Genomic DNA, 114,736 nt, shown 5'->3' on the forward strand with positions numbered 1-114,736 from the left:
CGACGGGCCGCTGAACAACCACGCCGTCGGCAACCTGCTCATCGTGGCCCTGTGGGAGCTGCTGGGGGACGAGGTCACCGGGCTGGACTGGGTCGGCCGCCTGCTCGGCGTCCACGGCCGCGTGCTGCCCATGGCCGCCGTCCCGCTGGAGATCGAGGCCCGGGTGCGGGTGCGGGGCCGCAGCACCACCGTGCGCGGCCAGTCCAAGGTGGCCGTGAGCCCCGGCCCGGTGGAGCAGGTGCGCCTGGTCCCGCAGGACCCGCCGGCCTGCCCCGAGGCGGTGGCCGCGGTGCGCGCCGCCGACTGGATCGTGCTCGGGCCGGGATCCTGGTACACGTCGGTGATCCCGCACCTGATGGTCCCCGAGCTCGCGGACGCGGTCCAGTCCACCCCGGCCCGGCGGGCGCTCACCCTCAACCTCTCGCCCCAGGTGGGGGAGACCGACGGGATGACGGCGGCCGACCACGTGCGCAGCCTGCACGAGCACGCGCCCGGGCTGCGGCTGGACGTGGTCGTGGCCGACCCGGCCGCGGTGGAGGACCTCGACGACCTGACCGCCGCGGCGGCCGGGTGCGGCGCCAGCGTGCTGCTGCGCCAGGTGGGCATCGGCGACGGCTCCGCCCGGCACGACACGCTGCGGCTGGCGGCGGCCTACCGGGACGCCTTCGAGGGCGTGCTGGGGGACGTGGACGCAGGCGAGGAGGGAACCACCCGCCGATGAGTGCGAAGATGGCCGGCATGTCTTTGACCTCTGCCGTGAAGGATGAGCTCGCCCGCCTGCGGGTGGAGAAGGTCACCGCCCGCAAGGCGGAGGTGGCCGCGACGCTGCGGTTCGCCGGCGGCCTCCACATCATCTCCGGGCGCATCGTCGTCGAGGCAGAGCTCGACACCGGCATCGCCGCCCGGCGCCTGCGCCAGACGATGCAGGAGGTCTACGGCCACTCCAGCGACATCGTGGTGGTCTCCGGCGGCGGGCTGCGGCGCGGGAACCGGTACGTCGTCCGCGTGGTCAAGGACGGCGAGTCCCTGGCCCGGCAGACCGGGCTGCTGGACAACCGCGGCCGGCCGGTGCGCGGGCTGCCGCCCCAGGTGGTCTCAGCCGGCGTCGCCGAGGCGACCGCCGCCTGGCGCGGCGCGTTCCTCGCGCACGGCTCGCTCACCGAGCCGGGACGGTCCAGCTCGCTGGAGGTCACCTGCCCGGGCCCGGAGGCCGCGCTCGCCCTCGTCGGGGCCGCGCGGCGGATGAACATCGTCGCCAAGGCGCGGGAGGTGCGCGGCATCGACCGCGTCGTCATCCGCGACGGCGACGCGATCTCCGCGATGCTCACGCGCATGGGCGCCCACGACGCCGTGCTGGTGTGGGAGGAGCGGCGCATGCGCCGTGAGGTGCGCGGCACCGCCAACCGGCTGGCCAACTTCGACGACGCCAACCTGCGCCGCTCGGCCCGCGCGGCCGTCGCGGCGGGCGCCCGGGTGGAGCGCGCCTTCGAGATCCTCGGCGACGACGTCCCGGACCACCTGCTGCAGGCCGGGCGCCTGCGGCTGGAGCACAAGCAGGCCAGCCTCGAGGAGCTCGGGCAGCTGTCCACGCCGCCGCTGACGAAGGACGCCGTGGCCGGGCGGATCCGGCGCCTGCTCGCCATGGCGGACAAGCGCGCCCACGAGCAGGGCATCCCCGACACCGAGGCGATCCTGACCCCGGACATGCTCGACCTGTGAGCCCCGCCGGACCCGTTGTGAGGGGCCTCACAACGGCCCGGCGGACCATGGTCCCCGGGGTGGTTCGTCCGGACGATGGCTAGACTTCAAGGGCTGGCGACGACCCGGTCGGCAGGCACGTGAGCCCGCGGACCACCGGCGCCAGGAGCACCCTCGGGTGCTGACGGAATCCGGACAATGCGTGCGCCGAGCGGCGCACTCCAGGAGGACATAGTGACCATCCGCGTCGGCATCAACGGCTTCGGCCGCATCGGCCGCAACTTCACCCGCGCCGTGCTGGCCTCGGGCGCTGACATCGAGATCGTGGGCGTCAACGACCTGACCGACAACAAGACCCTGGCGCACCTGCTGAAGTACGACTCGATCCTCGGCCGCCTGGACCGGGAGGTCAGCTTCTCCGAGGACAGCATCACCGTCGGGGACATGACGTTCAAGGCCCTGGCCGAGAAGGACCCGGCCAACCTGCCCTGGGGCGAGCTGGGCGCCGACATCGTGATCGAGTCCACCGGCCGGTTCACCGACGCCACCAAGGCCAAGGCGCACATCGACGCCGGCGCCAAGAAGGTCATCATCTCCGCGCCCGGCTCGAACGAGGACGCCACGTTCGTGATCGGTGTGAACCACACCGACTACGACCCGGCGAACCACCACATCGTCTCGAACGCCTCCTGCACCACGAACTGCCTGGCCCCGCTGGCCAAGGTGCTGGACGACGAGTTCGGCATCGTCCGCGGCCTGATGACCACGGTCCACGCCTACACGGCCGACCAGAACCTGCAGGACGGCCCGCACAAGGACCTGCGTCGCGCCCGCGGCGCGACCCAGAGCATCATCCCGACGTCCACGGGCGCCGCCAAGGCCGTGTCCCTGGTCCTGCCCCAGCTCAAGGGCAAGCTCGACGGGTACGCCCTGCGCGTGCCGACGCCGACGGGCTCCGCCACCGACCTGACCTTCACCGCCGAGAAGCCGGTCACGGTCGAGGCGGTCAACTCCGCCCTGAAGAAGGCCTCGGAGCTCCCGGAGTGGGAGGGCATCCTCGCCTACACCGAGGACCCGATCGTCTCCGCCGACATCGTCACGGACCCGCACACGTCGATCTTCGACGCCGGGCTGACCAAGGTCATCGGGGACCAGGTGAAGGTCGTCTCCTGGTACGACAACGAGTGGGGCTACTCCAACAGCCTCGTCAAGCTCGCCACCTACATGGGTGAGCGCCTCTGAGCCTCGGCACAGCCAACGGACGTCCGCGTGCGCAGCATCCCGCTCGCGCACGCGGACGTCCGCGCGTCAGGGCCGGACGGCCCCGCGCCTACGACGACGTAAGGAGAGTTTGCGTGAAGACCATCGAGGACCTCGGCGACCTGCGCGGCAAGAGCGTGCTGGTCCGCTCCGACTTCAACGTCCCGCTCGACGGGGCCACTATCACCGACGACGGCCGCATCCGCGCCGCGCTGCCCACCATCCAGGCGCTGACCGGCGCGGGGGCGAAGGTCGTCCTGACCGCGCACCTCGGCCGCCCGAAGGGCGCCCCGGACCCCAGGTACTCCCTCGCGCCCGTGGCGGACCGCCTCGGCGAGCTCCTCGGCGCCGACGTCAGGCTCGCGAAGGACACGGTCGGCGAGGACGCCAGGGCCGTCGTCGAGGGCCTCGCCGACGGCGAGGTGGCGCTGCTGGAGAACATCCGCTTCGACGCCCGCGAGACCTCCAAGGACGACGCCGAGCGCGGGGCGCTGGCGGACGAGCTCGCGGCGCTGGCCGACGCGTACGTCTCCGACGGCTTCGGCGTGGTGCACCGCAAGCAGGCCTCGGTCTACGACGTGGCGCAGCGGCTCCCGCACGCCGCCGGCAAGCTGGTGTTCAAGGAGATCGACTCCCTCTCCCGGGCCACCGAGAACCCCGAGCGGCCCTATGTCGTCGTGCTCGGCGGGTCCAAGGTCTCCGACAAGCTGGGCGTCATCGCCAACCTGCTCGGCAAGGCCGACCGCCTCCTCATCGGCGGCGGCATGGTGTTCACCTTCCTGGCGGCCAAGGGCCACCAGGTGGGCACCTCCCTGCTCGAGGAGGACCAGGTCGAGACGGTCAGGGGCTACCTCAGCCAGGCCGAGGAGAAGGGCGTCGAGATCGTCCTGCCGACCGACATCGTGGTCGCGCCAGAGTTCAAGGCCGACGCCCCGGCCACCACGGTCGCGGCCGACGCCATCCCGGCCGACCAGATGGGCCTCGACATCGGCCCGGAGTCCGGAAAGCTGTTCGCCTCCAGGATCGCGGACGCGAGGACCGTCGTGTGGAACGGCCCCATGGGCGTCTTCGAGTTCGACGCCTTCGCGGCCGGCACCAAGGCCGTGGCGCAGGCGATGAGCGAGGCGTCCGGGTTCACCATCGTCGGCGGCGGCGACTCCGCCGCGGCCGTGCGCACCCTCGGCTTCGACGAGGGGACGTTCTCGCACATCTCCACCGGCGGCGGCGCGTCGCTGGAGTTCCTCGAGGGCAAGTCCCTCCCGGGCATCGCCGTTCTGGAGGACTGACATGGCCGCCACCCGCACCCCGCTCATGGCGGGCAACTGGAAGATGAACCTCGACCACCACGAGGCCATCGCGCTGGTGCAGAAGCTCGCCTGGACGCTCAAGGACGCCCGGCACGACTACGCAGGCGTCGAGGTCGTCGTCCTGCCGCCGTTCACGGACATCCGCTCCGTGCAGACGCTGGTGGACGGCGACAAGCTCGACATCCGCTACGGCGCGCAGGACGTCTCCGCGCACGAGTCGGGCGCCTACACGGGCGAGGTCTCGGCGGCGATGCTCGCCAGGCTCGGCACGAGCTACGTCGTCGTCGGGCACTCCGAGCGCCGGCAGTACCACGCCGAGGACGACGCCCTCGTGGGCGCCAAGACCAGGGCCGCGCTCGGCAGGGGCATCACCCCGATCGTCTGCGTCGGCGAGGGCCTCGACGTCCGGAAGGCGGGCGAGCACGTGGCGCACACGCTGGCCCAGGTGGAGGGCGCGTACGCGGGCATCGACGCGGAGCGGGCCGCGAGGACGGTCATCGCGTACGAGCCGGTGTGGGCCATCGGCACCGGCGAGGTCGCCACCCCGGAGGACGCGCAGGAGGTCTGCGGCGCGATCCGGGGCAAGCTCGCCGAGCTGTACTCCGACGACGTCGCCGGTGCGGTGCGCGTGCTCTACGGCGGCTCGGTGAAGTCCTCCAACGTCGCCTCGATCATGGCGAAGGACGACGTCGACGGCGCCCTGGTGGGCGGCGCGAGCCTCAAGGCCGAGGAGTTCGCCGCCATCGTGCGCTACCAGGACCACCAGGTCGGCGTCTGACCTACCCGCGGCGCGGCGGCCGGCCGCGCCGCGGGCCCCGCCCGTGAGACGTGGCGGCGTGAGACGTCACTTGCGGCGCGAGCGGTCAGCTGTGGCGTTGGTTGGTCTCGGGCCCTGGCGTCCGCCGCGTCGGCGCCGCATCCCGAGCGGCGGCTACCTAGCCTTACCCGACCAGGCGATCGCTTATCCTGGTCGCGGCGCCCGGTGCGCCGAAGCGACTGCAACGACGAACGAACGGACACGGCGCGTGGACGTACTGCGGATCATCCTCCAGGGGCTGCTGGTGCTCACCAGCATCTTCCTGATCCTGACCATCCTCATGCACAAGGGGAAGGGCGGCGGTGTGTCCGACATGTTCGGTGGCGGCTTCTCGAGCAGCGTCGGCTCGTCCGGGGTCGCCGAGCGCAACCTGAACCGGATCACCATCGCGATCTCGCTGATCTGGGTCACCTGCATCGTGCTCATCGGGCTGATCCAGAAGTTCGAGCTGTAGAGGAGACTGACGTGGCTGGTGGTAGCGCGATCCGTGGCTCCCGCGTCGGTGCGGGGCCCATGGGCGAGACCGAGCGGGGCGAGATCGCCCCGCGGGTGTGGGTGTCCTACTGGTGCGCGAACGGGCACGAGGTGCGACCGAGCTTCGCGAAGGAGCCGGACATCGTGATCCCCGAGACCTGGGACTGCCCGCGGTGCGGCTTCCCCGCCGGCCAGGACCGGGAGAACCCCCCGGTGCCGCCGAAGAACGAGCCTTACAAGACCCATCTCGCGTACGTGAAGGAGCGCCGGTCGGACGAGGACGGCGCCGCGCTCCTGGACGAGGCGCTGGCCGCGCTGCGCGAGCGCCGCGGGGGCTGAGACCGGCCGCAGAGCCGGCGCTCACGGGCGCGGCTGAGACAGGACGGACGAGGGGCCGGCTTCCTTGCGGAAGCCGGCCCCTCGGCGTCGTGCCGGTCAGACCAGCTCGAGGATGAGCAGGCCCTCGGTGAGGACCTCGCCGTAGACCTCGTCCGGGTCGAGGCGCCGGAGCTCCTCGATGAGGCTGTTCTGGAGGGAGCGCTGGGGCAGGTTGATCCGCTGGTCCACGCGCCCGGGGCGGGTGAGCGAGGCGACGGTGGAGCCCTGCGCGCGGGTCAGGCTGATCGGCCCGGAGGGGCGCTCCAGCACCACCCCGCTGATCGCGTCGTGCCCGTCCGCGACCATCGTGACGGGCACCTCCAGGCGCGCCGCCAGCCACCCGGCGAGCAGCGCGATGGACGGGTGCGACTCCGACCCGGAGACGGTCGCGGAGGTGATCGGCTCGAACGGCGGCTCGTCGAGGGTCGCGGCGAGCACGCTGCGCCAGATCGTCAGGCCCGCCCACGCCAGGTCGCTGTCGCCGGGGGCGTAGTTCGCGGACAGCTTCGCCAGCACGGCGCCGGGGTCGGCGCAGTGCATGGAGTTGGTGATCCGCCGCTGGGCCATGAGCCCGATCGGGTCCTGCGACGGCGCGGCCGGCGGGGAGTCCACCCACCACGCCACGATGGGCGCGTCGGGCAGCAGCAGCGGCATGACCAGCGTGTCGGGCCGGCCGCCGGCCCCGCCCCGCGGGCGCAGGACGACCACCTCGGAGGCGCCGGCGTCACCGCCGACGCGGATCTCGGCGTCGAGCCCGGCGGAGGCCGCCGGGTCCGCGGGCCCGTCGGGCAGCACCACGATCACGCGGGCGGGGTGCTCGTGGGAGGCGGCGTTGGAGACCCGGATGGCCTCCTCCGCCGCCTCCTCCGTGTCCGCGAGGATGACCAGCGTGAGCACGCGCCCCAGCGCCACCACGCCGCCCTCCTCCCGCAGGGAGACCATGCGGTTTCCGACGGCCGACGAGGTGGTGTCGTGCAGGGTGACGATCATCGTCGCTGGTCCTTCCAGGTGTGGTGCGCCGGGGCGGCGGCCGCCGCCCCGGGGTGCCGGGCCGTCACGGCCGGCGCCAGCTGCGCCCGTCGCGGGCGAGCATGGCGTGCGCCCCGGCGGGGCCCCAGGAGCCGGGGGCGTAGGGCTCGGGCTGGCCGAGCTCCTCCCAGGCGGCGATGATCGGGTCGAGGATCTGCCACGACAGCTCCACCTCGCGCTGCCGCGGGAAGAGCGGCGGCTCGCCGAGCAGCACGTCGAGGATGAGCCGCTCGTACGCCTCGGGCGAGTTCTCGGTGAACGCGTGGCCGTAGCCGAAGTCCATCGTGACGTCCCGGACCTCCATCGCGGTGCCCGGCACCTTCGAGCCGAACCTGATCGTCACGCCCTCGTCCGGCTGGACGCGGATGACCAGGGCGTTCTCGCCCAGCTCCTGCGTGGCCGTGGCGTCGAACGGCAGGTGCGGGGCCCGCTTGAAGACCACGGCGATCTCCGTGACGCGGCGGCCCAGCCGCTTGCCGGCGCGCAGGTAGAACGGCACGCCCGCCCAGCGGCGGGTGTCCACGTCCAGCCGCATCGCGGCGTAGGTCTCGGTGATCGAGTCCGCCGGGATGCCCTGCTCGTCCAGGTACCCCTTGACCTGGGCGCCGCCCTGCCACCCGGCGGCGTACTGGCCGCGCGCGGTGTGCGCGGCGAGGTCGGCGGGCAGCCTGACGGCGGAGAGGACCTTCTCCTTCTCGGTGCGCAGCGCCTCGGGGGAGAAGGACACCGGCTCCTCCATCGCGGTGAGCGCGAGGAGCTGCAGCAGGTGGTTCTGGATGACGTCGCGGGCCGCGCCGATGCCGTCGTAGTACCCGGCGCGGGTCCCGATGCCGATGTCCTCGGCCATGGTGATCTGCACGTGGTCGACGTAGTGGGCGTTCCACACCGGCTCGAACATCTGGTTCGCGAAGCGCAGCGCCAGGATGTTCTGCACCGTCTCCTTGCCCAGGTAGTGGTCGATGCGGAAGACCGAGTCCGGCGGGAAGACCTCCGAGACGACCTTGTCGAGCTCCTGGGCGGAGGTCAGGTCGTGGCCGAAGGGCTTCTCGATGACCACCCGGCGCCAGCCGTCGGCGTCCGGGCCGGACAGGCCCGAGCGGGCCAGCTGGCGCAGCACGACGGGGAAGGCGTCCGGGGGCACCGACAGGTAGAACGCGTGGTTGCCGCCGGTGCCGCGCTCGGCGTCCAGGGCGCCGACGGTGGCGGCGAGGCGGTCGAACGCCTCGTCGTCGCCGAACTCGCCCTGGACGAACCGGAAGCCGGAGGCGAGCTGCTGCCAGGTGCGCTCGTCGAACGGCGTGCGCGCGTGCTCGCGGACGGCGTCGTGCACGACCTGGGCGAAGTCCTCGGTGCTCCAGTGCCGCCGCCCGAAGCCGGTGAGGGCGAACGAGGGCGGCAGCAGGCCGCGGTTGGCGAGGTCGTAGATGGCCGGCATGAGCTTGCGCTTGGCGAGGTCGCCGGTGATCCCGAAGATCACCAGCCCGGCGGGGCCGGCGATGCGGGGGAGGCGGCGGTCGCGCGGGTCGCGCAGCGGGTTCCGGGTGCCCGCGACCGTGACGGGGGCGGTCATGAGGCCCGCACCGAGAGCACGCCCGCGAGCCACGCCAGGGCGTCCGGCGAGGTCACGTGAAGGCGCAGGACCGGCCGGCCGTGCTCGGCGAGCACGCCCGCGTCGCCGGCGGCCTGCGCGGAGACGAGGGTGGCGAAGTCGAAGTCCCGGCCCGGGATCTGGACTTGGTGCCTCGCGGCGCCGGTGATCTGCAGGAAGACCCCGACGGCGGGGCCGCCCTTGTGGTACTGGCCGGTGGAGTGCAGGAACCGCGGGCCCCACCCGAAGGTGACCGGCCGGCCGGTGCGCTCGGCCAGCGCCGCCCGGACGGGGGCGAGGGCGTCGGCGGCCCGGCCCTCGCGGTCCAGGTACGCCATGACGGCGAGGTAGCCGTCCTCGCCCAGGCGGCCGAGGAGGTTGGCCACGGCCTCGTCCACCGTGGTGGCGCCGGCGAGCAGGTCGGCGGGGCCGCGCACCTCCACGCCGGAGTCCTCGAACGCCGGCGGCTCCGGGGCGGGCGTGGCCTCGAGCAGCCCGCGGGCGGCGGCCTTCGCGGACTCGACGTTGGGCTGGTCGAAGGGGTTGATGCCCAGCAGCCGGCCGGCGACGGCGACCGCGGCCTCCCACAGCAGCATCGTGCCACCGAGGGTGCCGGCGACCGTGACCTCCGTGCGGGCGGCCGCCTCCTCGTCCGCGCCGGCGTCCTCGGTCTCGTCCGTCAGCGGGGTGAGCACCACGGGCAGCACGTCGGCCGCCGGGGCCGCGAGCTCGGGGGCGTGGGGCCCGGCGACGACGGGCAGCAGCCCGGTGCCGTCCTTGCCGGTGGACTCCGCGATGAGCTGCTCGGCCCAGTCCCCGAAGTGGAACAGGCCCGAGCCGGCGTCGCGGATGACGAGCTTGTCGCGCAGCGGGGACGTGCCGCCGATCGCGGCGCCCAGCACCAGGGCGGGGTTGGCGTCGGAGTCCTCGGCGAAGAACGGGGCGACGGCGGCGGCCTCGTCGAGCAGCTGCTCGACGTCCACGCCCGCCAGGGCCGCGGGCACGAGCCCGAACGCCGTCAGGGCGGAGAACCGCCCGCCGACGCTCGGGTCCGCCTCGAACACGGCGCGGTAGCCGGCCTCCTGGGCCGTCTTCTGCAGCGGCGAGCCGGGGTCGGTGACGACGACGATGTGCCGGGCGGGGTCCAGGCCCGCCGCGGTGAAGGCGGCCTCGAAGGTGCGGCGCTGGGAGTCCGTCTCGACGGTGCCGCCGGACTTGGACGACACGACGAGCACCGTGGCCCGCAGGTCCCCGTCCAGAGCGCGCTGGACCTGGTCGGGGAAGGTGGAGTCGAGCACCACGAGCTGGGCGCCGGCCGAGCCGGCGAGGACCTCGGGGGCCAGCGAGGAGCCGCCCATGCCGGCGAGGACCACCCGGTCGATGCCCTCGCCGGCCAGCTCGGCGCGCAGCGCCGCGAGCGGCCCGAGCAGCGCGCGGGACGTCTCGTGCAGCTGCGTCCAGCCGAGCCGGATGGACGCCTCGGCCTCGGCGGCCTCGCCCCACAGGGCGGCGTCCCTGGCGAACAAGCGGCTGGCCACCTTGTCCTGGACGAGCGCGGGCACGTGCTCGCGCACCGCGCGGGCGGCGTCGCCGGTGGCGGTCACCTCGATGAGCGCGCCCTCCTCCGGGCCCGCCCACGCGATGGTGGCGGCGGGGGCGCTCACTTGGCCACCGCCTGCTTGCCGCGCGCGAGCGCGGCGGCGACCGTCTCGACCAGCTCGGCCCAGCTCTGCTCGAACTTCACGACGCCCTCGTCCTCCAGCAGGTCGGTGACCTCGGCGTAGGAGACGCCGAGACGCTCGAGCTGGTCGAGCAGGGCGCGGGCGTCCGCGTAGGTGCCGTGCACGGTGTCGCCGCGCAGGTTGGCGTGGTCCGCGGCCGCCTCGAGGGTCTTCTCCGGCATCGTGTTGACGACGCCGTCGACGACGAGCTCGTCGACGTACATCGTGTCGGGGTACGCCGGGTCCTTCACGCCGGTGGAGGCCCACAGCGGGCGCTGGGGGTGGGCGCCGGCCTCGGCCAGCGCGGCCCAGCGCGGCGTGGAGAAGATCTCCTCGTAGGCCTCGAAGGCGAGCCGGGCGTTGGCGATGCCGGCCTTGCCCTTGAGGGCCTTCGCCTCGTCGGTGCCGACGGCGTCGAGGCGCTTGTCGATCTCGGAGTCCACGCGGGAGACGAAGAAGGAGGCGACGGAGCGGATGGTGCCCAGGTCGATGCCGGCGCGCTGGGCCAGCTCGAGCCCGTCGAGGTAGGCGTTGGCGACCGCGTGGTACCGGTCCAGGGAGAAGATCAGCGTGACGTTGACGCTGATGCCCTCGCTGATGGCCTTGGTGATCGCCGGCAGCCCCTCCTGGGTGGCGGGGATCTTCACCATCGCGTTGGGGCGGTCCACGGTGGACCACAGCAGGCGGGCCTGCTCGATGGTCCGGTCGGTGTCGCGGGCCAGGCGGGGGTCGACCTCGATGGACACGCGGCCGTCCTGGCCGCCGGTGGCGCGGTAGACGTCCGCGAACAGGTCCGCGGCGTCGCGCACGTCGTCGGTGGTGACGGTCAGCACGGCGTCGTCGACGCTGGTGCCCGCCTCCGCCAGGGTGGCCATCTGGGCGTCGTAGTCGCTGCCCTTGGCCAGCGCGCCGGCGAAGATGGTGGGGTTGGTGGTCACGCCCACCACGTGCCGGGTCCGCATCAGCTCGGCGAGGCCGCCGCCGGTCAGGCGCCCGCGCGAGAGGTCGTCCAGCCAGATGGAGACCCCGTTCGCGCTCAGCTCGGCCAGGCGGTCGGCGTTGGTGTTCTCACTCATTGCTACAGCTCCAGACATGTGGGGGTGTGGTGGGCGTGACCGGGGATCACTTGGGCAGGTCGCCGGTCCCGGCCTGCGTGGGGGCGGCCTGGCCGGCCGGGGCGGCGTCGCCGCGGGCGGCGGCGATGGACGCCCTCGCGGCCTCGACGACGGCGTCGGCGGTGATGCCGAACTTCTCGTAGATGACCTTGTAGTCGGCGGAGGCGCCGTAGTGCTCGAGAGAGACCGCGCGGCCGGCGTCACCGATGAGGTGGTGCCAGCTCATGGCCAGGCCGGCCTCGACGCTGACGCGGGCGCGCACCGCCGCGGGCAGGACCTGCTCGCGGTAGTCGGCGTCCTGCTCCGCGAACCACTCCTGGCTCGGGACGGACACGACGCGCGCGCCGACGCCCTCCGCCTCGAGCTGCTCGCGGGCGGCCAGGGCCAGCTGCACCTCCGAGCCGGTGGCCAGCAGGATGACCTCGGGGGTGCCGGACCTCGCCTCGGCGAGCACGTAGGCGCCGCGCAGGGTGCCCTCCGCGCTGGCGAGGGTGTCGCCGGCGGCCTCGCCGTCGCCGCGGGCGGGGTTGGGGACGTCCTGCCGCGTCAGCACGATGCCTGCCGGGCGGTCGGTGCGCTCGAGGATGCCGCGCCAGGCGTACGCCGTCTCCGCCGCGTCGGCGGGCCGGACCACGTCCAGGCCGGGGATGGCGCGCAGCGCGGTGAGGTGCTCGACCGGCTGGTGCGTGGGGCCGTCCTCGCCCAGGCCGATGGAGTCGTGCGTCCAGACGAACGTCGACGGCGCGCCCATGAGGGCCGCCAGGCGCACGGCGGGGCGCATGTAGTCGGAGAAGGTGAGGAACGTGCCGCCGTAGGGGCGGGTCAGGCCGTGCAGCGCGATGCCGTTGAGGATGGCGCCCATGCCGTGCTCGCGGATGCCGAAGTGCATCGTGCGGCCGTAGGGGTGGCCCGGGAACATCTTGGTCGAGCGCTCCTCGGGGAGGAACGACGGCTCGCCCTTCATGGTGGTGTTGTTCGAGCCGGCCAGGTCGGCGGAGCCGCCCCACAGCTCGGGCAGCGTGCCGGCCAGGGCGGAGAGCACCTCGCCGGAGGCCTTGCGGGTGGAGACGGCCTTGTCGGCGTCGAAGGCGGGCAGCGCCTCGGTCCAGCCCTGCGGCAGCTCGCGGCCGCGCAGGCGCTCGAGGAGCGCGGCGCGCTCCGGGTTGGCCTCGCGCCAGGCGGCGAACGCGCCGTCCCAGGCCTCGTGGGCGGCGGCCGCGCGGGCGGCGGCGTTCTCGCGGGTGTGGGCGATGACCTCGTCGGCGACGTCGAAGGACTTCTCCGGGTCGAAGCCGAGGACCTCCTTGACGGCGGCGACCTCGTCGGCGCCGAGCGCGGAGCCGTGGATGGCGCCGGTGTTCTGCTTGTTGGGGGCGGGCCAGCCGATGATGGTGCGCAGCGAGATGATCGAGGGGCGCGAGGTCTCGGCCTTGGCGGCCTGGACGGCGGCGTGGAGGGCGCTCAAGTCCTCCACGTAGTCGGTGCCGCCGTTGGTGAAGTCCACCCGCTGGGTGTGCCAGCCGTAGGCCTCGTAGCGGGCGAGGACGTCCTCGGTGAACGCGATGTTCGTGTCGTCCTCGATGGAGATGTGGTTGTCGTCGTAGATGACGACGAGGTTGCCCAGCTGCTGGGTGCCGGCGAGCGAGGAGGCCTCGGAGCTGACGCCCTCCTGCAGGTCGCCGTCGGAGGCGATGACGAAGATGTGGTGGTCGAACGGGCTGGTGCCCTCGGCGGCGTCGGGGTCGAGCAGGCCGCGCTCCTTGCGGGCGGCGAAGGCCATGCCGACGGCGGAGGCGATGCCCTGGCCCAGCGGGCCGGTGGTGATCTCCACGCCCTTGGTGTGGCGGTACTCGGGGTGGCCCGGGGTCTTCGAGCCCCAGGTGCGCAGCGCCTGCAGGTCCTCCAGCTCCAGGCCGATGCCGGCGAGGTAGAGCTGGACGTACTGGGTGAGGGAGCTGTGGCCCGCCGAGAGGACGAACCGGTCGCGGCCCAGCCACTGGTCGTCGGCCGGGTCCAGGCGCATGACCTTCTGGTAGAGCAGGTACGCGGCGGGCGCCAGGGACATCGCGGTCCCCGGGTGACCGTTACCGACCTTCTGCACGGCGTCGGCGGCGAGCACGCGGGCGGTGTCGACCGCGCGCTGGTCGAGCTCGGACCACTCCAGGTCCGCTGCCGTGCTGGTGGTGGCGGGCGTTGCGTTCACAGATCCTCTTTCCGTCCTGGGCGCGGCGCCCAGGTCTGCTCTGACGGGGTGCCCAGGAGCGGCGATCGGCCGCCCTCCGCACCCCAGGATTTCTCGCGTCGACCTTACCGGCGGGGCGTACCGGGTGGCTTGTCGGCACCGCATGCTGGCGCCCGCCGTATGGCGACCCCGACAGGCCGCTCTCCCGACCTGGGCCCGGTGTCCACGTACGATGGAAGCACCAGGGGCGGGCCGGTATTCCGGTCCTCGCCCACGTGTGACGCGCGCCGCATGCGCGTCCCGACCAGACGAGGAGCACCGGTCCGCGTGCGCAGAGCCCATCCCGCAGCCCCCCGGCCCGCCGGCGAGGCGCCCGGCGCCGCGGCGGCGGACAGCCGGGCCGACCGCGACGCCGGGCCCGCGGGCTCCGGGCACGACGCCGCCGCGGCCGCCGGCCCGCTTCACCCCACGGCCGCGGCCGCCGGCCCGCTCCACCCCGCGGCCCCGAAGGGGCGCGCGAAGCTCTGGGCGTACGTGGCCCTGACCAAGCCGCGGATCATCGAGCTGCTGCTCATCACCACGGTCCCGACGATGATCGTGGCGGCCGGCAGCTGGCCGGGGTGGGGGCTGACCGTGCTGACGCTGGTGGGCGGCTCCTTCGCGGCGGGCTCCGCGAACGCGTTCAACATGTACCTGGACCGCGACATCGACCGGCTGATGAACCGCACCAGGCAGCGGCCGCTCGTCACCGGCGAGCTCACGGACCGGCAGGCTGTGGTCTTCGCCACGGTGCTCGGCGTGGTCTCGGTGCTGTGGTTCGGCCTGCTCGTCAACTGGGTGTCCGCCGGCCTGACCCTCGCGGCGATCCTGCTCTACGTCGTCTTCTACACGATGATCCTCAAGCGGCGGACGTCGCAGAACATCGTGTGGGGCGGGGCGGCCGGCTGCATGCCGGTGCTCATCGGCTGGTCCGCCGTCACCGGCTCGCTGGACTGGGCGGCGCTGGTGCTGTTCCTCATCATCTTCTTCTGGACGCCGCCGCACTACTGGCCGCTGTCGATGAAGTTCAAGAAGGACTACGCCAAGGCCGGCGTGCCCATGCTGCCGGTCGTCTCCTCCGACGTCGTCGTGGCCCGCAACATCCTCGGCTACGCGGTCGCGATGATCGCCTGCACGCTGCTGCTGGTGCCGGTGGCCGGGATGGGCTGGGCCTACGCCGCGGCCGCCGTCGTCTCCGGGGCGTGGTTCCTGTACACGTGCGTGCGCCTGTACCGCCGCGCCCTGCACCCCGAGCGCGGCAAGCTCGCGGCGATGAAGGTCTTCCACGGCTCCATCACCTACCTCACGGTCGTGTTCGTCGCCGTGGCGGTCGACCCCCTCCTGCCGTACTGAGGTCACCGATGACGGCGGGCGTGGCATGACGGCACCGGGGCGTGCCTCCGGCCTGGACGCCCAGCTGCGTGACTACCTCGCGCACCTCGCCATCGAGCGCGGCATGAGCGAGCACACGGTGGCCGCGTACCGGCGGGACCTCGAGCGCTACAGCGCGTACCTGGCCGGCCGCGGGATCGCCTCGCTCGCGGACGTGCGCGAGGCCGACGTGACCGGGTACGTGGAGACCATCCGGTCGGGCTCGGACGGGCGCACGGCGCTGGCGCCGTCGTCGGCGGGCCGGGCCGTGACGGCGGTGCACGGCTGGCACCGCTTCGCCCTGGACGAGGGCACGACGGCGGACGACCCGTCTGCGGCGGTCCGCCCGCCGGCCGCCGGGAAGCGGCTGCCGAAGGCGATCAGCGTCGAGGAGGTCGAGCGGCTCCTGGAGGCGGCGTCGCTGGGGGAGGGGCCGCTGCCGCTGCGGGACCGGGCGCTGCTGGAGGTGCTCTACGGCACCGGGGCGCGCATCAGCGAGGCGGTGGGCCTGGCGGTGGACGACCTGGACCTCGACGGCGAGGTGGCCGCGATCCGCCTGTTCGGCAAGGGCCGCAAGGAGCGGGTGGTGCCGGTGGGCCGGTACGCCGTCGAGGCGCTGGAGGCCTACCTGGTGCGCGGCCGCCCCGCCCTGGCGCGGGCGGGCCGCGGCAACCCGGCGGTCTTCCTCAACACCCGCGGCAACCCGCTGAGCCGGCAGAGCGCCTGGGCGGTGCTCCAGCAGGCGGCCGGCCGCGCCGGCCTGGACCAGCGCATCTCCCCGCACACGCTGCGCCACTCCTTCGCGACCCACCTGCTCGCCGGCGGCGCCGACGTCCGCGTGGTCCAGGAGCTGCTCGGGCACGCGTCCGTGACGACCACGCAGATCTACACCCAGGTGACGGTCCAGACGATGCGCGAGGTCTACGCCGCCGCCCACCCCCGGGCCCTGGCCTAGCCGGTCGCGGGTTCATGTGCCGCGCAGGAGCTTGTTCTGGTCGGTCACCACGTACGGGAAGCCGTCCGCGTCGACGCTGACCCGCAGACCGCCGCCGGGCGCCGACGCCCAGCCCTCGCCGTTCCACGTCGCGACGGCGTAGCCGCCGCTCACCGCGTCGGTCCCGATGATCCACACGGTGCCGTTGGCGCCCACGCCGACGTCTCGCGCCGTGCCCGGCTGACGGCTCCACTCCGAGCCGGTCCACCGCGCGATGTACCCGTCCGCGTCGACGATCCACGGCTCCGGCTGCAGCCTGACGTCGGGATCACCCCGCGAGTACACGTCGAGCGCGACGGCGCCGCCCGGTGCCTCCTCCCACATCGCCTCGGTCCACCGGTAGATGTGGTAGCCCCCCGGCGCCGGCTCAGTGCCGACGATCCAGACCGACCCGTCGGCACCGATGCCGATGTCATGGGCGGTCCCCGGCCGCTCGATCCAGCCCGCCCCGTCCCACTCGAGGATGCGGTTCTCCGCGTCGACGACCCAGGGGTGCCCGGTCGGCGCCACGTCGATGGCGACGGCGCCTCCCTCCACGGTCTCCCAGTCCGTGCCGTTCCAGTAGCTGATCTCGTAGCCGCCGGGCACGGAGCCCCCGCCCACCGCCCACAGCGACTGGTCCTCGCCCACGCCGCCGATGCCGACGTCCACCGTCGAACCCGGCAGCTCGCTCCACGCGATGTCGATGGACTCGGGCGGCTCGGACAGGGCCTGGTCGGCGGCCGGGGATGGCCCCGGCGCGGTCGTCTCCGCCGTCGCCGGCTCCTCGCTCGCGGGCTGGGACCCGCCCTCCTCCGCGGTGCAGGCCGTGAGGACCGGCCCGGTCAGCAGCGCCGCGCACAGACCCGCGAGCCCGCGGGCGAGGGCCCTGCCCGCCGGCAGCACGGCCTGCTCCTCGTCCCGCCCGTGGGCGTGAGCGACAGCCGCGCGCCCCGGCACCCGCGCCTCCTCGCGCGCGCCCACGCTCAACACCCCGTGCCCACGACGGTGACGCCGTTGGACGTCAGGTCCAGCAGCGCAGAGGCGGTGTTGTTGGCCGTGTCCTTCTCCGCCAGCAGGCCCAGCGGGTCGGCGGTGGCAGCCACGCAGTACCGGCCCGGCAGCGCCAGCCCGGTCAGGTCGATCCACTGTCCCCACACGTCGAACGGATAGGGGTCGCTCCAGCCGACCGAGATGCCCTCCCTCGCCGACCGGCTGTCGGGCAGGCCCTCGGCGCAGCTGCGGTACTCGCCGGCGCCGTCGGGCGTCCCCTCAAGGGCCGTGCCGTCCACGAGGCAGAACCCCTCCTTGTGCGCCACCCGCGGCTCGTCCTCACCGGGCGCCTCGAGGGTGTACCGGGCGGCGTCCTGCACGTGCCAGTGGGCGTGCCCGTCGGCCGAGGCGTACCGCATCACGGCGTCGGTCGGGACGGACACGTAGCCCCCACCGGGCTGCTCGATGCGCTGGACCACGGCCATCTCCGGCGTCGAGGTGGAGGTCCTGGTCCCGACCACTTCGAGCGGGCCGTCGCCGCGGTTGCCGATGCTCGCCGAGAACCGAACGACGCGGCGGCCTTCGACGATCTGGACGCGGAAGTCGCTCAGGGGCTCCACCAGGAGGTCGGGCAGGAGGCCGTCGGGCGTCGCCACGCGTGACGACGCGGTGTCCGGTTGTGCCACGGAGGGCACAGCGACGCCGAGGAGCGTCGCGGAAGCGGTGACGAGGCAAGCAACAAGTCGACGCACAATCGGGACCTCCTTCTTCCGGAGCCCAGCGGGGCTGCTCATGCTTCCGGCCGCGTTCGGGCCGTGTCAACGGAGGCGGCCGGACCGCGGGGGCGACCGGGCACGCGCGCCCCGGGGACTTGGGGGGCGGGGGGACAAGGGGCGTGCGGCGCGCGGGGGCGCGGGGGACGAGGGGCGCGGCGCGCGGGCGGTGTTCGGGGGCGCGCGCGGGCGGGACCGGCCGGCGCGGCGGGTACGGCGTGAACGCGGGGTGCGAGGACCACGGTGCCCAGGGCCCGGGGCGTGGCGCGTGCTGCCCTGGCCGGAGGCGGGTGGCACGCCACCCGCCCCGCGGCGGCGTCGTCCTCCCGCCCGTCGACGACGCGCGCGGCCGAATGGCGCGGGCGCCCGTGGCCGGTCGACTACCGTGGCGGGGTGAGCATCGAGCAACCCGGACTGATCTCGAAGACAGCCGCACGCGCGGGCGCGAGCCCCGACGGCGCGGTAGAGGACTTCCCGGTCCCAGCCCCGCTCCACGCCCACGGACCGGCCCGCGTCATCGCCATGGCCAACCAGAAGGGCGGGGTCGGCAAGACCACGTCCACCATCAACCTCGCCGCCGCGCTCGCCGAGTACGGCCGGCGCGTGCTCATCGTCGACTTCGACCCGCAGGGCGCCGCCTCGGCGGGCCTGGGCATCAACGGGCACGAGCTCGACGAGACGATCTACAACCTGCTCATGTCCCCGCGCTCGGACGTGCGCGAGATCATCGAGCACACCATCGTCGAGGGCCTGGACCTCGTGCCGGCGAACATCGACCTCTCCGCCGCCGAGGTCCAGCTGGTCAACGAGGTCGCCCGCGAGCAGGCGCTCAACCGGGTGCTGCGCCCGGTGCTGGACGACTACGACGTCATCCTCATCGACTGCCAGCCCTCGCTCGGCCTGCTCACCGTCAACGCGCTGGCCGCCGCGCACGGCGTGATCATCCCGCTCGAGGCGGAGTTCTTCGCCCTGCGCGGCGTCGCCCTGCTCGTGGAGACGATCGAGAAGGTGCAGGACCGGATCAACCCGCGCCTGCGCATCGACGGGATCCTCGCCACCATGGTCGACCTGCGCACGCTGCACTCGCGCGAGGTGATCGAGCGGGTGCGGGAGGCCTTCGCCGAGAAGGTCTACACCACCATGATCTCCCGGACGGTGAAGTTCCCCGACGCCTCGGTCGCGACCGAGCCGATCACCACCTACGCGCCCACCCACCCCGGCGCGGAGGCCTACCGGCGCCTGGCGCGCGAGCTCATCGCCCGTGGCGACGCCGCCTGACCTGCCGGCGGCCACCACCTCGACGGCGACCGGCGGCGCCGCGGCGACCGCCCCGGAGAACCCCGCGCCGTCCGGCGCCCGCGCCTTCGAGCTGAACCTGGAGAACTTCTCCGGCCCCTTCGACCTGCTCCTGAGGCTCATCGCCAAGCACCGTCTGGACATCACCGAGGTGGCCCTGGCGCAGGTCACCGACGAGTTCATCGCCTACATCTCCGCGCAGAAGGACTGGGACCTGGGGCAGGCCAGCGAGTTCCTCGTCATCGCCGCCACGCTGCTCGACCTCAAGGCCGCCCGGCTGCTGCCGCGCGGCACCGTCGAGGACGAGGACGACCTCGAGCTGCTCGAGGCCCGCGACCTGCTCTTCGCCCGGCTGCTGCAGTACCGCGCCTTCAAGGAGGTCGCCGAGGACCTGGCGGAGCGCTGGGCCGTCCAGGGCAGGACCTACCCGCGCAGCGTCCCGCTGGAGCCCCACCTCGCGGCCCTGCTGCCCGAGCTGGTGATGCAGGTCGGGCCCGAGGAGCTCGCCCGCCTCGCCGCCGGCGCGTTCGCCCCCAAGCCCGGCGAGCCCCAGGTGGACATCGCCCACGTGCACGACCCGGTGGTGCCCGTGCGGGAGCAGGCCGCCCTGCTGGTCGAGCGGCTCCGCACGCTGCGCGCCGCCACCTTCCGGACGCTGACGGCGGACGCCGCGGCGACCGCGGTCGTCGTCGCCCGCTTCCTCGCCCTGCTGGAGCTCTTCCGCGAGCGGGCCGTCTCGTTCGAGCAGGTGGAGCCCCTCGGCGAGCTGACCATCCGGTGGTCGGGCACGGAGGAGGGCGAGGTGTCCGTGGGCGCGGAGTACGACGACGAGCCGGCGGCGCCGCCCGGGACGGCTGTGACCGGGGCCGCCCCGCGGCCCGGGCGGGAGGCGGGCGCCACCCGCCCGGAGGAGGAGACCGATGAGTGAGCCTCGGCAGAGAGCCGTGCCGGACGACGCCCCGCCCGCCGAGCACCTCGCCGCCCTGGAGTCGGTGCTCATGGTGGTCGACGAGCCGGTGCCGGCGACCCAGCTCGCCAGCGTCCTCGGCCTGCCCGCCGGGCGGGTCACCGAGCTGCTGGGGGAGCTCGCCGCGGAGTACCGCGGCGAGCGGGGCGGCCGCGCCCGGGGCTTCGAGCTGCGCGAGGTCGGCGGCGGCTGGCGCGTGTACTCCGCCCCGGCCCACGCCGACGTCGTCGGCCGGTTCGTCCTCGACGGGCAGACCGCGCGGCTGACGCAGGCCTCGCTGGAGACCCTCGCCGTGATCGCCTACCGCCAGCCGGTCTCCCGCGGCCGGATCGCCGCGATCCGCGGCGTGAACGTCGACGGCGTGGTGCGCACCCTCCTCGCCCGCGGCCTGGTGGAGGAGGCTGGCCGCGACGGCGAGGGCGGGGCCATGCTGTACCGGACCACCTCCTACTTCCTCGAGCGCATGGGCCTGGGCTCCCTGGAGGACCTGCCCGCCCTGGCGCCGTACCTGCCCGACATGGACTCGATCGACGATCTGGACGGAGAGCTGCGATGACCGACCCGCACGTGCCCGGTGGCGTGAGGCTGCAGAAGGTTCTCGCCGGCGCCGGCCTGGGCTCGCGGCGCGCCTGCGAGGAGATCATCGCCGCGGGCCGGGTGAGCGTCGACGGCCAGGTGGTGCGTGAGCTGGGCATGCGGGTGGACCCGGCGACCGCCGTCATCCACGTGGACGGCCTGCGCGTCCAGCTCGACGACTCGGTCGTCACCCTGGCGCTGAACAAGCCGGTGGGCGTCGTGTCCACCATGGACGACGACCGGGGCCGGCCCAGCCTGGCGCAGTACGTCGCGGACCGGCCCGAGCGGCTCTTCCACGTCGGCCGGCTCGACGCCGACACCTCCGGGCTGATCCTGCTCACCAACGACGGCGAGCTCGCCCACCGCCTGGCGCACCCCTCGTACGAGGTGCTCAAGACCTACCTCGCCACCGTCGAGGGCCGGGTGCCGCGCGGGCTGGGGGAGCTGCTGAAGAAGGGTGTCGAGCTCGAGGACGGCCCCGTGCAGGTGCACGCCTTCACCGTCAAGGAGACCACCGCGGACGCCTCGCTGGTGGAGGTGGTGCTGCACGAGGGCCGCAACCGCATCGTCCGGCGGCTGCTGGCCGAGGTCGGCCACCCCGTGACCGCCCTGGTGCGCACGCGCATCGGGCCGATCAGGCTGGGCAACCTGCGTCCCGGCAGCACGCGGGTGATCGCCGGCAAGGAGCTCGGCACGCTCATGCGGGAGGTCGGCCTCTAGAGCCGGCCGGCTCACGGGGCCCCGGCGCGGGCCGCTCGTCCCCCGGCCCCGGCCCGAGCGGCCGGGGTCACAGGACCGTATGCCGGGGCGGCCGGGGTCACACGCTCCCTTCCCGGGTGGCCGGGCGCGTGACGGTAGTCTGCCGGGGTGCCCGAGAACATGTCGCGCCCGGCCGTGGCCACCGCCGGCCCCGTGCGCGTCGTCGGCACCGGGCTGCTCGGCGCGAGCCTCGGCCTGGCGCTGAGCGGCGCCGGCGTCGACGTCCAGCTCGAGGACATCTCGCCCACCGCCGCCGCCCTGGCCCGTGACATCGGCGCCGGCCGGCTGGCCGGCGCGGACGGCGCGGCGCCCGCGCTCGTCGTCGTCGCCACCCCGCCCGACATCGCGGCCGAGAACGTGCTGGCCCAGCTGCGTGCGCACCCCGGCGCCGTCGTCACGGACGTCGCCTCCGTCAAGGCGCTCGTCGCCGAGGAGGTGGAGGCCCGCGCCGGCGCCGACGTCGCCCGCTACGTCGGCTCCCACCCCATGGCGGGCCGGGAGCGGTCCGGGGCGGCGGCCGCCGACGCCGACCTGTTCGTCGGCCGCCCGTGGGTCATCGTCCCCGGCCGGCGCTCCGCGCCCGAGGCGGTGCTGGCCGTCCGGTCGCTCGCCGTGGACGTCGGCGCCGCCCCGGTCACGCTCGGCGCGCAGGAGCACGACGACGCCGTCGCCCTCGTCTCCCACCTGCCGCAGGTGGCCGCGTCCCTGGTGGCGGCGCGGCTGCGCGAGGCGTCCGAGGCGGCGCTCGGTCTGGCCGGCCAGGGCCTGCGCGACGTCACCCGCATCGCCGCCTCGGACCCGCAGCTGTGGGCCGCGATCCTGGTCGGCAACGCCGGGCCGGTCGCGAAGGCCCTGCGGGCGCTGCGCGCCGACCTCGACGCCGCCGTCGAGGCGCTCGAGCGGGCGGCGGCGCGGGGCCCGCTGGCCGAGGGCACCACGGGGCCGCTCGCCCGGGTGGTCGCCGCCGGCAACGCCGGCGTGGGCCGCATCCCGGGCAAGCACGGGGGAGCGCCGCGCCGCTACGCCGAGGTCACCGTGCTGGTCCCCGACGAGCCGGGCGAGCTCGGCCGGCTCTTCGGCGAGGTCGGCGAGGCCGGCGTGAACATCGAGGACCTCAAGCTCGAGCACTCGGCCGGCCAGCCGGTCGGCCTGGCGATCCTGTCGGTGCTGCCCGCCGCGGCCACCCGCCTGGAGGCGGAGCTGGACCGGCGCGGGTGGCGCGTGGTCGCGGGGTGAGCGCCGCCGCGCGCGCGGACGTCCTCGCGGCGGTCGCGCCGGGACATGACGTCGGACACGATCAGGAGGACACGGTGGAGCAGGCAAGCAGCGGGCGCGGGCTCGTGGTGGCGATCGACGGGCCGTCGGGCTCGGGGAAGTCCACCGTCTCCAGGCGCGTGGCCGCCGAGCTGGGCCTGGCCTACCTCGACACCGGGGCCATGTACCGCGCGGCCACGTGGTGGTGCCAGCACGAGGGCATCGAGCTGACGGACGCCGCCCGGGTGGCCGAGGCCGTGCGCGCCATGCCGCTGGAGATGGGCACCGACCCCGCCGCGCCCCGCGTGGTGTGCGCGGGCGTGGACATCACCGACGCCATCCGCACCTCGGCGCTGTCCGCCGTCGTGTCCCAGGTGGCCACCAACCTCGAGGTGCGTGCGGAGCTGTGCCGCCTGCAGCGGGCCGCCATCGAGGCCGAGGCGACCGGCGCCGCGGGCAGCCGCTCCGGCGGCCGGGGCATCGTCGCCGAGGGCCGGGACATCACCACGGTGGTGGCCCCGGACGCCGACGTGCGCATCCTGCTCATCGCCGACGAGGAGGCGCGCCTGGCCCGCCGCGCCCTGGAGCTGCACGGGACCGCGGACGCCTCGACCATGGCGGCCACCCGGGACGAGGTGGTGCGCCGCGACGCCGACGACTCCACCGTCTCCACCTTCATGACCGCCGCCGACGGCGTCACCACCGTGGACACCTCGGGCCTCACCCTCGAGGACTCCTTCCGGGCGGTGCTCGGCATCGTCCAGGGCGCCGGGGAGCGGCGCTGATGGCGGCGTCCCGCGGCGGCGTCACCCGCGGGCAGCGGGTGCGGCCCGAGGACATCTACCGCTGGGGGCCGGTCTGGTCCCGGCGCGTGGGCTGGGTGCTCGACCACGTCTGGTGGAACACCGAGGTGCACGGCGCGGAGAACGTCCCCGCGAGCGGGCCGGTCATCATCGCCTCCAACCACACCGGCATCGTCGACGGCCCGGTGCTGCACGGCGCCCTGCCGCGCGGCTCGCACATCCTCGTCAAGCAGGAGTTCTTCGACTCCAGGATCGGGTTCCTGATGACGTGGGCCGGGCAGATCCCGGTCGACCGCGCGTCGGGCCGGGCGGCGCTCGCCACCGGCAAGGCGCTGCTGGACGAGGGCCGCGTCGTCGGCATCTTCCCCGAGGGCACCCGCGGCCGCGGCGACGTCAGCGAGGTGCGCGCCGGCGTCGCGTGGCTCGCCGTGAACACCGGCGCCCCGATCGTGCCCGCCGCCTGCCTGGGCACCCGCCGCTCCGGGGACCGGCACGGGTACGTGCCGCCGCCCCGCTCGAAGCTCCACGTGGTGCTGGGCGAGCCCATCACCATCGCCCCGCCCGCGGGCGCCAGCCGCCGCGAGCGGATGAACCACGCGATCGAGGCGATCGGTGCCGGGCTGGCGGCGCACGTCGCACGGGCCGTCGCGATCACCGGGCTGGCGCTGCCGACCGGTGACGCCGAGACCCGACCCGGGCCCACCGGGCCGCTCGCCGCGCCGAGCCCCGGCGATGCGGGTTCCGCCGGGAGCCCCGCCGATGCTGGACCGGGCCGCACAGGCCCCCCGGTCGGCCCCGGCCCCGCCGACAAGGAAGAATGAGCCCCATGAGCACCGACCACCCCCGCGAGGGCACGATCCAGGGCGACGACGTCGCCGTCGACGAGCGCACCGCGGAGCAGATCGCCGAGGACGAGGCCGAGGAGGAGCGCCGCGCCGAGGCCCTGCGGGCCGGGCTCGCCGACTACGTCCTGGAGCAGGAGGACCTCGCCGTCCTCGAGGGGGCCCAGGCCGGGGCCGAGGAGCAGGCGCACGCCGGGCTGCCGGTCCTCGCCGTCGTCGGCCGGCCGAACGTGGGCAAGTCGACCCTGGTCAACCGCATCCTGGGCCGCCGCGAGGCCGTCGTGCAGGACACCCCCGGCGTGACCCGGGACCGGGTCAGCTACCCCGCCGAGTGGGCCGGGCGCCGCTTCACCCTGGTGGACACCGGCGGCTGGGAGGTCGACGTCGCCGGGATCGACGCGCGCGTGGCGGAGCAGGCCGAGGCCGCGATCGAGCTGGCCGACGCCGTCATGTTCGTCGTCGACGCCACCGTCGGCCCCACCGACACCGACGAGCGGGTGGTGCGGCTGCTGCGCCGCTCGGGCAAGCCGGTCGTGCTGGTGGCCAACAAGGTCGACTCCCCGATGCAGGAGGCCGACGCCGCCACGCTGTGGTCCCTGGGGCTGGGGGAGCCGTACCCCGTCTCCGCGGTCCACGGCCGGGGCTCGGGCGACGTGCTCGACGCCGCCATGAAGGTGCTGCCGGAGGTCTCCGCGGTCGCCGGGCGCCTGCCGGAGGGCGGCCCGCGCCGGGTGGCGCTGGTCGGCCGGCCGAACGTCGGCAAGTCCTCCCTGCTCAACACCCTCGCCGGGTCCGAGCGTGTCGTCGTCCACGAGACCGCCGGCACCACCCGGGACCCGGTCGACGAGCTGATCGAGCTCGGCGGCAAGCCGTGGTGGTTCGTGGACACCGCCGGCATCCGCCGCCGCGTGCACCAGACGTCGGGCGCGGACTTCTACGCGTCGCTGCGCACCCAGGCGGCGCTGGAGAAGGCCGAGGTCGGCGTCGTCCTCATCGACGCGTCGGTGCCCATGACGGAGCAGGACACGCGCGTGATCCAGCAGGTCATCGACGCCGGGCGGGCGCTGGTCATCGCCTACAACAAGTGGGACCTCATGGACGAGGACCGCCGCCCGTTCCTCGAGCGGGAGATCGAGCTGGACCTCGTGCAGATCCGGTGGGCGCCGCGGGTCAACGTCTCGGCGAAGACCGGATGGCACACCAACCGCCTGGTCCGTGCGCTGGAGACGTCGCTGGCGTCGTGGGACATGCGCATCCCCACCGGCAGGCTCAACGCCTTCGTGGGCGAGCTGACCGCCGCCCACCCGCACCCGGTGCGCGGCGGTAAGCAGCCCCGGATCCTGTTCGCGACCCAGGCGTCGAACCGGCCGCCGCGGTTCGTCATCTTCGCGACCGGGTTCATCGAGGCCGGCTACCGCCGGTTCATCGAGAACCGGCTGCGGGAGACCTTCGGCTTCGAGGGCACGCCGATCGAGATCAGCGTGCGGGTGCGGGAGAAGCGCCGCCGCTGATGGGCGCGCCCGGGCCCCGGCAGGTGCGCGGGGCCGCTCGGCAGGCCGGTGCGGCGCCCGAGCGGCCCAGCCGGCTGCTGCGCTGGGGCCTGCCGCGGGACCCCCACGCCGTCGAGCACATCACCGGCTTGGTGATCACCACGGTGCTGACCATCGTCGTGACCCGCGGCTACCTGCAGCTGGCCGGCTTCCCGCAGATCGGCGGGGGAGGGCTGCACGTCGCGCACGTGCTGTGGGGCGGGCTGCTGCTCGCGGTGGCCGTGGTGCTGACGCTGTCCTTCGCCGGGCCGGTGGTGCGGCCGGCCGCGGCGTTCCTCGGCGGCATCGGGTTCGGGCTGTTCATCGACGAGGTCGGGAAGTTCCTCACACAGGACAACGACTACTTCTACGCGCCGGCGCCGATGATCATGTACGTCACGCTGGTGCTGCTGATGATTCTCGCCGACGTCATGCACGGCCGGCGTGCGCACCACCCCACCGAGTACCTCGCCGCCGCGGCCGACCACGCCGTCTCCGGGCTCGCGGGCGGGCTGAGCGACCGGCGCCGCGCCGTCGCCGAGGAGCTCCTCGCCAAGGGCCGCGGCGCCCGCGGGGCCGCGGAGACCGAGGCGCTCCTGGCCGCGATCCCCGCCGACGACGCCGAGGCGCCGGACCCCATCGACCTCGTCCGGCGCAAGGTGCGCGGCGGACTGGGCGCCGTCGTGACCCGGCGGTGGGCGACGCGGACGACGACGGCCCTGCTGCTGGTCCTGCTCGCCGCCGCCCCCGCCACACTCGCGCTGCACCGGGCCCAGGGGCAGGTGCCGCCCGGCTGGGCCGGCGTCGGCGCGCTGGCGGCGACGGCGCTCACCCTGGCGGTGGCAGCGCGCGGGTGGCTGCTCCTGCGGACCGACCGGTACCGCGCCTTCCGGTGGCTGCGCGGGGCAGTGCTGGTCAACCTCCTGCTCACGCAGGTCGCCCTGTACCGGGTGGAGCCGTGGGCGGCCAGCGCGGGGCTGCTCGTGGCCCTGGTCGCGCTCGGCGTCGTCGCCGCGGAGCAGCACCGGCTCGAGCGGCTGGGGGCCGGCCGGGCGTAGCGCCGGGGAAGACGACGACGGGGGCCCGGGTCCCCGGCGCGCACCGGGGACCCGCGCCCACCGTTTCAGTCGGTCGGTTCCTGACCGGTGGCGATGGTCTCCTCGCCCTCGAAGGTGTCGCCCTTGCCGGCGCCGAGCCCGGCGCCGGACTCCTTGTTGGGCACGTCGCCCTCGGCCGCGGACTCCTGGGTGTCGCGGCCGTCCTGGGGGATCATGCCGCCAAGAGGTTCCTTGTCCTGCTCGCTCATGGTGAGCCTCCTTCGGTCGGTGGTGGCACCTGAGTGTGTGGCAGGTGGTGCTGACCGGCAACCGCCGGCCGAGGCACCGGCGACTGGCGTGGGGACCGGGGCCTGGGCGGGGATGTGAGGCGACGCTCACACCTGGGGATTCGGTCCAGCAGGTGCCCCTGAGGTAACCTCTACGAGGTCCGCACAACGGGCGGACGGGCTGTGGCGCAGTTTGGTAGCGCACTTGACTGGGGGTCAAGGGGTCGTGGGTTCAAATCCCGCCAGCCCGACGTATGTGATGTCGCAAGACATCCCGGACAGCCCGGACCCACGTTTGTGGGTCCGGGCTTTTCCGTTATCGGGGTTGGTAGTCGCGTGTGGGGTCGAGGGTGAGCTCGCGCAGGATCTCGCCGGTGGTGGCGTCGGCGATGGTGATGTGCAGGTCTTGGATGACCATGACGACCGGGGTGCGGGCGTGGGCTCGGCCGACGCCGATGTGGTGCAGTCGGCCGTTGTAGCGCAGCGTGACTTTGCCCTGGCGGCAACGTCGCTCGCGCAGACCTGACCCCACCGAGTCCCTGCCAGCATTCCTCCCCGCTCCCGCCGCCGCCCTCGGACTTGCTTGAGCCGGATGCTCTGAAAGGGGCACGTCCGGTTCTGAGGGGGCCCCGACCCGGCAACGGGTCGGGGCTACCCGACAGACCGACCAACCGCCGGGCGCGCGTGAGGGCCGTCTCGTCCAGGCTGCGCCCGTCGCCAGTGCTCTTGACGAACCGCGGGGTGCGGGCGGCCTTCTCTCCGGCGATGACCGCGCGGGCCCGATTCTCCTGCGCGGTGAGCGTCTTGTTGTCCCGGGCCGCGCGCTTGGCGGAGTAGGCCCATACCGCCCGCCACGAGCCCGGGTGCCGCTGGGAGTCCCAGACCGGTTCGGGACGCAGGGCCGTGTCGTTCTCGCTGCGCTGGCCGGTCCTGGGGGTGATGGTGTCGATGACCTGCCCGTCGGCGAACGCGTCCCCGTGCCAACGGAAGTGCGAGGCCAGGTCGTTCGGGGCCTTGGTCACCCGTGAGCCGACGATGAACCGCAGGTTCGCCTCGTCCAGCTCGCGCAGGTTCGCCGCCGAGAGCATGCCCGCGTCGGCGACCACGACCATGTTCTCGATGTCGTGGCGAGCCTGGAACTGCTTGATGACCGGGATGATCGTGGCGGTCTCTGCCTTGTTGCCCTCGTAGCAACCGATCTCGAGGGGGAACCCGCGCCGGTCGACCAGCAGGCCCACCACGATTTGGGGATCGACCCGGCGTTCCTTGGAGTAGCCGACCTTGCGCAGGTCGTCCTCCTTCTCGGCCTCGAAGTACAACGTCGTGACGTCGTAGAGCACGAGGGAGACGTCACCGCTGGTGACCGAGTGTTCGAAGCACAACGTGGCGACCTGGTCGCGGTACTTGCCCGCCGCGGCCCGGGCCAAGGTGCGCTTCATCGTCGCGTAGCTGGCCGGGACCCGACCGAGGTCGGTCAGGACCCGCCCGGAATCCAGCAGCGAGGTCGGCTCCACGATCCGGGCGATGACCAGGTCCCGGAACACTTCATCGCCGACCGCGTCGAACCCCAGTGTGGTGAACACCGAGGCCAGCGCCTCGAACAGCACCCGCGAGTCCGTCGACACCACGCGACCCGCACTGTCCCGGCCGCGGTCCGGCGCTGCCGGCCGCGCGTCGAACAGACCCGGTTCACAAGCCGGTGGCACCAACGACCTCACCCGCGGCGTCGGCTCGACACCAAGGTCGAGAACGCCCTGGGCGGGGTCCTCGAGCAGATCTTGAGCCTTCTGGAGCAGGACCCCCAGCTCAGCGTCGGTATGGGCCGAGCCGACATGTCTGACGATCCGCTGACGCCCGCCGGCGTACTCGGCGATCTGGACCGCCGTCGCCCCCGACGCGGTCCGCACCCGCCTGATGAACGCCACCCCGCGAGCGTAGGAGGACACCCCTTAGTGCGTGAAAACGCACTAAACCCGTGCCGTCACCGCAGGTCAGCGCGCTGCCGTCCATCGAACCCTGGCGCGTGAGCCAACTCAGGTTCAATGAAACGATCGGCTGATGCTTGGCGGATTCCACCAGCAGCTAACGGCGCGCCGCCCGCAGCCCGCGGTCGAGATTGACCCGTTCGATCCGCATGTCGGGGTGTTCGGTCTGGCTGCGGCACAACTCAGGGTTATGGCGCCGTCTACGCAGGGTCGAAGACGAGGAGGTCGCGCCCGCCGGTGCTGACGCGGTGCGCGCGAACCCCGTAGACGCGCCCGACCAGCTCCTCGGCCAAGACCTCGGCGGGGTGCCCGGCGGCGACCACGTGGCCGCGGTCGAGCACGAGCACGTGGTCGCAAAAGCTCAATGCGTGGTTGAGGTCATGTAGGGCGGCAAGTACGGTGCCGCCGTCAGTGGTGAGCGTGCGCGCCAGGCCTAGGACCGCCAGCTGGGCGCCGACGTCCAGGTGGTTCGTGAGCTCGTCCAGCAGGAGTACTCGAGGTTCTTGGGCGAGTGCTCGGGCCAGGTGCACGCGCTGGCGCTCTCCGCCAGAGAGGGAGGCGAAGTCACGGTTTGCCAGCGCGGCGGCACCGGTGCGGACCATGGCGCGGCGCGCGATCTCGAGGTCGCCGGCGGAGTCGGTCGCCCAGCGGGGCCGGTGCGGGGTGCGCCCGAGGAGGACGACGTCAAGGACGTCGCGCGAGACGTCGGCGCTGGAGTCCTGCTCGACCATCGCCAGGTGACGAGCGCGCTCTCGCCGTGTCATCCGCCCGAGGTCCCGGCCGGAGAGCAGGACGGCGCCGGTGTCGGCGGGCAGGGCGCCGACGAGGACGCGCAGCAGCGTTGACTTGCCAGAGCCGTTCGGGCCAACGATCGCGCTGACGGCTCCGACGGGCACGGAGGCGTCGACGCCATGCAGGATCCTCACGTGGCCCACGGTGGACGTCAGGGCCGCGATGTCGAGCGTTTCGCCGTGCATGCCGGTGTTGGCGTCGGTGACGGTATCGGCGACGGCGACCTGAGAGTCCTGGGTGTGCGTGTGCCGGGTCTTCAATCCGCGCTCCGGTGGCGTCGCAGTAGCAGTGCAAAGACCGGAGCGCCGATCGCGGCGGTGAGAATTCCGACGGGCAGCTCGCGAGGCTCGAAAAGGCTGCGAGCGGCGGTGTCGGCGAGGAGGAGGAAGATCGCGCCGGAGATGGCGACCACCGGCAAGGTCCGGTGGTGGCGCGAGCCCACCAGCAGCCGGACACCGTGGGGAATGACGAGCCCGACGAAGCCGATGGAACCGGCGACGGAGACGAGCACGGCGGTGAGCAGCGAGCTGGTGCACAGCAGGGTCCACCGGACTTGTGTCACGGCGATCCCCAGGGAGGCCGCGGAGACGTCCCCGAAAGAGAAGGCGTCCAGGGTGCGGCCCTGGGTGGCCAGGAGGGTGCCGACCACCGCGGTCACTCCCAGGGCGAGGAGTGCCTCGGACCACACGGTCCCGGCCAGGGACCCCATGAGCCAGGACAGAATCTCCCGGTAGGAGTCCCCCGTGGAGGACCAGAAGATCACGAAGCTCACCACGGCAGAGCCGGCCTGCGCGACCGCGACGCCCGCAAGCACGGTACGCACGGGGGACAGGCGCCCGTCCCGCCGGCTGGCCAGCGCCAGGGTCGTGAGCAGCGCGGCCAGCGCACCGACGAGTGCCGAGGCCGGCGTCGCCACGGCCAGGCCGAGGACGAGTACGAGCACCGCGCCCACGGAGGCGCCGGCGGAGACCCCCAGCAGGTAGGGGTCCGACAGTGGGTTGTGGGTCAGGGTCTGCATGACGGCACCCACCAGCGCCAGGCCCGCGCCGACCGCGACCGCGGCGACCACGCGCGGGGCTCTCCCTTGCCAGATGATGGCGTCCTGGATCGTCGTCAACGCGTTCGCCCGGCACACGCCCGTCTCGGGCGGGGCCCCAGCTTCGATGCACAGGTGGTGCCAGGCCGACGCCCCCACCTGCCCGACCGTGATGTCGGCTTGGCCCAAGGTCAGCGCCCAACCCGCCGTGCTCGTCAAAACAGCGACCAGAGCGAGCAGCACGACAACGAGCGGCACACTGCCACGACGCTCTCGCGCGGCTGTGGCGGGGCGCCGAGCTTGCGGGCGCGGCTGGGTGGCCGGCGGGTCCGTGCAGGCCCGGCTGCGCTGCGCCGTGGAGATCACCGGCTCGCCTCAAGCGTTGCCAGCTGGGTGGCGAGGTCGGTCACGGCAGAAACATTGCGAACGCCGGCCTCGGTGGCCGGGAAGGCGACGGTGAGGTAGCGGCGCTGCTGAACGGCGGGTAGTGCCGCGGTTACCGGGTTGGCCTCGAGCGCCTCGATTTTGTGTGCGGCGGTGTTCCACGCGGAGTCCACAAGAACGATGACATCGGGGTCGCGCTCGGCCACGGCCTCGAAGGACAATGAGGTCCACGTGTCGGCGACGTCTGCCGCGACATTGTGCAGGCCCACGGCCTTCATAATCATTTGCGGTGCCCCGGTGCCCGCGCCCACGTAGGGCGTTTCCGAGCCGGAGGAGTACCAGAGGGCGCTCAGCCCAGCTTCCGACGGCTCGACGGCGGCAAGTTCGGCCCGTTGCTCCTCGACCAGGGCAGCCGCGGCCTCGTTCTCGCCCAGAATCCTCCCGGCTTCCGTGATCTCGTTGAAGACGTCATCGAAAGTTAGCTTCTCGGGTTTGAACGCGGCTCCCTTGCATGCCGACGGCGAGACATAGGTGGCGATGCCCAGTCCCGAATACATAGTGCGCTCGCCCGCGCCTTCGGCGGACAGGTTGGACTCCCATCCGGCGTAGACGAGCTCCGGCTCCAGCTCGAGTACCGCCTCCGATGAAGGGTTCTTCTCCGCCAGGACCGGCACGTCAGCGGCGGCGTCCGCCAAGTTGCGGGGGACCTCACCGTCGGAGTACGCCGTGCCTACCAGCCGGTCACCGGCCCCGAGGGCAAGGACCATTTCCGTCGCCGAGGACTTGATCGTCACGATGCGCTCCGGCGGTGCGGTCAACTCCGCCTCGACCCCACAGCTGGAAACGGTTAGCGGAAAGCCGCCCGACGCGCCCATGGAAGGGGCGCCGGGGGAGCCGCTCCCACCACCGAGTGGGGCAGCACCGGCCTCGGGGCCGGTGGAATCTCCGCAACCGGCCAGTAAAACCATGCCGAACGCTGCGGCAGCCACGATAAAGATGCGGGCATGCGGGACATAAAGACGGGACACGGAAGCTCCAGGGTGGACAACGGGAGAGGCGTGATATAGACGCTTATGCTGCGTCCGGACCAACCGCCCAATCCCGGGCTGGCGCACTAGGCCAAGTCGAGCCCTGAGTCCAGGATCACATCATGGATCTTAGATCGCGGTTCTGGGGTCTTTTCGGCTCCACGGATCCCGAAGGAAGTGGTCGGTCCAGCGAAAGCAGCGGGCGTGGGAGGGCTCAATCGCGAGAAACCGTCGACCGAGCGTGCGGAGGGCTCTATGCTGCCTCGGTGCCAGCCATCAGCCAGAGCGTGACCCTGCTTTCCGGAGGGGGCGGCGGCGCGAAGCTTGCGCATGGCATGGCCCGCGCGGTCGAGGACCTCACGGTGGTCATCAACACGGCCGACGACGCCGTCGTGTATGGGCTTTCGGTCAGCCCGGATTTGGACACGGTGATGTATACCCTCGCCGGCGAAGCGAACTCCGTTACGGGCTGGGGCATCGAAGGCGATACGCACGCGACGATCGAGGCGATGGTCCGGCTGGGCGAGGACGCGTGGTTCAGCCTCGGCGACCGCGACCTTGCGACCCAGATCGTGAGGTCGGCACGCCTGCGTGCCGGTGCCGCTTTGTCGGAGGTGACCGCGCAGTTCTCGGCGGCGCTCGGAATCGGGGCGCGCCTGCTGCCGATGACGGATGAGCGGGTGGCCACGCAGGTCGATACCCCCGCTGGCCGGCTCGGGTTCCAGGAGTACTTCGTGGCGCACCGGCACTCGGACAAGGTCCTTGGCCTGGTCTTCGATGGAGTGGAACGCGCGCGGCCCGGGCCGGGGGTGCTCGCGGCAATGACCACGGCCGATGTCGTCGTCATTGGGCCCTCCAACCCTTTCGTGAGCATTGGTCCGATCCTCGCTGTCCCCGGCATCCGGGAGGCCCTCGAAGAGACCCCCGCTCGTCGGGTTGGGGTCAGCCCGATCGTTGGCGGAAGGTCCCTCAAGGGTCCTGCGGCGGCGATGCTCGCAGCCCTGGACCACGAAGTTTCCGCCCTCGGAGTGGCGCGCCTGTACGTCGGCCTGCTGGACATGCTGGTCATCGACGAGCAGGACCAAGACCTCGTCTCGGCGATCGAGGCGCTGGGCATGTCCGTCCTCGTCACCCAGACCGTGCTCGGTGGCGCCGACGACCGTGAGCGCCTCGCGCGCGAGCTCCTCATGGCGGCCTCCTGAGCGTGTCGTGAGTGCCTGGAAGACGCCGGACACTGGGGCAAGACCAACTACCGCCGTCGTGCCCTTGCGGGACGGTCGCTCGGGCAAGACACGCCTGGCCGGCGCGCTCGGACCGCAGGAACGCAGCCACCTCATCGCGGCACTAGGCCGTCACGTCGTCACCACTTTGCTGGCGGCGGGAACGGCTCGCGTGCTAGTCGTAACCCGTGACCCTCAGTTCGCGACCGACGCCCTTGCGCCGGTGGACACGCGTGTCGAGGTGGTCCGTCAGCCCGAGACTCGGCGGGGCCTCAACGCGGCCGTCTCCATGGGACATGAGCTAGCCGCGACGGGGGCGCAGGGTCGTCTCCTCGTGATTCACGCAGACCTGCCCCTGCTAACGCCCGACGACGTCTTCGCGCTCCTGCGGCCCCCCACGCCTGTGGTTTTGGCGCCCGACCGAACGGGCAAGGGTACTAATGCGCTCGTGCTCGACCAGGTCGTCTGCGGCTTCCGATTTTGGTTCGGCTCCGACAGTCGGGCCGCGCACACGCAGGAAGCCGCTGCACTCGGTCTGCATACCGCCATGGTTCGGCGACGGGGCACGTCGACCGATCTCGACACCCCCGCTGATTTGGCCGCTCTGCCCGAGACGGTCCGGAGTCGGCTGGTATGGAGAGCCGTCTCGGGTCAGCGGGACCAGTGACCGCGGTGGACGACCTCCTGGACTGGTCTGCGCCTTCTTGAAGCAGGTGACCCCTGCAAACGCTCGGCCGGCGCGGGGTGGCCCACGGTGATGGCACCGACTGGGGTGAAGTCGGACGGAACACCGAACGCGGTGCGCAGCGCCGTGTCCCGCCCGGGCGGGATCCCAAAGAAGCACGCCCCGAGCCCCTCGTCCACGGCCGTCAACAGGATCAATAGCGACGCCATCCCGGCGTCAACATGCCAGTAGGGCACGGCCCACCGTGACTCGTCCCGGTCGGTCCAGCCCTTGTCTTCCTCGGCGTATCGCGTCAGGTAGGCGTCCTTGGACGAGAACGGAACGATGATCACCGGTGCGGTCCGCATTCTGCGGAGCCACGCGTCGGGCCGAGCCACCCTGTCGGGCGGCGTGCTCGCCTCCCAAAAGAGCTCTATGTCGGCTCGCTGGTCCAGCACGAGGTAGGCCCAGCCCTGGCTGACCCGGCGTTGGGGGGCACGTACGGCGTTGCGTAGCAACCGGTCTACCGCTGCCGAATCAACAGGCTCGGGGGAGTAGCGGCGCACCATGCGCCGCCGACGCAAGACGTCCTGAAACTCTATGGGGATGATCATCCCCTGATCTGCGCTCTCTACCGAACAGGCCGTCCGTCGCCACCAACGTGTGCGAGGTCCGTTCTCGGTGACGACGCTGTAGAGGCCTGGACCGGTACCGTGCTCGAGCGGCCCCAGTAACGTCTGGGCCTGGTGCAACTTCTCCTTTCGGCGACCTCGCCTAGATCGGCGCCCGTCCCGGTGCGGTTCGGCCGCCTCTTCTCGGCGTCAGGGTGCCGGTATGACTAAGCCTCGATCCACCGACGGGCTGGTTGCCGTAGGTAGGCGCGGGAAAGCGAGAATGCCCTTCTGACCTGGGAAGATACGACTTGTCTAAGGCACGTATCACCAGGCAAAGAAGGGCATCTCGTAGATGGTGCGACACGAGGTCGCATGCGCAAGCGGCGCGTTGAAGTAGGAGGTCGGCGGTGTCGTCGATGACGTAGCCCGGGTAAGTGTTCGATGGCCCGTCCCCGCTCTGACGTGCGTCGCCGGCAACGGTGGGGTGCGAAGCTCAGGGAAGAAGCCGAAGCGTCGCTCGATCCATCCGAGTGCGTAGGCAAGGGGAAGGCTGGACGGGTGAACGTGAGTGAACCGCCGATACGTCTTGTCAAGGTGAGCCTCGGGTGGATGGATGCTGGACCGGGGTGCAGGGCTGGCCGCTGAGAAGCGGCAGGCGGCGACCGGGGGCATTTGACCGGTCGTGCGTGTCAACGCCGCCCCGGGATCGAGGCGGCACCCTCCCCGGCCGGGTCTTGCGCATGTGGAACGCGGAAACCCCGCCCCGGTCCGAGCCGTGGCTCGGTGGGCTGACCGTGAGGAAGGTCGAACGCCGGGGCGGGAACAGGATGGCCCAAGAAGCCAACGCCGGTGGCTGAAAGGCGACAGGAAACCGGGTCCCGTGGTGCCGCTCTCCTCCGAGCGACGGACTCGCATAACTGGCCGGATACCGCGCATGACGCGGACCCCGTGAGGGTTGCTGACGGGGGCCAGGTGAGCCTTTGGAGCAACGACGATGGCGACGCCAGCACTTGCGGACAAGTTAGACGCCGACGAGGTGAACGGACCGCAAGACGACTACCTGGACTGGGATGCGATCTATTGGCGACCGGTCGAGGACGACGTACGGCGGCTGCGGCGGAGGATCTTCAAGGCGTCGCAGGATGGGGACCTCAAGCAGGTCCGCAACTTGCAGAAGTTGATGCTGCGGAGCCGGTCCAACACGCTGCTCAGCGTGCGGAGGGTGACGCAGCACAACGCTGGCCGCAAGACCGCGGGCATCGACGGCGAGGTCGCACTGACCTCACCAGACAGGGCGGCGTTGGCCGTGGACCTTCACCGCCACACCACGCCCTGGCTTGCCCGTCCGGTCAAGCGGGTCTACATCCCGAAGGCGAATGGGAAGCAGCGCCCGCTGGGGATTCCGGTGCTGCGCGACCGGGTGCAACAGGCACGGGTGCCAACGCGCTGGAACCGGAGTGGGAGGCGCGGTTCGAACCGCGCTCGTACGGGTTCCGGCCCGGACGTGGCAGTCACGACGCGATCGAGTCGATCTATTGGACGCTCAAGGGCCGCCGGTCCAAGCGGCAGTGGGTGCTCGACGCGGACCTGTCGGCCGCGTTCGACCACATCGACCACGACCGGCTCCTGGCCCACCTGGGCACGTTCCCCGCGCGGGGAATGGTGGCGGGATGGCTAGTGTCCTGCGCCAGAAACCCACTGGATAAGTCGTAGACTGGGGTATGCCTCGTTCTGGGCGTCCCAAAGCCGAGTTGGTCTTGTCCGATGACGAGCGCGCGCAGCTGGTGAGGTGGTCGCGTCGGGCGAAGTCCTCGCAGGCGCTGGCGCTGCGGGCGCGGATCGTGCTGGCATGCGCGGAGGGCTTGGACAACAAGACGGTTGCGGCGCGGTTGGGATGCGCGGCGGCCACGGTGGGCAAGTGGCGGGCCAGGTTCGTCGAGCAACGCCTCGATGGGCTCGGTGACGAGCCGCGGCCGGGACGGCCCCCGGTGATCAGTGCCGACCAGGTCGAGGATGTCGTGGTCGCAACCTTGGAGTCGACGCCGAAGAACGCGACGCACTGGTCGCGGGCGAAGATGGCCGAGCGCACCGGGCTGAGCAAGTCCACGATCGGGCGGATCTGGAGGGCGTTCGACCTCAAGCCGCACCGGGCCGAGGGGTTCAAGATCTCCAACGACCCGCTGTTCGTGGAGAAGGCCCTCCACCTGACGATGTAGCCGCTCCGCTGACCACTGTTGCGCCATGTGCAGAGGTGCCGCAGACGTATCTGTTGCAGTGGCCCGGAAGGGATCTTGGTGCAACAGGGAGGACTTGTCCAACGCGGTGTTGCCTGGGGTGCACGCCACCGCGACGAGTGCGACGCCCAGAGTCTCCCAGGCATGTCGCAGAGCGTCGCGGCAATCTGTGCCCTGTTTTCTCAGGGGGTGAGGAAGCGGGCCAGGGTCTCGGCGAGCTCGTGAGGCGCTTCCTCTGCCATGTGGTGGCCGGAGTCGATGACGGCGGTCTGAACAGGTTGGGTGCACCAGCCTGCCCAGATGCGGCGGGATCGCCGTAGAGACGCTCCATGTCGTCGCGCCTGGACCAGGCGACGAGGGTGGGGCACTGGATGCGGGGGCTTGCGGCGCGGTCGGCAGCGTCGTGGGCGCGGTCCACGTGCAGCCCGGCCCGGTAGTCCTCCAGCATGGCTCGGACTGTGCCGGGCCCGGTGATGGCCGCGACCATGTCGTCGTAGTTGTCGGCGCCCATGCGGTCGCGGTCGGGGCGATACCACGCCATCGGGTCGGCGGTGATGACTCGTTCGGCCTGGTCGGCGGCGAAGAAGAACCAGTGCCACCACAGCTCGGCAAACTCGGCGTCGGCACGTTCGAGGGCTTCGATGACGGGGACACTGTCCAGGCCGGCCAGCTGCGTGACCCGGTCGGGGTGGTCCAGGGCGGTCCGATAGGCCGCGACGTGACTGCCGCGCTCGTGGCCGACGACGGCGAACCGCTCGTGCCCCAACGTGCGCATCACTGCTGAACAATGCGTGTCCCTGCCCGGCGGGTGGGTTGGGGTCGGGAACGCTTGGGGCATGCAGGGTCGAGCGCGGGATCAGCGGGATCTGTTCGACGCGGAGTCGATGGCCGGTGAGTTGCTTGAGTCGGGCGGCGGGTTCGCGTTCCTGGCCGAGCACCGGCTGGCGTTGTTTCCGGAGGAGTTGTTCGCGGACCTGTTCCGCTCGGGCCGGGGCCGCCCGTCGGTGCCGGCGGACGTGGTGGCCACGGTGCTGGTGCTGCAGAGCCTTCATGGCCTGTCGGATCGGGAGGCGACCGAGGCTGTCACGTTCGACCTGCGGTGGAAGGCGGCGTGTGGTTTGCCGGTGCAGGCGCCGGCGTTCCATCCGACGACGTTGACGTACTGGTGCCGCCGGCTGGCGGCCAGCGAGCGGCCGAACCGGATCTTCGAGGGCGTGAACGCTGTCGCGCTGGAGAACGGGGGTGCTGCGGGGGAAGAACCGGCGGGCGTTGGATTCCACGGTGCTCGAGGACGCGGTCGTCACCCAGGACACCGTGACGCAGCTGATCGCGGCGATCCGCAGGGTCGCCCGCGAGGTCACCGGCGGGAAGGAGGCCGTGGCGGTGCACTGCACCCGCCACGACTACACCCGGCCGGGCAAGCCCAGAATCGCCTGGGACGACCCGGCCGCCCGGGACGAGCTGGTCTCGGCGTTGGTCACCGATGCGCTGGCGCTGCTGGACCACCTCGACATCGAGGCCCTGCCCGAGGAGCAGGCGCAGGTGGTGGCGTTATTGGCGGTGGTCGCCGGGCAGGACGTCGTGCCGGCCGAGGGCTCGGCCGGCACGGACGGGCGCTGGCGCATCGCCCGCAAGGTCGCCTACGACCGGGTGATCTCCACCGTCGACCCGCGGACCCGGCATGCGCACAAGACCGTCCATCAGCGCCGTGACGGGTTCAAGGCGCACGTCGTCGTCGAGCCGGCCGCTGGGCCCGACAACGCCGACGGCGCCGTCGGCACCGGCCTGCTGGCCGCCGACACCACCCTGACCCCGGACAACGCCGAACAAGGTGATCGGAACGCGAGCGACACCGAGGAGCGCGAACCCACGGCCGGTCGCTCAGATCCCGGTCGAGGTCCTCGCCGACTCCGCCTACGGCACCGGCGAGGCCTTGGCCGCGCTGGAGGCGGCCGGGCACACGCCGGTCATTAAGCCGTGGCCGTTGCGCCCGGCCGTGCCGGGCGGGTTCCCCTCGAGGACTTCACCGTCGACCAGGCCGCCGGCACGGTGACCTGTCCCAACGGCCTGCCCCGGAGCGTCAGTGCCAAGCGCAAGGTGACGTTCGGGGCCGGCTGCCGCGGCTGCCCGCTCCGGGCGCGCTGCACCACCGCCGCGCGCGGCCGCAAGCTCGACCTGCATCCTCACGAGGCGCTCCAGCGCGCGCACCGCGCCCGGGCCCAGCAGCCCGGGGTCCAGGAGACCTACCGCACCTGGCGGCCGATGGTCGAACGCCCGATCGCCTGGCTCACCCGCAGGAACCGCAAGGTCCGCTACCGCGGGATCACCAAGAACGACCACTGGCTGAACCACCGCGCCGCCGCAATCAACCTCAAGCGCCTGCTCCGCCTCGGCCTGCAGCGCACCGCCGGGTCCTGAGTGATGATCACGGCCTGACCGGCTGGGCCCTCGCCCTGGCCCGCACGGGACCGCCAGGCGCATCATGGATACGACGGGCAGGCCCGACCTCGATGTCCAGCCAAGCGCTGTGACCGCCGAGAGACGGCCGTGAGGCGACCTGCCCGCCCACACTTCTCCCACGCGGAGCGGAAACCGCCGTCTTGAGCAGCCTCCTAGGGAGAGACCCGGGCGGACGGAAGGATCAGACAATGGGCAACTTCAAGCTCGACAAGAAGGGTATCGCCGACCAACCCGCGCCGCCGGCAGCCCCGAGCCCAGGGCGGCGATGCCCAGGGAGTAGCCAAGTTCGGCGCTCGCCTCCGACGTCGCCGCTGCGGAACCCGCCTTTTCGGGCGGGGCGCTGCCGACGACGATGTCCGTGCTCAACGGGAATGTTGACCAGCTGAGTGTTCCCTCGGAGATACATCGGCCGAGGGAATCTGTACGTCACAGGTCCAACGTAGGGTCGCCGATGGTGGCTGCGTCGTGCGAGCTCCGCGGGGGCTTACCGAGCAGCGTGCGGGGGTCTGGAAACCCGAGAGTCGTGTAGCCGGGTGCGCGCTTGGCCAGGGAAGCGGCGAGCACCGGGGCGCCGGCATCGTGGTAGTCGAACACCTCTGCCGTCGCCTTGCCCGGGTGGGCGCGCACCACCCGGCCGACGTACTGCACGAGTAGGCCGTCGAAGGAGATTGGCATGGTCAGGAAAAGCGTGTCGAGCGCGGGTGCGTCGAACCCCTCGCCGATGTAGGGCGTGGTGCCCAGCACCGCCAGGCCTGCGCCGTCGACCACGTCCTCGATCCGACGCACGCCCTGCCGGTGCGCCTGTGCGCCCATGCCGCCGTGGAGGATGACGGGGTCGTGCCCGCTCTCGCGCAGCGCACCGGCGAGCAGCTCGAGATGTGCTGTCCGGCGCGTGAGCACCAAACACCGACGGCCGCGGGCGAGGGCGTCGGTCACGTCGCCGAGTATGAGTGCGTTCCGCGCGGGATCGGCGATCAGTTCGCCGTAGAGGGCGGCCATGCCTCCAGGCTCGCCCGGGTCCACGGTTCCCGCCCCGCGGAATGCAGTGCGTCGCACGTGCAGCACCGGTGCCGGGGCGTTGGCGCGACCGGACAGGTCACGGGCGGCGCCCTCGAGGGTGTCGTGCGCGGGAGTGGCGAAGGTGTGCCGGACGGGCCCGAGTTGCCACCGGACGAGGTCGTCAAGGCGGTCCCGGCGCCGGGGTGTGGCGGTCAGTCCCAGCCAGAACTGGGCGCGAATCTGCTTGACCGAGTGGTCGTAGGCGGCGGCCGCGATGTGGTGACACTCGTCGACCACCACCTGCCCGTACGAGGCGGTCAGCGTGGCCACGTTGTCCCGACGGGCCAGGGTGGGCAGGAGGGCGATGTCGACGATGCCTGTGGTGCGCGACCTTCCGCCACCGATCTGCCCGGGAGTGATGCCGAGGAACTCGGTGATGCGGCTACGCCATTGGTCGGCCAGCGCCTTGCGGTCCACCAGCACGAGGGTGGAAATCCCGCGCTCGGCGATCAGGGCGCACGCCATCACGGTCTTGCCCGACCCGGGTGGGGCCACCAGCACGCCGTCCTCGTGGGCGACCATCGCCCCAACGGCGTCCTGCTGCTCGGGCGTCAAGGTGACGTCGGTAGCCACGTCGATCTCAGCGCCGGCCATCCGTTCGTCGGCAACCTCGAGCCGGGAGTCGGCGTCGCGCACGATGTCCGAGACGAGGTGGCGCAGTCCACGGGGGAGCACCAGGTCGCCATCGACGGTCTCGTCGTAGCCCCTGAGGAACCGTGGGGTATCCCAGGTGCTCTTGCGCAGACGCTGGAGCTCATAGTATTTCGGGTTGGCCAGGGATGCGGCGTGCTTGAACGTTCCCAGCGCCGCGGGCGTCAGGTCGGCGGCGTGCAGAGTGAGGCCCGCACCGAGCGTGGCGTGAACGACGGAGGGCAGGCGCGGCCTGGTCCGGGTGGCCGGCGGCCGGGCGAGTTTGTCCACGGCTCCGCCCATGACGACAGCGCCGGCCCGGGTGGTGGCGCGCCGCAGCTCCGCCGGGGTAAGCCGATCCATGGTCGACAGGTACGCCCACTGGTCGTCCCATGGCTCGAGGGTGGCCAGGTCGAGGAACACGGTGGTGCCGTCCCGGCGTCGCAGGCCCTGGAGCGGCGCGGCGATGAGGTTGCCTAGGCCACCGGCGGGCAGGACGTCTTGCGACGGGAAGAGCCGGTCATAGGTGCGCAGGTCCATTGCGCCGCGTAGGTGCACCGCCTGGTGGACCAGTGCGGTGCCGAGCCGGCGGGCCGCCTCCGCCGGAACGGCCTCGGTAAAGAACGCCCACACGTGCGCCCCGTTGCCGGACTGCGAGATCTCCAGGCCTACCGGGACGCCCGTAGCGCGGGCGGCCTTGACGTAGGCGAGGGCGTCGAGCATGGCCGCCGGGCCGTCGAAGTCGGCAGCCAACCAATGGCAAGTGTCATCATCGAGCAGGGGGTACAGCCCGACGAAGGTCTGCCCTCGCAGGTGCGCGTCGAGCACGTCGGCGGTCAGCGGCAGGTGCCGGGCGGTGCGCCGGTCCATACCCTTGCGCCACCCGCCGGCCACGGCAGGCATCCAGCCGGCCCGGCCGTCCCGGCGGTTCTCCCAACGAACGGCGTAGACGTCGGTCCGGGCCCTGAAGAGCGAGGCATACAGCGCGAGCTTCGCCCGGGAGTCGGACTCCATCGTCACCTGCCCGGCCGGGGCGACGGGGGCCGCGGCCTGCTCCGGGGTGGGCGCGGTGCTCGTGCCCGCAATCTTCAGCAGGCGGCGCAGACGGGAGTTTTCCGCCCGGAGCGCTTCGAGCTCGCGGCTCGCGGCGTCGGCCGGGTGGCGGGGGAGCGGGGGGCGGTGCGGCTGGGACATCTCGAGGACAGTCTTACCCATGGGCCCGAGGACGTATACGAACCGCTCCCGAATCTCCGGTTGCCAGGCCCCAGAACCTCAACGCCTCCTGGGAACGGTTTTCGAGTGGGCCGAGGATCGGCTGGCCGGCCTGGTGATAAGGGGCAAACATGGGTTTGTCCCTCCCGCGGGCGTCGTACACCAAGGGCAGGAAGTGAACCCGTCGGTGCAGTCTCTGATACGACTGGTTTCGGCGCCGCGGTGCTCACTCTGGTAACCGGTCCGAAAGGGATACACCTGTTGAGGTGTAAACCTCCTGCGTTGTAGAGTAGGTCCTGGTGTGAACCATCGACGTCGAGCTCGTCGAGGATTGGCTGGAGGCGCTCGATCAAAGCTCGTACGAGCAGGTGGTCGCTGCGCTGGAGCTGCTTGCGGAGCGCGGACCGCAGCTTGGGCGTCCCCTGGTCGACGCCGTGCGCTCACGGCACAAGAACATGAAGGAGCTACGTCCGGGGTCTAGCGGCCGCTCGGAACTGCGGGTGCTGTTCGCCTTCGACCCGGAGAGGCGAGCCATCCTCCTGGTCGCGGGCGACAAGGCCGGCAACTGGCAGAAGTGGTACCGAGTGAACATCCCCATCGCCGATGATCGTCTCGACGAGCATGAGCGCAGGCGGCGAGGAAAGGAGGGGGCGTGATGGCGAGAACTCTCGAGGACATGCAGGCGAAGCGGCCGGTCGATCGTGATGCAGTTGACGCGCACAAGAAGCGGATGCTTGAGGAGGTTCGTGCCTATCGGCTGCGCGAGCTACGTGAGGCCTCGGAGCTGACCCAGGTGGAGCTGGCCGAGCGATTGCACGTGAGTCAGAACCGTGTCTCGCGAATCGAGCACGGCGAGATCGAACGCACGCAGGTCGACACGCTGCGCAGGTATGTCGAAGCCGTCGGGGGTACGCTCCGCGTCGAGGTCGAGCTTGGTGACGAGCGCATCCAGATTGCCTAACTCGACCGGCGGGTAGGGGGCTATTCAGCATGCTGCAGAGGTCCAACTGTTGCACGTGTAGCCAAAAATGTAGCCACGAGACGGAGGTCGCCCCGGTTCGGACAGGTTCACCGGTGTCGGCGAAGACTCCCTGACGTGCAGTGACGTATCGGGGACGGGTGCGGATGGGGTGCCTTGATCTGGGGGTCAAGGGGTCGTGGGTTCAAATCCCGCCAGCCCGACCGCCAGCCCGACACCGCCAGCCCGACACCGCCAGCCCGACACCGCCAGCCCGACGTATTGCCGCAGGTCAGAGCCTCGATCGGATTATTCGGTCGAGGCTCACTGCCTTTCTTGAGACCGATAGCGACATTCATCTGCGTATCGGTGCTTGTGTCAGAGCGGTCGTGGCGGGGGAGCGCACGACGGCGCCGAGCCGACTCGGACCGCGGCCGACGACGTTCAAGACCCGCGGAATGTTGCCGATTCCGGTGCCAGGAGCGCCGCCGGTCGGCGGCGCCGGCGGGCGAGTGCCGCCACCCGAGTGCCCGGTGGCGCCCTTGTGCCCCGGTCAAGGGCTCTTGCGTTCCAGCATTGATCGTTCTTGAGACGGCTCGCCGGAGTCCAAACCACGGCACTTCTCGCGTCCACAACCCGTCTCAGAACCGGCCGTGTGGTCCGCAGGTAATGCGACCCTTGCCAATGCTCGCACGGTCGCGAAGTATCTCGTCTAGCTTGCTCGCGTCTCCACCACCAACGCGCAGGACGCCCAGCTGCAGCGCGACGCCCTCCGGGGGGCGGGGTGTATCTGGATCTTTGAGGAGAAGATCACGAGCCTGTCCAACGATCGGCCTTGGCTTAGAGCTGCGGCAGGCACGCGCGCTGCTGATGGAAAGCGCATGGGCTCGGAGTGGCGAGTCGTGGGGCCTCGTCCAGGCGTGGTCAGCGTGTGATGCTGCTGATGCCTCGACGCGGCCTCAGGCTCCACCTCCGCTTGGCCCCGCGATAGGTGAGCCGATCCTGCGGTTTGTGGCTGCGCGCATCCCGACCATGCCCATGACGGCGGTTGTGCTGAGGCAGGCAATGAGCACGGTGGCCCATCCGTCCGAGGTGTCGTGAAGCCAGCCGAGGAGGATCGGGCCGACCGCGCCCAGCCCGTACCCGACGGACTGGACGAGGGCCGACACGTCGCGGCCGTAGTCGGCGTCGATCGGGCGCACCGCGATGAGGGCCAAGGCGAGACTGATTCCTGCGCCTTGGGCGAAGCCACCAATCAGTACCCAGGGCAGCCAGACGACTGGGCCCAGGTCGAGGCCGGCGAAGAGGATGAGCCACCCGGCCGCCGACACGAGGGCGACGTGTCGGGAGGTGCCGAGGTGTCGCATCAGCAACGGCACGGAGAGCATTCCGCCGATGCCGACTAGGTGAAAAACCGCGGTTGCGGTGCCGGCAACCTCATCGGACACACCTGCGCCGTCCCGCAGCATGCCGGGCAGCCAGGTGCTGACTCCATAGAAAAGCGCGGACTGCAAACCGAAGAAGACCGCAAGCCACCAGGCGTCACCGTTCAACCAAGCGGCCGACCTCTTGCCGGCTGGTCTTGTGTCATCGACAGCGAGGACCTCTGCTGACGCAGCTGCCCCCACCTTCGATACTCCGCGGCTGTCCGTCCCATGCCGCATCCTGAGGACCCAAGCGCACAGCGCAATCGCGGCCGGGCCCGCGAGGGCGGCGAGCGCGCCGCGCCAACCAAGTACGTGCGAGAGGGGCACTGCTGCGGCTGTGGTCAGCGCCGCGCCCGCACCGTAGGAACTGGTCAAGATGGCAGTCAAGACTCCCGTGCGCCTGCCGGCGTGGCGTCGAATGACAACCGGGGTCACCACGTTGGACACGGCGATTCCGAGGGCCGCAACGACGGTCCAGAACACGAGCTGTCCTGCTGAACCCCACGGGCGGGCGGCGGTGGCGATGACCAACAGAGCCAGACCGGCCACCAGGGTGAGGTCTAGCCCCAGCCAGCGGGCGATGACCGCGACGAGGGGAGAGGTGAGGGCCAGGCACAGGAGGGGCAGAGAAGTGAGAAGCCCAGCCGTGGAGCCCGAGAGGTGAAGGTCTGCCGAGAGCTGCCCGATCAGCGGGGGAACGCCCACTATGGGCCCTCGCACGCTCATCCCGATGAGAGCGATCGTGACCGTGAACGCCACCGGCCACTTCGCCGTGGGGCTCACGGGCGACCACTTCGTCGTTGGGACACTGCGGCACCCCTCTAGGAGCCCGACGCGCCAGTACGCGCCTCGTTGACCAGGCGGCGGCGGTCGGCCTTGGCGGTGCCCTTCTCCTTCAGCGGCAGCTCGACGTTCTGGGCGACGGTGAGCCAGGGGAAGAGGGAGCGGCCGTACTCCTGGAAGACGACGGCCATGCCCTTGGGCGGGCCGGAGACCTGCTGGCCCTTGAGGGTGACGGCGCCGCCAGTGGGCGGGAGCAGGCCGGCGATGCAGCGCAGCAGTGTGGTCTTGCCGGCGCCGGAGGGGCCGACGATGCAGACCATCTCCCCGGACCTGATCTCGAAGGTGAGGTCGCGGATGGCCTCGGTGTCGCCGGTGGGCGAGCGACAGACGTTGCGCAGGCCACGCCTGCACAGCATGGGGCTGCCCGGGGTGAGGCGGTTGCGGCGGTCGTGTCGGGCTCCTCGTTGGGGCCGTCGCAGGCCCCGGTAACGGATTTGATCGGCGCCGGGCGCTCGGCGGCACGGAAGATCAGCGACAAGGCGACGCGGATCAGGCCCAGCAGGTGCCGGTCCACATCTTCGGCAGGGCGAAGCCGTGCCGGAACTGCAGCGACATCGAGGGCTTCGGCGAGACAGCCGCGCCTCCGTACTGGGCGAAGCGGCGGTCAACGGCGTCATGGCAAGAGGGTCTCCACGTCCACCGGTTTCCCGATGAGGCCGAACTCCTGAGCGAGGGCGGACTGCTCCCTGAGGTGTTCGACGTCGATCTCGCCGTCGAACCGGGAGAGGGTCATTTTCTCCAGGGCCTCCGGCGGGATCTCCGTGTACTCACCGATGATCGCTCGCAGCTCGTCGGGGTTCTCGTCGGCATAAGCGAGAGACTGCTCCATTGCCGTTGTGAAGGCTTCGGCGACCTCAGGGTTCTCCTCGACGTACGGGGCCGTGGTGAAGTAGCCCGCGATAAGGAACTCGGGGTCCGTCTCCGCCCAGTTCCAGATCACGGCTTCGGCGCCCTGCTCCAGTGCCCCTGACAGGAAAGGCTCGACCAGGACGGCGGCATCGACCTGCCCGTTGACGAGCGCGGCTGTCTGATCCGGCCAGGGGATCTCTGTCCACTGGATTGCGTTGGGGTCGCCGCCGTCGCTTTGGACGACATGGCCGACGGTCATCACGAAGTTGTTTCTCAGAGTGTTGGTGGCGACGGTTGCCCCAGCGAGATCAGCTGCCCTGTCGACGCCGGTCTCCGGCATCGTCACGACGGCCGCGACATCACGGCCAACCTCACCGGTGCTGAATGCGCCGGGTGCGATGAGCTTGAGCGGCAGGCCCTGGTCGGCGGCGACGAGGATCGACCCGAAGTTGGAGAATCCGAAGTCGTACTCACCACTGACGACGGCTGGGATAACAGCGGCGCCGCCCTGACTCACCTGGAGCTCGATATCTAGACCGGCCTCCTCGAAGAAGCCTTGATCGATTCCGAGGTAGATCGGTGCGACGTCGGCGTTGGGTAGCACGCCGACTGTGATGCTCGTGGTCTCGCCTTCCGCGGCGGGGCTCCCGCCGGCCGCCTCCCCGTCCGGTGATCCGCACGCCGTCAGCACGAGCACGCCGGCGGCGCTGGCGACTGCTGTCGCTCTCCAGACCTGCATGTCAAGACTCCCTTGTCCGATGACGTTCTTTCGTCGGTCAGGCGACCGGTGCGGCGTTCGCTGCCGGGTTGCGCAGTGCCGCCCGGACGTCGACGGGCTTCCACCACGGGGTCAGGCCGAGGTCCTCAGCGATGATTCGCGAGACGATGTAGCCGGCGCCGCCGGAGATGGCACCGCCCGGGTGCGTGGGGGACCCGGCCATGTACAGGTTCGGGATAGGTGTGCGGTAGCCGAAGTGGTTCCACATGCTTTGCTCACCTGCGAACGAGCCGACGAAGATGTCGCCCCTGACCATGTTGATGATCTCCCGGGTGTAGTCGTTCGCCGTGTACGTCCACGCGTGGAGGATGTTGTCCCGCGTCATGTTGGGGGCGTAGCGTCGCCAGACCTCAAGGATCCGTTCGGTGATCTCGGCCTTCACGGGCTCGATGTTGTTTGGGTCACCGCCCGGTGCGTAAGGCATGGCGTACCACGCGTAGGCCGTGTTGTGCCCCGGAGGAGCCTGGGACGGATCGAATTGCGTGATGTGCCCGGTACCGAAGGAGGTCAGGTCTGGGATACGGCCCTGAGCAACCTGGTTGTGGAGCTCGAAGAGCTCCTCCATCGTCTCGGCGCCGACGTTGTACTTCAGGGCATGGTTGATGTTGGCGTCGAAGTCTGCGCCGATGTAGCTGGGGGCGTCCTTGAGGGCTAGGTGGACGCCGAACAGGCTCCAGGCTGTCTGCTGGAAGTTGTCCACCTTGGTGCGGTACTCGGCTGGTAGCTGCTCCTGCCCGACGAGCCTGTTGAACGTCTGCGGGACGTCGATGGTGCTGGCGACGAACTGGCGCGTCTCGAGGCTGCGTCCGTCGCTCAGCTCGACACCAGTCGCACGGCCACCGTCGACGCTGATGCTGGCCGCCTCGGCGTGGTTGAGGAAGGTTCCACCGGCCCGGATGAAGCTCTCCATCAGCCCGCGGGCGAGGTTCCAGCTGCCACCGACGCAGACCTGGTACCCGGCCGAGAGGTCAAACCCACGGACGGCTGCGCCCATCGGGCTCTTCTGCGTCACGGCGTCGTAGAGGACGGTGCCGAAGAGCGAGAGCTTGAAGAGCATGAGGAGCTGGACGCGCTCGTTCTCGAACAGTTGCTTGATGAGGTCGAGCGGCTGGCGCTCGATGATCTGAAGGAAGTCACGGCCGATAGCGCTCTGCGAGAGCAGCTCGTTGCGCTCGGCCTCCGCGAGCGGCTCGGAGTACCGCTCTGCCAGGAAGATGGCGTTGCTGATGGCCTCTGCTCGCCGGTTCCAGTCGCGGAACGTTTCGGCGTCCTTCTTGGAGAAGCGTGCGATCGAGGCGACGGTCTCCTCGACGTCGCGGGAGATCACCAGTGAGCTGCCGTCGAGGTGCGGCTGGGCGAACTCGTACCGGGGGGTGACGTAGCGGACGGTGGACGCTAATTCGAGGTCCTTGTACCAAGGCGTCTCGGTGATGTTGAAGTGATTGATCGAGTGGGGGTTCTGGTAGAAGCCCGGGGGTCCGGGTTCGATGGTGCTCAGTCCGCCGCCGTACATGAGCCGGCGCTCGAGGACCGCAATCTTGAGGCCGAGCTTCGACAGGTAGGTGCCAAGGATCAGGCCATGCTGGCCCGAGCCGATGATGATGCCGTCGTAGGTGTCGGCCACGGCGCTACTCCCCTTCGAGTCGGATGTAGATGTTCTTCTGCTGGGCGTACGAATAGAGCTCTTCGAGTCCCTCTTCCCGCCCCACGCCGCTGTTCTTCACCCCGCCGTATGGCGCACCGGGGATGTGGTTGGAGCTCGCGTTGACCCAGACGTAACCGGCCTCGAGATCCCGTGTGGCTCGCAGCGCGGTGCCGAGGGAAGAGGTCCACACACTGGCGGTGAGGCCGAACGAGAGGGCATTCGCCCGGGAGATGACCTCGTCGTAGTCGTCGAAGGGGACGACGGAAAGGACCGGGCCGAAGATCTCCTCGTTGAGGACTGGCGAGTCGCACTCGCCGCCCTCGAACGCGAATACGGTCGGGGTGACGAACAGGCCGCTCTCGTCCCGGCGCGTCGCGCCGACCACGAGCTTCGCGCGGTGGTCGGTGAGACCGGCGTCGACGTACCGGCCGATCTTCTCGAACTGGACTCGGCTGACGATGGCTCCGACGTCGGTGGCATCGTCCAGGGGGTCTCCCACGGTGAGGCCGGTGATGGCCGCGGACACCCGGGTGAGGAAGTCGGTCCACACCGAGCGGTGGACGTAGGCGCGAGACGTCGAGCCGCAGGACTGCCCCTGCCATGTGAAGTTCATGCCATGGACGGCGCCGGCGACCGCACCCTCTAGGTCGGCGTCGGGAAAGACGATGAGTGGGTTCTTTCCCCCCAGCTCCAGCGTCACGGTCTTGACCTGCTCGGCAGCCGCTTGGCGCTGGATGCGCAGACCGGTCTCGACGCTGCCAATGAAAGCCACTCGGGGCACGTCAGGGTGGGAGGTCAGTCGGACCCCCACTGTTGCGCCAAGGCCTGTGACGACGTTGACGACACCAGGGGGAAAGATCTCCGCACACAGTTCCCCGATGCGCAGTGCGGACAGCGAGGTGTGTTCGGAGGGTTTGAGCACGATCGTGTTGCCGGCCACCAGCGGGGCGGCCAGCTTCGTCGCAGCGAACATCAGCGGGTGGTTGAACGCGACGATCCGGCCGACCACGCCGAACGGCTCGAGAACCGTGAAGTCGACACCACCGCGCGCCGGAATCGACTGTCCGCGCAGCTCAAGCGCCAGGCCGGCGAAGTATCGCAACTGCTGGACGGCGATCCGCACGTCATTGCGAAGCATCCTCAGCGGTGAGCCGTAGTCGAGGGCGTCGATCCGAGCGAGCTCCTCACCGTGCTCTGCGATGGCGTCGGCGAGGAGCCCGACGAGCCGGCCTCGCTCTGCGGCCGGGGTGCCGCGCCACGCTCGGAAAGCCTTCTTCGCGGCCGCGACGGCGCGGTCGACGTCGTGGGCGGTGCCGGCCGGGATCCTGGTGAGCACCTCTCCTGTCGCCGGGTTCACGACGTCCAGGACGTCGCCATCCCCCCGGACCGGCCCACCGTCGATGATCATGCGCCAGTCCCGCTCGACGAGGGGCTTGACTTCAGAAAGCGCCGCCACTGGCTCTGTCCCCTTTGCTGGAACGAGATGCGTTCGGCTCTGCAGAACTATAGACCGCGCAGGCGAACACATGTGATGCTAAGCGCGCCTGGCGAGCCCGGTCAAGGGCGTCGGGCAGCGCTGGGTGTGTGGGCACGAAGGGGAGGAAGACACGTGGCAACTAGGAATCAGGCGCAGCCGGCGCTCGAGGCCGGCCCCGACCGAGCCCTGGAGGGAAAGGTCAGCATCATCACGGGGGCCGGTCAGGGCATCGGTCGCGTCTTCGCAGCAGCATTCGCCGCCGCCGGTGCCCGAGTGGTGGTGGCCGACCTGGACGCCGAGAACGCGTGGAAGACGGCCGACGAACTCACCGGGGCCGGCTACCACGCGTTCGCTGTCGGGGTGGACGTCTCCGACGAGTCGAGTGCCGAGGCCATGGTGGCGGCGACGATGGAGCGCTACGGGCAAGTTGACGTCCTGGTCAACAACGCGGCGATCTTCTCAGCGCTGACCATGAAGCCGTTCGACGAGATCAGTGCGTCCGAGTGGCGGCGAGTGATCGACGTCAACCTTACCGGCGTCTTCCTGTGCTGCCGCGCGGTGGCCGGTGCACTGCGCCAGGAGGGCGGGGGATCGGTCATCAACATCTCATCGTCCACCGTCCTGGGCGGACGACCGAACTACCTGCACTACGTCACGGCGAAGGCCGGCGTGGTTGGCCTCACCCGCGCGATGGCGCGCGAGCTGGGCAGCCATGACGTCACGGTCAACGCCCTCATGCCAGGGTCCGTCGACACCGGCATCCCACGGGACTCCGCCCAGCCGAGCGCCGTCGACCAGATCGTGGCGAGTCAGGCCCTGCGCCGTCGTCTCCGGCCCACCGACATCGCCGGTGCTGCCGTGTTCCTGGCTTCGGACGCGGCGCGGGCCATCACCGGCCAGACCATCGTGATCGACGGAGGCATGAACTTCCTATGACCCGCGCAAGCCACGACTCGAGCTGACGCTCGCCATCAACGACTCCGCCCAGGTCCGCGACGTCGCACCGGGCAGGTGCCCGTCACCGGCATCGCCCTCAGGACCCTGCACTACGAGGTGGAGGAGATCTCCTTCCGCTTTACCAAGTTCCGGGAATGGGATCTCTCCGAGATGTCGCTCGGGAAGTACTGCTCACTGCGGGCCCGGGGCGACGAGTCCGTCGTTGGCCTGCCCGTCTTCCCATCACGGTCGTTCCGGCACCCCGCGATTTTCGTCCGTGCGGACGGGCCGGTAGATCACCCGGAGGCCCTGGCCGGGGGCCGCATCGGGTTCCCCAAGTGGACGGTGCGCGCGACCGTCTACCCAGCGTGCCCTGTTCCAGCACGATTCGGCATCGACCTCACCGCCGTGGACTGGAGGTCGTGCAGCTCTTCTCCGACGTTGTCGCCGTCGAGCAGGACTACTACCGCCGGACGGGGATCTTCCCGATCATGCACCTCCTCGTGCTTCGCGGGGACGTGTACGAGAAATACCCGTGGGTGGCGCCAAACCTCGTCACCGCCTTCACCGAGGCGAAGAACCGGAGCCTCGCCCGGATGCTCGACGCGACCGCACCGCACATCCCGGTTCCGTGGGGCCGGACCGGGCACGTGCCGCGACCGACATCTTCGGTCCCGACCTCTGGCCCTACGGCATCGAGCCGAACCGACGCACCCTCGAAGCCTTCACCCAGTACGCGTGCGAGCAGCGGCTTACGACCGACCGCCTGACAGTCGAGAAACTTCTCCCCGCATCCGTCCTGGCGACGCACCGAGTCTGACCGGGGAGGGGCGCGAGACTATCCCGGCAAGGAGGAGCTGATCCGCTCAGCACCGCCGGTCAGCGTCACCGCTACGGTCGCGGCCTCGTCCTCGAGCAGGCGCGACGGGGGCGCCGCGACGGCCAGCGCCGCCGCCACGCGCCCGTGGCTGTCCCGCACAGGCACAGCAACCGAGGCGACCTCCTCCTCACTCTCGCCGAAGCTCGTTGCAAAGCCCTGCTGGCGCACGGTCGCGAGCAGGGCTTCAAGCTCGGCCCGGCTCGTCAGCGTCCGAGACGTCAGCCGCGTCAACCCAGATGCCGGCAAGAGGCGGTGCAGCTCGTCGTGATCCAGCTCAGCCAGGAGCACTCGACCCGCCGCCGTCGCGTGCGCCGGACGCGTGATCCCCGTGCGGGCGCCCACCCGGAGGGCCTTGGACGTCTCAATCGACTCCACGAAGAAGATCTCCGTGCCACGCAGCACGCTCAGGTGCACTGTCTCCCCCAGCTGCTCCACCAAGTCCGCCATCACCGGACGCGCCACCGTCCTGAGGTCCAGGCCGCGCACCACCGAGACCGCCATCCTGATGAGTGCGGGCCCCGCGGTGTACGCCCGGGAGTCCGGCTCCTGCTCGACAAATCCGTGAGACTGGAGTACCTGAAGCAGACGATGCGCAGTGGAACGGGCAACCCCCAGGTGTCGGCTAGCCTCGGCAACGCGGACGTACCGCTGCTTCTGAAACATCTCAAGAAGCCTGAGCGCATTGTCAACCGACCCGATCGGGTAACTCGGTACGGGTCTGGACCCGTCACCATCGCTTGTCATCTAGTCCCCGAAACGTGCATCCGACCATCTTGAGACCACGTCATCCTATGGTGCAGAACAGAGTTCTGGCCTGTGGCCAGGGTCGGGTTTATGGGTGGCCACCATCGTAATCCCGGGCCGTGGCCTGCCCTGCAGGTCCGCGGAGAGGTGGCGTGACACGCCGACGTGGGCAGGCGCCTTGTGCAGAGGCTTCCCGAGACCCGGCGGGGCGTGGGTTCGTCCCGAGCCTCTCATGGGAGTGCGACCTGCCGCACGGTGGGTGCCCCCCGGGCACTGTGACCGAAGTCGGGTCAAGTCGGCGGGGCGCCCAGGCGTGCGGAGATTTGCGCCGCGGTGCTCGCGCAGGAACGGCCCAGCTCCTCGACGCGCTCCCTTTTGACCCGGTATAGCGGGGCGGCCAGGAGGACGCCCGCCACCGTCTCGCCACGGTGGTCTCGCACTGGTGCCGAGATGCCGACCTCCTCGGGATAGGTGTCGCCGTAGTTGACCGCGAAGCCGCGCTCCCGAGTCCTGCTCAGCCGGCTCAGCAGCTCCTCCACACTCACGCGTGACTCCGCCGGCGGTGCCGCCACGCCTCCGTTGATGAGCTCGCGGGCCCGATCGGCCGACAGCTCGGCGAGGAAGACCTGCACGGAGGCGTTGAGCGCAGACGTATACCGGGTGCCCAGTGGAGTGGTGTGCTTGATGTTCTGCGCGCTGGGGACCTGTTCCACGGTGACCGCTTCCGACCCGTCCCAGACGACGAGCGCGATGGTCTCCCCGGTCTCGGCGGACAGGTCCCGCAGCATTGGCAGGGAGACGCGCCGCACGTCCAGGTTGGCCAGCAGCGGACCGGCCACGGCGATCAGACCGAGCCCGAGCCGGTACTTCCGGGAGGCGTCGTCGCGCTCGACGATGGCCTCGCGCTCCAGGGTGGCCAGGATCCGGGACACGCTGGACTTGTGCAGCCCGACCCGGGTCGCGATCTCGGTCACGCCCTGCAGCGGCTCCTCGACGGTGAAGCAGCGCAGCACATCGATGACGTTGAGGATCACGGAGGCCGCGCGCGGCCCGGACCCTTCGCCGTTTAGGCCGGCCGGCTGCGTCGTCGCGCCTGCCACATCTCGCCTCCGCTCTATGAGTACGGCCAAGCCCGACCTGCCCTCTTGTGGCGGTCGGCTCGCCGTCCGACCGGCGAGAGGCTCATTATGGCCGAGCCCGAGCCCGAGCCCGAGCCCGAGCCCGAGCCCGAGCCCGAGCCCGAGCCCGAGCCCGAGCCCGAGCGCGGCAGGTCATCCCACCCGCTCCGCGGCCAGCGACGACGCCGGGCGCCGGCCCAGCTCGGCGGTCAGGTCCTCGGCGAGGTCCCGGGTGACCTGCTCGAACAGCAGCCGCCCCTTGGCGGCGTCGGCACCGCGCGGCGCGGACAGGCACCCCGTCGCCGGCGTGCGCCCGGGCACCACGGGGAGCCGGTCGAACCGGGGCAGCTGTGCCGGCTCGTGGTCCACCGCCCGGTCCATGCGGACCAGTTCCGGCTCCAGATGAAGCATCAGCGCCGTCTCCAGGACGCCGCCGTGCTCCACGTCCCAGCCGGGGAAAGATCCCTGGTAGACCGCGTCCAAGGTCTGCTCCGAGACGTAGTCCCAGTAGGACAGCAGCAGGACGCACCGCTCGTCCTCCGCCTCCAGCCCCAGGTCCCGGATCGCCAGGTCGACCCCTTCGTAGAGGAACTGGTAGTTCTCGTAGTGGCCATTGACGAGCACCACGTGCCTCACGCCCTGGTCCAGCAGGCCGCGCACGAGGTTCCGGGTGATCCCGATCAACGTCGCTGCGTCCAGGCTGGTGGTCCCCACGAGGTGGTCACCGCCTCCGGACTTCTGCTGCGAGCGGTAGCCGTAGGTGATCGGCGGGGCCACGAGCGCCCCGGTCGAGGCGGCCACCTCCCGGGCGATCCGTTCGGCCAGGATGGCGTCGGTCCCCATTGGCAGGTGTGGGCCGTGCTGCTCCAGGGCGCCGACCGGCACCAGGACGGTGGGCGTGCCGGAGCTGATCCAGTCGGCGAAGGTGTGGGCGTCCAGATGGGCCAGCTTGACCTCACCGGTGGGTGGCGTCTGCATGGTTCTCCTGACGGTCAGATGCGGGGGGTGGACGTGGGTGGCGTGGTCAGCTCCGGCGCCAGCGGGAGGCCGTCCGCTCCGACGAGGTCGTCGTCGGGCCGGTGGCGCGGGTCGTTGACCTCCTTCTCGAGCTGTTTGACCGCCTTGTCCCGGTAGCGCAGGCGCCGCACCAGGTTGGCGATCATGAGCAGGATGACGAAGGAGAACGGGAACGCCCCGATGATCGTGCCGGTCTGCACCGTGTCCACCACGGCCGTGCCGCCGATCGTGAGCAGGAGCAGCGCGACCGAGCCGATGCTGACCACCAGCACCACCCGGAAGAACGGCCCGGACTTCTTGGGCGCCGACACGAACTCGGCGAGGGCATACGTGCCCGAGTCCAGGCTCGTGACGTAGTAGGTGGCGACCAGGATTGTGGCAACGACCAGGAGGACGCCGCCCACGGCGGGCACCATCTCCAGCATTGAGAACAGGCCGCTGGAGGTGTCGGCCGCGACGTCGTCGGAGATCGAGCGTGCGGTGGCGTCGTCGTAGTAGAGGGCGGCCGAGCCGATGACCCCGACCCAGATCATGACGATCAGCGAGGGGATGACCGTGACGCTGATGACGAACTCGCGCAACGTCCGCCCGCGCGAGATCCGGGCGATGAAGCCAGCGACGAACGGGGAGAAGGCGATCACCCAGCACCAGATGAACACCGTCCACCAGCCGTTCCAGCTGTCCTGCCAGCTCGCGAGCGGGGAGGTGGCGGCCGAGGCCTCCGACCAGAAGCTCATAGGCACGAAGTAGTAGACGAAGGAACCGAAGGTCTGGGAGATGTTGGACAGGATGTAGATCACCGGGCCGAAGACGAGAACGGCCAGCACGAGGACGATGCTCAGGATCGAGTTCGCCTCACTGATCCGCTTCATGCCCTTATTCACGCCCAGGAAGGCTGACACGGCGGTCAGGCCGCCCAGCACGCCGATCACCGCCATCCACACGGCCGGCCCCGGCTCGATGCCGGTGAAAGATGCCAGCCCCGAGGTGAACTGTAGTGAGGCGAAGCCGAAGGAGGTGGCCAGCCCGAGGACCGTGGCGATGATGGCGAGCAGCTCGACGATCACGCCGGCCGGGCGACGAACCTTGCGCGGCAGGATGTCCACCGTCGCCTCGCGGAAGGTCAAGGTCTTGCCGAGGTTGTGGTGCGAGTAGGCCAGGCACACCGCGACCACGCAGTACATCGCCCAGGCCGTCAGCCCCCAGTGGAAGTAGGTCCACACCATGCCGCCCTCGCCGGGGTTGTCGCCGGCCGGGATGAGCGGTGCCTCGTCGCGGAGCATGATCGGCTGGGCGACCGACCAGAAGATCAGGCCGATGCCCTGGCCGCACGCGAACAGCATGGAGTACCAGGCAAAACGGCTGTGCTCGGGGCGTGCCTTCGGCCCGCCGAGCCGCACCTTGCCGACCTTACTCACCGCGATCCAGGTGCAGACCGCGACGGCGACCACGGAGTAGAGCACGAAGAACCAGGTGAAGCCGGAGGTGACGTGGGTGCGCAGCCCGCCGATGACGTTCGCGGCGCCGTCAGGGTCGTTGATGACCGCGACGACGGTGGCGATGATCAGCACCGGCGGCAGTGTCTTGATGATCGCCCGGTCCAGGGGTGGGATGACGTGGCCGCGGAAGCGAGGCAGCTCGACCGTGCGTGCGCGTCGCTCGGACCCGGCGCGGGCGGTTCCGCCGTCGGGGGTACCGGGGGCCCGGTGGGGCTCGGCCGGTTCCGTTGAGGAGGGCGTGGGCGTCGTCGTGGTTTGGCGGTGGTTGGACATGGCGCTCCGTTCGGGAGGACGCGGGACCAGGGGCGGTCCTGCGAGCCCGGGGGCGGTCGTCGTTGACCGCCCCCGGGCGCGAGCCGTTGTCAGCAGGGGATGATGTTGTGCTCCGGGCCGAAGCCGAACTTCGTGATGTTTTCGGCGCCGTTCTCGTTGACCACGAGGATGTCGTGCTCGCGGTAACCGCCGGCTCCGGGCTCACCGTCGGGCACCGTGATCATGGGTTCCATCGACACGACCATGCCCGGCTCGAGGACGGTGTCGATGTCCTCGCGGAGCTCCAGCCCGGCCTCGCGGCCGTAGTAGTGCGACAGCACGCCGAAGGAGTGCCCGTAGCCGAACGTCCGGTTCGCGAGCAGGCCGTAGCCGACGTAGATCTCGTTGAGCTCGGCGGCGATCTCCTTGCACACCGCACCGGGCTTGATCAGCTCCAGCCCGCGCCCGTGCACCTCGACGTTGATGTTCCATAGCTCCAGGGAACGGCTGTCCGGCTCCCCGAGGAACATGGTGCGCTCGAGCGCGGTGTAGTAGCCGGAGGTCATGGGGAAGCAGTTCAGCGACAGGATGTCACCCTTGCGCAGCTTCCGGGTCGTGGACCAGTTGTGCGCGCCGTCGGTGTTGATGCCGGACTGGAACCACACCCAGGTGTCGCGGATCTCCGAGTCTGGGAAGGTCCGGGCGATCTCGTGGGTCATCGCCTCGGTGCCGATCAGGGCGACCTCGTACTCGCTGATGCCCTCGCGCAGGGCGGCCTTGATCGCCTCCCCCCCGAGGTCGGCGATCCGGGCGCCGTGCTTGATTACCTCGATCTCCTCGGCCGACTTCACCATGCGCTGGCGCATGGCGTCCTGGGCGACGTCGACCAGTTCCGCACCCTCGAACAGGGCCTGGAACTTGGCGTGGGCGTCGAGGGAGAGGGTGTCGAACTCGGCACCGATCCGCCGCGGGGTGATGCCGCGCTGCCGCAGCACCTCGCCGACCGCGTGCTGGTAGTTGTCCCTCCGCCAGTCGGTGTAGACGAGGTTCTCCCCGTAGCTGCGGCGCCACGGCATGCCGGCGTCGATGTTCGCCGTCACTGTGACCTGCTCGTCGGGCGTCACCACGAGCGCGTAGGAGCGCCCGAAGTACGTGAACAGGAAGTCGGAGTAGTACTTGATGTTGTGGTAGGAGGTCAGCACCACGGCGTCCAGGTCCTTGGCCGCCATGATGTCGCGCAACCCGCCGAGGCGGCGCTCGAACTCGGCGTCCGAGAAGGTGAGCGGGACCTTGGCGCCGTTGTGCAGGACCTTGAGACGCTCCAGCTCCGTGACTGAGGCCGGAGATTGGCCGACTGTCATGTCGTTGTCCTTTCGTCGGGTGGGGCTTGGTCGATGCGCGGCGGCGCCCTGCTCGTCCCGGGAGCCAGGGCAGCTGCCACGAGGGCGATGAGGGTGGTCGCCGTCAGGTGCCACCGGAGGCGACGTCGCTGCCGCTCCGCGTACTCAGAGTGCGGTGCCGCCGCCGATGAAGATGAGGGGTTGTGAGCTAACGGGGGAGGTGGGAGTGCCGGACGGTCGTGCGTAACTGCTTGGCCGGGCCCAGTGGGTCTGGCGCTCGGTGTGGGACCCGCGTCCGCGGCCGCTGCGGGCTCGAACTCACCAAAGTCAGCGGTGCGGCCGTTGACGCGTGGTTGTCGGTCATCGTTGTCCGATCCGGTCATCGTTGCAGCCTTTGCAACGATGTTGCGTGAAGTATGGCGACCCCTCCCGCTGCCGTCAAGGGTTTCTTGTCCGCAACCAAATCCTGGCCATGACGCCGGCCGGTCGTCCCGGATCTGCGGACGTTGGGGGCGCCGACGCGACCGCCCCCGGCGTCGCGGCGTGAGGTGCTGCGAGTCCCGCGCTACAGGACCTGCCTGACGGACTCCTCGAAGCGCGCTACGTGCCGGCCGGCCAGCGCAGCGGCTCGTTCCGCGTCGTGGTCGACGATTGCCCGCAGGAGGTCGACGTGCTCGTGGATGTGCGCGGCCACGGCGGGCAGGCGGTCCAGGACGAGGCACCAGATCCGAGTGGCGAGGTTGTCGAGCCGGACGAGGGTCTCCTCGATGTGGGGGTTGCCCGCGGCTCGGTAGATGAGCCGGTGCACCTCGAGGTCGTACTCCATGAGCGAGCGCCCGTCGGCAAGCTCCTGAGCCATCGCGCCGATCTGCTCGGCCTTGGCAGCCAGCTGCGCGCGAAGCTCGGGCCGGGCGTGCCGCGCCGCGCGGGCGGCTGCGACCGGCTCCAGCACCTGGCGCAGCTCGCTGATGTCGGCCAGGTCGGTGATGTCGACGGGCGTGGCAAAGGTGCCTCGGCGTGGGTAGGACACCACCAGGTGGTCCTGCTCGAGCTTCTTCAGGCCCTCGCGGATCGGCGTTCGGCCGATGCCTAGCTCGAGCGCCAGTCGCGCCTCGTTGATGACGGAGCCCGGCGGGATGTCGAGCAAGATCAGCTGGTCGCGGAGCTCGTGGTAGGCCCGGTCGGCCAGGGATTCGTAGTGGCGCTCGGTGACCTCGCCGGCCATGGATCCTCCTCGCGGCCCAGCAAATCCGGGCAAGACCGTTGACGCTTTCGGGGTGCGCACCTAGTGTGACGCAACACTTGATATATCAGCCGTCGACAACACGTCGTGGTGTCGCTCGCGCCAGACCTGCTGGAGGATCCATGAGACAGCCCGCCCTATCCCGGTCCCTCCTCGACGCGTCCCTCGCCGACGTCGACGCCGAGGTGGCCGGCGCCATCGATGCCGAGCTGGCCCGTCAGCAGGACACCCTGGAGATGATTGCCTCGGAGAACTTCGCACCGGTGGCTGTCCTCCAGGCGCAGGGATCGGTTCTGACCAACAAGTACGCCGAGGGCTACCCGGGCCGCCGCTACTACGGTGGCTGCGAGCACGTCGACGTGGTCGAGTCCCTGGCCATCGACCGGGTGAAGAGCCTCTTCGGTGCCGGGTTCGCCAACGTGCAGCCGCACTCCGGTGCCCAGGCCAACGCGGCAGTGATGCATGCGCTCCTTGCCCCAGGGGACACCATCCTGGGGCTGGACCTGGCGCACGGCGGCCACCTCACCCACGGGATGCGGCTGAACTTCTCCGGCAAGCTGTACAACGTCGTCGCCTACGGCGTGCGGGAGGACACCCACCTCGTGGACATGGCCGAGGTGGAGCGGCTGGCCCGCGAGCACCGGCCCCGGATGATCGTCGCCGGCTGGTCGGCATATCCCCGGCACCTGGATTTCGCCGAGTTCCGCCGGATCGCGGACGAGGTGGGCGCGCACCTGTTCGTGGACATGGCCCACTTCGCCGGGCTGGTCGCCGCCGGCCTGCACCCCTCCCCGGTGCCGCACGCCCACGTGGTGTCCTCCACGACGCACAAGACGCTCGGTGGGCCTCGCGGCGGGGTGATCCTCAGCAACGACGCCGAGATCGCCAAGAAGATCAACTCCGCCGTCTTTCCCGGTCAGCAGGGCGGGCCGCTGGAGCACGTCATCGCCGGCAAGGCGGTGGCGTTCAAGGTCGCCGCGACGGAAAACTTCCGGCAGCGTCAGGAGCGCACGCTGCAGGGCGCCCGCGTCCTGGCCGAGCGGCTGTCCGCACCGGACGTGGCCGAGCGCGGCATCAGCGTGCTCACCGGCGGCACGGACGTGCACCTGGTGCTGGTCGACCTGCGCGACTCCGAGCTGGACGGTCGCCAGGGCGAGGACCTGCTGCACTCGATCGGCATCACGGTCAACCGCAATGCCGTGCCGTTCGACCCGCGGCCGCCGATGGTCTCCTCCGGGCTGCGCATCGGCACCCCGGCGCTGGCCACGCGCGGCTTCGACGCCGCGGCGTTCGCCGAGGTGGCCGACGTCATCACCACGGCACTGTTCGGGGGCCTCGGGGCCGACCTCGCCCCGCTGCGGGACCGGGTCAGAGCGCTAGCCGCCCGTTTCCCCCTCTACCCCACCGTCGGGAAGGCGGTCCGATGAACCAGCGCCACCTGCCCGCGCACCCCGACTTCCTGTGGACCAACCCCGAGCCCCGCAAGAGCTACGACGTCGTCATCGTCGGCGCCGGCGGCCACGGCCTGGCCACCGCCTACTACCTGGCCACCAACCACGGCATCACCAACGTGGCAGTGCTCGAGCGCGGCTGGCTGGCCGGCGGCAACATGGCCCGCAACACCACGATCATCCGGTCCAACTACCTGTGGGACGAGTCCTCGGCCATCTACGAGCACTCCCTGAAGCTGTGGGAACGGCTGGAGGAGGAGCTGGGCTATGACGTGTTCTTCTCGCAGCGGGGCGTGCTCAACCTGGCACACACCCTGCAGGACGTGCGCGATTCCGTCCGGCGGGTGGAGGCGAACCGGCTCAACGGCGTGGACGCCGAGTGGCTGGACCCCCAACAGGTCAAGGAGGTCTGCCCGATCGTCAACATCGCCGAGGACATCCGCTACCCGGTCATGGGCGCGACCTACCAGCCGCGCGCCGGCATCGCCAAGCACGACTGGGTCGCCTGGGCCTACGCCCGCCGCGCCAGCGAGCTCGGGGTGGACCTGATCCAGAACTGCGAGGTCACCGGGTTCACCTTCGACGGCGACCGCGTCACCGGCGTCGAGACCACCCGCGGCCGGATCGCCGCCGGCAAGGTGGCCCTGGCCGCTGCCGGGCACACCTCGGTGCTCACCGAGCTGGCGGGCTTCCGCGTGCCGATCCAGTCCCACCCCCTGCAGGCCCTGGTCTCGGAGCTGCACGAGATCATCCACCCCACCGTGGTGATGTCCAACCACGTGCACGTCTACGTCTCCCAGGCGCACAAGGGCGAGCTGGTCATGGGCGCCGGGGTGGACTCCTACAACGGCTACGGCCAGCGCGGCTCGTTCCACATCATCGAGCACCAGATGGCCGCCGCCGTCGAGCTGTTCCCGGCCTTCTCCCGGGCGCACCTGCTGCGCACCTGGGGCGGCGTCGTGGACGTGACCCTCGACGCCTCCCCGGTCATGGGCCTGACCCCGGTCGACCAGCTTTACGTGAACTGCGGATGGGGCACCGGCGGATTCAAGGCCGTCCCCGGCGCCGGCTGGGCCTACGCGCACACCATCGCCCACGACGAGCCGCACGAGCTGAACCGCCCGTTCGGCCTGGAGCGGTTCGTCACCGGTGCCCTCATCGACGAGCACGGCGCCGCGGCCGTCGCCCACTGATCCCACGGCATTCGACCATTGCGAGGACACGCATGCTCACCATCGACTGCCCGTACTGCGGGCCGCGCCCCGAGACGGAGTTCAGCTACGGCGGCCAGGCGCACGTCGCCTACCCCGAGGACCCCTACGCCCTGTCGGACGAGGAGTGGGCGGCCTACCTGTTCTACCGCGACAACCCCAAGGGCGACTTCGCCGAGCGCTGGGCGCACTCGGCCGGCTGCCGCAAGTGGTTCAACGCCGTGCGAGACACGCGGACCTACCAGATCGCCCACGTCTACACCCTGACCGAGCCACGACCCGAGACCATCAGCAAGGGAGCCTGAGCATGGGGACCGATCAGACCCGGCGACTGGGTGCCGGCGGCGCCATCGACCGCTCCCGCCCGGTCGAGTTCGTCGTCGACGGCACGCCGTGTACCGGCTACGCCGGGGACACCGTCGCCTCCGCACTGCTTGCCGCGGGACGGGTGCGCGTCGGCGACTCGATCTACCTGTCCCGGCCCCGCGGCGTGCTCACCGCGGGCGTCGAGGAGCCCAACGCCCTCGTGCGGGTTAGCGGGGCGCACGACGAGTCGATGCTGCCGGCGACCACCGTCGAGATCGTCCCGGGCATGGACGTCACCCTGCTCACCGGCATCGGGGTGCTCGACCAGCGACCGGACCCCGCCGAGTACGACACGATGAACGTGCACACAGACGTCGCCGTCGTCGGGGCCGGTCCCGCCGGCCTGGCGGCAGCGCGCGCGGCCGCCGCGACCGGCGCGCGGGTCGTGCTGTTCGAGCAGGACTTCCTGCTCGGGGGCAGCCTGCTGGCCGACCCGGGACAGATCGTCGAGGGGGAGCCCGCCGCCAACTGGGTGGAGGAGGTGCGCGCCGAGCTCGAGGCGGCCCCGGACGTGACCGTGCTCACCCGCACCACGGTGTTCGGCAGCTATGACAGCAACTACCTGATGGCCCTCGAGAAGCGTGGTGAGCAGTTCGGCGGCACCCCGCGTCCAGGCTTCTCGCGGCAGCGGGTCTGGCGCGTCAGCTCCCGGCGGGTGGTGCTGGCCACCGGCGCCATCGAGCGGCCGATCGTGTTCGCCGACAACGACGTCCCCGGCGTCATGCTGGCCTCCGCCGTTCAGGCCTACCTCGGGCGGTATGCCGTGCTGCCCGGTCGAGAAGCGGTCGTGTTCACCACGAACGACTCCGCGTATGACACCGCGCACGCGCTGCGCGCGGCCGGCGCCGACGTGACCGTGGTCGACGCGCGTGAGGAGTCCGAGCCCTCCGCCGCCCGCGACCGGGCAGCCGAGGCCGGGCTGCCGATCCGTTCGGGTTCGGCCGTCATCGGGATCGACGGCACCACCGCCGTGCGGGCGGCCTGGGTGGTCCCCATCGACGCCGCCGGCAGGCCCACCGGTGAGCCGGACCGGATCGCGGCCGACCTGGTCGCTGTCTCCGGCGGCTGGAGCCCCGCCGTGCACCTGCACAGCCAGCGGCACGGCGCGCTGACCTGGGACGATGAGCTGGCCGGGTTCATGCCAGAGACACCGGTACGGGATCAGAACCTGGCCGGGGCGGTGACGGGGACCTACTGGACCGAGGGGTGTGTGGCCGAGGGGCGCCGGGCCGGCCGGTCGGCCGCCGCCGCGGCCGGCTTCCCGGGCACCGGTGAGGGCAGCGACACGGCAGGGGAGACCGACCCGGCCGCACGGCGACGGGCCCGGGCCGGTTCGACCCGGCAGCTGTGGATCGTCCGCGAGGGGAGCTACGACACCCACATCGTGGACCCGCAGCGGGACCAGACCGTCGCAGACGTGCTGCGCGCGACCGGCGCAGGCATGCGCTCGGTCGAGCACATCAAGCGCTACACCTCGATCGGCACCGGGGTGGATCAGGGCAAGATCGCAGATGTCACCACGATCGGCCTGCTCACCAGGACGCTCGGCCACGAGGCGTCCGACGGCGGGCGACTGACTCCCGGGGAGATCGGCACCACCACCTTCCGGGCCCCATTCACCCCGGTCGCTTTCGCTGCCCTTGCGGGACGGCACCGCGGCGAGCTGTTCGACGCGGCACGGACCACCCCGGCGCACCCATGGCATGTCGCCCACGGCGCGGTGTTCGAGGACGTCGGGCAGTGGAAGCGGCCCTGGTACTACCCGCGCGACGGAGAGGACATGGACGCCGCAGTCGCCCGGGAGTGCCGCGCCGCGCGCCAGGGAGTGGCATTTATGGACGCCACCACCCTGGGCAAGATCGAGATCCGCGGTGCCGACGCGGGAGAGTTCCTCAACCGGGTCTACACCAATGCGTTCAAGAAGCTGCCTGTCGGCAAGGGCCGTTACGGGGTGATGTGCACCCCGGACGGCATGGTCTTCGACGACGGCGTCACGCTGCGGCTGGCCGAGGACCGCTACTTCATGACGACCACGACGGGCGGGGCGGCCAAGGTGCTGGACTGGCTCGAGGAGTGGGCCCAGACCGAGTGGCCCCAGCTCGACGTCGTCTTCACCTCGGTGACCGAGCAGTGGGCGACCACCGCCGTCGTCGGCCCGCGGTCCCGGGAGGTGATCGCCCGGATCGCCCCCAACCTGGACATCTCCCGGGAGGGGTTCGGCTTCATGGAGTTCCGCGAGACCGTCCTGGCCTCCGGGATTCCCGCCCGGATCTGCCGTATCACCTTCTCCGGCGAGCTGGCCTTCGAGGTCAACGTCGCCACCTGGTACGGCCTCAAGGTCTGGGAGGACATCGCCGCGGCCGGCGCGGACCTGGGCATCACGCCGTACGGCACCGAGACCATGCATGTGCTGCGCGCGGAAAAGGCCTACCCCATCGTGGGGCAGGACACCGACGGCACGGTCACCCCCCAGGACCTCGGGATGGACTGGATCGTCTCGAAGACCAAGGACTTCATCGGCAAGCGGTCCTACTCCCGGCGCTCGCACACCGAGGGCAGCCGCAAGCAGCTGGTCAGCGTGCTCCCGGTGGACACGTCGCTGCGGCTGCCCGAGGGGGCCCAGCTGGTCGAGCCCGACGCGCTCGGCGGCTACACCGGTGAGGGGCTGCCCGCGCGGCCGGTGCCGATGCTCGGGCACGTGACCTCCAGCTACCACAGCCAGGCACTGGGGCGCAGCTTCGGCCTGGCCCTGATCAAGGACGGGAGGACCCGGATCGGCGACACCGTCCTGGCCTCCTTCAGCGGACGCTTCGCCGAGGTCCGGATCGACGAACCCGTGCTCTACGACAAGGAAGGAGCCAGGCGAGATGGCTGACATGGCGACGACAGTCGGAAGCGACCCGGCGACCCGGCGCGCGGAGGTACTGGCCCACCGGCGCAGCCCCGCCCACCACCTCCACACCGAGATGGAGCAGGGCTCCGCCGGCGCCGTACGGCTGCGCGAGGTCCCCTTCCTCACCCAGATCGCGCTGCGCGCCGTGCCCGGCACCCCCGCGGGCGAGGCACTCCAGGCCGCTCTCGGCACCTCCCTGCCGCGGCACGTGGGCGAGGTCAGCGAGGGCCCCGACGAGCTGCGCGTGCTGTGGCTGGCACCCGACGAGTTCCTCGCCGTCGCGCCCGACGAGGCCGAGACCGGGGTCCTCACCACGGAGTACGCCGAGGGGCTGGCGGCGGCCCTCGGCCGGTCCGGGCAGGTGGTCGACGTCTCGGCCAACCGGACCACCCTCGAGCTGTCCGGCGCCGCCGCCCAGTCAGTGCTGGACAAGAGCTGCCGGCTCGACCTGCACCCACGGGCGTTCCCGGTGGGCGCCGCCGTCGCCACCCAGCTCGCCGGCACCCCCGCGGTCCTGTGGCGCACCGCGGACCAGACCTGGCAGGTCATGGTGCGCTCGTCCTTCGCCACCCACGTCGTGCGCTGGCTCCTGGACGGGATGCGGGAGTACGCCTGATGGCCCTCAGCGCCCTGGACCTTTTCTCGATAGGGATTGGCCCGTCCTCCTCGCACACCGTCGGTCCCATGCGCGCCGCGCAGCTATTCGCCGCCGGGCTGGCCGCCGACAGGCTGCTGGACCGCACCTCCCGGGTGCGGGCCCGGCTGTTCGGCTCGCTCGGGGCGACCGGCCACGGGCACGGGTCCGACCGGGCGGTGCTGCTCGGGCTGGAGGGCGAGGTTCCCGAGACGGTCGACCCCGACCACGCGGTGGCCCGGGTAGCCGCGCTCCGTGAGGACCAGAGCCTGCGCCTGAACGGCACTCACCGGATCGCCTTCGATCCAGCCGAGGACCTGGTGCTGCACCGGCGCAAGGCGCTGCCGGCCCACCCCAACGGCATGACGTTCGAGGCGTTCGACGACGCAGGGGCCCTGCTGCGGGAACGCACCTACTACTCGGTGGGCGGCGGCTTCGTCGTCGACGAGGCGGCTGCCGGCGCGGACCGAATCGTGGCGGACTCGACCCCGTTGAGGTATCCGTTCAGCACCGGTGCCGAGCTGCTGCACCGGTGCCGGGAGGCGGGCACCTCTATCGCCGGGGTCATGCTGGCGAACGAGCTGAGCTGGCGGTCCGAGCAGGAGCTGCGGACAGCCCTGCTGCATATCTGGGACGTCATGCAACAGTGCGTCGAGAACGGTTGCACCCGGACCGAACGGACGCTCCCGGGCGGGCTGAAGGTGCAGCGCCGGGCGCCGCGGCTGCGAGAGCGACTGCGCGCCCAGGAGGCCGAGGCCACCAAGGACGGCAGAGCGATGACCGACCCGCTGTGGGCGATGGAGTGGGTGAACTTGTACGCCCTGGCGGTCAACGAGGAGAACGCCTCCGGCGGCCGGATCGTCACTGCCCCCACCAACGGGGCGGCCGGGATCATTCCCGCGGTGCTGCACTACTACACCCGGTTCGTCGACGGGGCGGACGAGGACGGGGTGGTCGAGTTCCTGCTGACCGCCGCGGCGATCGGCATCCTGTTCAAGATCAACGCCTCGATCTCCGGGGCGGAGGTCGGCTGCCAGGGCGAGGTGGGCTCAGCCTGCTCCATGGCCGCCGCCGGCCTGTGCGCCGTGCTCGGCGGCACGCCGGAACAGGTCGAGAACGCCGCGGAGATCGGCATCGAGCACAACCTCGGACTGACCTGCGACCCGGTCGGCGGCCTGGTGCAGATCCCGTGCATCGAGCGCAACGCCATCGCATCGGTCAAGGCCATCAACGCCGCCCGGCTGGCCCGGCAGGGGGACGGGTCCCACAAGGTCAGCCTGGACCAGGCGATCAAGACCATGCGTCAGACCGGCGCCGACATGAAGATCAAGTACAAGGAGACCTCCCGTGGCGGTCTGGCGGTCAACGTCATCGAGTGCTGACCCGGAAGGATCGACCATGACGCGAGAAGCGACCACCCCCGGTCCGGGGCCGACGTCCATCCCCGCCACCGCCCCCGGCCCGGGCCGGGGCGTGCCGGTCGGGTCGGCGTACGTGCTGACCCTGGACTGCCCCGAGCGACCAGGCTTGGTGCACGCGGTGACCGGCTTTCTGACGCAGCACCACGGGGACATCCTGGAACTGAAGCAGTTCGACGACTTCCGGGCCGGCCACTTCTTCCTCCGGGTGCACTTCGTCATCGGCGAGCCGCACCCCGACCCGGGCGCGGGCGCGTTGCGGACCGCCTTCGCCGAGTTGGGATCGCAGCTGGGCGCCCGGTTCGAGATTCGGGAGGCGGGCGCCCGGCGGCGCGTCCTGGTCATGGTGTCCCGGTTCGCGCACGCCCTCAACGACCTGCTCTTCCGGACCCGCACCGGTGACCTACCGGCCGAGATCGTCGCCGTGGTGTCCAACCACCCCGACCACCGCGACCTGGTGGAGTGGCACGGCATACCGTTCTTCCACCTTCCCGTGACGGCCGGGACAAAGCCCGAGGCCGAGGCCCGGTTGCTGGAGCTGGTCGACCGGTTGGACGTGGAGCTGGTCGTGCTCGCCCGCTACATGCAGATCCTCAGCGACGAGCTGGCCACCCGGCTCACCGGGCGTGCGATCAACATTCACCACTCTTTCCTGCCCAGCTTCAAGGGCGCTCAGCCCTACCACCAGGCCTACGAGCGCGGGGTCAAGACGGTCGGCGCCACCGCCCACTACGTCTCCAGCGACCTCGACGAGGGGCCGATCATCTCCCAGCAGGTGCAGGAGGTCGACCACGCCCTCGGCCCGGAGGAGCTGGTCGCCGCCGGCCGGGACACCGAGTGCAAGGCACTGTCGAACGCCGTCCGCTGGCACTGCGAGAGCCGGGTCTTCCTGCACGGCAACCGGACCGTCGTGCTGCGCTGAGGCCGCCCGGCGCCCGCGGGAGTGGAGAGGCGGTTCGCCGGTAGCCGGATCTACCAAATGCCCGGTGGTGTGTCGGGGAAAGCTCGCTAGTGCACCCGCTGCGCAACCGACGGCACCGTGGTGGTCATCGAATCCGAGCACGACCAAGCCGTCATCTTCGGGGTGACGGCCACAGCAGCTTTCCGGTGCCCAGGGTCCTGCCGTGATCGAGGAGGACTTCTGTGTGCGCGGCAGGACCTCCTTTGGGCGCAAGGAGAGACGGTTCCGGAGGTCGCTCGGAGATGGCGCATGTAGCCAGAAATGTAGCCAGGAGGCACCGGTCGCCCCGGTTCGGAGGGGTTCACCAGGGTCGGGGAAGGGTTGTGACCTGCAAAGAAGTATCGGGGCGGACGGGGCGCGGACAGGGGTGCCTTGATCTGGGGGTCAAGGGGTCGTGGGTTCAAATCCGAGGTTCAAGAACCGCGGAATTGTGCCGATTTCGGTGTCATGAGGGCCATCGGTGGGCGGCGCCTGTCAGTGCCGGCGGGGTGTCGCAGGGATCCGGCACCGTGCACCCCGTCGCCTCGCCGGTCCACGGCTGCGGCGCCGCGGGCAGGACGCCGGCCAGCGGGTTGACCGGCGGGGCCGCCGGGCCCACGACGTCCGCGCCCGGCGCCGCCTGCCAGACCGCGAGGCCGCCGAGCCCCAGCAGCAGCATCGCGCGGGACCGCAGCGCGGCCGCGCGCCGGCGCACCTGCCGGCTCGCGTGCGTCTCCCGCGCGACCACCACGGCACCACCTCAGAACACCGGGGGGCGGCGGGGGAGTGCCAGGCGCGGTGGGCTAGCCCCTCGTCCACCGCGCACACCGCTCAGCAGCTCGATTGTTCGCGCGCGACCAGGGGCAGTGGGGCACCGCCCGCCAAGAGGGCCGGGGCTGTCGCCCAGAGTGGAGGAGTGACTGGCCCAGCCACCAGCTTCCGGGGAGCTTTGGTTGGGAACGGGCTCGTTGGGCAAGAGCCGGCCGGGCGGTACTCCTCTGGGGTGTATTGCCCGGCTGGTCAGCGGCCCACGCGGGAAAGGATCGCGGTGAGGGCCGCTTGCACCCCGGTGGACATGGTCGGTTCGATCGCTGGGGCGAAGAACGGGGAGTGGTTTACGGGCACCGGCCCCTCACCGTCAAGGGTGGCCTGGTCGTGGCCGCCGAACATCCAGAACACCGACGGCACCCCGATCGCCGTCGCGAGGGCTCCGAAGTCTTCCGATCCCATCAGCGGCTTGACCTCCACCACGTTCTGTTCTCCCAGCCCCCTCTGGAAATGCTCGATCAGAGCAGCGGTGGCGTCGGGATCGTTGTAGTTGCGCGGGAAGGTAGAGAGGACCTCGATGGTCGGTTCCGGGGCTCCGGAGGCGGTGGCTTCAGCGGTGATGATTCGCCGCAGCGCTGCGAGCACGTGGTCGCGGACGGCGGGGTCCAGAGTACGCACGTTGAGGGTGAATTCGGCCGATGCGGGAATGATGTTTTCCTTGAGTCCGCCGCGGAAGGTGCCGACGGTGACCACTGCGGCCCGGTGCGGGTCGATCTCCCGGGAGACGATGGTCTGGATCCGGGTGATGATGTGCGCCCCGAGCACGATGGGGTCGGTGGCGTCTTGGGGCTGTGAGGCGTGTGCCCCCCTGCCGTGGAGGGTTACCCTCCACGAGTCGGCAAGTGCCGTGGCATCCCCCGCCGAGTAGCTGATCGTGCCGGCCCGCGACGGCATCACGTGCTGACCGAAGATCACCTCCGGGACCGGCGCCTTGGTCCACAGCGCGTCCTCCAGCATGGCTATCGCCCCCGCGGCGGTCTCCTCCCCCGGCTGGAAGATCAGCACCACGGTCCCTGCCCAGGCGTCCCGCGCCTCGGTCAGCAACTGAGCGGTGGTCAGCAGCACCGCCATGTGCATGTCGTGACCGCAACCGTGCATGACTGGCACCTTGGTGCCGTCCTCCAGGCGTCCGGTGGCGGTGCTGGCGTAGTCGACCCCGGTGTCCTCGGCCAGCGGCAGTCCATCGGTGTCGGCACGAAAGCCGACCGTAGGTCCGTTCCCGTTGCGCAGCACGCCCACCACCCCGGTGCCGCCGCACCGGAAGTGCTCGACGCCGAGCTCACCGAGCTTGTCCTCGAGCAGCTGCGCGGTGTTGTGCTCCTGCATCGATAGTTCCGGGTGAGCGTGCAGGTGACGGTAGAACTGGTGCATCTGCTCGCGCAGTTCCGCGGTGAGCTGCGGGGTGGTGACGGTGGTCATGTGCTGCTCCTACAGAGGGCTGGTCGTGAATGCTGTGCCGGGTCGGCATGGGGTTCAGCTGCGCTCGGGCTGCTCCTCGCGCGCGGAAGATGGCTCGGAAGGGGCGGCCGAAGCGGGCTTCTCGCGCAGGAGCCAGGCCAGCATGGCGGTTGTGATCACTGCGATAGCGGTGCCGAAGAAGGCCAGTGCCGGCATCGCCGGCACCAGCACGAACACCACCGCTGTGGCGACGACCCCGGCGATGATCGTTACCCGCGGCTGGCGCATCGAGACGATCGCCTGCACGAGCACCGCGCCGAGCACCGAGGGCAAGATGTAGGTCTGGAGCACGGCGACGATCTCGGCCGGGACGACGCTGACCAGCCAGGACCCGAAGAGGCCGACAAAGATCAGCAGCGAAACCAGGTGCACTACCGCCGCTCCACCGATGGCCATGACCGCCGCCAGTTCCCCGCGCCGTGTACCCGGCTTGGCGCCGATGGCGGACTGGGCGATCAGTGCCGAAGGCAACAGCTTGTTGGAGATGTTGCCGATCATGAACGCCTGATACATCGAGGCTTGGCCCAGGATGGGGTAGTAGGTCAGCGGTTCCACGAACCACAGCACCCCGAAGGTGCCAGCGATTGCCAGCACAGCGGTCCAGATCCGGCTGTGGTCCACCTCCAGGCCGCTGAAGAAGACCAGATAGGCCGGCCCCGCCAGGGAGAACAGCAACGCGGCGATCATGGTCAGCCGACCCCACCGAGCCGTGGTGGCATCGAAGCGCCGCAGGGCAGCAGCAGAAGAATTCATAGAAGTCATGACAGATGTCCTCCTTTGGTCTCGGGGATCAGGCTGCGGTGAAGACGCCGGCGCCGACGACGAAGTAGGTGACCACCAAGGCAGTCAGGATGGCGACACCCAGCGACCACTCGGTGATCCACCGACGCTTCAGCACCTTGGCGACCCCAAGGCACACCGCCATCGCAGCCGCGGAGGCTAGAAAGGCCACCACATGGTTGCCCGACTTCGGCAACTCACCGAAGCCCAGAGCGAAGAACGCCCCGAGCAGAGCCGCCCCCGGAACGACGGTCATCACCGCGGGATTGACCTTGCGCATGCCGGCGTCGCCGCGCTTGAGCAGTGGGGTGAAGACCAGAGTGGCGAGCATCCACCCTGCCCCACCGAGGCTCATGGCCATGAACGCCACCGCGAACACGCTCTGGGTATAGGCGGGGCCGCCCAAATCAGCCCCCATTGTGCCGGCGGCAATGCTGGCGGCCCCGGTCTCGAATCCCACGCTCCCGATCAGCCCGATCCGCACCAAGACAGCGGGAGTACCGAACACGGTCGACAAAGCCACGGCTACCAGCGCCACGGCGAGGGACGGGCCGATCGCCGCAACCGCCCCGGCACGGAAGGACGTCTTCAACTCTGCCGGACTTATCCCGATAGCCGGGCCCTCCGCGCGGGCGGCTCGGACGTAGATGAGGGTCTGGACAGTGATGACGGCGAAGACACCGAGGGCGCAGATCCAGAGCACGGGCAGGTTAGCCACGGACAGGATGTCGGTGGAGGCGCCGTCGACAACGGTGCGCACAGTCATGAGGGCTCCCTAGAGAGGATCGGGCGAACGCAGGGCTCAGAGTGCGAGACGTGGTTCCTTGCGGGTCGATATTCGCGATCCGGACCATGCAGCCGAGCAGGAGTTCCTCCTGCGGGGCACATCAGGCAGTCCCTGGTTGGTGGTGCGGGCAGTGACGAGGCCCCCGCATACCTATGGATCACGAGCGGTCGGGTCGAGATGCGGTCGACCAGCTGGGGAAGGGGCAGTGAATGCGAGATGTCCTTTCGGTAGGTTGCTTCTTGCCCTGAGGGTGGTGTGATGTTGAACACTGCCCTGCAGTATTCGCGAATTGATGCACCGGGGCGCCCTCGGACCGAAGGATCGAGCATGGAACTTCCTCTCGCTGATCTCGAACTCGTCCATGCCTTGCAAATCGCGCCGCGGGCTAGTTGGTCCCAGCTGGCCGCCGCGCTCGGCCGGCACCCCACGACGCTGGCCGCCCGGTGGGACCGACTTCGGACCGATGGCCGCGCATGGGTCACCGGCCATCTCGGCATTTCGGGTACGCAGGGCTGTTCCACGTTCATCGGCGTCGAGTGCAGACCGGGTCGCCGGTCAGAGGTGCTGGAGCGGCTGTGCGCGGCAGCGGAAATCAACACCGTGGAGGAAGCTGCGCGAGCATGGGACATCCGCCTTACCGTCCTGACACGAAGCTGGCAACAGATGGCTCGGGCTGTGCTGCCGCTGGTACGGGCGGATCCGGCGATCCTGCGTGCCCAGGTCAACGTGGTCACCCGCTTGTACGCAACCGCCAGCAACTGGCGCCTTGACGTCCTCACACCTGAGCAGCAGCGCCGCGTAGCCACCCTGCGACTTGAGACGCTCCGTAAGCGCGGCGCCACTCCATCTCGCTTCGGGGAGATGACCGCCGTGCTTCAGCGCGATGGACGGGCCACCGCAGCGGAGATCGCCAGGACGACGCGAACTCACCCAACAACGGCGGCCCGACAGCTGCGGCAAGCACTTGAGACGGGGCTGATCACCCTCCGGTGTGAACTAGCTCAAGAACATTCCGGCTATCCCGTGTCGTGCCAGTGGTACGTCCGTGTACCACCGGCCCAGCTCGAGGCGGCGGTGCGCTACCTCCGCTCTTATCGAACCCTGCGCCTGTGCGCCTCCACCACGGGAGACACCAACCTCACGTTCCAGCTCTGGCTCCGCACCCCCGGCGACATCTTCGACGTCGAGGCAGGGCTGCAAACCGCTGCACCGGGCGCCCAGGTGGTCGAGTCGGACGTCGGGGTCCGAACCTACAAGCGCATGGGCTGGATGCTCCGCGAAGACTCAACCGCAACCGGCGAGGTAGTGGTTCAACCCCAAGGAGCCGGCCCGCAAGGAACCGCGTCTGGTCAAGCTGCACCCGAACGCAATGACGGCGCACACCAGTACGGATGGCCCGGATCACCACACTCCTATGCGGCGACGGCGGCCAGGACCGGACCTTGAAGCACGGAGCGACAGTGCTCTCAGCGGAGCGCTGGCTCAACAGATTCGAAGTCTCTTTGGGGCGCAGCGCGTACCTCAACCGGGCCGCCGACGCCGTCGAGGCCTCCGCCGACGCACTTGCCGAGCTGCTCTCCCGCGAGCAGGGCAAGCCGCTCAACGGCCCGAACGCCCGCTTCGAGGTCGGTGCCTGCGCCGCCTGGCTGCGGGCGACGGCGTCGTTCGGGCTAGAGCCTGAGGTCGTCGTCGACGACGAGGGCGGCCGTGCCGAGCTGCACTACCGGCCGCTTGGCGTCGTGGGTGCGATCGGCCCGTGGAACTGGCCGATGATGATCAGCACCTGGCAGCTCGCGCCCAGCCTGCGGATGGGCAACACCGTGGTGATGAAGCCGTCCGAGTACACCCCGTTGTCCGTGCTCGCCCTCGCGCACGTGTTGAACACCGCCCTGCCGGCCGGAGTGCTGCCCGTGGTTTCGGGTGGCCGCGAGGTCGGGCGAGGCCTTGGCCGCCCACCCGGCGATCGACGAGATCATGTTCACCGGTTCCACCGCCACCGGCAGAGCGATCATTCGCTCCTCTGCCGAGACCGTGAAGCGGCTCACCCTTGAGCTTGGTGGCAACGACGCGGGCATCGTCCTCCCCGACGCCGACCCGCGCGCCATCGCAGAGGACCTCTTCTCGGGCGCGTTCGTCAACACCGGCCAGACCTGCGCCGCCCTGAAGCGGCTGTACGTGCACGAGGACATCTACGACGACGTCTGCGACTCGTTGACGGAAGTCGTCCGGCGGACCCCGATGGGCGTCGGCCTGGATGAGAACAACGTGCTCGGCCCGCTGCAGAACAAGGCCCAGTTCGACATCGTCGCCAACCTCGTTCAGGCGGCGAAGGACGCGGGCGTACGCGTTCTCGTCGGGGGCGACCCGGCCACCGAGCAGGCCGGCTACTTCTGTCCGGCCACGCTGGTCGCCGAGCGCTCCGGAATCCTCGACGGCGTCAGTAGCTCGCGCGCGCGCCGTCGCGTGTCGTGGGCACGAACGCGGCCGCGAGGGCCTCGGAGCCGCGCGCGAGGAGCGCCACGTCGGCGCCCACGAGCACGAAGGAGGCGCCGGCCTCGATGTACGAGTTCGCGACAGCCGGGTCGAACGCGTTGACGCCGACCGGCTTGCCCGCCGTGCGCACGGCTGCGAAGGCGCGGCGGACGGCGGCGACGACGTCCGGGTGGCTCTGCTGCCCGAGCAGCCCCATCGATGCGGAGAGGTCGGACGGCCCCACGAAGACCCCGTCGACGCCGTCCACGGCGGCGATGGCGGCGGCGGCATCGACGCCTTCCGCGGTCTCGATCTGCACGAACAGCGAGACGTGCGCGTCGGCATCCGTGAGGTAGCCGTCGACGCGGTTCCACCGCGCGGAGCGGGCGAGCGCCGAGCCGACGCCGCGGCGCCCGCGCGGGGGGTACCGCACGGCCTCGACGGCGGCCCGCGCGTCGTCGGCGGAGGAGACCATGGGCACCAGCAGGTTCTGCGCGCCGAGGTCGAGGACCTGCTTGATGGTCACGACGTCGCCGATCGGCACCCGCACGACGGGGGTCACCGGATACGGGGCGACCGCGTGGAGCTGGCCGAGCACCGACTCGAGGCCGTTGGGGGAGTGCTCCATGTCGATGAGCACCCAGTCCAGGCCCGACCCCGCGCAGATCTCGGCGACCAGCGGGCTGCCCGAGCACACCCAGATTCCGGCGAGGGGGCGGGCTGCCGCGCCCCGTTCCTGCTGGGCCGCGAGTGCGTGGCGGAATGTCGGCGTCAGACGAAGCGGCATGAGATGGTCCCCAGGTCTCGGAAGTCGGCGAGCACGGTGTCGCCCGGGTGCACCCACATGGGTCGGGTGAACGAGCCCGCGAGCACGATCTCGCCGGCCTCGAGCCGGTCGCCGTGCTGGGCGAGCTTGTTCGCGAGCCACGCGACGCCCATCGCGGGGTGGTTGAGCACGGCGCCGGCGACGCCGGACTCCTCGATGGTCTCCTGGCGGTACAGCAGCGCCGAGACCCAGCGGAGGTCGACCTCGCCCGGGGCGACCGGGTTGCCGCCGTAGACCATCCCGCCCATCGCGGCGTTGTCGCTGATCGTGTCCACGATCGTGCGGCCGTCGAGCTCGATGCGGGAGGAGAGGATCTCCAGCGCCGGCACGACGTACTCGGTGGCCCGCAGCACGTCGAAGACCGTGGCATCTGGACCATCGATCGCCGCTGCCAGCACGAAAGCGAGCTCGACCTCGATGCGCACGTTCGAGAACCGCGCGTGCTCGATGACGGAGCCGTTCTCGAACACCATGTCGGCGAAGATCGCCCCGTAGTCGGGCTCGGTGATGCCGGTCGCCGCCTGCATCACCTTCGACGTCAGCCCGATCTTGCGGCCGACGGGCCGCCGGCCCGCCTCGATGCCGCGGCGGCGCCACTCGTTCTGCACGGCGTACGAGTCTTCGACCGTCATCCCCTGGTGTCGCGCGGTCAGCAGCGGCACCGTCGTGCGGTCGCGCTCGGCGACGGCGAGCTCGTCCGCGATCGCGGCAATGGTCTCAGGCGAGAGCATCCGTTCCTCCTGGTCTCCTGGTGTCGGATCCGCCGGCGGACAGCGGGAAGGGCGGAGTCACAGCTGGTGGCCGAGCTTGTACTCGCCCTGCTTCCAGCTCGGCAGCTCGTCGGCCTCGTCGTCCTTGCGGGTGTAGGAGAAGCCGTCGGCCCCGATGGTGACCGCCATCTCGCTCGAGTCGGTGCGCGCGACGACCGGCTTGGGGTTGCCGTCGAGGTCGAGGACGAGGGATGCCTCGGTGTACCACGACGGGACGACGGGGTTTCCCCACCAGTCGCGCCGCTGGTTGTCGTGCACGTCCCACGTGACGACCGGGTTGTCGGGGTCGCCGGTGTAGTAGTCCTGCGTGTAGATCTCCACCCGGTGGCCGTCGGGGTCGCGCAGGTAGAGGTAGAAGGCGTTCGAGACACCGTGGCGGCCGGGGCCGCGCTCGATGTGGTCCGACAGGCGCAGCGCGCCGAGCTTGTCGCAGATCGCGATGATGTTGTGCTTCTCGTGGGTCGCGAAGGCGACGTGGTGCATGCGCGGGCCGTCGCCGCCCGTCATCGCGGTGTCGTGCACGGTGGGCTTGCGGCGCATCCACGCGGCGTACGTGGTGCCCTCGGCGTCCTGGATGTCCTCGGTCACGCGGAAGCCGAGGTCCTCCATGTACGCCACGGCCCGTGGCACGTCGGGGGTGACCTGGTTAAAGTGGTCGATGCGCACGAGCGCGCCGGGCGTGTACAGATCGTAGCGCCACGCGAGGCGCTCGACGTGCTGGACGTCGTGGAAGAACTCGTACGGGAAGCCCAGCGGGTCCTCGACGCGGACCGAGTCGCCGATGCCCTTGGTGAAGCCCTCCGCGCGCCGCTCGACCCGGCATCCGAGCTCCTCGTAGAACGCGACCGCCTTGTCGAGGTCCTCCGGCGTGCGCACCCGGTACGAGAACGCGGCGACCGCCGCGACCGGGCCCTTGCGCAGCACGAGGTTGTGATGGATGAACTCCTCGAAGCTCCGGAGGTAGACGGTCTCCTCGTCCTCTTCGGTCACGACGAGGTCGAGCACGTCGACGTAGAAGTTGCGGGATGCCTGCAGGTCGGTGACGACGAGCTCCATGTAGGCGCAGCGCAGGATGTCCGGAGGCGGCGACGCCGGTGTGGGGATGGCGTTACGGGCGCGGATGGGGTCCTCGGCGGTGACGACCGGCTCGGGGGCGTGCGGGGTGATGGGTGTGGTCACGTCAGCGTCCTTGCCTCTCGTAGGTGATGGGTGCTCAGCGCGGGTCCGGGTCGTCCAGGTCCGTCGCGGCGTGATGGTCGACCTTGCCGAAGGTGGGGTTGTGCACCTTGCCGAGCGTGATGTGCACGGCCTGCTGGTCGGTGTAGAAGTCGATCGAGCGGTAGCCGCCCTCGTGGCCGAGGCCCGAGGCCTTGACCCCGCCGAACGGGGTGCGCAGGTCGCGGACGTTGTTGCTGTTGAGCCACACCATGCCGGCCTCGACCGCCTGGGCGAAGTTGTGCGCGCGCTTGAGGTCGTTCGTCCACACATAGGCGGCGAGGCCGTACTTCACGCCGTTGGCGAGGGCGAGGGCCTCCTCCTCGGTGTCGAACGGGGTGATCGCCACGACCGGCCCGAAGATCTCCTCCTGGAAGATGCGGGCGTCGGGGGCGACGTCGGCGAAGACGGTCGGGACGACGTAGTTGCCCGTCGGGAAGCCCTCGGGACGGCCACCGCCGGCGACGAGACGGCCCTCGGTCTTGCCGATCTCGATGTAGCTCATGACCTTCTCGTAGTGCTCGGGGTGCACGAGCGCGCCGACCTCGGTGTTCGGGTCGTGCGGGGGGCCGACGACGACGCGCTTGGCCTGGGCGGCGTAGCGCTCGACGAACTCGTCGTAGACCTCGCGCTGGACGAGGATGCGGCTGCCGGCCGTGCAGCGCTCGCCGTTGAGGGAGAACACCCCGAAGATCGTCGCGTCGATCGCGGCGTCGAGGTCCGCGTCGGCGAAGACGACGGCGGGGGACTTCCCGCCGAGCTCCATCGACAGGCCCTTGAGGTACGGCGCGGCGTTTCCGAAGATGATCTGCCCAGTGCGGCTCTCGCCGGTGAAGGAGATGAGCGGGACGTCCGGGTGCTTGACGAGCGCGTCGCCCGCGTGCTCGCCGAACCCGTTGACGAGGTTGAACACGCCCTTCGGCAGGCCGGCCTCCTCGAAGATGCCCGCCCACAGGGACGCCGACAGCGGGGTGAACTCGGCCGGCTTGAGGACGACCGTGTTGCCGGTCGCCAGCGCCGGGCCGAGCTTCCACGACTCGAGCATGAACGGCGTGTTCCACGGTGTGATGAGCCCGGCGACGCCGATGGGCTTGCGGTTGACGTAGTTGATCTGCCGGCCGGGCACCTTGTAGGTGTCGTCGGCCTGGGCGACGACGAGGTCGGCGAAGAACCGGAAATTTTCGGCGGCCCGGCGGGCCTGGCCGAGCGCCTGGGTGATCGGCAGGCCGGAATCGAAGCTCTCGAGCTCGGCGAGCCGGGCGTCGCGGGACTCGACGAGGTCGGCGACGCGGTGAAGGACGCGTGAGCGTTCGCGCGGCAGCATCTTTGGCCACGGGCCCTCCTCGAACGCGCGCCGGGCCGCGGCGACGGCGCGGTCGATGTCGGCCTTCTTGCCGGCTGCCGCGTGCAGGTACGTCTCGTTCGAGACCGGGTCGAGGACCTCGAACGTGGCGCCGTCGGCGGAGTCGACGAACTCGCCGTCGATGTAGTGCTGGATGCGGTCGGGCAGGTCGGCGGGGAGGTGACGGGGGACCGTCGCCGTCGCCGGGTCGATACTGGTCTCGCTCATGGTTGCCTCCGGTCAGGGTGCGGTGGTCACGCCGGACTGGGCCGGCGCGTCGTGGTCGGGGTGCTCGTGGCTGAGGTAGGCGGCGAGGGTGGCCGAGCGGTGCCCGCGGGCCGCGCGTTCGATGTCTGCGAGGGGGGCGCCGGCCTCGATGAGGTCGACGATGTGCGCGTGCTCGCGCACGGACTCCTGCGCACGGCCGGGCACGAAGCTGAACGTCGAGTCGCGCAGGCGGCCCAGGCGGACCCACTCCGCGTCGACGAGCTCGAGCATGCGCGGGTTCGGGCAGGGGGCGAAGAGGACCGAGTGGAACTTCTGGTTCAGCGAGGTGAACAGGCGCGGGTCGAAGTGGTCGAGGGACTCGATGAGGAGCCGGTTGATCTCCCGCGCCCGGCGCACGTCGTCCCCGGTCAGGTGCGGGGCCGCCAGCGCGGTGGCCGCACCCTCGAGGATCGCCAGTGTCTCCATGCTGTGCCGGTACTGGGAGTCGTCGATCATCGACACCCGCGCTCCGACGTTGCGCTCGAACGTCACGAGTCCCTCGGCTTCGAGCTGGCGGATCGCCTCGCGCACCGGCACGACGCTCATGTTCAGCTCGGCCGCGATCGACGTGAGAACGAGGCGGTAGCCCGGGGTGAACTCCTCGTTCGCGATCCGCTCCTTGAGCCAGTGGTAGGCCTGCTGCGACTTGCTCCGCGACGGGGCCGCCGCGGTCACCTGCTCGCGTGCCATGCCTCGTACCTCGCTCTCCACTCGGCGTTCATGGGAAACAGTCCGTCGACCGGGTGCCCGGCGGTGACCTGCTCGGCGATCCACGCATCCTCGTCCTCCTGGGCGAGGGTGGCGTCGACTACCTCCTCGACGAGCGCCGGGGGGATGACGACGACGCCGTCCCGGTCGCCGACGACGACGTCGCCGGGCTGGACGGTCGTGCCGCCGCACGCGACCGCGACGTCGACGTCCCACGGCACGTGCCTGCGGCCGAGGACGGCCGGGTGCGGGCCGCCCGAGTACACCGGGATGCCGACGACGGCGACGGCGTCGTGGTCGCGCACGCCGCCGTCGGTGACGATGCCGGCGGCCCCGGCGGCGTGGGCGCGCAGGGCGAGGATGTCGCCGAGCGTGCCCGACCCGGTCTCGCCGCGGGCCTCGATGACGATGACCTCGCCCTCGCCGACGGCGTCGAACGCGCGCTTCTGTGCGTTGTAGCCGCCGCCGTGGCTGGCGAACAGGTCCTCGCGGTTGGGCACGAACCGCAAGGTGCGGGCAGTGCCGACGAGCTTGGTGGCGGGGTGCATCGGCCGCACGCCGTCGATCGTGACGTTGTTGAGGCCACGCCTGCGCAGCTGCGCGCTGAGCCCGGCTACTGGGGCCTTCGCGAGCTTCTCGCGCAGCTCGGGCGTGAGGCGGAATGGCTCCGGTTCCGGCTCCAGGCCGGCGGCGGCGCGCGAGCCCCATGCCTCCGCGCGCTGGACGTCGTCGACGGCCGGCAGCGACCCGAGGTCGCCGTCGAACCCGTGCTCGCCCTGGGTAACGGTGGTGATGAGCCGGCCCGAGGTCGGCGCCCCGGGCGCCTCGGGCGCGTCGACCTCGACCTCGACGACGTCGCCGGGGACGACGACGGAAGAGCCGGCGGGGGTGCCGGTGAGGATGACGTCGCCCGGTTCGAGCGTGAAGTGCTGGGAGAGGTCGGCGACGAGCTGGGCGAGGGGGAAGATGAGCCCGGCGGTCGTGTCGTCCTGGCGAAGTTCGCCGTTGACCCAGGTGCGCAGCCGCAGCGCGGCCGGGTCGACGGTGCGGGCGTCGAGGAGGGCCGGGCCGATGGGGGTGAACCCGTCGCCGCCCTTGGAGCGGAGGTTCGAGCCCTTGTCGTTCGCGCGCAGGTCGTAGAGCCCGAAGTCGTTCGACGCCGTTACCCACGCGACGTGGTCCCACGCGCTCTCGAGCGTGGCGCGGCGGGCCGGCGTGCCGATGACGAGCGCGATCTCGCCCTCGAAGGCCAGCAGCTCGGTTCCGGCGGGACGTTCGATCGTGCCACCGGAGGGCGCGACCGAACTCGAGGGCTTGAAGAAGTACGACGGGTGGGCGGGACGGCGGCCGCGCTGGTCGGCGCGCGACGCGTAGCTGAGGTGGATCGCGACGATCTTGCCCGGACGGCCGGGGAGGGCCGAGAACCTGGGGTCCGTCCCGTCGCCGATCGTGATGTCTTCAGTCATGAGCTCCCTCGCCCTTGCGTTGTATCCGAAATCGTATATCATCGTTGCGCACCGGGCAAGCCGAACTCCCTCGGCGGCCTGGAAGACAGCGTCGTCGCATGACAGAGGAGTCCACAGTGAGCCCCATCAACGCCAGTTCGGGCCCCACGGCCCCCGGAGCCGTCGACACCGTCGACCGCCGGCGCGTCGTCTTCGCGACCGTCATCGGCACGACGGTGGAGTGGTACGACTTCTTCATCTACGCCTTCGCCGCCGGACTGGTCTTCGGCCAGGCCTTCTTCGCCGGCCTCGGCGCGAACAGCGTGCTGCTTTCGTTCGCGACCGTGGGCGTGAGCTTCCTCTTCCGCCCGCTCGGCGCGTTCCTCGCCGGCCACCTCGGCGACAAGTACGGCCGCAAGCTCGTCCTCATGGTCACGCTCATCCTGATGGGCCTGGCCACCACCCTGATCGGCGTGCTGCCGACCTACGCGACCATCGGCGTCGCCGCCCCGATCCTGCTCGTCCTTCTGCGCATCCTCCAGGGCATCTCGGCCGGCGGCGAGTGGGGCGGCGCGGTCCTCATGGCTGTCGAGCACGCACCGGGGAAGCGGCGCGGCCTCTTCGGTGCGGGCCCGCAGACCGGCGTCCCGCTGGGGCTGCTGCTCGCCTCCGGCGTCATGGCAGTCATGGCGATGATCGCCCCCGGCGACGAGTTCCTCACGTGGGGCTGGCGGATCCCGTTCCTGCTGAGCGTCGTCCTCATCCTCGTCGGCTACTACGTGCGCCGGAAGGTCGAGGAGAGCCCCGTGTTCGCCGAGCTGGCCGAGCGCAAGCAGGAGGCGCAGATGCCGATCCTGCGGCTCTTCCGCAAGCACACGGTCCTTGTCATCGTCGCCGCGCTGGTCTTCGCCGGCAACAACGCCGTCGGCTACATGACGACTGGTGGATACATCCAGAATTACGCGACCGACCCCGAGGGCCCGCTCGCTCTCGACCGCGGCCCGGTGCTGTGGGCCGTGACCGGCTCCGCCATCACGTGGCTGCTCTCGACGATCGTGGCCGGCTGGATCTCCGACCAGATCGGGCGGCGCTCGACGTACCTCCTCGGCTGGGTGCTGCTGCTCGTCGGCGTCTTCGCCCTGTTCCCCCTGGTGAACACCGGCAACGTCGTCCTGCTGTTCGCGGGACTCGCGTTCCTCACGCTCGGCCTCGGCCTGACCTACGGTCCGCAGGCGGCGCTCTACGCCGAGCTCTTCCCGGCATCGATCCGGTTCTCCGGCGTGTCGATCTCTTACGCGATCGGCGCGATCTTCGGCGGTGCCTTCGCCCCGACGATCGCGACCGCGCTCGTCAACGCGACGGGCGGGACCGCGGCCGTGACGTGGTACCTCGCCGGGATGGTCGTCATCAGCCTCCTCGCGACGCTCCTCCTGCGGGACCGCACCGGCATCCCGCTCGGCCCCGACCACGAGCTGGAGCAGCAGGTGAGCCCGATCCGCGGACTCACGAAGGTCTGAGCCCAACCGTCCAGCCACGCCTCGCAGTCCTGTCCCGGCGCGCGGGCCTCCGCGCGCCGGGGCGCGGTTGTGGAGGGGAGGTGCCTGCACGCACGGGGAAGCGGCGAGGGGCGGTCACCGGGTCGACGAGACAAGGGGAGCGGGATGGTGCGGGCGAAGCCTGGCGCGAGCACCTCGGCCGAGCGGCTGTGGACGCGGGAGTTCACGCTCACCACCGTCGCCAACGCCCTGGTCATGACGATCTTCTACCTGCTCATGACGACGATGGCCGTCTACGCCATCCAGCAGTTCGGCGCCTCGGCCACCGGCGCCGGCCTGGCCTCGAGCATGTTCATCGTCGGCGCGGTCGGCGCCCGGCTGGCGGGCGGCCAGCTCGTGGACGCCACCGGCCCGCGGCGCGCGCTGCTCGTGAGCCTCGTCGTCGCCGTGGTCATGACCATGGCCTACCTGCCGGCGGACAGCCTGGGCCTCGTGCTCGCCGTCCGGTTCCTCCACGGCGCGGCGCACGGCATCGCCCACACCGCCGTGACCACCTTGGCGCAGTCGGTCATCCCGCCGCTACGCCGCGGGGAGGGCACCGGGTACTTCACGATGGGCGTGCCCGCCGCCGCCGGCGTCGGCCCGCTGCTCGCCCTCTGGCTCATCGACCGCTGGGACTACGACGCCCTGTTCCTCACGTGCGCCGCCGTCTCCGCCGCGGCCTGGGCGGTGGCCGCCGTCGCGCGACCGGCCGAGCCGGTCGCCGGCCGCGGGACCGCCCGGCCACGGTGGCGCGAGGCGGTGCACCGCGACGTCCTGCCCCTCGCCACGTTTATGCTGCTCATCGGCGTGGCCAACGCCGCGATCCTCACCTACACCCACCCCTTCGTCGACGCCCTGGGCATGGCGGACGCCGCGGGGACGTTCTTCCTCGTCCAGGCCCTCACCGTCCTGGGCGCCCGGCTGGTCACCGGGCGGATCCAGGACCGCCACGGGGACAACGCCGTCATCTACCCCGCATCGTCTTCTACGCGGCCGGGATGGTGGTGCTCTCGCAGGTCGGCACGACGACGGCGGTGGTCGTGGCCGGCGCGCTCGTCGGCGCCGGGTTCGGCACCCTCATGCCCGCCGCGCAGGCAGCCGTCGTGCGCATCGCCGACGGCAGGCGCGTCGGCCTGGCGGTGTCGACGTACTACCTCTTCCTCGACCTCGGCACCGGGCTGGGACCGCTCGCGCTCGGGCTCGTCATCGGCGCCGGGGACCACCGGGTGATGTACCTGGCCGTGGCGGGCCTCGTCCTCGCCTCGGCGGGGCACTACCACGCTCTCCACGGCCGGCGCGCGCGTCTCGCCGTGCGGGGCTGACGGCCCACCCGCCGGACGAGGACGGCGGGTCAGCTGTTCACCCGGACGATCTCCTCCTGGTAAGGCGCGACGACGGCGCCCGAGACCCGCAGGTCGAGGAGCAGGAACGGTCGGTCCGCCGCGGGCCGCGGCGCCCACGCCGCCAGCACGTCGAGGTCGTCGAGCGAGCGCACGACGACGCCCTGCGCGCCGACGGCGGCGGCGAGGCCGGCGAAGTCGACGTCAGGGATGAGCATCGGCTCCCGGGCCAGGCCCTTGCGTCCGTACAGGTGCACCTCGGCCCCGTAGGCGGCGTCGTTCCACACGACGGCGAGGCCCCGGCCGCCCGCGACCCGCACCGCCGACTCGAGGTCGGCCAGCGCCATGAGTCCGCCGCCGTCGCCGGTCGTGAGCACGACGGTCGCCCCGGGCCGGGCGAGCGCCGCGCCGAGGAGGCTGGGGAACCCGAGCCCGATGGCCTGGAACGCGGTGCCGACCATGATCATCCGATCCGGCGAGGCCACCGGCCAGTACATGTTCGCCCAGCCGATGAAGTGCCCGCCGTCGGAGACGACAACGCGGTCCTGCGGCAACAGCTCGCCGATGCGGGCCGCGGCCGAGCGGGGGTCGAGCCGTCCGTCGGGAGCCTTCCCGTCGCCCGGTTCGTACCGGCGCGCGGCGGCGACGTCGATCGACTCGCGCCACCCGCTCGGCGTCGCACCGTCGAGCTCGGCAACGAGCGCCGCCGCAACCGCCGCGGCGTCCCCGCGCACGTACCCGCCGACGTGCGGGTGGGTCGCGGCCGGGGCGACGTCGACCTGGAAGACGCGGGTGCCGGGCGCGAAGAGCTCGCCGAACCGCATCGTGAACTGGTTGAGCGACGCCCCGACGACGACGGCGACGTCGGCCTCGCGCACGAGGCTCATCGCCCCCTCGGCGCCGAACCCGCCGGCGACGCCGAGGTCGAACTCGGGGCGGGCGAAGATCCCGCGCCCGAGGGCGGTCGTCGCGGTGAGTGCACCGGTCGCGTCGGCGAGCGCGCCGAGGGCCTCACCCGCGCCCGCCACCCACGCGCCGCGGCCGGCGAGGAGGAGGGGCCGGCTGGCCGAGGCGAGCGCCGTCGCGATCTCGCGCACCATGGCGTCGGCGAACGGCCCGCGCGGCGCGAGCGGCCCGGGGAGGCGCGGGGCCGGCACCTCGGGCACCGGGCCGGCGTCGAGCGTGGCGACGTCGTAGGGGATCGCCAAGACTGTGGGCACGCGGTAGGTCAGGGCGTGCTCGACGGCGATGACGGTCGTGGCGGCGGCGTCCGTGCGCCCCACCGTGTACGTACGGGCGCCGACGGCCGAGGCCATCGCGATCTGGTCGACGTCCCACGGGCGCGGCCCTGACGTCGGCTCGTCGCCGACGACGAGGACGAGGGGCACGTGCGCCTGCACGGCCTCGGCGAGCGCGGTGAGCGTGTTGGTGAACCCGGCGCCGTACGTCGTCGTCGCCGCGGCGAGCTGACCGGACGCCCGGTGGAAGGCGTCGGCGGCGACGACCCCGCCCGCTTCGTGCCGCACCGCGGTGAACTCCGCGGAGGTCTGGCGCGTCAGGGCGTCGAGGAAGTACGCGTTGCCGTTGCCCATGACGCCGAAGACGTGGTCGACGTGGGCGGCGAGGGTGACGGCGACGTGGGCGGAGACCGAGGGCATGGCGAGGACATTTCCGTAGGGCGGGGCGACAGTGACTCGTGCGGGCCCCGCCGGGCAGGTCACCCGGCGGCCGTGCCGGGTGCTGGGCGCCGGGGACGTCGCACCGGACGCCCATGGTAGCCATTGGCTCGGGCGATGTGTGCCCGTCAGCCGCCCAGCGCGTCCCGGATCGATGTCGCGCTCGTGGCCAGCCGCGCCGCAATCGCGGAGGGTTCATGGTCGCTCGCGACGTAGACGACGGCGACCGCGGCCGGCTCGCGCCCGCGCAGGCGCAGCGGCACCGCCACCGACTGCACGCCTGGGATGACCTCGTCGTGGCTCTCGGCGTAGCCGCGGACCGCGGCCGCCATCGCCTCCGTCTCCAGCTGCCCGGAGACGCCGGGCGGCCAGGCGGGCCGGGGGAGCGCGCCGAGGATGACCTTGCCGGGCGCGCCGACGGTCATCGGGTGTCTTGTCCCGGGCCGCTGCGCTACCGAGGCGACCGCGTGCCGCGGCTCGACGCTCGTCAGCGTCACGCACTCGTCGTGGTCGAGCACCGCCAGGAAGCACGTCATGCCGAGCTCGTTGGCGACGGCGGTGAGCTCGGGGAGGGCCTCAGCCTGCAGGTCGGGCGCGACGCCCGCGGCCAGCGCCGCCATCCGCGCCCCGAGCGCGACCCGCCCGGTCGTGTCGCGGCGGACGAGCCCGTGATCCTCGAGGGTGCGCAACAGCCGGTAGGCGATCGAGCGGTGGACGCCGAGCCGGTCGGCCACCGCGTCGATCGTCAGGGGCTCGCGGGCGTCGGCGAGGATCTCGAGGATCCGGATGCCGCGGCTGAGCGTCTGCGACGCGGGCGCGGGCCGCGACGGCACACCTGCGGGCTCCACCGTCATCGACCGTCGCACTCCCGGCGGCTCCACCGCCGACGGACGTCGCCCTCCAGGCTCTTGCACGTGGCGCACGGGCTCTTGCACGTGGCGCACGTCATCATATACGATCCGTTCAATAGTAGAACCTCGTGTTCGAAAGTAGAACATGCGGTTCGCTCCGACAAGTACCTCGACAGCGAAGTCCGAGGAGGAATCGCATGCAGTTCCACCACTACGGCTACGTCTCCGGCGATCCGCGCGTCCAGCCAGCGGCAGGCGTCGGTCTTGACCGGCCAGAGGAGCTCCCCGACGAGGTCGACGTCCTCATCGTCGGTACCGGGCCGGCCGGGATGATCACGGCGGCGCAGCTGTCGCAGTTCCCCGACGTCACGACCCGGATCGTCGAGCGCCGCGGCGGGCGGCTGGAGATCGGCCAGGCGGACGGCATCCAGGCGCGCACCGTGGAGACCTTCCAGGCGTTCGGGTTCGCCGGGCGGATCATCGAGGAGGCGTACCGGATCACCGAAATGTGCTTCTGGCGTCCGGATCCGGCCGACCCCTCGCGCATCGTCCGCGGGGAGCGGCCGGCCGACGACCCGACCGGCATCAGCGAGTTCCCGCACCTCATCGTCAACCAGGCGCGCGTCCTCGACTACTTCGCGGAGGTCATGGCGAACTCGCCGAGCCGGATGAAGCCGGACTACGGCTACGAGTTCCGCAGCCTCGAGGTAACCGAAGGCGCCGAGTACCCGGTCACCGTCAACCTCGTCCGCACCAAGGGCGAGGACGTGGGGCAGGAGAAGGTCGTCCGGGCAAAGTACGTCCTCGGCGCCGACGGCGCCCGCAGCGGCGTGCGGCAGTCGATCGGCTGCACGATGGAGGGCGACCAGGCGTTCCACGCGTGGGGCGTCATGGACGTCCTCGCCGTCACCGACTTCCCGGACATCCGCACGAAGTGCGCGATCCAGTCGGGCTCGGGCGGCAACATCCTGCTCATCCCCCGGGAGGGCGGCTACCTGTTCCGCATGTACGTCGACCTCGGGGTCGTTCCGCCGGACGACCACGGCGCGGTGCGCAAGACGTCGATCGAGCAGATCATCGCCAAGGCGAACGAGATCATGCGCCCCTACACGCTCGACGTGCGCGACGTCGCCTGGCACAGCGTGTACGAGGTCGGCCACCGGGTCACCGACCGGTTCGACGACGTGCCTCTCGACGAGATCGGCACCCGCAGCCCGCGCGTGTTCATCGCCGGCGACGCCTGCCACACGCACAGCGCCAAGGCCGGCCAGGGCATGAACGTGTCGATGCAGGACGGGTTCAACCTCGGCTGGAAGCTCGGTTACGTCCTCTCCGGACGCAGCCCGGAGAGCCTGCTGGCCACGTACTCCGCCGAGCGTCAGGTCATCGCCCAAAACCTCATCGACTTCGACAAGGAGTGGTCGACGCTCATGGCGAAGAAGCCCGAGGAGTTCGCCGACCCGGCGGAGCTCGCGGACTTCTACGTGCGGACCGCCGAGTTCCCGTTCGGCTTCATGACGCAGTACCCGCCGTCGATGCTCGTCGCAGAGCCGACCTATCAGGAGCTCGCCACGGGATTCCCGGTCGGCAAGCGGTTCAAGTCAGCGCCGGTCGTCCGCGTCGCGGACGCGAACCCTCTGCACCTGGGGCACCAGCACCGCGCCGACGGTAGGTGGCGCGTGTACGCGTTCGCCGACGGCGTGCCCGGGGAGGCGTCCGCGCTGACGGAGTGGGCCGAGTGGATGGCCGGCTCACCGGATTCCCCGGTCCTCGCCCACACCCCCGAGGGGGCCGACCTCGACAGCATCCTCGACGTCAAGGTGATCTATCAGCAGAAGCACGTCGACGTCGACATCACCAAGGTCCCTGAGCTGTTCCTGCCCCGGAGCGGGCCGTTCCAGCTCATCGACTACGAGAAGGTCTTCGCCACGCACCCTGAGGACGACATCTTCGACCTACGCGGCATCGATCGTGTCGCCGGGTGTGTCGTCGTCGTCCGCCCCGACCAGTACGTCGCGGCCGTCCTCCCGCTCGACGCCACGGAGGAGCTCGCCGCGTTCTTCCGTCAGCACCTGCTCGTACAGAACCGGCAGCCCGTGGCGTAACGGATCTCTCCCGCAACACCGCGCACAGACCGCCGAAGCCTCCACCAAATGACGCTGGACGGGGTCCAAGCACACGACTGTCCTACCTGAACGACGGATGCTGCGGCATCCGACGATGACGACGAAGGAGTCCTATGAGCGACAACCGCGAGACCGCGCTGCTGGCGAGAGTGCCGGACCGCCTCCTCATCGGAGGCCAGTGGCGCCCCGCCGAGGGCGGCAGGACGCTCAACGTCTACGACCCCGCGACCGGGGACCGCGTCAAGACAATCGCCAACGCCTCGCCCGCTGACGGCCTGGCGGCGCTGGAAGCAGCCTCCGAGGCGTTCCCCGCCTGGGCGGCGACGCCGGCGCGCGAGCGGGCGGAAATCCTGCGGCGCGCGTTCGACCTCCTGCAGGAGCGCAAGGAAGACTTCGCCCTCCTCATGACGATCGAGATGGGCAAGCCGCTCGCCGAGGCCCGCGGCGAGGTGGCGTACGGCGGCGAGTTCATCCGGTGGTTCAGCGAGGAGGCCGTGCGCGTCCAGGGCCGGTACGGGCCGAGCCCCGAGGGCACCGGCCGGATGGTCGTCTCCCAGCACCCCGTCGGGCCGTGCTTCCTCATCACGCCCTGGAACTTCCCGCTCGCCATGGCGACCCGGAAGATCGCGCCCGCCCTCGCCGCCGGATGCACGGTCGTCATCAAGCCGGCCGAGCTCACGCCGTTGACGACCCTGTTCTTCGCGAAGCTCCTCGAGGACGCCGGGGTTCCCGGCGGCGTCGTCAACGTCTTCACCACCTCGACATCGGGAGCGGTGTCCGAGCCGATCATCCGCGACTCCCGGTTACGGAAGCTGTCGTTCACGGGATCGACGCCGGTGGGCCAGCGGCTCCTCGAGCAGGCGGCGCACGGGGTGCTGCGCACCTCGATGGAGCTCGGCGGCAACGCGCCGTTCGTCGTCTTCGACGACGCCGATCTCGACAAGGCTGTCGACGGCGCGATCGCGGCGAAGTTCCGCAACGTCGGGCAGGCGTGCACGGCCGCGAACCGGTTGATCGTGCACCGCGCGGTGGCCGACGAGTTCGCGCGCCGCGTCACCGAGCGGGTCCAGGGTTTCGCGGTCGGCCGGGGCACCGAGGAGGGCGTGACGATCGGTCCGCTCATCAACGAGGCCGCGGTGGAGAAGGCCGCCGCGCTCGTGGGCGACGCCGTGCAGCGCGGCGCGACCGTGCGCACCGGCGGCGGCGCCGTCGACGGCCCCGGCAACTTCTACGAGCCCACGGTCATCACCGACGTGCAGCCGGGCAGCGACATCCTGCGCGAGGAGATCTTCGGACCGGTGCTCGCGATCGTCCCGTTCGACACCGAGGACGAGGCAGTGCGCATCGCCAACGACACCGAGTACGGCCTGGTCTCGTACGTCTACACCGAGAACCTCGCCCGCGGGCAGCGCATGATCGAGCGGCTCGAGACGGGGATGATGGGACTGAACGTCGGCGTCGTCTCCAACGCCGCGGCGCCCTTCGGCGGGTGGAAGATGTCCGGGCTCGGCCGTGAGGGCGGCGCCGAGGGCATCCACGAGTACCTGCAGACCAAGTACACGCTCACGCCGAACCCGTTCTGACGTGGTACAGGCCGACCCCCTGAGGCTGTGGCCGTGCCGGCTCCCCGCGCCGTCGAGGGAGCCGGCAGCGTCACGGGACGGCGACGGCCGCCTGGCCGTCGCCGGAGACCCTGCGGTCGCGCACGGCGACCGCGAACGCGAGCAGCTGGCACACGGCCACGGCTCCGAACCCCGACGGCGGCCTGCTATGCGTCGGCACCGACGACATCGAAGGAGATGCCTGTGATCATCGCGTTGCCCATCGCGGTGCCGATGCGGTCGGCCCCGCGGTTGCTCGCTCGCTGTATGTGCGCGAGCCGCCCAGCAGCGCTGCGCTCTCCCGACGGTCCAGGGCCCTCGGCAACCGTCGCGGCCCGCGCAGCCCAGCGCGGAACGACGTCTTGTCGGCGACGGTCGAAAACAGGCCAGAAACAACGGGCGAGTTCGAGTATTGGTGATAACACTCCTGGAAGACGGTGGGGTGTGGAGATGCTGGCAGTGCCCCGCCGGACCAAGGGGTCAAGGAAGTCACAACTCATGGCGGACGGATGCCCAGGGACTGCGCCAGTCCTCGGTGGCGGTCCAGACGCTCTTGGTCTTCATGTGCTGTCCGATGGCCTCGTCGCCCATCTCGAGGCCCACGCCGCTGGCCTTGTAGCCACCGTAGGGCGACCCCGGGTGCAGCATGTGGACGCAATTTGTCCACACGATTCCGGCCTGCAGCGCAGCCGCGAGCTCGGTCGCGAGAGCCAATTCCGAGGTCCATATCGACGCGGCCAGCCCGTAGGGCGTGTCGTTGGCGAGGTCGACCGCCTTTCCGACGTCGTCGAAGACGAAGACGGACAACACGGGTCCGAAGATCTCTTCCTGGGCGATACGCATCGTCGGCTCGACGTCGGTGAAGATCACGGGTGGGTGGAAGCAGCCCCCCTCTGGCACTTCGAGGGCCACGTCGATGGGTTTGGCGCCCTGCTCGAGGCCCGATGCGACGTAGGCGCGGACCGTCGCTAGCTGTCGCTGCGAGACGATCGGACCAATATCGGTGCCTTCGTCCAGTGGGTCCCCGATGCGGAGCACCGCGAGGCGCTCCTTCATGCGCCCGAGCATGTCGTCGGCAATCGATTGGTGCAGGAGCAGCCGCGTACCCGCCGTGCACGTCTGGCCTGCGTTGAGGAACGCGGTGTAGACGGCGGCGTCCGCCGCCCCGTCGAGGTCGGCGTCGGGAAACACCAGCATCGGACTCTTGCCGCCGAGCTCGAGGCTGACGGACTTCAAGAGCTCGCCGCACCGGCTGCCGATCTTGCGGCCCACTTCGGTGGACCCGGTGAAGGTGATCTTCTCCACCGCAGGGTGGCCGACGATCGCCTCGCCCGTCACGTCGCCGGGACCGGTGAGGACGCTGACGAGGCCCGCCGGTAGCCCGGCGTCGAGAAGGCACTGCCCCAGGAGCAGGGCGGAGAGGGGAGAGTCCTCGGCCGGCTTGAGCACCACTGCATTTCCGGTGGCCAGGGCGGGAGCGAGCTTGGTTGCCGCGTTGGTGAGGGGGTAGTTCCATGGCGTGATGGCACCCACAACCCCGTAGGGCTCGCGCAGCACGACGTTGAAGAGGCCGGGCTGGACGGGAACGGTGGCACCGCGCAGCCGGTCGGTGGCGCCCGCCCAGTACTCGAAGAGGCGGGCGGCACGCTCGGTGTCCCGGGTGACGGTGTCGCGAATGGGCCTGCCGACGTCCAGCGTGTCCGCCAGGCCGAGGTAGTCCGCGCGGTCACGTATCAGATCCGCGACCTTGCGCATGGCTCTGGATCGGTCCTGCCCGTCGGTGTTCCACCATCGGGCGCCCGCTTCTCTCGCGGTGGCCACCGCATGGTCCACCGTGCTCGGCGCAGCGATCGTGACGTCGGCGAGGGAGCGCCCGGTGGTCGGATCGATGGTCTCTCGAGTGTCCGGGCCACCGGGGACCCACTCACCGGCGACGAGGTTGGGAAGGGCCGTGCCGCCAGCGCGGGGAAGCGCGGACCGCAGCTTCTCCATGGCCGCCGCGTGCTGTGCCTCTGCATCGTTGCGCACGGCTTCTCCCTTTGGTCGGCTCCCCCGGGCGGAGGGGCACCTGCTGTCACGAGCCCTCGGGCGGGTACATGATGGAGCGGTCGAACTCGTCCAGGGTCTCCGGCGTCACCTCGACTGGGACCAGGTACGCCTCCTGCTCGACCTCCTCGCCGTTGAGTTTTTGCACGATCGTGTCGACGACGACCCGGCCGAGCAGGACGGAGCCCCCGACGCTGGTGTGCTGCACCCAGCCGTCCTTCATGAGCCGCTCGAGGTCGGGATCGATGTCGACCGTCGTCACCTGCACCTCTCCCGGCTGCTTGCCGGCAGCCTGCAGGGACTGCGCGACGGCCTGGGCGACGACGCTGTTGAAGGCGTAGAAGCCGGCGACCTCCGGGTCGGACTGCAGGACGTTCTCCGCCGCGGAGAGGGAGTTGGGCAGGTCGCTGAGGTTGTTCAGGGCCTTGGCCACCTCGACGTCGGTGCAGCCGGAGAGCGCCCGGCGTACGCCGGTCTCGCGCAGCTTGATGAGGTCGATGCCCGGCGGGCCGAGGAGCAGCCCCACGCTGTCGCCGTCCCCGAGCTTCTCGCAGAGGAACTCGCCGGAGTTGAACCCGGCGCGCTCGCTGTCTTCGCCCCGTTTGATGATCTCCTCGGACTCGGGGAACACGCCGTCGCCGACGACGAGCACGCCGGCGTCCTGGGCGGCCTCGAGGGCGGGCACGGTCCCGGTGCTGCTGGTGACCGCGATCGCGATGGCGTCGAAGTCCTGCTGTACGGCGTTCTCGATCTGGGAGATCTGCCGGTCGATGTTGGCGTAGCCGCCGGCGTCCATGAACTCCACGCTGACGCCAACCTTCTGCGCCTCGTCCCGGTACCCGTAACTCTTCTGCTGGAAGTACGGGTCCCCGGCGTTGGGGAACAGGACCGCGATGCGATAGGAGCTGTTGGCCTTCAGCCCCTCGACGACCTTGGCCTCGGGCAGGGGCGCCGGTGTGCCGGTCAGGGTCTCGGTCGGCTCGGCGGTGGACCCCGCCTCGCCGTTGTCACCGCCGCCGCCGCAGGCGACGAGCGTCAGCGACAGGGCCGCCGCGGCGAGGAGGCTGGGGCGGTGCTTGTGCTCGGACATGGTAGGTACCTCTCTGGAAGTTGCGGTCGGACGAGGTCTCAGCGGTTGCGTCCCCCCTCGCGGAGCACGGTGAGGAGCACCGCGAGGATCGTGGCGGCGCCGATGACGATGCGCTGGATGAAGGTGGACACGCCGAGCAGGTCCAGGCCGTTGCGCACGATCCCGACCAGGAGGACGCCATAGATGGTTCCCATGAGCCGTCCGCGCCCCCCGAACAGCGAGGTCCCGCCGATGACCACCGCTGCGACGGTCTCCAGCTCGAGCCCCTGCCCCAGTAGCGGCTGCCCCGAGCGGACCCGCGCGCTCAGGATGATTCCGCCGAGCGCCGCACTGAGGCCGCTCAGCAGGTACACGGACAGCTGGACCCTCGCCACCGGGATGCCGGCGAGGCTCGCGGCGTTCTTGTTCCCGCCGACGGCGTACACGTGGGTGCCGAACTTGGTCCGGTAGAGCACGAGCCAGAACAGCGCGAACCACACCAGGGCGATGACGACCGGTATCGGGACGGGCCCGAGGAACCCGATGCCGAGCCCGAAGAACCAGGAATCGGGAAGCTGGAAGATCGGGTCCCCGTTCGTGAGCGTGAGCGCGGTGCCGCTGACGATGGAGAGCATGCCAAGGGTCACGATGAAGGGGGTGACCGCGGTGAATCCGATGATGAGCCCGTTGACCAGGCCGACGGCCAGCCCCGCCGCCAGCGCCATGGCGATGCCGGCCCACGGGTTGCCGTCCCGCAGGCCCATGGCCGCCAGGACGCTGGCCAGGGCGACGACGGAGCCGACGGAGAGGTCGATCCCCGCGGTGAGGATGACCATCGTCTGGGCCGTCGCGATGAGGCCGAGTACGGCCACCTGTCTGGCGACGTTGGCGAAGTTCGAGATCTCGGCGAAGTTCGGTGCCTGGATCGCGAAGAAGACGAAGAGCGCGACGAGGACGATGGGCAGGCCCACGGTCTCCCAGTCGATCCCGCGCAGCCGGGTAGCGAGGGCGTTCGAAGCGTTCACGGGATCTGCCCATCCTCTAGCAAGGCGGCCTGGAGCAACGCCTCTTGGGTGACCTGCCTGCGGGGGAACTCGGCGCGCAGGCGTCCGTGGCTCATGACCAGGATGCGGTCACTCAGCCCGATGACCTCGGGCATGTCGGAAGAGACCACCAGCACGCCCTTGCCGTCGGCGGCGAGGCGAGCCACGAGCTCGTAGATCTCGATCTTCGCGCCGATGTCGACCCCGCGGGTAGGTTCGTCGAGCAAGATCACGTCGCTGCCCGCGGCCAGGGCGCGGGCGATGACCACCTTTTGCTGGTTGCCGCCCGAGAGGTTGCGCACGGGGACCTTGACGTTCGGTGCCTTCACCCGCAGGGCCGCGGTGAAGCGCTTCGCGAGCGCCTCGAGGGACGGCCTCGACAAGAAGCCGAACGAGCTGCAGTCGTCCAGGGACGACAGGCAGACGTTGTCGCGGATGCTGAGCGGGAGCACCAGGCCCCACCCGTGCCTGTCCTCCGGGACGAGGGCCAGGCCGCTCTCGAGGGACCTGCGAGGGGATCCGCCGGGGACCAGCTGCCGGCCGCGCAGCGTGGCCCTGCCGTGGGCGGGCTCCAGGCCGTACAGGCCACGAAGGAGCTCGGTCCGGCCCGCGCCGACGAGGCCGAAGATGCCAACGACCTCGCCCGCTCGGAGAGTGAATGTCGCGCCCTCGACGCGCCCGGGCACCGAGAGGTCCTCAACCGTCAGCAGGGTTTCGCCCAGCTCGACGGCGCGATTCGGGAACTCCTCCGCCAGGTCCCTGCCGACCATGAGCCGCACGAGCTGGGGCAACGGCGTGCTCGCCGGTAAGCCCTCCCCGACGACGCGGCCGTCGCGCATGACCGTGACACGGTCAGCGATCCGCTCGAGCTCCTCGAGGCGGTGGGAGATGTAAATGACGCCCACGCCCTGGCGTGTGATCTGCCGAACGCGGTCGAAGAGCTCGTCCGTCTCCTGCTCGGAGAGGGAGGAGGTGGGCTCGTCCAGGATGAGGACTCGGGGCTCGCGGGAGAGTGCCCGGACGATCTCCACCACCTGGCGCACGGCGAGGCTGAGGCGGCGCACGGGCGTGGCGGGAGCGACGTCGAGGCCGACGGCCCGGAGCAGGGCCGCCGCCTCGCGATTCATCCCGCGGCGGTCGAGGAGGGGCGTGCCCGTGCTCGTGATCTCCCGCCCCAGGAAGAGGTTCTGGGCGACGGTGAGGTCGGGGACGAGGGATAGCTCCTGGTGGACCGTGCTGATCCCCGCCTGCTGCGCCGCGTGGGGGTTGGGCAGCGTCACCGGCCGGCCCATCACCTCGATGGACCCGTCGTCCGGCTGCACCGCGCCCGAAAGGATCTTCACGAGGGTGGACTTGCCCGCGCCGTTCTCCCCGAGGAGGACGTGCACCTCGCCCGCGCGGACCTCAAGGGACACGCCGTCGAGGGCTTGGACGCCCGGATAGCGCTTCGACAGCCCGCGCACCGTGACCACGGCCGGTGCGGCGTTCAAGACGCCCGCTCCAGTATGGCGACCACGTCGTCGCGCTGGACCGGTCGCGGGCTGCCGGCGACGACGAGGTCCTGCATCACGGCGTCCGCGAGCGCGCCGAGCTCCTCCTGTCTTACTCCCAGCTCACCCAGGCTGGCGGGGAGCCGGAGATCGCCGACCAGCCGTTCGACCTCCGTCGCTGCCGCCTCGGCGGCTTCCTCGTCGGTCATGGCGGCGGTGTCGACACCGAACGCCGAGGCGATGAGGGCCTGCCTCTCCGCCGTCGCGGGGGTCAGCCACCGCATGACCGAGGGGAGGACGGCGCACGTCGTCCAGCCGTGCTGGACCCGGTAGCGGGCACCGATCTGGTGACCGATGGCGTGGGAGAGTCCGAGGGTGAGGTTCATCTCGCCGAAGTAGGACTCCCACGCGCCCAGCTGTCCCTCGCACCGGGCGTCGACGTCGCTGGGGTCCCGCTGCGCGGCGCGCAGGCTGGCGGACAGCCGGCGAACCGCGTCGAGGGCGAGCGCGTCCGTGATGGGCCCGCGCCGGGGGGAGTAGACGGTCTCGATCGCGTGGTCGAGCGCCCGCATCCCGGTGCTCGCCCACAGGTCGACGGGCGTGGTGACGCCCAGCTCGGGGTCCAGGAGCACCGAGCGGGGCGTGAGCTCGTCGGCGATCAGCAGGTCCTTGGTCTGGCGGTCCTCGTCCGTGACCGCGCCGGCGTTGGCGAACTCCGCGGCCGAAAGGGTCGTAGGGATGGCGACGATGGGCAGGGCGCGGCCGCTCGTCGTCGGGATGTCGGTGGTCGCCGGCGGAACGAACGTGGCCCGCCAGCGCGCCAGGTCGACGGCGGACCGGAGCCCCTCCCCGGCGGCGAGGGCGAGCGCCCGGGCCGCGTCGACGACACTCCCGGACCCCAAGGAGACCAGGACATCGGGGGTGCGGTCGTGGATTGTTTCCAGCCCCGGCTGGAGGCACCCGTACGGCACGTGGGGCCGCACGCCATCGAACACCGCGACGAGCCGGTTCCCGAGTAGGTCCTGCACTCGGTCGCCCAGCCGGGGGTGCGCGCGGACCGTCGGGGAGGTCACCACCATGGCCCTGCGGGCATCGAGCCGGTCCAGTTCCGCGCCGAGCGCCTCCACGGCGCCCGCTCCGTAGTGCACCACGTCCATGGGCAGGTACCAGAACTGCCTGGTCGCGCTCATGGGGCATCGCCCCAGCCGTGCTCGAGGAGGTCGTCGATCAGCGCAACCAGGCCGAGCACCCCGGCCTCGAGCGCGTTCTCGTCGACATCGAACCGCCCGTCGTGGAGGGAGCGACTGCCCAGCGTCCCGTCGGGGGACCGGACGCCGAGCTTGAGGTACAGGCCCGGCCGCCGCTCGGCGTAGAGGGCGAAGTCGTCGGCCGTCATGGGAGGGTCGTCGAGGACCTCGAGCGCGAGGACCGGGTGGGCGGCAAGGACCTCGATCGCGCGGCGCACGAGGCCAGGGTCGTTGCGCACAGCGGGCATCTCATTCTTCCAGTCGACGACGGCCTCGACGCCGACGGCGGCCGCCGTCCCGGCCGCGACTCGCTCGACAGCGTCCCTCAGGCGCAACCCCACGCCCTGGTCGACGCTGCGGATGGTGCCAGTGAGCTCTGCGTTCGGCGCGACGATGCTCTGCGACCTGCCGCCGGCGATCGTTCCCACGTTCAGGGCGGCTCGCGCCCCGGAGTCCGTCTCGCGCCCGAGCAGCACGTTGAGGCCGAGCACGATCGAACTCGCCGCCAGCACCGCGTCTTTGCCTCGGCTGGGTGTGGCGGCGTGGGCACCTGACCCGTGCACGGAGATTTTGAACGCGTGCTTCGTCGCCATGGCGACGTCCTGGTCCACACCGATGGTGCCCACAGGCAGCGCCGGCCAGCAGTGCAGGCTGAGGACCACGTCGACGTCGTCGAGGACGCCCGTCTCGAGGACCGCCGCCCCGCCGCTGGTCTCCCCGAAGGGGATTTCCTCGGCGGGCTGGAAGACGAACGTCACCCGTCCCTTTTGCAGCGGCCGCCGTGCCAGGGCCTCCGCGACGCCGGCGACCACCGTCGTGTGGACGTCGTGACCGCAGGCGTGGGCCACGCCAGGTTTGTGCGAGGCGTACTCGGCCGCCGTCAGATCCGGAGTGGGAAGGGCGTCCATGTCGGCTCGAAGGAGCACGTGGGGACCAGGTCTGCTTGCTCGGAGCCGGGCAACGAGCCCGGTGACGGCCACCGTCTCGGCCTCTAGCCCAAACTCCTGCAGGTAGTCGGCCACCATCGACGCAGTGCGGATCTCCTCGAAGCGCAGCTCGGGGTGCCTGTGCAAATCGCGCCGCAACGCGATGAGGGAGGCCACCACGTCGTGGTCGAGTCGCTCCATAGAGATGTCCTAAATTGGACCTCAATGCGGATGACTTAGGGTGCGCCTTCGAAGTAGGGCTGTCAATAGGCGCTTCAGCGGCGAGGAAGCAGACGGTCGAGGTCGATGCTGTAGACGAGTTGGGGCCTGCCCGCGCCCGGCGCGCCGTCGACGCCACGGACCCTGGCAACGCCTGCCCGCTCGAGCCGCGCCATCAGGCGGCCGGCAGAGCGCGGCTGGACCCCGTAGGCCTGGGCGATCTCTCGGACGGTCACCGACTCCGGGTCGAGATCGCGGAGGGCGACCGCGAGGCGAGCCAGCGTCAGCGTCCGGACGCCAATGCTGCGCGCGTGAGCGAGGTACTGCTCGTCCGTCTCCCGCAGGTGCAGCGTCATGGACCCGTGCGTCTCGGTACCGACCACCGACCCATCAGCCAGCACGGTGACGGCTCCATGCCCTGGCCGTCCAAGCTTTAGCGCGTGCCGGGCGTTGAGCTCAGCGTCGGGCAGCGTCGCCCCGACGCCAAATCCCAGCTTCCAGTCGGGCGAGAACCCACCCTCCGAGAGGAGGAACGACTCCAGGGCCCGGTAGTTGGTGTTCACGCGCCACCAGCCGTCCGCCATCTGCTGAAGCTCTCCCCGTAACCGCTGCGCGTACGCCTGGACGGCAGTGTCGTGCGTGGGCGAATGCGCAGATGACCGTGAGTCCTTGGCCGGCCTGAGTAGAGCGACCGCGGGTCTGGCGCCCTCCGCCTCGAAGCTCCGGACCGCGAGAGAAGCTCGGGTCAGGGCGTGGTGCAACGTCGGTCGGGTGTGCTCGATCCGGCTAACGGGCAAACCAAGTTCGTGGAGTCGCTGGTTCACGGCGCCGAGACAGGTCAGGCTCAGCTGTGCTGAGCCGCTGCGTTGGGCCTGCACGTGGAAATCGATCACCTCCTCGAGATCGCGCAGCCTTCGGCCGTCGATGTCGAGGCTCAGAGAACGGATCGGTGGGGCTAGCCCCAGGTCCTGGCACACCTCCTCGACCACTTGCTGCTCGATTGTGTCGATCACGAAGGCGGGGACGGCACCGTCGTTGCTTCGCAGCACGAGAGCAAGCGTCCGGTACAGGTCAATGGCGGAGTGAGGAACGAAGTCGAGAGTTGCACGAAGCGGTGGATCCAGGCCCAGCGCTGCCGCATACGGGAGGCGACCGGTAAACAGCAGTACCCGACACAGCACGTCGAGGTCGCGGGCGATGGCGGGCGCCTCGCTGACGGACTCGTAGGCGCGCCCGATCAAGTGATCAGCGAGGCCCCTTTCGGCTGCCACCTGAAGGGCGAGCCGCACGGAGTCTTCCGAGCCGATGACGCCGATCATTCTTGCCTTCTCACGCGGAGCACCGTACCCGCGCGTCACGAGGCGTCGTGAGCACATCTTCACGGTCGGCGGCTGGTTGGACGAAGAGCCTGGGCCGGTTCTGGTGTCTCATCATGCACCGTCCTCGCCCCTCCCGACAGGGGCCGGATCCCCGCGGCAGCGTTGCTCGGGCTCGCGCACAATAATCCGATGATCGGCGACCAGAACGCGGGGGGTCCTCGTGCGAGCCGTGATCGCGATTAGGGAGCACGCGAATAGGTGACGCTCTGCAAGTTCTGCATCGCTCGGTCGAGGAACATGGGGCCTCCCGCTCCGACGGCGCCGTCACCATCTGGCGAGGCTATCGAAAGGTCCCGGTGGCCGCACCGGTCATCGGCTGCTCCGTCCCGGGACGCGCGGAGCGCGCCCAGCGATCACGATCAACGTTCTTCATGTCCGTGACGTCCCGCCACGGTGATGCTTTCGGGTACCGCCGCGGCTAGGGAGCGCACGCAGGAAACACCGCGGCCGCCCCGTGTCCCGTCCCCACGACACGGGGGCGTCCCGACGACGCCTCCAGGGCGCCCCGTCCCGCCAAGACCGTCGCCATCGACGACGGTGAGATCGTCTACGTGGGCGACGACAACCGGATCATGAAACGCACCGCATCCCGCTCACCAGCCTGGTATTGGGCCAAAAAAAGGGCTCCTGCAGCGTCGAGGAGAAGGCGACGTTGGGCACGGCGGCGAGACCGGTCAGGCTGGCCTCCTCATCGGTCGAGTAGTCCGCGTGCGACGCCGCGGCCTCGGTGGACATTCCGGACATCAGCCGGTTGGTGGTCGCTCCCATCAAGATCAAGATGGTGTAGCCGCCCTCCGGCTGTTGGTCAAGCCAACCAGATACTCGGGACCCTCGAGCCCCCACCACCCGGGCCAGCCTTCCGCCGCCGCATAACCGTCCAGCGACACGATGAAGTCCACCAACAGTTCCTGCATCGAGGTCCCCCTGTGACACGGCGCGATCTAGATGTGAACTCTCGGAGAGACAACTTACTTGCACGACTCAAGCACGCTTCGCATCGTCGTCGGGCAGGACCACCTGCGCACGCCCGGGCGGCCTGCCCCGGGGCGCCGCCGAGGCGACGGCGAAGCGCGCGTCCAGCGCCTGAGCCGGCCCGCGCCGCGAGTCAGTGGCCAGGCTGCCGGGGCGACGGTAAGTGCGCGTGTGTCGTCGTGGCAGTGGCGGTGTAGCCGGTCCAGGCTGTCGGGGTCGGTGCGGGCGTGCTCCCCATCGAGCGCGGTCGCGCTCTCGTCCTACCGGTGCCGGACTGCCCCCTAGCCGCAACCTGGCGAGCCGCGCCCGACGGCGTGAGAGCACCATGACGACGTAGCCCACCCAGGAGAGCGTGACGATGACGCCCGCGCCGAACCGGACCAGGCCGAGATACTCCTCCGGGTAGACCTGCCCCGTGAGGTATGTCGCGATGAACCCTTGGTCGCCGAGGTCGGGCTCGCCGGCCCTGCGCCGGAGAACATTCTCGAGCACGGTCAGTGGGCAGTCCCAGCTGAAGATGACGGCGAGCCCGCCCCACGCGACGGCCATGAAGTGCGCGACGATGGTCATCGACCAGCGCCAGGCAACGAAGCCACCCACCACCATGTAGAGCAAGTAGCCGAAATGCGCCGCCATGGTCAGATCGGCGAGGACGCCGTCCATGCCACGAGTCTCCCCCGTGGGCTACCAGTCCGCCAGGCCTCGACGTCCTGGCACTGGCCGCCGGCTCGGGCGCGCTCTTCCTGCCGCACGTCAGCATCAGCTTCTTCTGAATGTTGAAGAGCTGCTCGGCCTCTCTACGCGCGGCACGTTCGAGGCCCACACCATCGCGATGAGCCTGGCCTCGATCGTGTCACTCGCCCTGGCGCTGGTCCTCAGCGCAGTGATGTGACCGACGTCGGTTGGCCGGTGAGGCCATCGACGACGATGAAGCGGCCGGCGCCCTTGGCTGCCGGCGCTCGCTTTCATGCGGCGATCGCTATCCGACGTTCGACATACGTCAGCCGCAAGCGAAGGGAAATTTGTATCGCCGTATTGGTGGGCGTTGTGCGCGAGCGTTGGGGTCCCTCTAGCTACCTCCCACTCCCGACGAAGGCCTCATGACTCGTCGGCGTAGTCAACCGCCCGAATCGCCCATGGGAAGAACTGGTCTAGGTGGAAAGTCACCGACGCGCCTGCAGCGCTCCATCGGGTGGCTGCAGAAGGCTGAGGTCCAGGCGGCGGGTACGGCCGAGCCCGTGCCTGGACGGTTGAGTGCGCTCGAACTGCAGGCTGTGGCTACAGCTGTCGTCCCAGCCTGGCGGCGTGGTTTTGCAGGACCGGCAGGAACCTCTCGTCCAGTTCTTCCAGGGACACGCGGGCAGCCAGCGTGCTCACGCTCATGGCGGCCTGTGTGCGCCCTGCCGAGTCCTGGATTGGCACGGCTAGCGTCCGGATTCCCATCTCGAGCTCCTCGTCGGTGAGGGAGTACCCGGCTCGGCGCGCCTGCTCGACCCGTTTTCGGATGTCCCCGGCAGTGAGGAGCGTGCGGGGGGTGGTCTGCACCGGTTCACAGCCGGCCAAGCGCGCGTCGAGCTCGGGATCGGGGAGAGCGGCGAGCAGGACGCGTCCGGATGCGGATGCATGGGCGGGTAGTTGCGCGCCCAGCCGGACCGCCGCCGTGACCAGCCGTTGCACCTCGGCGCGAGCGACGAAGACGACGGAGTCGCCCTCGAGCACCGCCACCGACACGGACTCGCCGAGCTCGTCGCGCGCGGCCGTGACGTGCGGCTGAGCGAGCACCGGCAGCGAGGCTGTTTCCAGGTAGGCGGCGCCTAGCCTGACCATTCGTGGGGTCGGGCGGTAGAACTTGCCGTCGTGGCTTAGGTAACCGAGGTCTTGGAGGGTGAGCAGGCATCGCCGGGCCGTCGCCGGCCACATTCCCGTGATGTTCGCGGCGTCCGTGACGGTCATCTGCGTCCGGCGCGGACCGAAGGCCTCGATGATGGCGAGGCCTTTGGCGAGCCCGGCCATCCCCTCCACGCCGTTACCGGTCTGCTCGGCCGCCTTCTTCGCGCTCGAGGACGACGCCATGCGTTCAGGCCTCCTTCTGTCGGGCCCAGGCTCGACGCGTGCGACCGGGGCGGCCCGGGCAGTTCGCCTAGGCCTGCGGAAGCTCGTCTCGGTCCACCACGACGGCCTCGAGGTCCACGCCCTCCTCGATGATGCCCTGTTCCACCATGAGGTCCTGCAGCGTGTCGAGGTCGGAGAGGTCGCTGTCCTCGGCGAGCCCGGGCGGGTTGAGCTGGGTGACGAGCTCGGGCGTGATGCTGGTGTAGGTCGGAATGATCTCCTCCAGTCGCTCGGGCTCGTCGACGGCGATGCGCATGGCCTCGTCCATCGCACGCACGAACGCCGCGACGGTGTTGGGGTTCTCGGCGACGAACTGCTCCGTCGCTACCCATCCGGCGACTGGGAGGTTTTCCGTGGGTCCCTCGAAGGCGCTGACGATGCGCTTGGCGTCCGACGTCCCGGTGGCCAGGGTGATGAAGGGCTCGACCAGCCAGGCGGCGTCCACGTGCCCTTCCTCGAGGGCGGCAGGCATGTCGGCCGGGGGCAGCTCGACGAACTCCAGGCTTGCCGGATCCACCCCATGGGACTCGAGCACGGCCCGAGCGGTGAGTTCTTGAATGTTGCCCAGGCTGTTCACAGCGATCGAGCGGCCCTCCAGGGCGGCGGGGTCGGTGATGCCGCTGTCCGGCATGGCATAGATGCCCTGGGGCCCGGAGCGGTTGTTCTCGCGGACGATCTGGAGGGGCAGGCCTTCGCCCCTGGCCTCCAGGACGGAGACGTAATTGCTGTAGGTGAGGTCCAGGTCCCCAGCCACCATCGCGGCGATCTGTGCCGCGCCGCCGGAGGCGACGTTCGCTTCGACCTGCAGCCCCTCGTCCTCGAAGAGACCGTCCTCGATGGCGAGGAAGAACGGGGCCAGGTCCGCGAGCGGCAGCACGCCGACGGTGAGTTCGGTCTTCTCGGGCTCGCCCGCCGCTGGCGGGGAGGCGTCCCCACCCCCGGCTGGTGCTTCTGACTGCCCGCCCCCGCATGCCGTGAGGGTGGCGCTCGTGAGGAGGAGTGCGGCCAGGCCGGCGGTGCCGCGCGCTACGTTGCGCTTGATCATGGGTGTCTCCCTGTCGGCTCACTCGAGGATGGCTAGAGGCGAGCGATCGCCGCCTCGGCATCGGTGACCGCGTCGTGGTCGTAGATCCACCTGCGGAACTCGGTGGATGCGGCGATCTCGGCATCGCGGACGCTGAGGTCCTCGTAGGAGGAGTCGTACCGCAAGCCGTTCTCCCGGGCGCCGCGCTGGACCGCGCTCGTGCGCTCGCGCCGGACGTGCTCGTACACCTGCAGCGCGCGGGGAGCGGACGCACGGTCGGCGTGAGCGAGCACGGTAGCCAGGGCGGCGGCATCCTCCATCGCCTGGTTCGCTCCCTGTCCCAGGTGGGGCAGCATGGGGTGGGCCGCGTCCCCGAGCAGGGTGAGGCGGCCCGCGGACCAAGTCGGCAGCGGCTCGCGGTCATAGAGGCCCCACCAGTACGTCGTCTCCACTTGGCCCAGGAGGTCCTCGACGCGCGGGTCCCACCCCGCGAAGGCGGCGCGCAGCGCGTCCGGGTCCCCGGGAGCGGACCACGACTCTCGGGTCTGCTCGTCGCTCGGGACGAAGCCGACATAGTTGATGAGCGTGCCGGCCCGGACGGGGTAGACGAGGAAATGCTTACCTTCCCCCATCCACAGGCGGGAAGCGCCGGTGGGCCACTCCGGGACGCTCTCGTGGGCGACGAGGCCACGGTAGGCAACCGATCCGGAGAACACCGGCATCGACGGGGGAACGACGTGGTGCCGGAGGGCGGAGTGGATGCCGTCGGCGGCGACGACGACATCGGCCTCGACAACGTCACCGTTGCCAAAATGCAGGCGCGCCACGTCGTCGCGTTGCTCGAACCCCGTGCAGCGGTGACCCGTGAGGAGGGACTCCGCGGGCAGCGGCCGCGCGAGGATGTCGATGAGGTCCGCCCGGTGCATACCGAAGACCGCGTTCCAGCCGCTGGAGTCCGTGGTGAGGATCGGCGCAACCGGCGTGCCGTCCTGCCGGAAGTAGGTCGAGCCCTCCCCAAGCCGGGCGCCTGCGGCCACGACGTCGTCCCACAACCCCCAGCGCTGGAGCTGACGCGCTCCGTTGGGGGCAAGGAAGACGCCGGCGCCGACCTCGCCGAGCGCGGGTGCCTGCTCGTGCACGGTCACCTCGATGTCGCGATGCCGCAGCGCATTCGCGGCCGCGAGGCCGCCAATGCCTCCGCCCACGACCGCCACCCGAATCCTCGTGTCCGCCATGCCGTCGCCTCGTTTCGATAATCGAACACTTTGGCAACTCTGCCTAGAAGGTAGGGGCGCAGCCCTATGAGGTCAAGACCGCCATCAGTCGGCGGCAGCGCGAGAAAGCAGCCCAGGAGCAGCCTGACGCGCAACAGGTTCGCGATGCGATAGCCATGGACGGGCGGGCGAATCGGTCGGGCAAGCCCGGCGCAAGACTGTCAGGCTTGAGTGATGATCTTGGTTCTCCGGCGGCTCAGTGAGCGTTTCTGGGTCATCCCGGCGCTGTTGTGCGTCGCAGCGGTGGTTGCGGCCGAGGTGCTGATCGCGGTGGACGAGCGAGTGGGCAGGCTGTCGTTGCCGAGTTGGGCCAGTGCGATTTTTTACCGGGTGGGGGAGAGCGGCAGCCGTGACATCCTCGGTGCTATCGCGACCTCTGCGCTTGCTGTGGCTGGCACGACGTTCTCAATCACCATGGCGGTCCTCGCGCTGACCTCGTCTAGCTACGGGCCTCGGCTGGTGCGCAACTTCATGGCGGACCGGGGCAACCAGGCTGTGCTTGGCAGTTTCGTGGCGACCTTTCTTTACAGCCTTCTGGTTCTGCGGTCGGTTCGCGCCATCGGGGACCCGGGTGACCCGGAGGCGGAGGTCTTCATTCCGCACCTCGCCGTCAACGGCGCGGTGGGGCTGGCGGTGCTCAACGTGGCGGTGCTGGTCTACTTCATTCACCACATCTCCGACTCCATCCAGGTATCGACGATCGCTCGACGGGTCAGGTCCGATCTGTACGCCAGCGTTGACGGGCTCTATCCCGAACATCTCGGCCACGGCGAACGCCCGGCGCCATCAGCGGCCGTGCTACCGGAGGATCTCGAGGAGACGGGTCGTCCCGTGGAGGCCGGGGCGACGGGCTATATCGCCGAGGTCCGAACTGATGCGCTCATGTCCGTGGCCCGCGAGCACGATGTTCTCCTGGTGCTCACAGTTCATCCCGGTCAGTACGTCATGGCCGCTAGCACAGTCTGCCGCGTCTCTCCTCCCGAGAGGGCGGAAGAGTTACTGGAGCGGCGAATCCGCTCGGCGGTCTCCGTGACGGACGCGCGCTCCCCCCACCAGGACATCGAGTTCGCGGTTCAGCAACTGACCGAGCTGGCCGTCCGAGCACTGTCGCCGGGCGTCAACGACCCCTACACGGCCGTCAACGCGCTGGATGATCTCTCCTCGGGGCTGGTGCGCCTCGCCAGCCGGCGCATCCCGTCACCGGAACGGTTCGACGACGACCATGTCCTGCGGGTTTATGCTCCGCGGCCCGACGCCGTATCGCTGACCTCAGGCGTGCTGGACAGCATCCGCTGGTACGCGGCATCCGCGCCGCCGGTGATGCACGCGGCACTCAGTCTCGTCGAGCGGGTCGGCGGCCAGACCGAGGATCCGCGCCTGCTGGAGAACCTGGTCGCCCACGTCGACCGGCTCTCGGACGCCTTCAGGCGGGCCGGCAACGACCCGCACGACGTCGAGGGTTTCGCCGCCCACGCCAGGGAGGTGGCGACGAGCCTGAGTCGGTCGCAGCGTTAGGGCATGGCTCTTCACGCGGGGCGGTGAGGGATTGTCTGCAGGCGCGGGTGATGGCCGGGGGATGCGGGATGGTGGCGAGCGTGGAGCCGAATGCCACCGTGACCACGAGATCGAACGCGTTGAGCTTGGCGAGGGACCGCTTCCCGGTGACTCGCAGGCAGAGAACCAGGACGGCATACGCGGCGGCGCCGACGAGGACGATGCGGAGCAGGTCGGACCAGGAGTCGAACCACATGTCTGCCTCCGGGCTCAGCGATGAGCGCGCGTGGTGGTCGTGTCGGGCATCGCGGAGCGGGCGTAGAGCTGCCGGCCGGGGGACGACGTCACGCCGAAGGCGAGGATGCTCGCGGCGATCATGAGGCTCGCGGCGGCGAAGAAGTCCGGGTCGGTGACTCCTTTGTCCATGCTGTGCGCGATGTAGAAGATCGAGCTGGCGCCCATGGGGCCGAACCACCCGAGAAAGACCGCTTCACGTCGCCGGAACGCCAGCGGCCGCGCGAGTGCGAGCACCACCGGCAGGCGACGCAGCACCAGGACCAGGACGACGAACACGACCGCGGCTGGACCGAACGCCGCCCACTCGTCCCAGGGCAGGACGACCCCGAGCACGAAGAACAGCGGCAGGCACAGGTAGCGGTTGACCGCCTCGTCGAGGCCCTGCTGCGGCTCACGCTCCTCGCCGGCGACCATGCCGTTGTAGACGGTGCCGGCGACGAACACCCCAAGAATGCCGTCCGTGGACGCGGCCCGCCCCAGTCCCAGCACGGCCACGGCGAGGAGCACCGTGAGGATCAGGTTCGGCGCTGGTTCCAGGTCGTCGTCCTTGGTCGCCAGCCGGACGGCGAGCGCGGCGAGGGCGCCCGCGGCACCGCCGATGAGGACGCTGCCGAACACCTCCCAGGCGATCCGGCCGGCCTCGGCTCCCGGGGAGGTGGCCGGCAGGACGACCGCGAGGGCGACAGCGACGAGAGGCAGCGCGAGGCCGTCGTTGATACCGCTCTCCACGCTGATGGTGTGCCGGACGCGCTCGGGTAGATCTCTTTCCGCAGGCTTGCCGGAGACGATCGAGCCGGCGAGCACCGGATCGGTCGGGCACAGGCAGGCTCCGACGAGCGCGGCGAGGGCGACCGGCAGCCCCAGGGTGAGCACCGACGCGCCGGAGATGACGGCGGCCAGCGGCATGACTACGGCCAACAGGATCAGCACGGGTCGGGCGACCTGACGCAGATGCGTCGCCGGGAACCGGAGGGCAGCGCCCATCACCGAGATGGCGACGATGATCCGGCTGCCCTCGAGCAGGACCAGGTCACGCACCGGCACGGGGAGGTCCACCAGGCCGAGGACGTGCGGCCCGGCCGCGACGCCCAGGATGAGCGCGAGAAGTGGCTCGGAGAGAGGCAGGCCCCGCATGCGGCGACTCACCAGCGCCACCAGGAAGGCGAGCGCGCCGACCAGGCCGTAGGTCAGGTGCAGCTCCGTCATCGGTCCTCTCCTGCCGCCTGGACGAATGTTGGCGCCGAGAGTGAAGGCGCGCCAGCGATCGTGCCCACGGGATTGATCGCCATGTGCTCATGCTGGCTTGCCCGGTTTGCGAGTGGCTACTCGACCCCTCGGCCGGCGGTCAGGCGGCCGCGTTGAGCAGCTCCACGCAGGCCTCCTCGCACACGGCGCAGGCCCTCGGGAGCACACCTTGCATTGCTCCTGCATCTCGGCGTGCTCAGCGCACTGGTCGCCGCAGGCCTGCACGCCTGGACGCAGGAGAGGAGCTGTGCTCGGGTGATGTTGGCGTCGTCGCCGGCGTGGCGGGACAGGATGAGGGCGGTGGTGTCGCAGATGTCGGCGCAGTGGAGGTTGGAGCGGATGCACTCGTGCAACTGGGCGCCGCTCTAGCGGTGATTGTGGCGACCGTGGTGCTGTACGTGACCTTCATCGTCCTGACCCGGTTCTTGGGTCAGCTGGTGCTGGCGAGTGGGCCTCGCAGACACACGCGTGCCGGGCCCGTCGACCCGCCGCGGGGCAAGAAGGCACGGAAAGAAACCCGGTGTGGCTTCGCTCGATCCACACGCGCGCCATCGCGCTATCGAGTTGATAGTGCTCCGATAGCGCCATCGCTTTCATGGTTCGGTGTGGCCTGGGCAAGCGTCTCCCGGTGGCCTTGGGCGGTCTCCTCGGCGGAGATGGCGGGGGTGAGGATGGCGCCGGGGGCGTCGATGGTGGCGACGGTGATGTCCGTGGTGGCGGCGAAGTTGACCAGGTCGTGGCGGGCGCTTCGACGGTGATGGCGGGACCGTCCGGGCCGAGCGCGATGGTGGGGCAACGCTTCTCGTTCGGCAGCAACAGTGGGAGCGCAGCGGTCAGCTGCGCGTCTGGGCCGCGGCGTAGGCGCTGAGGATCTCGGAAGTCGAGCCGCCGGTAGCTCTCGGCGTATTGAGTCGGGCCATACGGATCTGCGCAATGCCGGCGTGAGGTCATCAAAAAATTCGGGCGGCGGTGACTTCGCCGAGCTGGTCGACGTCTTGGAGAATGCCAGCGTCGCGCAAGGTCGCGATGCGAAGGGAGCATGCGTGCCACAACGCGTGAAACGCGTCCCACAGCACCGCTGCCATCAGTGCGGCACCGATCACGGAGACGAAGCCCCACGGGTCGCCCCTTCCTTCGGCGTCTGTATCACCACGCGGCTGGCGGCGACGACGCCAGCATCGGCACGCCTCACGGTGACGGAGGTGCGCCGCCGTCGTCGTGCGACCCGGTAGCAGCTGGTGACCCGCCGTGCTCGTAGACGTCGGGGATGCCGTCGGCGTCGCTGTCCACGCTCTCCTCGGCCTCGATGGCCTTGTAGCGCCTGTTCCGGGCCGCGAGCACGACCGCGGCGAGCAGGGCGGCGATGACCGACGCGGCCAGGATGCCGACCTTGGCGTGGTCGTTGCTCGGCTCGCCGACGGTGAAGCTGAGGTCGGCGATGAGCAGCGAGACGGTGAAGCCGATGCCCGCCAGCAGCGCGACGCCGACCAGGTCGATCCACCGGAGCGACCTGTCCAGCTCGACGGGCGTCAGCTTGGTCAGCAGCCAGGTCGTGCCCACGATGCCGATCGGCTTGCCGAGCACCAGACCGAGCACGATGCCGATGGTCAGCGGATCCCCGATGGCCGACGCGAGGCCCTGGGCGCCGCCCACGGCGACGCCGGCGGAGAAGAACGCGAACACCGGAACGGCGAAGCCGGTGGAGAGGGGTCGGAAGCGGTGCTCGAACACCTCGGACAGGCCCGGCCCGGCGGTCGGGCCGCCGCTGGCCTGGCTGCGGATGACTGGGACGGCGAAGCCGAGCAGCACGCCGGCGATGGTGGCGTGGATGCCGGAGGCGTGCACCAGGGCCCAGGCGACGAACCCGATCGGCAGGAGGATGAACCAGGCGGCGGCGGGCTTGAGCCCGAAGAACCGGCGGTACTTCTGGGCGAGGAAGGTGTAGGCGGCCAGCGGCACGAGCGCCCAGAGCAGCGGGGCGAGGTGGAGGTCGTCGGTGTAGAAGACCGCGATGAGGGTGATGGCGATGAGGTCGTCGACCACCGCGAGTGTGAGCAGGAAGATGCGCAGTGAGCTGGGCAGGTGCGAGCCGACGATGGCGAGGACGGCCACGGCGAAGGCGATGTCCGTGGCCGTGGGAATCGCCCAGCCGTTGAGGTTCTGTGGGCTCGAGGCGTTGACGCCTGCGTAGATCAGGGCGGGGACGACGACGCCGCCGACGGCGGCCGCGATCGGGACGACGGCGCGTCTCGGGTCGCGCAGGTCGCCGGCGACGAGCTCGCGCTTGAGCTCGAGGCCGACGAGGAAGAAGAAGATGCCGAGGAGCCCGTCCGCTGCCCACGCCCCGAGGGTGAGGTCGAGGTGCCAGGGCTCGTAGCCGACGCGGACGTCCCGCAGCGTGAAGTAGCTGTCGGCGGCGGGCGAGTTCGCCCACACGATGGCGATGGCTGCGGCGAGGACGAGGATGATCCCGCCGACGGTCTCCCTGCGGAGGATCTCGCCGATCCGCAGGGCCTCGCGATAGCTGCCGTGGCTCGGGACGGGGGACCGCTCGGAGGTGTGGGACGACGCGTGAGGCATCGATGGGCTCCTGATTCGGGTTCGACGTGCTGACATGCCGACCAGACTTCCCGGCTCACCGGGGATCCACAGTAACGGCCGCATTGCTCATCGGTGATTGGCCGCGTTCGCCGAGCTGAAGCGTGACCTCATCCGGGAGCGGACGATGGCCGGCCTCGCCGCTGCTCGGGCGCAGGGCCGCAACGGGCGGCCGACGGTCATGAGCGCCGCCGACAGGACCGCCGCGGCACTGGCCGCCGAGCTCGTGGGGGAGAGCCCGACCCAGATCGCCAAGCCTCTCGGGATCTCGCGCGCCAGCGCGTAACGCCACCGCCACCTGGCGACAGCCGAGAGCGTCAGTAGCACCGAGAGCTGTGAGGCACCCCGCCCCGTTCAGGGGCTGCCACCGTCGTGGAGCGCGATCCTGGTGAACTCCGTTATTCCGAACCGTCGGCATACCTCTTGATTACGGGCGTCTGAGGCTCGGCAGGCTGGGCGCATGAGGTCGTCCATACCCAGGCCTCCAAGCGTCGCACGCCTCGATCCCGCACCCCATCAGCGCCGTCTCACTCAGCGCTTGTCCCAGAACAAGGGAGTAGAGCCCGCGTCCTTCAAGCACCGTCTTCGACCGACTCGACGATGTGCGCAAGTTGGGCGAGGGTTGAGGAGGAAGCGGACCTGGTCTGGTGGGTCGATGAACCTGAGCCGATGGGGGTAGCGGTGGCGAAGACTGATGTCGAGCTCGCCGGAGAGGCGCCGCATCGGCCGACGTCGACACGCGGATGGAGCCTCTGGCTTGCGGAGCCATGGTGGTGCTTGGTGCTCGTCTCTGTTCGGTCTCTGCAACGCCGCGGGCGCGTTGGGAAGACGACGGTGGTTGAGCCACGGCAACCTACGGGGTGGTGAGGTGCCGATGGCCCGCTTTGCAGCGGGCCATCGGCTGGTGCTCTCTCTCGACGTGATGGGCTGGTGTGGTCAGCGCAGGACGCCGCAGACGGCGGGGTCGGTGGCCTCGGCGGGCAGGGTGGGGTCGAGCTCGCTGGCGCCTTCCTTGCTGAGGCTGTAGGCGCCGTTGCCGTCGTAGTCGATCCCGTGGATGACCACGACTCCTTCGCCGTCGCGGACGGCGTCCGCGATCTGCCTGGCGGTGCCGACCCCGCCGTCGTAGCCGGTTCCCTCCACGTCGGTGAACTTGATGTTGCTGCGGCTGTAGAGGTACCAGCCGTGCTGGGCGACCGGGAACCGGTCGACCGCGAGAAGGCTTGCGGGGGAGGTGTCGCCCTCGGTGGTGAGCGAGACGACCACCGGACCGTAGGCTGGGACGCCCTCGAGGGTGGTCAGGCGCCCGTCGTCGTTGCTGTCGTCGAACGCCGTGGGGCACTCGTTGCGGGCGTCGTCGCCGAAGTGGATGTGCTGGGCGTGCGGCGCGTCGGGCGTCAGCCCGCTGGCGTGGACCTGGACGTGCTTGATCCGGCTGTTCTTGACGACGACCGTCGCGCGGCCGGAGGCGCCGGAGTCGTTGAGCTCGTCCAGGTCGGCGTGCAGGACGGCCGTCCTCTGCTGGCGCGGGTGGTCCCAGGACCGGTCGCCGTGGGCGAGGGCGGGTCCGGCCCCGACGAGTGCTAGGGCGGACAACGCCACAGCCGAGGAACCGACGGCCGTCATAAGGCTTCGCTTGGTCACGGTTGTGCTCCTTGCGGTGAGAACCGACGGGGCGGTCCCGCTGGTACCCGGAGTTCGGAGCCCGTGGCCCAGAGGATGGTTGTGCGAGCAGATCTCTTTCTGGCGGCGTCGTTGAGGCTCTCCGAGAGCCGGTGCTGCTGTCGCGGTCGCTGCCGACCGCCTCACCCCGGTCTTTCGCCATCCGTCTCCCCTCAGGGGGACTTCCGTTCAGATGCCCGTAGGGAGGGCCACGATCGGTGTGGTGGTGGGCTGCTCGGAGCCGCCGGCCGGTTCGACGGTGATGGCGAGCACGCTGTCCGCAGGGAGGTCATCGATCTCGGTGCTCACCAGCCCCTGCTCCGGCTGCATGACACCTGCCGAGGACGCCTCTCCCTGGTCGACGATCCACAGCTGGTAGACGCGCTGATCCGTGAGGGCGGGCAGGTCCTGTGCGGCGAAGATCGTGACCTCGTCCGTGACGACGGCGACGGCGCGGCCACCGCCTTCGACGTTGGCGCCGAGGAGCTGCGCGTCCGGCCGGGCGAGCGCCTCGGCGAGGGCGGTCACCTCGTTCTCGGCGCGCTGGGCCCGCTGGGCCTGCTGTACGGCGAGCCCGGTCGGGATCGCCGCGACGAGCAAGATGGCGGCGGCGGCGAGCCAGCGAGCACGGCGGTGTCGGCCCGACGCGGTGATCGCGGCGTTGGCGCGGCGGGCCCGCCGTTCCTGGGGGGGCGACGGGCGGGGGTTCTGCTGGGCGGTCTCGGCGACGGCGGCGAGTACGTTGTCGCGCACGCCGGCCGGCGGTTTCACGGCGCCGTCGGCCGCGAGGAGGGCGGCGGTCTCCCGCAGCGTGCGTGCCTCCTCGGCGAGCTCGGGGTCTGCACGTATCGCGCGCTCGAGCGCGGCGCGCTCGACGTCGTCGACGGCATCGAGCGCCCAGGCGCCCAGGAGCTCGCGCTCCGCGTCGTTGTCGTTCATCAGTCCACCCCCAAGCACGTGCGTAGTCGGTGCAGACCGTCCCGGATCCTCGTCTTGACCGTCGGCAAGGAGGCTGCGAGGTCCTGAGCGACCTCGCGGTAGGTGCGCCCGCCGTAGTACGCCCGCACCACGGCCTCACGCTGGAGGTCCGTGAGCGTCTTCAGGCAGTCGTGGATGTGGTCCTGCTCGGCGGCGCGCTCGGCGGCCTCCGCGACGTCGTCGAAGGGGCGGTCGTATTCCCGGGCCGAGAAGAGGTCGTCGCGGGTGCGCTGAGCTTGGACGGAGCGCACCCTGTCGACAGCTCGACGGTGGGCCATCGTCGCGATCCAGGCGAAGACGGTGCCGCGGGTGGGGTCGAACTGACGGGCGCCGCGCCACACCTCGATCATGACCTCTTGGGTGACCTCCGCCGCCAGGTCGCGGTCGCGGAGCACACGCAGGGCGGTGCCGTGGACCATCGGGGAGGTCTCGTCGTACAGCGACGCGAAGGCGCGGCGGTCACCGCCGGCCACCTCTTCCATCAGCAGACGCAGGCGGTGGGCGCGTCGGTCGCGCTCGGTCGACGTGCCGCGCGAGGCTCGTCCCGGTGACGTCACCTTGCCATTGTGGTGCGCTCCTGGCCGAGCGCGCGGCGTACCTGGCGTCGTCACAGAGGACCCTCCGGCGTGGTGCTCGGATGACGGGCCTCAGCTTCGTGGTCGGCCCGTCATCCGAGTGCGATGGAGCAGGCCGGCCTGGGCCGGGGCCTCGCTCAGGAAGTGGATCGCTCCGGAACTCCCCGGCCCTGGCCCGGTAGCTGTCGTGCTCGGTCAGTGCCTTCTGCGCGGTTTGGTCGTCAGTGGCACCGGCGTTGGCATCGTGCACAAGAGTGGCTCTTCCCTCCCTGTCCTGCTCTGTCACGGGGAGTTCGGAGCAGAGGATCCCCCGGATGGGTCCGCGCAGCGGCAACGAGTCCCGGCCCCTTGATGCGAACCACGCTCACGAGCACGGCCGGGGTCAGGATGCCTCCTCTGGCAGCGTCTCAAAACCAAGGGGTTGCGACGCTCCTCCCTGCGGGCCGTGACGGTTCGGGTCAGCGTGAGAGGGCTCTGCGCACGGCCGTCGCGGTGTGGATGGCCGCGCGGGCGGCGGGCCGCCGGAGCCGGTGCTGCACGTCTTGGATGGCGGCGTGCCAGGGTCCGTCGCCGTAGGTGGGGTAGGCGTGGGTGGTGGCGGTCAGGTCGCCGGTTGTGAGCTTTTTGCGGACGGCGAGCGTGAGTTCGGGCAGGCTCTCACCGGCGCGGGGGCCGACCACGGTTGCCCCGGTCACGCGGTTGCGGTGTCCGAGCACCAGGCGCGAGAAGCCCGCGGTGAGTCGGTCGGTGA

Annotated in this window: 95 protein-coding genes, 1 tRNA gene and 6 pseudogenes (2 of these 102 only partly in view); 46 read left to right on the forward strand and 56 right to left on the reverse strand. The window is 70.7% G+C overall.

Translation table 11 applies throughout. From position 1 onward, the window contains the following. The 7 genes from yvcK to ACF0H8_RS09585 all read left to right on the forward strand — a co-directional run. Positions 1-721, forward strand: the 3' portion of a protein-coding gene (yvcK, locus tag ACF0H8_RS09555; RefSeq protein ID WP_395290853.1) for a uridine diphosphate-N-acetylglucosamine-binding protein YvcK. Its footprint begins 314 nt before the window's first position; the window shows 721 of its 1,035 coding nt (coding positions 315-1,035); its start codon lies off the left edge, out of view; its stop codon occupies positions 719-721. Positions 722-738: 17 nt separating this feature from the next. Beyond that, positions 739-1,719 carry a DNA-binding protein WhiA gene (whiA, locus tag ACF0H8_RS09560; RefSeq protein WP_395288708.1) on the forward strand — a complete coding sequence of 327 codons (981 nt, stop codon included), beginning with the start codon at positions 739-741 and terminating at the stop codon, positions 1,717-1,719. Positions 1,720-1,932: 213 nt separating this feature from the next. Next, positions 1,933-2,940, forward strand: a complete 1,008-nt coding sequence (gap, locus tag ACF0H8_RS09565; protein WP_395288709.1) for a type I glyceraldehyde-3-phosphate dehydrogenase — start codon at positions 1,933-1,935, stop codon at positions 2,938-2,940. Between the two features lie 113 nt (positions 2,941-3,053). Further along, a complete protein-coding gene (locus ACF0H8_RS09570) occupies positions 3,054-4,244 on the forward strand; it encodes a phosphoglycerate kinase (RefSeq protein WP_395288710.1) in 1,191 nt (396 codons plus the stop codon). Between the two features lies 1 nt (position 4,245). Further along, positions 4,246-5,043, forward strand: a complete 798-nt coding sequence (gene tpiA / locus ACF0H8_RS09575) for a triose-phosphate isomerase (RefSeq protein ID WP_395288711.1) — start codon at positions 4,246-4,248, stop codon at positions 5,041-5,043. A gap of 247 nt (positions 5,044-5,290) precedes the next feature. After that, positions 5,291-5,536 carry a preprotein translocase subunit SecG gene (gene secG, locus ACF0H8_RS09580; protein ID WP_395288712.1) on the forward strand — a complete coding sequence of 82 codons (246 nt, stop codon included), beginning with the start codon at positions 5,291-5,293 and terminating at the stop codon, positions 5,534-5,536. An 11-nt stretch (positions 5,537-5,547) separates the two neighbouring features. Beyond that, positions 5,548-5,895 (forward strand): RNA polymerase-binding protein RbpA, encoded by a 348-nt coding sequence (locus ACF0H8_RS09585; protein WP_395288713.1) that lies wholly within the window; start codon positions 5,548-5,550, stop codon positions 5,893-5,895. 96 nt (positions 5,896-5,991) lie between these two features. On the opposite strand, the gene ACF0H8_RS09590 is transcribed toward ACF0H8_RS09585, so the two are convergent. The 5 genes from ACF0H8_RS09590 to tkt form a co-directional block, all read right to left on the reverse strand. After that, the gene (locus tag ACF0H8_RS09590; protein WP_395288714.1) at positions 5,992-6,924 is read right to left on the reverse strand and encodes a glucose-6-phosphate dehydrogenase assembly protein OpcA; all 933 of its coding nucleotides are present in this window, start codon (positions 6,922-6,924) and stop codon (positions 5,992-5,994) included. Between the two features lie 64 nt (positions 6,925-6,988). After that, the gene (gene zwf / locus ACF0H8_RS09595; RefSeq protein ID WP_395288715.1) at positions 6,989-8,533 is read right to left on the reverse strand and encodes a glucose-6-phosphate dehydrogenase; all 1,545 of its coding nucleotides are present in this window, start codon (positions 8,531-8,533) and stop codon (positions 6,989-6,991) included. Beyond that, positions 8,530-10,155 carry a glucose-6-phosphate isomerase gene (locus tag ACF0H8_RS09600; protein ID WP_395290854.1) on the reverse strand — a complete coding sequence of 542 codons (1,626 nt, stop codon included), beginning with the start codon at positions 10,153-10,155 and terminating at the stop codon, positions 8,530-8,532. The genes zwf and ACF0H8_RS09600 overlap by 4 nt, the downstream gene beginning before the upstream one ends. Positions 10,156-10,211: 56 nt before the next feature. Beyond that, positions 10,212-11,348 carry a transaldolase gene (tal, locus tag ACF0H8_RS09605; RefSeq protein WP_395288716.1) on the reverse strand — a complete coding sequence of 379 codons (1,137 nt, stop codon included), beginning with the start codon at positions 11,346-11,348 and terminating at the stop codon, positions 10,212-10,214. Positions 11,349-11,394: 46 nt separating this feature from the next. Then, positions 11,395-13,590, reverse strand: a complete 2,196-nt coding sequence (tkt, locus tag ACF0H8_RS09610; protein ID WP_395288717.1) for a transketolase — start codon at positions 13,588-13,590, stop codon at positions 11,395-11,397. 513 nt (positions 13,591-14,103) lie between these two features. Between tkt and ACF0H8_RS09615 the strand changes: the two genes are divergently transcribed. Then, a complete protein-coding gene (locus ACF0H8_RS09615; protein WP_395290855.1) occupies positions 14,104-14,961 on the forward strand; it encodes a heme o synthase in 858 nt (285 codons plus the stop codon). Between the two features lie 25 nt (positions 14,962-14,986). Then, on the forward strand, positions 14,987-15,934 hold the full coding sequence (gene xerD, locus ACF0H8_RS09620) for a site-specific tyrosine recombinase XerD (RefSeq protein WP_395288718.1): 948 nt from the start codon (positions 14,987-14,989) through the stop codon (positions 15,932-15,934). Between the two features lie 12 nt (positions 15,935-15,946). On the opposite strand, the gene ACF0H8_RS09625 is transcribed toward xerD, so the two are convergent. Then, entirely contained in the window at positions 15,947-16,936 is a 990-nt protein-coding gene (locus ACF0H8_RS09625) for a tectonin domain-containing protein (RefSeq protein WP_395288719.1), read from the reverse strand. A gap of 2 nt (positions 16,937-16,938) precedes the next feature. Beyond that, positions 16,939-17,631, reverse strand: coding sequence for a lysyl oxidase family protein (locus tag ACF0H8_RS09630; protein ID WP_395288720.1), 693 nt, complete (start codon positions 17,629-17,631; stop codon positions 16,939-16,941). Positions 17,632-18,132: 501 nt separating this feature from the next. Here ACF0H8_RS09630 and ACF0H8_RS09635 point away from each other — a divergent pair. The 9 genes from ACF0H8_RS09635 to ACF0H8_RS09675 all read left to right on the forward strand — a co-directional run bounded on the left by ACF0H8_RS09635 (position 18,133) and on the right by ACF0H8_RS09675 (position 26,802). Then, positions 18,133-18,996 (forward strand): ParA family protein, encoded by an 864-nt coding sequence (locus ACF0H8_RS09635; RefSeq protein WP_395290856.1) that lies wholly within the window; start codon positions 18,133-18,135, stop codon positions 18,994-18,996. After that, positions 18,980-19,942 carry a segregation and condensation protein A gene (locus tag ACF0H8_RS09640; RefSeq protein ID WP_395288721.1) on the forward strand — a complete coding sequence of 321 codons (963 nt, stop codon included), beginning with the start codon at positions 18,980-18,982 and terminating at the stop codon, positions 19,940-19,942. Before ACF0H8_RS09635 ends, ACF0H8_RS09640 begins: the two co-directional genes overlap by 17 nt. After that, a complete protein-coding gene (gene scpB, locus ACF0H8_RS09645; protein WP_395288722.1) occupies positions 19,935-20,537 on the forward strand; it encodes an SMC-Scp complex subunit ScpB in 603 nt (200 codons plus the stop codon). Before ACF0H8_RS09640 ends, scpB begins: the two co-directional genes overlap by 8 nt. Further along, positions 20,534-21,277, forward strand: coding sequence for a pseudouridine synthase (locus ACF0H8_RS09650; protein ID WP_395288723.1), 744 nt, complete (start codon positions 20,534-20,536; stop codon positions 21,275-21,277). Before scpB ends, ACF0H8_RS09650 begins: the two co-directional genes overlap by 4 nt. Positions 21,278-21,436: 159 nt before the next feature. Further along, on the forward strand, positions 21,437-22,552 hold the full coding sequence (locus ACF0H8_RS09655) for a prephenate dehydrogenase (RefSeq protein ID WP_395290857.1): 1,116 nt from the start codon (positions 21,437-21,439) through the stop codon (positions 22,550-22,552). Between the two features lie 74 nt (positions 22,553-22,626). After that, positions 22,627-23,355 (forward strand): (d)CMP kinase, encoded by a 729-nt coding sequence (gene cmk / locus ACF0H8_RS09660; RefSeq protein WP_395290858.1) that lies wholly within the window; start codon positions 22,627-22,629, stop codon positions 23,353-23,355. Continuing rightward, positions 23,355-24,194: a lysophospholipid acyltransferase family protein gene (locus tag ACF0H8_RS09665; protein ID WP_395288724.1), complete on the forward strand. Its 840-nt coding sequence runs from the start codon at positions 23,355-23,357 to the stop codon at positions 24,192-24,194. Before cmk ends, ACF0H8_RS09665 begins: the two co-directional genes overlap by 1 nt. Beyond that, positions 24,191-25,726 carry a ribosome biogenesis GTPase Der gene (gene der / locus ACF0H8_RS09670; protein ID WP_395288725.1) on the forward strand — a complete coding sequence of 512 codons (1,536 nt, stop codon included), beginning with the start codon at positions 24,191-24,193 and terminating at the stop codon, positions 25,724-25,726. The genes ACF0H8_RS09665 and der overlap by 4 nt, the downstream gene beginning before the upstream one ends. Further along, positions 25,726-26,802, forward strand: coding sequence for a hypothetical protein (locus ACF0H8_RS09675; RefSeq protein WP_395288726.1), 1,077 nt, complete (start codon positions 25,726-25,728; stop codon positions 26,800-26,802). Before der ends, ACF0H8_RS09675 begins: the two co-directional genes overlap by 1 nt. Positions 26,803-26,867: 65 nt before the next feature. Here the strand turns inward: ACF0H8_RS09675 and ACF0H8_RS09680 are convergent, their stop codons facing one another. After that, the gene (locus ACF0H8_RS09680; protein WP_395288727.1) at positions 26,868-27,050 is read right to left on the reverse strand and encodes a hypothetical protein; all 183 of its coding nucleotides are present in this window, start codon (positions 27,048-27,050) and stop codon (positions 26,868-26,870) included. Positions 27,051-27,245: 195 nt separating this feature from the next. Here ACF0H8_RS09680 and ACF0H8_RS09685 point away from each other — a divergent pair. Then, positions 27,246-27,319 (forward strand) — tRNA-Pro (locus ACF0H8_RS09685). A 65-nt stretch (positions 27,320-27,384) separates the two neighbouring features. Here ACF0H8_RS09685 and ACF0H8_RS09690 read toward each other — a convergent pair. From ACF0H8_RS09690 to ACF0H8_RS09710, 5 genes and pseudogenes are all read right to left on the reverse strand, one after another. Then, positions 27,385-27,600 carry a hypothetical protein gene (locus ACF0H8_RS09690; protein ID WP_395288728.1) on the reverse strand — a complete coding sequence of 72 codons (216 nt, stop codon included), beginning with the start codon at positions 27,598-27,600 and terminating at the stop codon, positions 27,385-27,387. A 283-nt stretch (positions 27,601-27,883) separates the two neighbouring features. Then, positions 27,884-29,014: pseudogene (locus ACF0H8_RS09695) on the reverse strand (IS1634 family transposase); the annotation flags it as partial. Between the two features lie 239 nt (positions 29,015-29,253). Beyond that, positions 29,254-30,105 (reverse strand): ABC transporter ATP-binding protein, encoded by an 852-nt coding sequence (locus ACF0H8_RS09700; RefSeq protein ID WP_395288729.1) that lies wholly within the window; start codon positions 30,103-30,105, stop codon positions 29,254-29,256. After that, entirely contained in the window at positions 30,102-31,139 is a 1,038-nt protein-coding gene (locus tag ACF0H8_RS09705) for an iron chelate uptake ABC transporter family permease subunit (RefSeq protein WP_395288730.1), read from the reverse strand. Before ACF0H8_RS09705 ends, ACF0H8_RS09700 begins: the two co-directional genes overlap by 4 nt. 104 nt (positions 31,140-31,243) lie before the next feature. Continuing rightward, a complete protein-coding gene (locus ACF0H8_RS09710; protein ID WP_395288731.1) occupies positions 31,244-32,293 on the reverse strand; it encodes a putative F420-0 ABC transporter substrate-binding protein in 1,050 nt (349 codons plus the stop codon). A gap of 266 nt (positions 32,294-32,559) precedes the next feature. Here ACF0H8_RS09710 and cofD point away from each other — a divergent pair, with 266 nt between their 5' ends. Next, complete coding sequence (gene cofD / locus ACF0H8_RS09715; RefSeq protein WP_395288732.1) at positions 32,560-33,495, forward strand: 2-phospho-L-lactate transferase; 936 nt, start codon at positions 32,560-32,562, stop codon at positions 33,493-33,495. Positions 33,496-33,553: 58 nt separating this feature from the next. Continuing rightward, complete coding sequence (cofC, locus tag ACF0H8_RS09720) at positions 33,554-34,180, forward strand: 2-phospho-L-lactate guanylyltransferase (RefSeq protein ID WP_395288733.1); 627 nt, start codon at positions 33,554-33,556, stop codon at positions 34,178-34,180. Here the strand turns inward: cofC and ACF0H8_RS09725 are convergent. Further along, positions 34,165-34,791, reverse strand: a complete 627-nt coding sequence (locus ACF0H8_RS09725) for a nitroreductase family protein (protein WP_395288734.1) — start codon at positions 34,789-34,791, stop codon at positions 34,165-34,167. The two genes, cofC and ACF0H8_RS09725, sit on opposite strands and share 16 nt — an antisense overlap. A gap of 994 nt (positions 34,792-35,785) precedes the next feature. On the opposite strand from ACF0H8_RS09725, the pseudogene ACF0H8_RS09730 reads away from it, so the two are divergent. From ACF0H8_RS09730 to ACF0H8_RS09750, 5 genes and pseudogenes are all read left to right on the forward strand, one after another. Continuing rightward, a pseudogene (locus ACF0H8_RS09730) lies at positions 35,786-36,091 on the forward strand (reverse transcriptase N-terminal domain-containing protein); the annotation flags it as partial. A 146-nt stretch (positions 36,092-36,237) separates the two neighbouring features. After that, complete coding sequence (locus tag ACF0H8_RS09735) at positions 36,238-36,504, forward strand: reverse transcriptase domain-containing protein (protein WP_395290859.1); 267 nt, start codon at positions 36,238-36,240, stop codon at positions 36,502-36,504. Between the two features lie 44 nt (positions 36,505-36,548). After that, entirely contained in the window at positions 36,549-37,007 is a 459-nt protein-coding gene (locus tag ACF0H8_RS09740; RefSeq protein WP_395288735.1) for an IS630 family transposase, read from the forward strand. 610 nt (positions 37,008-37,617) lie between these two features. Further along, on the forward strand, positions 37,618-37,809 hold the full coding sequence (locus ACF0H8_RS09745) for a hypothetical protein (protein WP_395288736.1): 192 nt from the start codon (positions 37,618-37,620) through the stop codon (positions 37,807-37,809). 52 nt (positions 37,810-37,861) lie between these two features. After that, a pseudogene (locus ACF0H8_RS09750) lies at positions 37,862-39,443 on the forward strand (IS1182 family transposase). A gap of 468 nt (positions 39,444-39,911) precedes the next feature. Here ACF0H8_RS09750 and ACF0H8_RS09755 read toward each other — a convergent pair. Then, the gene (locus ACF0H8_RS09755; RefSeq protein WP_395288737.1) at positions 39,912-42,389 is read right to left on the reverse strand and encodes a TOTE conflict system archaeo-eukaryotic primase domain-containing protein; all 2,478 of its coding nucleotides are present in this window, start codon (positions 42,387-42,389) and stop codon (positions 39,912-39,914) included. Between the two features lie 332 nt (positions 42,390-42,721). On the opposite strand from ACF0H8_RS09755, the gene ACF0H8_RS09760 reads away from it, so the two are divergent. Together ACF0H8_RS09760 and ACF0H8_RS09765 are read left to right on the forward strand one after the other, a co-directional pair. Beyond that, complete coding sequence (locus ACF0H8_RS09760) at positions 42,722-43,042, forward strand: type II toxin-antitoxin system RelE/ParE family toxin (protein WP_395290860.1); 321 nt, start codon at positions 42,722-42,724, stop codon at positions 43,040-43,042. Then, positions 43,042-43,347, forward strand: a complete 306-nt coding sequence (locus ACF0H8_RS09765) for a helix-turn-helix domain-containing protein (RefSeq protein WP_395290861.1) — start codon at positions 43,042-43,044, stop codon at positions 43,345-43,347. The genes ACF0H8_RS09760 and ACF0H8_RS09765 overlap by 1 nt, the downstream gene beginning before the upstream one ends. Before the next feature lie 956 nt (positions 43,348-44,303). On the opposite strand, the gene ACF0H8_RS09770 is transcribed toward ACF0H8_RS09765, so the two are convergent. The 5 genes from ACF0H8_RS09770 to ACF0H8_RS09790 all read right to left on the reverse strand — a co-directional run bounded on the left by ACF0H8_RS09770 (position 44,304) and on the right by ACF0H8_RS09790 (position 50,414). Continuing rightward, positions 44,304-45,554, reverse strand: coding sequence for an MFS transporter (locus tag ACF0H8_RS09770; protein WP_395288738.1), 1,251 nt, complete (start codon positions 45,552-45,554; stop codon positions 44,304-44,306). 38 nt (positions 45,555-45,592) lie between these two features. Next, positions 45,593-45,970 carry an ATP-binding cassette domain-containing protein gene (locus ACF0H8_RS09775; RefSeq protein ID WP_395288739.1) on the reverse strand — a complete coding sequence of 126 codons (378 nt, stop codon included), beginning with the start codon at positions 45,968-45,970 and terminating at the stop codon, positions 45,593-45,595. 257 nt (positions 45,971-46,227) lie between these two features. Continuing rightward, entirely contained in the window at positions 46,228-47,202 is a 975-nt protein-coding gene (locus ACF0H8_RS09780; RefSeq protein ID WP_395288740.1) for an ABC transporter substrate-binding protein, read from the reverse strand. Positions 47,203-47,239: 37 nt separating this feature from the next. After that, a complete protein-coding gene (locus ACF0H8_RS09785; RefSeq protein WP_395288741.1) occupies positions 47,240-48,865 on the reverse strand; it encodes a phytoene desaturase family protein in 1,626 nt (541 codons plus the stop codon). A 4-nt stretch (positions 48,866-48,869) separates the two neighbouring features. Then, a complete protein-coding gene (locus tag ACF0H8_RS09790; RefSeq protein ID WP_395288742.1) occupies positions 48,870-50,414 on the reverse strand; it encodes an aldehyde dehydrogenase family protein in 1,545 nt (514 codons plus the stop codon). Between the two features lie 81 nt (positions 50,415-50,495). Here ACF0H8_RS09790 and ACF0H8_RS09795 point away from each other — a divergent pair, with 81 nt between their 5' ends. Beyond that, a complete protein-coding gene (locus ACF0H8_RS09795) occupies positions 50,496-51,299 on the forward strand; it encodes an SDR family NAD(P)-dependent oxidoreductase (protein WP_395288743.1) in 804 nt (267 codons plus the stop codon). 838 nt (positions 51,300-52,137) lie between these two features. Here the strand turns inward: ACF0H8_RS09795 and ACF0H8_RS09800 are convergent. The 6 genes from ACF0H8_RS09800 to ACF0H8_RS09825 form a co-directional block, all read right to left on the reverse strand. Further along, a complete protein-coding gene (locus ACF0H8_RS09800) occupies positions 52,138-52,923 on the reverse strand; it encodes an IclR family transcriptional regulator (protein ID WP_395288744.1) in 786 nt (261 codons plus the stop codon). 290 nt (positions 52,924-53,213) lie between these two features. Continuing rightward, positions 53,214-54,023, reverse strand: coding sequence for an IclR family transcriptional regulator (locus tag ACF0H8_RS09805; protein WP_395288745.1), 810 nt, complete (start codon positions 54,021-54,023; stop codon positions 53,214-53,216). A 171-nt stretch (positions 54,024-54,194) separates the two neighbouring features. Further along, a complete protein-coding gene (locus tag ACF0H8_RS09810; RefSeq protein ID WP_395288746.1) occupies positions 54,195-55,019 on the reverse strand; it encodes a creatininase in 825 nt (274 codons plus the stop codon). A 14-nt stretch (positions 55,020-55,033) separates the two neighbouring features. Next, positions 55,034-56,830, reverse strand: coding sequence for a BCCT family transporter (locus ACF0H8_RS09815; protein WP_395288747.1), 1,797 nt, complete (start codon positions 56,828-56,830; stop codon positions 55,034-55,036). 89 nt (positions 56,831-56,919) lie between these two features. Beyond that, positions 56,920-58,170, reverse strand: coding sequence for an aminopeptidase P family protein (locus ACF0H8_RS09820; protein WP_395288748.1), 1,251 nt, complete (start codon positions 58,168-58,170; stop codon positions 56,920-56,922). Between the two features lie 544 nt (positions 58,171-58,714). Next, positions 58,715-59,374 carry a GntR family transcriptional regulator gene (locus ACF0H8_RS09825; protein ID WP_395288749.1) on the reverse strand — a complete coding sequence of 220 codons (660 nt, stop codon included), beginning with the start codon at positions 59,372-59,374 and terminating at the stop codon, positions 58,715-58,717. Between the two features lie 140 nt (positions 59,375-59,514). Here ACF0H8_RS09825 and glyA point away from each other — a divergent pair, with 140 nt between their 5' ends. From glyA to purU, 7 genes are read left to right on the forward strand one after another with little or no spacing between them, the layout of a single operon-like run. Continuing rightward, complete coding sequence (gene glyA, locus ACF0H8_RS09830; RefSeq protein WP_395288750.1) at positions 59,515-60,819, forward strand: serine hydroxymethyltransferase; 1,305 nt, start codon at positions 59,515-59,517, stop codon at positions 60,817-60,819. Next, positions 60,816-62,036 (forward strand): sarcosine oxidase subunit beta family protein, encoded by a 1,221-nt coding sequence (locus tag ACF0H8_RS09835; RefSeq protein ID WP_395288751.1) that lies wholly within the window; start codon positions 60,816-60,818, stop codon positions 62,034-62,036. The genes glyA and ACF0H8_RS09835 overlap by 4 nt, the downstream gene beginning before the upstream one ends. A gap of 32 nt (positions 62,037-62,068) precedes the next feature. Beyond that, positions 62,069-62,359 (forward strand): sarcosine oxidase subunit delta, encoded by a 291-nt coding sequence (locus ACF0H8_RS09840; protein WP_395288752.1) that lies wholly within the window; start codon positions 62,069-62,071, stop codon positions 62,357-62,359. 2 nt (positions 62,360-62,361) lie between these two features. Beyond that, the gene (locus ACF0H8_RS09845) at positions 62,362-65,295 is read left to right on the forward strand and encodes an FAD-dependent oxidoreductase (RefSeq protein ID WP_395288753.1); all 2,934 of its coding nucleotides are present in this window, start codon (positions 62,362-62,364) and stop codon (positions 65,293-65,295) included. Position 65,296: 1 nt separating this feature from the next. Then, positions 65,297-65,929 (forward strand): sarcosine oxidase subunit gamma, encoded by a 633-nt coding sequence (locus ACF0H8_RS09850; protein WP_395288754.1) that lies wholly within the window; start codon positions 65,297-65,299, stop codon positions 65,927-65,929. Then, complete coding sequence (locus ACF0H8_RS09855) at positions 65,929-67,329, forward strand: L-serine ammonia-lyase (RefSeq protein ID WP_395288755.1); 1,401 nt, start codon at positions 65,929-65,931, stop codon at positions 67,327-67,329. Before ACF0H8_RS09850 ends, ACF0H8_RS09855 begins: the two co-directional genes overlap by 1 nt. 16 nt (positions 67,330-67,345) lie before the next feature. Further along, positions 67,346-68,287: a formyltetrahydrofolate deformylase gene (gene purU, locus ACF0H8_RS09860; RefSeq protein WP_395288756.1), complete on the forward strand. Its 942-nt coding sequence runs from the start codon at positions 67,346-67,348 to the stop codon at positions 68,285-68,287. Between the two features lie 484 nt (positions 68,288-68,771). On the opposite strand, the gene ACF0H8_RS09865 is transcribed toward purU, so the two are convergent. The 4 genes from ACF0H8_RS09865 to ACF0H8_RS09880 form a co-directional block, all read right to left on the reverse strand. Continuing rightward, complete coding sequence (locus ACF0H8_RS09865; protein WP_395288757.1) at positions 68,772-69,056, reverse strand: hypothetical protein; 285 nt, start codon at positions 69,054-69,056, stop codon at positions 68,772-68,774. A 269-nt stretch (positions 69,057-69,325) separates the two neighbouring features. Further along, positions 69,326-70,552, reverse strand: a complete 1,227-nt coding sequence (locus ACF0H8_RS09870; protein ID WP_395288758.1) for an amidohydrolase — start codon at positions 70,550-70,552, stop codon at positions 69,326-69,328. A 54-nt stretch (positions 70,553-70,606) separates the two neighbouring features. Beyond that, a complete protein-coding gene (locus tag ACF0H8_RS09875; protein WP_395288759.1) occupies positions 70,607-71,353 on the reverse strand; it encodes a hypothetical protein in 747 nt (248 codons plus the stop codon). Positions 71,354-71,381: 28 nt separating this feature from the next. Further along, a complete protein-coding gene (locus tag ACF0H8_RS09880; RefSeq protein ID WP_395288760.1) occupies positions 71,382-72,137 on the reverse strand; it encodes a DUF5058 family protein in 756 nt (251 codons plus the stop codon). Positions 72,138-72,485: 348 nt separating this feature from the next. Between ACF0H8_RS09880 and ACF0H8_RS09885 the strand changes: the two genes are divergently transcribed. Both ACF0H8_RS09885 and ACF0H8_RS09890 read left to right on the forward strand, forming a co-directional pair. After that, positions 72,486-73,604 carry an Lrp/AsnC family transcriptional regulator gene (locus ACF0H8_RS09885; RefSeq protein WP_395288761.1) on the forward strand — a complete coding sequence of 373 codons (1,119 nt, stop codon included), beginning with the start codon at positions 72,486-72,488 and terminating at the stop codon, positions 73,602-73,604. 62 nt (positions 73,605-73,666) lie between these two features. Continuing rightward, positions 73,667-74,573 (forward strand): annotated as a pseudogene (locus ACF0H8_RS09890) (aldehyde dehydrogenase family protein); the annotation flags it as partial. Positions 74,574-74,595: 22 nt separating this feature from the next. Here ACF0H8_RS09890 and ACF0H8_RS09895 read toward each other — a convergent pair. The 6 genes from ACF0H8_RS09895 to ACF0H8_RS09920 are packed head-to-tail and all read right to left on the reverse strand — an operon-like array spanning position 74,596 to position 81,224. Next, positions 74,596-75,417 carry an aldolase/citrate lyase family protein gene (locus ACF0H8_RS09895; protein WP_395288762.1) on the reverse strand — a complete coding sequence of 274 codons (822 nt, stop codon included), beginning with the start codon at positions 75,415-75,417 and terminating at the stop codon, positions 74,596-74,598. Continuing rightward, positions 75,402-76,187: a fumarylacetoacetate hydrolase family protein gene (locus ACF0H8_RS09900; protein WP_395288763.1), complete on the reverse strand. Its 786-nt coding sequence runs from the start codon at positions 76,185-76,187 to the stop codon at positions 75,402-75,404. Before ACF0H8_RS09900 ends, ACF0H8_RS09895 begins: the two co-directional genes overlap by 16 nt. A 57-nt stretch (positions 76,188-76,244) precedes the next feature. Further along, positions 76,245-77,405, reverse strand: a complete 1,161-nt coding sequence (gene hpaD, locus ACF0H8_RS09905) for a 3,4-dihydroxyphenylacetate 2,3-dioxygenase (protein WP_395288764.1) — start codon at positions 77,403-77,405, stop codon at positions 76,245-76,247. Positions 77,406-77,439: 34 nt separating this feature from the next. Beyond that, positions 77,440-79,011: a 5-carboxymethyl-2-hydroxymuconate semialdehyde dehydrogenase gene (gene hpaE / locus ACF0H8_RS09910; RefSeq protein WP_395288765.1), complete on the reverse strand. Its 1,572-nt coding sequence runs from the start codon at positions 79,009-79,011 to the stop codon at positions 77,440-77,442. Positions 79,012-79,023: 12 nt separating this feature from the next. After that, positions 79,024-79,740, reverse strand: a complete 717-nt coding sequence (locus ACF0H8_RS09915; protein WP_395288766.1) for a GntR family transcriptional regulator — start codon at positions 79,738-79,740, stop codon at positions 79,024-79,026. Beyond that, positions 79,722-81,224 (reverse strand): fumarylacetoacetate hydrolase family protein, encoded by a 1,503-nt coding sequence (locus ACF0H8_RS09920; protein ID WP_395288767.1) that lies wholly within the window; start codon positions 81,222-81,224, stop codon positions 79,722-79,724. The genes ACF0H8_RS09915 and ACF0H8_RS09920 overlap by 19 nt, the downstream gene beginning before the upstream one ends. Positions 81,225-81,322: 98 nt before the next feature. Here ACF0H8_RS09920 and ACF0H8_RS09925 point away from each other — a divergent pair, with 98 nt between their 5' ends. The 3 genes and pseudogenes from ACF0H8_RS09925 (at position 81,323) to ACF0H8_RS09935 (ending at position 84,063) form a co-directional block, all read left to right on the forward strand. Then, complete coding sequence (locus ACF0H8_RS09925) at positions 81,323-82,720, forward strand: MFS transporter (RefSeq protein ID WP_395288768.1); 1,398 nt, start codon at positions 81,323-81,325, stop codon at positions 82,718-82,720. 144 nt (positions 82,721-82,864) lie between these two features. Then, a pseudogene (locus ACF0H8_RS09930) lies at positions 82,865-83,704 on the forward strand (MFS transporter); the annotation flags it as partial. A 35-nt stretch (positions 83,705-83,739) separates the two neighbouring features. Continuing rightward, positions 83,740-84,063: an MFS transporter gene (locus tag ACF0H8_RS09935; RefSeq protein WP_395288769.1), complete on the forward strand. Its 324-nt coding sequence runs from the start codon at positions 83,740-83,742 to the stop codon at positions 84,061-84,063. Positions 84,064-84,092: 29 nt separating this feature from the next. Here ACF0H8_RS09935 and ACF0H8_RS09940 read toward each other — a convergent pair whose 3' ends face one another. Both ACF0H8_RS09940 and ACF0H8_RS09945 read right to left on the reverse strand, forming a co-directional pair. Next, positions 84,093-85,739: a thiamine pyrophosphate-binding protein gene (locus ACF0H8_RS09940; protein ID WP_395288770.1), complete on the reverse strand. Its 1,647-nt coding sequence runs from the start codon at positions 85,737-85,739 to the stop codon at positions 84,093-84,095. A 146-nt stretch (positions 85,740-85,885) separates the two neighbouring features. Next, positions 85,886-86,611, reverse strand: coding sequence for an IclR family transcriptional regulator (locus ACF0H8_RS09945; RefSeq protein WP_395288771.1), 726 nt, complete (start codon positions 86,609-86,611; stop codon positions 85,886-85,888). Positions 86,612-86,805: 194 nt separating this feature from the next. On the opposite strand from ACF0H8_RS09945, the gene ACF0H8_RS09950 reads away from it, so the two are divergent. Continuing rightward, positions 86,806-88,713 (forward strand): FAD-binding monooxygenase, encoded by a 1,908-nt coding sequence (locus ACF0H8_RS09950; protein ID WP_395288772.1) that lies wholly within the window; start codon positions 86,806-86,808, stop codon positions 88,711-88,713. Positions 88,714-88,847: 134 nt separating this feature from the next. Beyond that, entirely contained in the window at positions 88,848-90,317 is a 1,470-nt protein-coding gene (locus ACF0H8_RS09955; protein ID WP_395288773.1) for an NAD-dependent succinate-semialdehyde dehydrogenase, read from the forward strand. Positions 90,318-90,824: 507 nt separating this feature from the next. Here the strand turns inward: ACF0H8_RS09955 and ACF0H8_RS09960 are convergent. The 9 genes and pseudogenes from ACF0H8_RS09960 to ACF0H8_RS10000 all read right to left on the reverse strand — a co-directional run bounded on the left by ACF0H8_RS09960 (position 90,825) and on the right by ACF0H8_RS10000 (position 101,389). Continuing rightward, positions 90,825-92,363 carry an aldehyde dehydrogenase family protein gene (locus ACF0H8_RS09960; RefSeq protein WP_395288774.1) on the reverse strand — a complete coding sequence of 513 codons (1,539 nt, stop codon included), beginning with the start codon at positions 92,361-92,363 and terminating at the stop codon, positions 90,825-90,827. Positions 92,364-92,409: 46 nt separating this feature from the next. Beyond that, complete coding sequence (locus ACF0H8_RS09965; protein ID WP_395288775.1) at positions 92,410-93,471, reverse strand: sugar ABC transporter substrate-binding protein; 1,062 nt, start codon at positions 93,469-93,471, stop codon at positions 92,410-92,412. A 38-nt stretch (positions 93,472-93,509) separates the two neighbouring features. Continuing rightward, positions 93,510-94,475, reverse strand: a complete 966-nt coding sequence (locus ACF0H8_RS09970) for an ABC transporter permease (RefSeq protein WP_395288776.1) — start codon at positions 94,473-94,475, stop codon at positions 93,510-93,512. Further along, positions 94,472-95,983: a sugar ABC transporter ATP-binding protein gene (locus tag ACF0H8_RS09975; protein ID WP_395288777.1), complete on the reverse strand. Its 1,512-nt coding sequence runs from the start codon at positions 95,981-95,983 to the stop codon at positions 94,472-94,474. The genes ACF0H8_RS09970 and ACF0H8_RS09975 overlap by 4 nt, the downstream gene beginning before the upstream one ends. Continuing rightward, a complete protein-coding gene (locus tag ACF0H8_RS09980) occupies positions 95,980-97,173 on the reverse strand; it encodes an iron-containing alcohol dehydrogenase (protein ID WP_395288778.1) in 1,194 nt (397 codons plus the stop codon). Before ACF0H8_RS09980 ends, ACF0H8_RS09975 begins: the two co-directional genes overlap by 4 nt. Further along, entirely contained in the window at positions 97,170-98,357 is a 1,188-nt protein-coding gene (locus ACF0H8_RS09985; protein WP_395288779.1) for a M20 family metallopeptidase, read from the reverse strand. Before ACF0H8_RS09985 ends, ACF0H8_RS09980 begins: the two co-directional genes overlap by 4 nt. A 74-nt stretch (positions 98,358-98,431) precedes the next feature. Continuing rightward, entirely contained in the window at positions 98,432-99,694 is a 1,263-nt protein-coding gene (locus ACF0H8_RS09990; RefSeq protein WP_395288780.1) for a hypothetical protein, read from the reverse strand. Positions 99,695-100,342: 648 nt separating this feature from the next. Continuing rightward, a pseudogene (locus tag ACF0H8_RS09995) lies at positions 100,343-100,668 on the reverse strand (deaminase); the annotation flags it as partial. 67 nt (positions 100,669-100,735) lie between these two features. Further along, the gene (locus ACF0H8_RS10000) at positions 100,736-101,389 is read right to left on the reverse strand and encodes a DUF2784 domain-containing protein (protein ID WP_395288781.1); all 654 of its coding nucleotides are present in this window, start codon (positions 101,387-101,389) and stop codon (positions 100,736-100,738) included. Positions 101,390-101,405: 16 nt separating this feature from the next. Here ACF0H8_RS10000 and ACF0H8_RS10005 point away from each other — a divergent pair, with 16 nt between their 5' ends. Further along, positions 101,406-101,618: a hypothetical protein gene (locus tag ACF0H8_RS10005; protein ID WP_395288782.1), complete on the forward strand. Its 213-nt coding sequence runs from the start codon at positions 101,406-101,408 to the stop codon at positions 101,616-101,618. A gap of 386 nt (positions 101,619-102,004) precedes the next feature. Here the strand turns inward: ACF0H8_RS10005 and ACF0H8_RS10010 are convergent, their stop codons facing one another. From ACF0H8_RS10010 to ACF0H8_RS10020, 3 genes are all read right to left on the reverse strand, one after another. After that, entirely contained in the window at positions 102,005-102,799 is a 795-nt protein-coding gene (locus ACF0H8_RS10010; RefSeq protein WP_395288783.1) for an IclR family transcriptional regulator C-terminal domain-containing protein, read from the reverse strand. A 67-nt stretch (positions 102,800-102,866) separates the two neighbouring features. After that, on the reverse strand, positions 102,867-103,883 hold the full coding sequence (locus tag ACF0H8_RS10015; RefSeq protein ID WP_395288784.1) for an ABC transporter substrate-binding protein: 1,017 nt from the start codon (positions 103,881-103,883) through the stop codon (positions 102,867-102,869). Between the two features lie 32 nt (positions 103,884-103,915). Continuing rightward, entirely contained in the window at positions 103,916-105,097 is a 1,182-nt protein-coding gene (locus tag ACF0H8_RS10020; protein WP_395288785.1) for an FAD-dependent monooxygenase, read from the reverse strand. A gap of 213 nt (positions 105,098-105,310) precedes the next feature. Here ACF0H8_RS10020 and ACF0H8_RS10025 point away from each other — a divergent pair, with 213 nt between their 5' ends. Next, a complete protein-coding gene (locus tag ACF0H8_RS10025) occupies positions 105,311-106,651 on the forward strand; it encodes a DUF2254 domain-containing protein (protein WP_395288786.1) in 1,341 nt (446 codons plus the stop codon). A gap of 249 nt (positions 106,652-106,900) precedes the next feature. Here ACF0H8_RS10025 and ACF0H8_RS10030 read toward each other — a convergent pair whose 3' ends face one another. Together ACF0H8_RS10030 and nhaA are read right to left on the reverse strand one after the other, a co-directional pair. Then, complete coding sequence (locus tag ACF0H8_RS10030) at positions 106,901-108,133, reverse strand: cation:proton antiporter (RefSeq protein WP_395288787.1); 1,233 nt, start codon at positions 108,131-108,133, stop codon at positions 106,901-106,903. 1,227 nt (positions 108,134-109,360) lie between these two features. Continuing rightward, positions 109,361-110,752, reverse strand: a complete 1,392-nt coding sequence (gene nhaA / locus ACF0H8_RS10035) for a Na+/H+ antiporter NhaA (protein WP_395288788.1) — start codon at positions 110,750-110,752, stop codon at positions 109,361-109,363. A 97-nt stretch (positions 110,753-110,849) separates the two neighbouring features. Here nhaA and ACF0H8_RS10040 point away from each other — a divergent pair, with 97 nt between their 5' ends. Continuing rightward, positions 110,850-111,056, forward strand: coding sequence for a recombinase family protein (locus ACF0H8_RS10040; RefSeq protein ID WP_395288789.1), 207 nt, complete (start codon positions 110,850-110,852; stop codon positions 111,054-111,056). 650 nt (positions 111,057-111,706) lie between these two features. Here the strand turns inward: ACF0H8_RS10040 and ACF0H8_RS10045 are convergent. From ACF0H8_RS10045 to ACF0H8_RS10060, 4 genes are all read right to left on the reverse strand, one after another. After that, a complete protein-coding gene (locus ACF0H8_RS10045; protein ID WP_395288790.1) occupies positions 111,707-112,414 on the reverse strand; it encodes a hypothetical protein in 708 nt (235 codons plus the stop codon). Between the two features lie 207 nt (positions 112,415-112,621). Then, positions 112,622-113,371 (reverse strand): anti-sigma factor domain-containing protein, encoded by a 750-nt coding sequence (locus ACF0H8_RS10050; RefSeq protein ID WP_395288791.1) that lies wholly within the window; start codon positions 113,369-113,371, stop codon positions 112,622-112,624. Further along, the gene (sigK, locus tag ACF0H8_RS10055; RefSeq protein WP_395288792.1) at positions 113,371-113,967 is read right to left on the reverse strand and encodes an ECF RNA polymerase sigma factor SigK; all 597 of its coding nucleotides are present in this window, start codon (positions 113,965-113,967) and stop codon (positions 113,371-113,373) included. The genes ACF0H8_RS10050 and sigK overlap by 1 nt, the downstream gene beginning before the upstream one ends. Positions 113,968-114,443: 476 nt before the next feature. Continuing rightward, positions 114,444-114,736, reverse strand: the final stretch of a protein-coding gene (locus ACF0H8_RS10060; protein WP_395288793.1) for a dihydrolipoyl dehydrogenase family protein. 1,153 nt of this gene lie beyond the right edge of the window; the window shows 293 of its 1,446 coding nt (coding positions 1,154-1,446); its start codon lies beyond the right edge, outside the window; its stop codon occupies positions 114,444-114,446.

Source organism: Georgenia sp. AZ-5 (assembly GCF_043952095.1).
Taxonomy (GTDB): Bacteria; Actinomycetota; Actinomycetes; order Actinomycetales; family Actinomycetaceae; genus Georgenia.

Excerpts from the sequence above, each read along its gene's own strand:
- nhaA (WP_395288788.1), bottom strand. The coding sequence starts at position 110,752 with ATGCCTCACGCGTCGTCCCACACCTCCGAGCGGTCCCCCGTCCCGAGC.
- ACF0H8_RS09875 (WP_395288759.1), bottom strand. The coding sequence starts at position 71,353 with ATGACTTCTATGAATTCTTCTGCTGCTGCCCTGCGGCGCTTCGATGCC.
- ACF0H8_RS09825 (WP_395288749.1), bottom strand. The coding sequence starts at position 59,374 with ATGGCCGGCGAGGTCACCGAGCGCCACTACGAATCCCTGGCCGACCGG.
- ACF0H8_RS09945 (WP_395288771.1), bottom strand. The coding sequence starts at position 86,611 with ATGACGGTGGAGCCCGCAGGTGTGCCGTCGCGGCCCGCGCCCGCGTCG.
- ACF0H8_RS09815 (WP_395288747.1), bottom strand. The coding sequence starts at position 56,830 with ATGTCCAACCACCGCCAAACCACGACGACGCCCACGCCCTCCTCAACG.
- ACF0H8_RS10010 (WP_395288783.1), bottom strand. The coding sequence starts at position 102,799 with ATGGCGTCGTCCTCGAGCGCGAAGAAGGCGGCCGAGCAGACCGGTAAC.
- ACF0H8_RS09765 (WP_395290861.1), top strand. The coding sequence starts at position 43,042 with ATGGCGAGAACTCTCGAGGACATGCAGGCGAAGCGGCCGGTCGATCGT.
- glyA (WP_395288750.1), top strand. The coding sequence starts at position 59,515 with ATGAGACAGCCCGCCCTATCCCGGTCCCTCCTCGACGCGTCCCTCGCC.
- ACF0H8_RS10000 (WP_395288781.1), bottom strand. The coding sequence starts at position 101,389 with ATGGACGGCGTCCTCGCCGATCTGACCATGGCGGCGCATTTCGGCTAC.
- hpaE (WP_395288765.1), bottom strand. The coding sequence starts at position 79,011 with ATGAGCGAGACCAGTATCGACCCGGCGACGGCGACGGTCCCCCGTCAC.
- ACF0H8_RS09955 (WP_395288773.1), top strand. The coding sequence starts at position 88,848 with ATGAGCGACAACCGCGAGACCGCGCTGCTGGCGAGAGTGCCGGACCGC.
- ACF0H8_RS09680 (WP_395288727.1), bottom strand. The coding sequence starts at position 27,050 with ATGAGCGAGCAGGACAAGGAACCTCTTGGCGGCATGATCCCCCAGGAC.
- ACF0H8_RS09675 (WP_395288726.1), top strand. The coding sequence starts at position 25,726 with ATGGGCGCGCCCGGGCCCCGGCAGGTGCGCGGGGCCGCTCGGCAGGCC.
- ACF0H8_RS09855 (WP_395288755.1), top strand. The coding sequence starts at position 65,929 with ATGGCCCTCAGCGCCCTGGACCTTTTCTCGATAGGGATTGGCCCGTCC.
- ACF0H8_RS09790 (WP_395288742.1), bottom strand. The coding sequence starts at position 50,414 with ATGTGTTCGCCTGCGCGGTCTATAGTTCTGCAGAGCCGAACGCATCTC.
- ACF0H8_RS09935 (WP_395288769.1), top strand. The coding sequence starts at position 83,740 with ATGGTGGTGCTCTCGCAGGTCGGCACGACGACGGCGGTGGTCGTGGCC.
- ACF0H8_RS09900 (WP_395288763.1), bottom strand. The coding sequence starts at position 76,187 with ATGCTCTCGCCTGAGACCATTGCCGCGATCGCGGACGAGCTCGCCGTC.
- ACF0H8_RS09840 (WP_395288752.1), top strand. The coding sequence starts at position 62,069 with ATGCTCACCATCGACTGCCCGTACTGCGGGCCGCGCCCCGAGACGGAG.
- ACF0H8_RS09985 (WP_395288779.1), bottom strand. The coding sequence starts at position 98,357 with ATGGAGCGACTCGACCACGACGTGGTGGCCTCCCTCATCGCGTTGCGG.
- ACF0H8_RS10050 (WP_395288791.1), bottom strand. The coding sequence starts at position 113,371 with ATGAACGACAACGACGCGGAGCGCGAGCTCCTGGGCGCCTGGGCGCTC.
- ACF0H8_RS09915 (WP_395288766.1), bottom strand. The coding sequence starts at position 79,740 with ATGGCACGCGAGCAGGTGACCGCGGCGGCCCCGTCGCGGAGCAAGTCG.
- ACF0H8_RS09845 (WP_395288753.1), top strand. The coding sequence starts at position 62,362 with ATGGGGACCGATCAGACCCGGCGACTGGGTGCCGGCGGCGCCATCGAC.
- tal (WP_395288716.1), bottom strand. The coding sequence starts at position 11,348 with ATGAGTGAGAACACCAACGCCGACCGCCTGGCCGAGCTGAGCGCGAAC.
- ACF0H8_RS09990 (WP_395288780.1), bottom strand. The coding sequence starts at position 99,694 with ATGATCGGCGTCATCGGCTCGGAAGACTCCGTGCGGCTCGCCCTTCAG.
- ACF0H8_RS09950 (WP_395288772.1), top strand. The coding sequence starts at position 86,806 with ATGCAGTTCCACCACTACGGCTACGTCTCCGGCGATCCGCGCGTCCAG.
- ACF0H8_RS10015 (WP_395288784.1), bottom strand. The coding sequence starts at position 103,883 with ATGATCAAGCGCAACGTAGCGCGCGGCACCGCCGGCCTGGCCGCACTC.
- ACF0H8_RS10020 (WP_395288785.1), bottom strand. The coding sequence starts at position 105,097 with ATGGCGGACACGAGGATTCGGGTGGCGGTCGTGGGCGGAGGCATTGGC.
- purU (WP_395288756.1), top strand. The coding sequence starts at position 67,346 with ATGACGCGAGAAGCGACCACCCCCGGTCCGGGGCCGACGTCCATCCCC.
- ACF0H8_RS09810 (WP_395288746.1), bottom strand. The coding sequence starts at position 55,019 with ATGCAGACGCCACCCACCGGTGAGGTCAAGCTGGCCCATCTGGACGCC.
- whiA (WP_395288708.1), top strand. The coding sequence starts at position 739 with ATGTCTTTGACCTCTGCCGTGAAGGATGAGCTCGCCCGCCTGCGGGTG.
- der (WP_395288725.1), top strand. The coding sequence starts at position 24,191 with ATGAGCCCCATGAGCACCGACCACCCCCGCGAGGGCACGATCCAGGGC.
- ACF0H8_RS09850 (WP_395288754.1), top strand. The coding sequence starts at position 65,297 with ATGGCGACGACAGTCGGAAGCGACCCGGCGACCCGGCGCGCGGAGGTA.
- zwf (WP_395288715.1), bottom strand. The coding sequence starts at position 8,533 with ATGACCGCCCCCGTCACGGTCGCGGGCACCCGGAACCCGCTGCGCGAC.
- ACF0H8_RS09820 (WP_395288748.1), bottom strand. The coding sequence starts at position 58,170 with ATGACAGTCGGCCAATCTCCGGCCTCAGTCACGGAGCTGGAGCGTCTC.
- ACF0H8_RS10030 (WP_395288787.1), bottom strand. The coding sequence starts at position 108,133 with ATGACGGAGCTGCACCTGACCTACGGCCTGGTCGGCGCGCTCGCCTTC.
- ACF0H8_RS09920 (WP_395288767.1), bottom strand. The coding sequence starts at position 81,224 with ATGACTGAAGACATCACGATCGGCGACGGGACGGACCCCAGGTTCTCG.
- tpiA (WP_395288711.1), top strand. The coding sequence starts at position 4,246 with ATGGCCGCCACCCGCACCCCGCTCATGGCGGGCAACTGGAAGATGAAC.
- ACF0H8_RS09870 (WP_395288758.1), bottom strand. The coding sequence starts at position 70,552 with ATGACCACCGTCACCACCCCGCAGCTCACCGCGGAACTGCGCGAGCAG.
- scpB (WP_395288722.1), top strand. The coding sequence starts at position 19,935 with ATGAGTGAGCCTCGGCAGAGAGCCGTGCCGGACGACGCCCCGCCCGCC.
- ACF0H8_RS10025 (WP_395288786.1), top strand. The coding sequence starts at position 105,311 with ATGATCTTGGTTCTCCGGCGGCTCAGTGAGCGTTTCTGGGTCATCCCG.
- ACF0H8_RS09590 (WP_395288714.1), bottom strand. The coding sequence starts at position 6,924 with ATGATCGTCACCCTGCACGACACCACCTCGTCGGCCGTCGGAAACCGC.
- ACF0H8_RS09940 (WP_395288770.1), bottom strand. The coding sequence starts at position 85,739 with ATGCCCTCGGTCTCCGCCCACGTCGCCGTCACCCTCGCCGCCCACGTC.
- ACF0H8_RS09835 (WP_395288751.1), top strand. The coding sequence starts at position 60,816 with ATGAACCAGCGCCACCTGCCCGCGCACCCCGACTTCCTGTGGACCAAC.
- ACF0H8_RS09880 (WP_395288760.1), bottom strand. The coding sequence starts at position 72,137 with ATGACTGTGCGCACCGTTGTCGACGGCGCCTCCACCGACATCCTGTCC.
- ACF0H8_RS09965 (WP_395288775.1), bottom strand. The coding sequence starts at position 93,471 with ATGTCCGAGCACAAGCACCGCCCCAGCCTCCTCGCCGCGGCGGCCCTG.
- ACF0H8_RS09800 (WP_395288744.1), bottom strand. The coding sequence starts at position 52,923 with ATGACAAGCGATGGTGACGGGTCCAGACCCGTACCGAGTTACCCGATC.
- ACF0H8_RS09650 (WP_395288723.1), top strand. The coding sequence starts at position 20,534 with ATGACCGACCCGCACGTGCCCGGTGGCGTGAGGCTGCAGAAGGTTCTC.
- xerD (WP_395288718.1), top strand. The coding sequence starts at position 14,987 with ATGACGGCACCGGGGCGTGCCTCCGGCCTGGACGCCCAGCTGCGTGAC.
- ACF0H8_RS09775 (WP_395288739.1), bottom strand. The coding sequence starts at position 45,970 with ATGCTGTGCAGGCGTGGCCTGCGCAACGTCTGTCGCTCGCCCACCGGC.
- ACF0H8_RS09665 (WP_395288724.1), top strand. The coding sequence starts at position 23,355 with ATGGCGGCGTCCCGCGGCGGCGTCACCCGCGGGCAGCGGGTGCGGCCC.
- ACF0H8_RS09755 (WP_395288737.1), bottom strand. The coding sequence starts at position 42,389 with ATGGGTAAGACTGTCCTCGAGATGTCCCAGCCGCACCGCCCCCCGCTC.
- ACF0H8_RS09895 (WP_395288762.1), bottom strand. The coding sequence starts at position 75,417 with ATGCCGCTTCGTCTGACGCCGACATTCCGCCACGCACTCGCGGCCCAG.
- ACF0H8_RS09885 (WP_395288761.1), top strand. The coding sequence starts at position 72,486 with ATGGAACTTCCTCTCGCTGATCTCGAACTCGTCCATGCCTTGCAAATC.
- ACF0H8_RS09655 (WP_395290857.1), top strand. The coding sequence starts at position 21,437 with ATGTCGCGCCCGGCCGTGGCCACCGCCGGCCCCGTGCGCGTCGTCGGC.
- ACF0H8_RS09925 (WP_395288768.1), top strand. The coding sequence starts at position 81,323 with ATGACAGAGGAGTCCACAGTGAGCCCCATCAACGCCAGTTCGGGCCCC.
- ACF0H8_RS09725 (WP_395288734.1), bottom strand. The coding sequence starts at position 34,791 with ATGATCATCCCCATAGAGTTTCAGGACGTCTTGCGTCGGCGGCGCATG.
- ACF0H8_RS09980 (WP_395288778.1), bottom strand. The coding sequence starts at position 97,173 with ATGAGCGCGACCAGGCAGTTCTGGTACCTGCCCATGGACGTGGTGCAC.
- ACF0H8_RS09780 (WP_395288740.1), bottom strand. The coding sequence starts at position 47,202 with ATGCAGGTCTGGAGAGCGACAGCAGTCGCCAGCGCCGCCGGCGTGCTC.